Source organism: Anaerococcus hydrogenalis, assembly GCF_002871895.1.
Lineage (GTDB): Bacteria > Bacillota > Clostridia > Tissierellales > Peptoniphilaceae > Anaerococcus > Anaerococcus hydrogenalis.
On sequence record NZ_PNHP01000001.1, the window covers coordinates 346,028 to 459,276 of the forward strand.

The following is a 113,249-nucleotide window of genomic DNA, read 5'->3' on the forward strand; positions in this document are numbered from 1 at the left end:
AAATAATCCTGTTATTAAAGTGAAAAATTCTCTAAACTTATCTATTGATTTTTGGATTTTTCTGATATTTTTAGGAATTTTAGTTGGATTTTCCTCAATTTTGTTTAATATGGGAATCTTATATGGTAAAAAAGTTTATAAAAAATTACCAATTTCTCAAACTATAAAATCTATTCTCCCATTTTTTATTACAAGTTTATTTTTACTTTTTGATCAAAGACTATTGGGAAGCGGTGAGAATTTCATAGCCCTTGCAGGGGGAGAAAATGTAGGGATTTCTCTTCTGCTTTATTTTTATTTTATGAAATTACTTCTTTTATTAATAGCTTTTTGTTCGGGAATCCCAGGGGGGATATTTTTCCCTTTACTTGCAATGGGTTCACTTGTTGGAAATTTTTATGGATCGGTTTTATTTAATCTTGACTTAGTTGGTCAAAATGAGATATTGATATTTTCAATGCTTGCAATGGCTGCACATTTTTCTTCAATTGTACGTGCTCCCCTAACAGGGATGTTTTTAATAATAGAAATGACAGGCGGAAGGATAGATTTTTTCTTACCAATCATAATTGTTTCATCTGTAGCTTATCTGGTTGCAGAAAATTTCCGTAATGAACCAATTTATGAATCACTTTTGGAAATTATGGTGAAAAATAAATCTAAATAAGTTAAAAAAATGCTGATAATTATCGGCATTTTTAATTGCCAAATATTTTTTTAAGCTTTTATATTTTTCTATAATGTGTTATAATTTCTCTATAAATATTTTGTATAAATTTAGGAAATTTTATATAAATATTAATAAATAGATAGGAGAATAAAATGAAAAAGAAACTTAGTTTTAACCAGACATTATTGGTTGGTTCTTTACTTTTTGGCCTATATTTTGGAGCTGGAAATTTAATTTTCCCTATAGAGTTAGGACAAAATTCTGGAAATAATTTATACAAAGTTGTATTAGGTTTTATAGTAAGTGGAGTTGGTCTTCCTCTTTTAGGTGTTGTGGCAAGTGCAATTTCTAAAAATGATAGTTTATTTGAGATGGGAAAAACTGTGAGTAATAAATTTGCATTTATCTTTACAACAGCCTTGTATTTAACCATAGGACCATTTTTTGCTATTCCTAGAACCTCAACAGTAGCTTTTGAAGTTGGAATTGCATCAAATGTATCACAAGATAAGGTTAAAATATATTTGCTAATTTTCTCCTTAATATTTTTCTTGACAGTTTTAGCTTTTGCTTTAAAACCAGGAAAAATAATGGATAATATTGGAAAAATCCTTACGCCTACATTTTTAATATTATTGTCAGTTTTAGTTGTGCTTGCAATTATAAAGCCGATGGGAGGTCTTGGAGAAAATCAACCTATTGAAAAATACGGAAATAATCCATTGTTTGTAGGAATCTTAGATGGTTATAATACTATGGATGCTTTGGCAAGTCTTGCCTTTGCCATAATTATTATTTCAAGTATTAGAAAACTGGGAGTTAAAGATTCTAATCAAGTTGCAATAGAAACTTTGAAAAGTGGGATTATATGTCTTATTGCAATGAGTACCGTTTATGTATCTTTGGCTTTTATGTCTTCATCTTCAGTAAATATAATGGAGATAGGAAATAATGGGGGGATAATTTTATCAAATATTTCTTTTCATTATTTGGGAAATTTTGGTAAAATTTTACTTGCTGCAATCGTAATAATTGCCTGTTTGAAAACAGCAATTGGACTAATTATAGCCTGCTCAGAAATCTTTATAGAAATGTATCCTAATTCCTTATCCTACAAAACCTATGCAATAACATTTACCTTAATATCATTTCTGATAGCAAATTTAGGACTTCAAAACATAATCAGCCTTTCTATACCTGTATTAATGTATATGTATCCTCTTGCTATAGTATTGATATTTTTATCCTTATTGTATCCATTAATTGGAAAAAATAAGCTTATATTTTCATTAACTATAGGTTTTACTGCAATTTTTTCTATTTTTGATTTTCTAAGAGCTTTACCTGAAAATATTTCAAATTTAAATTTTATTCAAAGTATTATTGAGTTTGCTGTAAAAACTTTACCAGGTTTTAATCTTGGCTTTGGATGGGTAATTCCTGGATTAGTAGGGTTTATTTTGGCTATTATAATATGTATAATTAAAAAAGATCAAATTAAGCAAATTAATTTGTAAAAACTATAAAAAAATTTTACCTTTTTATAAAAATATGATATTATATTTATCAATGGGGGTGAAGTATGGACTGTGTATTTTGCAAGATTGCTGATGGAGAGATACCATCAGATGTAATCTATGAAGATCAAAAAGTAATTGCATTTAATGATCTAGATCCACAGGCACCTATCCATTTTCTTGTAATACCAAAAAAACACATAGAAAGTTTGGCTAAGTTAGATGAAGAAGATAAGGATATTGTTTCTCATATCTTTATGGTTATTAAAAAAATAACAGAAGATCTAAATGTAGCCGAAGACGGCTATAGGATAGTCAACAATACAGGAGAAGATGGAGGACAAACTGTTAAACACATGCATTTTCATGTTTTAGCAAAAAGGTCCTTACAATGGCCACCAGGTTGATTTCAAACTTAATGTGTGATACGAGAGGGGGGATAGAAATGACAGAGATCAGAGTTGGAGAAAACGAATCAATTGATAGTGCAATTAAAAGATTCAAAAGACAATGCGCAAGATCCGGTGTTCTAACAGAATACAGAAAAAGAGAACACTACGAAAAGCCAAGCCTTAAGAGAAAAAAGAAATCTGAGGCAGCAAAGAGAAAAAAAAGAAGAAAATAGTAATTTAAGGCCCAATAGGGTCTTTTTTTATTTGTAATTTTTGAAGTTAATATCTCAAAGTCAAGTTATGTTAGAGTATAATTTTAAAAATAAAAAAGAATATTGAAAATTAAAAAAACTGTGCCAATAATAGCCTTATTGTTAACACAGTTTTAAAATCGAATCATTAATTAATTGTCACTTTTCAAGTCCTCAGAAAAATCAGTATGATCTTTTTCTTTGATGAATTTTTCGTATGCATTTTTATCTAAAATACACTCTATATTACCAATCCATTTTACAATATTATTATTAGTAAACTTTCTTTTAAATCTATAAAGACCATCATTTATATCTAAGGATTTAACCCCACCTAAATCATAATATCTAATATCGTTGTTACAACAATATCTAATTTCCTCAGCATCTAAGAAATATGATTGCCCAACATCAACATTAAGATTATCTGCTCCATATAAGGCTATAGCATAGTCGTTAAAAGTAATTAAAAAAGAACAAGATAAAAATTCACCCTTATATTTTACAAAAGTCATTCTACCATTATCTTTGTAAGTATCAAATAATCTATAGTAGTAATCAATATTTCTGTAAGTTATTCCTTTCCTATTAGACATATCAGCTGTTATTTGATGAAAAATTTTGACATCTTCTCTTTTACCAACATACAATTCCAAATCTTGTCTATATGATTTCCTTACTTGTTTCCTTCCGTTTTTAGAAAAAGATTGAATTACTTCGTCAAAACTTCTTCCTTTTATATCAAGCATCATTGAAAAAGGAAATTGAACATAAGAGTACATTTTATGGCAAAAATCAATACCAAATTCTTTATATTTATTTATCAGATTTTCGTCATATTCATAATTAGGATCAAATTTGACTAGAAAACCATCATTTTTTCTAGCGTAATCTTTAATTTCATTGATTAATTCTACATTAGTTTTTACATCGTAAAGATCAGAAACCGGTCCTCTTGGGCAATAAAATAATTTTTTTCTAGCTTTATCATTATAAATTGATAACACTTGCGCTACAGCAACTACATTACCATTTTTTTCTATATAAAAATAGTCTATATCCCAATTGTTTTTTATTAAAGTCCATTCTTTAGCTTGATAAAAACTAGATGATGGATGCTTATAAAAAAAATCCCAATATTTTTGTACTTCATTTTTATTATTTAAATTAAGATGCATATTACCTCCAAATCTAGTATAAATACATGATAGCAAATTAATAGGATTTTTTCAATTGTATTTCATTAATAAATGAACAAATTTGATTTATAATGATTAAAAAATTCATGTAAACGATTGACAAAAATAAAATTTGTATTATAATAAAAATGTAAATAAAATAACACAATTCTTCAGGGCGGGGTGTGATTCCCCACCGGCGGTAAAGTCCGCGAGCTTTTTGCTGAATAGGTGAAATTCCTATACCGACAGTATAGTCTGGATGAGAGAAGATTTATTAATTATTCTTTTGAAATAACCAAGGTCCCTGAAAGGGATCTTTTCTTTTGCCGAGAATTGTGGAGGAGGCAAGATGAATGATAAATATTATATGAAAAAATGTTTTGACCTTGCAAAAAATGCAAGAGGAAAAACTTTAAAAAATCCACTGGTAGGTGCTGTTCTTGTTAAAGATGGAAAAATAATATCAACAGGATACCACCATGAATATGGAAAAGTCCATGCCGAAGTTGATTGTTTTAATAATTTAAAAGAAAATGCTGATGGGGCTGTTTTGTATGTAAATTTGGAACCATGTTCTCACTATGGAAAACAAGGGCCTTGTACTTTAGAAATTATCAAGAGAAATATTAAAAAAGTTATAATTTCAAATATAGATACAAATCCTAAAGTTGACGGCCTAACGGTTTTAAGAGAAAAGGGGATTGAAGTTCAAACGGGTTTATTGGAAGATGAAGGCAAAAAATTAAATGAGAAATTTTTCTTCAATATTAAATATAATAGACCTCTTATTGCTTTAAAATATGCCCAAACTTTAGATGGGAAAATTTCTTCAAATACAAATGATTCAAAATGGATTTCAAATGAATTTTCTAGAGAATATGTCCATAGACTAAGAAATGATTATGATGCAATAGTTGTAGGAAAAAACACCTTGATTCACGATAATCCTTCCTTAAATTCAAGGATAGAAAATGGAATTGACCCTGTCAGAGTTATTGTTGATACAAATCTAGAAATAGAAAAAAATTATAAGGATTACAAGATTTTTAATTTAAATAGTGATAAAAAAACTTATATAGCGACTTGTAAAGACACTGACAATCCTGATTTAAATTTAATTAAATGCAAGATGAAAAATAATCATGTTGACCTAGAAGATTTAGTAAATAAATTATACGAAATGAATATAGGATCAATTTTGGTTGAAGGTGGATCAATTCTAAATTATGATTTTTTAGAAGAAGGTCTGGTTGATAAAATTTATGAATTTATTTCACCCCAAATAATTGGTGGCTTTAATTCAAAATCACCTTTTTATGGAAGAGGTGTTGATAAGATTAAAGATGGATATAAGTTTGAAATTGAAGATGTAAAAAGATTTGATGATGATATTATGATTGAGGCTAAAAATGTTCACTGGAATATCTGAAGAAATGGGTAAGATTTTATCTTTTAAAAAGATAAATGATCATGTACAAATTGAAATTGAGGCGAGTCTTGTATTAGAGGATACAAAACTTGGTGATTCTATAATGACCGATGGAGTTTGCCTTACAGTAACAGAAATTACTGATAAAACTTATAAGGCAGATTTAATGAATGAAAGTTTGAAAATGACTAAATTTGATAATTCATATGTGAATAAAAAAGTAAATCTAGAAAGAGCTTTAAGACTTTCAGATAGGCTTGATGGCCATATAGTTCAAGGTCATGTTGATGGAGTTGGGAAAATTAAAAATATTAGAGAAAATATATTTACAATTTCAGCTAGTCCAGAAATTTGCTCTTTAATAGTAAAAAAAGGATCTGTAACACTTGATGGAATATCTCTTACAGTTTCTGATGATAAAAATACAAGTTTTGAGGTAGCCCTTATTCCTGAGACACTTGAAAGAACAAATTTTAAATATAAAAAAATTGGCGATGAAATAAATATTGAAACTGATATTATAAATAGATTTATTAAAAAATCTATGGCAAATAAAAAAGAAGAAAGGTTGGATAAAAACTTTTTATTAGAAAATGGTTTTTAAAAAATATGGAAGAGATTATAAAAGCATTAAGAAATAACGAAATAATAATAGTAACTGATGATGAAGATAGAGAAAATGAAGCTGATATGATTTGTGCTGGAGAGAATGTAACAGGTGAGATGATAAATATTATGGCAAAATTTGCCAGAGGTTTAATCTGTACTCCAATAGGTAAAAATATTGCCAAACAATTTGACCTTGACATGATGGTTCAAAATAATACTGATAATCATGAAACAGCTTTTACAGTATCTATCGACCATGTTAATACAGAAACAGGAATATCAGCTTTTGAAAGAGCAGAAACTATAAGAGCCCTCGCAGATAATAATACAAAACCTAGTGATTTTAGAAGACCAGGCCACGTATTTCCATTAATTGCAAAAGATGAGGGAGTTCTAGTTAGAGAAGGCCATACTGAGGCTACAGTAGATTTGATGAGGATTTCAAATTTAAAAGAGATAGGTTTATGTTGTGAAATTATGGCAGATGATGGTCACATGCTTAAAGGAAAAGCAGTAGTTGATCTTGCAAAAAAACTAGGTATGAAAATGACTAGTGTGTCTGAAATTAAAAAATATATAAAAGAAAATAAGATAGATTTTTCAAAAAATGATGAAAACTCATTAGAAAAAACAAATATTATAAATCTTCCTACAGACCATGGAAATTTCAAGGCTATTAGTTTTTATGACAAAATAGAAAATAAAGAACACCTAGCCTTAATAAAAGGAAAGGTTGATGGTGAAAATATACTAACTAGAATTCATTCAGAATGCTTAACTGGCGATGTATTTTCATCAAATAGGTGTGATTGTGGAAACCAACTTCACAAGGCAATGGAGATGATTGATGAAAATGGGTCTGGAATAATACTATATTTAAGGCAAGAGGGAAGAGGAATTGGCTTATTTAATAAAATAAAGGCTTATCATCTTCAAGAGGAAGGCTATGATACAGTGGATGCAAATATAAAATTGGGTTTTGCTCCAGATTTAAGAAATTACAAAATAGCCTGTCAAATGTTAAAAGAATTAGGTGTAAAATCAATTGATTTACTAACAAATAATCCTGATAAAATTAAGCAGGTTGAAAAATATGATATAAAAGTAAATAAAAGAGTACCAATAGAAATCCATTCAAACCACATTGATAGGGTTTATCTAAAAACAAAAGCTGACAGAATGGGACATGATTTAAAAGAATTTAAGGAGATATAAATGAAAGAATATAGTGCAAATTTAGTATCAAACGGAAAAAAATATGCAATTGTAGTTGCAAGGTTTAATCATTTTATAACAGATAGGCTTGTAGAAGGCTGCCTTGATACATTAAAAAGACATGAAGTAAAAGATGAAGAAATAGAACTAGTAAGAGTTCCAGGAGCTTTCGAAATTCCTCTTGCAGCAAAAAAACTAGTCCACAAGGATTATGATGCTGTAATTTGTTTGGGAGCGGTTATTAGAGGAGATACTTCTCATTATGATTATGTGTGCTCTGAAGTTTCAAAAGGAATTGCAAATGTATCTCTTGAAAGTGGAAAACCAGTTATTTTCGGAGTTGTTACAACAGATACAATTGAACAAGCTGTTCAAAGAGCTGGAACAAAGGCAGGAAATAAGGGAAGTGATGCAGCAGTATCTGCAATTGAAATGGCAAATCTAATGGATCTTATATGAAAATAATTTTTGACTTTGATGGAACTATCCATAAAAGTGACGAAATTTATGAAAAAGCATTTTACCAAACCTTAAAAAAATATAAAATAAAAAAACCGAATCTTGATCCAAAATCTTATCTTGGCTACCCACCAAGAAAAATTTGGGATGATTTTCTTGATAATTCCTATGATAAAGAAAAGTTAATAGAAACAACAGGAAAATTTATGATAGAAAATATGAAAGATTTTGGTTCTTTATACCGTGATACAAAAAAAGTATTAAATATCCTAAAAAAGAAACACGAATTAATAATCCTTTCATCATGTCCTAGAAAATATATTGATACCGCAATAAAATTTTATAAGCTAGACTTATATTTTAGTAAATATTTAATAGGCGAAGATTATGATTATAAGGAAAAATCAGAAATAATAAAAATAAATAAAATAGACAATTTTATAATAATAGGCGATAGAAAATCCGATATAGAGGCAGGCTATTTAAACGATAATATATCCATTTTTGCAAAGTACGGCTATGCTAAAAAAGGAGAAGGCAACTTAGCAGATTATAAAATTGATAAAATAAGCGATTTATTAAAAATAAAGGCTTTGAGCTAGACTCAAGCCTTTATTTTTTTGCAAGTACACATAATTTTTTTATCGAAGAATTATTAATTTACGCATAAGTTACTTATATTTTTGTATCGATTAAAAAGGATTTTATAAGATTTCTTTATTTTGTTGTAATTATTAAAAATTTTTATTTTTTCATCTTGATTATAGTAAACCTTCCAATATCCGTTAATTAGAAATTTATCACCCTTATTTTCAATAAAACCCATTACATCTTCATAAGGATATCCTAAAAATATTCCAATTTCATGGGGAAAGTTTTCAATTTTATACCTAAACTTTAAATGATTTATGCATTGGTTTAGGTCTTGAGTGTTGTAGCCCAAAGACCTAAGGAGAGATTTTGTTTTTTTATCATTTAATACGTATTTTAGCTTGTGGGGTCTGTATGCATAAATTTGAGCGGATGAATGATTATTTTTAAGTATTTCCACGTACATATTTTTTTCATTAAGTATTTCATTCCACTCATAGACCATTTTTTCAATGTCTATATTGTCGGTATTTTTAAATGTAAATAAATTAGCAAGTTTTTTATTAGCCAGAGTTTGTGATGCATAATCAATTAATAATTCTTCATTCATTTTTCTAACCTACAGCTTTAGATAAATCTAATGCCGCCTTTCTACATTCTTCTAATGCTTCATCATCAGGAGTATCATAAGCCATTAATCCATCACGAACAAGATTAATTCCATCATTTTTACACCTATCTTGCCAAATTTCCATCCATTCACCATCTGCCCATTGATAAGAACCAAAAATTAAAACAGGTTTGTCAGATAAATCATTTTCTATACTTTCAAACATAGGTTCAAATTCAGTTTCTTCTAACTCTTCGCTCCCCATAGCTGGGCAACCAAAAGCAAATCCATCATAAAGATTTATAGAATCTTTAGTAAAAGAATTAGGATCAAATAAATCAATTTCTATATCATTATTTTTTAGTTCTCCTGCAATTTCATTGGCCATAGCTTCTGTGTTTCCAGTACCTGACCAGTAAACAATAGCAATTTTTTTCATAATATTAATTTTCTCCTTTAAATTTCTTTGATATTGATAACCTCTATCAACATCTAAGCTAATCATATATTCATTTATTGTTTTTGTCAAGCTATTTTTTAATTATTTTTTAAATATAATAAAAAAACCTTGAGATTATAAGGTTTCAAGATAAAAAAATAACAAAGACTTTTTATTTATTTCTTATCTATTTATGAATTTGAAATGAAAAGAATTTTAAAATTATAGGTAAAAATATTTTTTAGATACAGTAAAATATTTTCAAATTTAAGTAATAATATTTAGTCTATATATAAAAAAAGTGAATAAAAATTTATAAAAATGTATCTTGATTATTTTTAATTCATGACTATAATTAAAATAAGAATAATTATATTATTCAAATAAATAAAAAAAGTCTATTTGGGTATATTTTATTTAGAAGGGATGGTATTTATGAAAAAAATTATTAATGATCCAGATATGATAATTAAAGAGATGTTAAATGGACTTTATAAAGCAAACCAAGATAAGGTAAAGTTAAATGAAGATTTAAAAATAATTTATAGAAAAGATTTACCTATTAAGGGAAAAGTAGGTTTAATTTCTGGCGGTGGAAGTGGACACGAGCCTGCCCATGCTGGTTATGTTGGTGATGGAATGCTTGACTGTGCAATTTGTGGAGAAATTTTTACTTCACCAACTCCAGACCAAGTTTTAGAGGCTATTAAACTTGCTGATTCTGGTCAAGGCGTTTTTATGGTCATCAAAAATTATACTGGCGATGTTATGAATTTTGACATGGCGAAAGACATGGCTGAAATGGATGGCATCAAGGTAGATTATATTATTGTAAATGATGATGTGGCTGTTGAAGATTCTACCTATACAAGCGGCAGGAGAGGAATAGCTGGAACTATATTTGTTCATAAAGTTTTAGGTGCTATGGCAAGAGATGGAAAAAGTTTACAAGAAATAAAAGCTATGGCAGAAAAAATTGTAAAAAATATTAAATCAATGGGTATGGCTACAAAGGCTTGTATAAATCCTATATCTGGAAAAGAAAGTTTCGATTTGTCAGAAGGAGATATGGAAATTGGTGTAGGAATTCACGGTGAACCAGGTGTTAAACAAGAGAAAATAAAATCTGCTAATGAAATTTCTAAAGAGCTAGTAGACCATATTTTGGAAGACTTTGATAATCTTGATGGAGATTTTGCTCTTATGGTTAATGGAATGGGACAAACTACAGAAATGGAACTTTTCATTGTAAATAATTATGTAAACGATTATTTAAAAGAAAAAAATATAAGTATAAAGAAAACATTTGTAGGAAACTATATGACCAGTATGGATATGGCAGGATTTTCTTTAACCTTGTTTAAAGTAGATGATGAAGTTTTAAAATATTTAGAAGAAAAAGTAGATGTAGTGAGGGGATAAGATGAATATTGATAAAGTAAAAGAAAAAATTGTAGCTATTGCCGATTTAATTAGTGAAAATGAAGCTTATTTAACTGACCTTGATAGGGAAATTGGTGATGCTGACCACGGTTATAATATGAAAAAAGGTTTTACAAAGGTAAAAGAAGCAATGAATGAAGATTTTCCTAATTTAAAAGCCTTATTTAACAAGATTGCCATGACATTAATTTCAACTGTAGGTGGGGCTAGTGGTCCATTATACGGAACATTTTTCATGAAATTTGCTCAATCTCTTGGAGAAAGTGAAGATATTGATAAAGAATTATTTACAAAAGCTTTCTCTGACGGAGTAGATGGTGTTATTATGAGAGGAAAAGCTAAAGTTGGTGATAAAACTATGGTAGATGTACTTTCACCTGTGGCAGATGCTCTTAAAGAGGACAAGAAATTTTCGGAAATAATTGATATAGCTAAGGAAAATATGGAAAGAACAAAAGATATTAAAGCTATAAAGGGAAGAGCTGCTTATCTTGGAGATAGATCTATAGGACATATAGATCCAGGTGCTTGTTCATCTTATCTATGTATTAAAAGTGCATTAGGAGATTTGAATGATTAATATTTTATTAGCAAGTCATAGTAGAAAAGTAGTAGAAGGCTTAAGAGAAATTTTGGTTCAAATGGCTCCTGATGTTAATATCCAAATAAGTGGTGGAGATAATGAGGGAAATATAGGTTCAAATTATGAAGAGATTAATGAAATAATTAATAAATATGCAAAAGATGATGGTCTTGTAATATTTTTCGATTTAGGTTCAGCAATGCTTAATTGCCAAATGGCGATTGATATGCTTGATGAAGAAAAAAAATCCAAAGTCTACCTATCAGGAACACCTTTAGTTGAAACTAGTGTTCAAGTTGCAGTAAATGCTTCTGTAGGTCAAACTTTGGAAGAAACTATAGAATATTTAGAAAATTATCCTGTAAATAAATTAGATAATTTAAACTAAAGTAATAACATAGTTATAAATGTCATTTTTTGAAAAAGAGGTGGATTTTTTCAAGGATTTAACAATATCCTTGGTAGATTTTCCCTCTTTTTTTAATTGTAAAATTTCATCTTTAAAAGATGTAATATCTAAATTTTCTTTTTCTAGATTCTTTTCTAATATTAGGACGAATTCACCCTTAAAGGTTATATCTTCATTTTTTATATCCTTAATTTTAAATATTTGATACTGCTCAAATTTTTTACTTAGCTCTCTTGTAATAGCAAGCTTTCTTTCTGGAAATTCTTTTTTAAAATCATTTATAGTATTTTCTAAATTATGAGGGGTATCAAAAAGAATAGAAGTTTTATTTTCGTTTTTTAATTCTTGGTATAATTTTTTCTTATCAGAAGATTTTTTTGGAATAAATCCATAAAAGGCAAATCTATCATTATCTAAACCACTTGCTATAAGTCCTGTTAAAATTGAAGAAGGACCAGGAAGAATTGTATAGGATATATTATTTTCAATACATTCTTTGATTAGTATATGACCAGGATCAGAAATTCCTGGCATGCCTTGGTCTGTAATGATTGCATAAGTAATGCCTTCTTTGGTATTTTCTATAATTTCTTTTGATTTTTGCTTTTCATTAAATTTGTGATATGAAGTTAATTTTTTATTGATGTCGAAATAATTTAAGAGCTTTTTGCTTTCCCTAGTATCTTCACAAGCTATAATATCAACACTTTTCAATACATTGATAGCCCTAATTGTCATATCTTCCAAATTCCCAATAGGAGTTGGTACGAAATATATACTATAATCCATTTATTAATCTAACCTCCTGACTATAATTTCCATTTTCATCATAAATAATTAAAGGATCTTCAAATTTTAGTCCTTCATTAGCGTTTTTCACAAATTCTAAAAGAATAAAAACGGGTTTTTCATTTGACTTTGATTGGACAAATTTAATCCTTTTTAATTTTAAATTTCCACTTTCTTTTATAATATCAACAAGTCTTTCAGGTTTATGAATCATAAATAACTTTCCCTTGTCCTTTAAAGTTTTGTTAGAAAAAGAGAAAATATCAGCCAAATTCATCTTGATTTCTTGGCGAGATAATAAAAATTCTTCTTTATCATTTTTTATATTTGCTCCTTTTTTATAATAAGGAGGATTGGTAATAATATAATCACAAAAATTATTAGGAAATTCTGTTAAGTTTAAATCTTTATTAATAATTTCAATATTATTGATAGAATTTAATTTTAAATTTTCATTAAATATTTCTGCTTTTTTTTCTTGAATTTCAATTCCATAAACCTTACTTAAATTGTAATAAGAAAGACATGCTAGAGATAAAATTCCATTTCCAGCGCCTACATCTATTAAAGTTTTATTTTTTTTCATTTTTGAAAAATTTGCAAGAAGTATTGAATCAATCCCAAAAGAATATGACTTATCAACATGTTTCATATATAATTTTGTTTTTGGTATATAATCTAATTTTTCCATATTTAAATTATATATTAATGAAAAAATTAAGCAAAAATATATTTGAAAATATGTAAAAACTTGAATGATATACCTATGTAATTTATAATAATAGTTAACTAGGAGGATTGAAATGAAATATTTTGGAACAGATGGATTTAGAGGGGAAGCTAACCAAGATTTAACTCTCTATCATGCAATTAAAATCGGAAGATTTTTAGGATATTATTTTAATAAAGAAAAAAATGGACAAGGAAAAATCGTTATAGGTAAGGATACTAGAAGATCATCTTATATGTTTGAAGATGCCCTATCAGCAGGAATAACTTCGTCAGGATCTGACGCTTATCTATTACACGTAACAACAACCCCATCAGTTTCTTATGTTGTAAGAAGTGAAGACTTTGATTGTGGAGTAATGATAACTGCAAGCCATAATCCATACCATGATAATGGAATTAAAATCATCAATTCTGATGGAGAAAAAATGGATGATGAGTTTTTAGAAAAATTAGAAGAATATATAGACTCAGATATCACAGATATAGATTTAAAAGTTGGTGAAGAAATAGGAAGAACTCATGATTTTATTGGAGGAAGAAATAGATATATTGCCTTTCTTATCCAAACTGTAAGTAAATCATTTAAGGGGAAAAAAGTTGGACTAGATTGTTCAAATGGTGCAGCTTCATCAATTGTAAAAAGCGTATACGATGCATTAGGAGCTGAAACATTTGTAATAAATAATAATCCAAATGGCTTTAATATAAATGTTGATTGTGGATCAACTCACATAGAAGTTTTACAAAAATATGTAAAAGAAAATAAACTTGATTGTGGTTTTGCTTATGATGGTGATGCTGATAGGTGTATTGCTGTTGATGAAAAGGGTGAAGTGGTCGATGGAGATGCGATTTTATATATCTGCGGTAAGCATATGAAAGAAGAAGGAAGTTTAGAATCAAACACAGTTGTAACAACTATAATGTCAAATATTGGTCTATACAAAGCCTTTGATAAAATAGGAATAAAATATAGCAAAACAAATGTTGGTGATAAATATGTTCACCTTGAAATGAGTGAAAATGGATATGAGCTAGGTGGGGAACAATCAGGTCATATTATTTTTTCAAAATATGCTAACACAGGTGATGGTATATTAACATCATTAAGACTTATGGAAGCCATGATAGAAAATAAAACTACACTTTCAGAGCTAAGAAGAGATTTAAAAATTTATCCTCAAGTTTTAAAAAACGTTAGGGTAAAAGACAAAAATGAAGTTTTAAATGATGAAAAAATTAAAAATATAATAGAGCAAAAAAGTGAAGGGTTAAAAGATAAGGGAAGAATTTTGGTAAGAGAAAGTGGAACAGAGCCTTTGATTAGGGTTATGGCAGAAGCTGAAAGCGAAAAAGAAGCAAAAGAAAAAGTAAATGAAATAATTAAGGTAATAGAAGATAGTGGACTTTAAATAATGAAAGATTATTTAAGCGGCAAGGAAATAAATATTAAAGAAGCTGTATTAGTAGTCGGCAATAAAGTTTATAATAAATCCTCATATATTAGTATAGATACAAGGAAACTAGATGGATATCCGCCAAAAGTATATTATGACAAAAATCATAATTTATTAGGCAAAATGTATGATAAAGGAGTATATGAGCTAGACGATATAGAAGAAATATTACTTGATTATAGCGACACTTGTTTTTCAAATCATGATTTAAATGACCTTAGAGAATTTTTAATAAAAAAAAGAAAAAATCTATACGAAAATTTAGAAAAAAGATAATAAATAATATTGACATAAAACTAATTGGATGGTAACATATATGTTTGTATGGGACTATCCATATAAATTAGGAGGTGTTTTAATGGCAGATAAAGTAAAACTAGAATGCACAGTTTGCAAAAATAGAAATTACGATACTACAAAAAACAAAAAGAACACTCAAGAAAGACTTGAGCTTAAAAAGTATTGTCCTTTCTGTAAAAAACACACTGTTCATAAAGAAACAAAATAGTAAGGAGTTTTTAAATGGCTAAGAAAAAAGAAGGATTTTTTAAATCTATTAGAAGAGAATTCAAAAAAATCACATGGCCAACAAAAAATGAAACTTTAAATTACTCATTACTTGTTATTATTGTCAGTGTGATTACAGGACTTCTCATTTGGTTATTAGACATAGTCTTTGGAAACATGCTTGGATTTTTAATGTAGGTAAGCTATGACAGATTTATCTAATAACAATAATTCAAATGAATTAAACAATACAAAGGAAGAAATTGATTCTAAAGATTCACAAAAACAACCAAGATGGTATGTAGTTCACACATATACTGGATACGAAAATAGGGTTAAAGATAAAATCCAAATGATGATTGATAACGAACAAAATCCTGATATCATCGACGTAACAGTACCAGAAGAAGAGTATGTTGAAGTAAAAAATGAATCAAAGAAACTTAAAACTAGAAAATTATTTCCAGGCTATGTAATGGTAAAAATGAACATTACAAATAGATCTTGGTATATTATAAGAAATACCCAAGGAGTAACAGGCTTCGTAGGTCCAGATTCAAAACCAGTCCCACTCACAAAAAGAGAGGTTAGAAAATTTGGTATAAAAGAAGACAAACCTGTATTAAACATTGATATAAATGTTGGAGATAATGTAAATATAATCCAAGGACCATTTAAAGATTTGGTTGCGGAAATTAAAGAAATTGATCCAGAAAAGCAAATAATCAAAGCTTTAATTGATATGTTTGGTAGAGATACAATAATAGATTTAGGTTTCGAGGATATTGAGACAATTTAAACTGGCTTACGTAAAGTAAGTGGGAGGGGTAACCCGCCAAAAACCACAAAGGAGGATTTAATATGCCAGCAAAAGAAAAAGAAGTACAAGCAAAAGTTAAATTACAAGTACCAGCAGGAAAAGCAACACCAGCACCTCCAGTAGGTACAGCACTAGGACCACACGGAATCAATATTATGGAATTCGTGCAAGCATTTAACGCAAAAACAGCTGACCAAGCTGGAATGATAATACCGGTTGAAATGACAATTTATAAGGATAGATCTTTTGAATTTATCACAAAAACACCACCAGCACCAGTATTAATTAAAAAAGCTATAGGTCTTGATAAAGCAAGTGGTGAACCAAACAAAAACAAAGTAGGTTCAATCAAACTTGATCAAGTTAAAGAAATAGCTCAAACAAAAATGCAAGATTTAAATGCTGCAAGCCTAGAAGCTGCAATGAGCATGATAAAAGGTACATGCAGAAGCATGGGGATAACTGTAGAAGAATAAGTGGAAGAGGAAACTCGTTATACCACAAGGAGGCAACATGGCTAAAAAAGGTAAAAAATATATAGAATCAAAAAAGGCTTTTGATACAAAAAAAGAATATGATTTATCAGAAGCATTAGATATAGTTGAAAAAACTGCAAAAGCAAACTTTGACGAAACTGTAGAATTACACGTAAGACTTGGTGTAGATTCTAGACATGCTGACCAACAAGTTAGAGGTACAGTTGTACTTCCACACGGAACTGGTAGAAATGTTAGAGTACTTGCAATTGTTAAAGATGATAAAGTAGAAGAAGCTTTAAATGCAGGAGCAGACTTTGCAGGAAATGAAGAATATACAGACAAAATCCAAAAAGAAAATTGGTTAGATTTTGATGTAATAGTAACAAGCCCTGACATGATGGGACAAGTTGGAAGACTTGGTAGGGTTTTAGGACCTCAAGGATTAATGCCAAACCCAAAATCGGGTACTGTAACAAATGACATTGCTAATGCAATTAAAGAAGTAAAAGCAGGTAAAGTAGAATATAGAACAGATAAAAATAACCTTGTACACGTTCCAACAGGAAAAGTATCTTTTGGAAAAGAAAAATTATCTGATAACTTAAGATCTTTAATTACAGCTATAGTTAAGGCAAAACCAGCTTCAGCAAAAGGAAAATATTTAAAATCAATTACTATTGCTTCAACAATGGGTCCTGGAGTAAAATTATCTCCAGCAAAAGCAATGGATTTAGTTGAAAAATAAAAAAAATTTGACAAAATATATTAATAGTGTTATATTATTATAGTCAAATAAATAGGCTACCAAAGACTACGGAGACTTTTGAGTTTAATTATTCCGTATAGGTGGGAATAAGAAATCTACATCCCCACCGATGTAGGCATAATTTTTATGCCTAATAGTGGGGGTTTTTATATACCTACCAAAAGCCATAGGAGGTGAAATATGTCTGAAAAAGCTATACAACAAAAACAAGTAATTGTTAATGAAATAGTTAAAAAAATTGAAAGTGCTAAATCAGTAACTTTAGTAGAGTTCGATAAAATGGACGTTAAAGAAATTACTGACTTACGTAACAATTTTAGAGATGCAAATACAGAATATAAAGTATACAAAAATACTATGATGAGATTTGCATTCCAACAATTAGGATTTGATCAATTTACTGAAGAGTTAAAAGGTTCTAATGCACTTATTTTTTCAAATGAAGAAATGATTGATGGACCAAAAGTAGCAAGTAAATATATAAATCAAGATGAAGCAAATGAAGAAAAACTAATTATTAAATCTGGAATTGTTGATGGAAACTATCAAACACCAGAAGAAATGTTAGCAATAGCTAAATTACCAGGACAACAAGAACTTGCTTCTATGCTTGTTAATACACTTCAAGCACCAATTAGAAAACTTGCTGGTGATTTATCACAAATCAATGCAAAACTTGTTTATGCACTTGATGCAGTTAGAGAAAAAAAAGAAAACGAAGCAGCTTAATATAAAATATATTTAAAATATCGGAGGAATTAAAAATGTCAGAAAAAGTAACAAACTTATTAGAAGAAATTAAAGAACTTACAGTATTAGAATTATCAGAATTAGTAAAAGCACTAGAAGAAGAATTTGATGTAACAGCACAAGCTACAGTAGCAGCAGCTCCAGCGGCTGCAGCAGGCGCAGCAGATGCAGGTGCAGCAGAAAAATCAGAATTTGATGTTGTATTAAAATCAGCAGGTGCTTCAAAAATCAACGTTATCAAAGTAGTTAAAGAAGTAACTGGTCTTGGACTTAAAGATGCAAAAGCATTAGTTGATGGAGCTCCAAAAGCAGTTAAAGAAGGCGTAGCTAAAGACGAAGCTGAAGAATTAAAATCAAAATTAGAAGAAGCTGGTGCTGAAGTAGAATTAGCATAGTTTCTAAAATTTAAAGGCTCCTATTTGGAGTCTTTTTTAGTTTGATTATTGACATGATTAAGCTTATAATGTATATTAAATTTGAAGGATTCTGATTTTGGAAAGAAGATAAAATGAAAGAAATTATAGATTCTCTTGCCAATGTTGACCAGGAAGAAAAATATGAGATTGAAAAACATATACTAAAAAAACATGACATTAGAGTTAGTCATCAAAGACTTATGATTTTGGATTATCTAGTAAATAATAGGACTCATCCAACAGCAGATGATATTTACAAGGATTTAAAATCAAAAGATCCAATTCTTTCTCAAGCCACAGTATATAATACTTTGAATTTGTTTGTAAAAAATAATATTGTTAGTGAATTAGATTTTAACCAATCAAGAAAAAGATATGATTTTTACCAAAAACATCATGCACATTTTATTTGTGGGCACTGTGGAGACATTCTTGATTTGAATATTGATATTGATAATTTAAAATTTGATGGTTTAGAAGGTTATGAAATAAATAATGTTGATTTAACAATTAGGGGAATTTGTCCTAATTGCAGAAAATAAGAAAGAGATAAAATAGTTTTTTCTATTTTATCTCTTTTTTTATTATATAAGTTTAAAAAATAGATATACCAGTATATATATTATAATCTGGTGTAATAAATAAATTTTTAGAGAATTTTGACCTATTTTTGAAAGCCAACTATTTTTTCCATAAATATTATAAAAATTATGATCTATTAAAATTTTTCCTATTATATAACCACTAATGTAGGCGAAAAACCAAGGGATTATTGGAAAATAATCAGTGGAATGAAAATTTTTTGATGGAAAACCAAAAATAAATAAATTCTTATCATATAGGTCAAGGTTTATATTTAGTGACAATATTTTTTGGCTTGGCATATTGTAGGTTATGATAAATAAAATTATAAAAACAAGCAATAATCTTTTATCAATTCTAATATATTTTTGTATAATTGATATTAATATCATGGATAAACCAAGTCCATTTAGAACTCCAAAAATTATTAATTGATCTGGTACAAAAATATAGGTAATAAGGCTTATAAGAATGCCTAATATTGTAAGAATTATTCCTCTTTTTAAATTATTCTTCCAAGTTAAAAAGTTTGAACTTATACCCGAAATTATAAAAAAAGATAAGGCTATGGATAGCTGCCATATTTTATTTATGTAAATATTATTATACCAATCCATATCCATATATAAGTTCAAGTCATAACAAAGGTGAAATAATACCATAGATATTATGGTAAAACCCCTATATTTATCTAGTATGTAATTTCTTTTCATTGTGTTCCTTTCTTTTATTTGTCCTATCTTATATTTTACTTTATTTTTTAATAATTATATAATATTAAAAGTAGAAAAGAGGACTTATGATTAAAGATAAAGATTATTATTTAGATTGGATTTATAGCAGGGGAAATTCTGCTGGTAAAAGAAGAGATTTGAAAGCTATAAGGTCACTTTTAAAAGATTTAGGTGATCCTCAAGATAAAATTAAAGTAATTCATATAGCAGGAACAAACGGAAAGGGATCTACTGCAAATTTTATTGCGAGTACTCTGGCACAAACAAAAAAATGTGGTATTTTTACCTCACCATACATGGAAGAGATTAATGAAGAAGTGAGAATTAATGGAATTTCTATAAGTGATGAGGACTTTTTTTATTATATAGAAATGATTAAGCCTATCTGTGAAAACTTAGATAAAATAGGCTTAAGAAATACTTATTTTGAAGTTATGACAGCTTTAATGTTTAAATATTTTTATGATAAAAAGGTTGATGTTTGTGTTGTTGAAACAGGTCTTGGAGGCCTATTAGATTCTACAAATGTCGTGAAAAAACCTTTAGCTTGCCTTATTACAACAATTTCAATGGATCATATGAGTATTTTAGGAAATTCTTTAGAAGAAATTGCAAAAAATAAGGCAGGTATTATTAAAGATAATGTTCCTGTTTTTATTTATCCTCAAAATGCCGTCGCTTATAATATTATAAAGAAAGAAGCTAAAAAGAAAAATGCTCCCTTACATGAATTTTCTTTTGATCAAATTACTATTAAAAGTCAAAATACAGGATATAATCAATTTGATTTTAAAGGATATTCAGATGTGAAAACATCTTTGATCGGTAAAATTCAAATTTATAATGCCTGCAATGCTATTAATCTTTTAGATTATTTTAAAGAAGATTTTGATTTAGATGATAATATTATTAAAGAGGGGATTTATAAAAGTAAAAACCCTGGTAGATTGCAGATGATTTCAACAAAACCTAGGGTTTTACTTGATGGCAGCCATAATAGGGAATCTTTTGATGCCTTGCTTGATAGCCTATCTTTATTTAATTATAATAGGTTGATAGTTGGATTTTCTGTTTTGAAAGACAAGGAATATAAATATATTATAAAAAAATTATCTGAGATATCTAGTGAAATTGTAGTAACTAGTGTAGATAATCCTAGGGCCTTTGAAGCAAAAGAACTTAAAGAGATTGTAAAAAAGGATTTTAGTAAGGTAAGGGCTATTGAAAACAACATAAGTGCTTACGAGTATACAAAATCAAGAGCAAAAAATGATGATCTGGTTTTATGGTGTGGGTCTTTGTACCTGATTGGCGAAATAATTAAATATGAAAGCAAGTGATTTTATACCAAACTATTCATTAGTTTGTATTTTTATTAATGATAAAATATTGTACATTAATTTTCATTCATTTAAAAGATAATTACATATTTATATTAATAATTATAAGAGATTAAATAATGTGGCAATATTTCAGGTCTTTTAGACTTATATAGCAAATAAATTTCTACATTTATTATTTACCACCTTCATTTACAAAATAATTGACAAGATTTTAAAAAGCTAGTATGCTTCACTTGGAGGTATAATTATGAGTAATTTATTTAAAAAGGAAAAAAAGGAATTTAAATTTCCTTCAGCCTTTACGGTATTATTTATAGTATTAGTTTTAGCATCTATTTTAACTTATGTAGTCCCAGCTGGATCTTATGATAGGTTAGAATATAACAAGGAAGAAAATGAATTCCTAAGAACTGGAGTGGGTGGAAAGGAAGAAAAATTACCAGCTACTCAAGAAGTTTTGGACAAGTTAAAGGTAACTGTTCCTCTTGAAAATTTTGTAAATGAGGATATTAAAAAACCAGTAGCTATACCGGGTTCTTATCATAAACTTGATCAACAACCACAAGGCTTTATGAAAGTTGCAAGGGCACCAATTGATGGAATAGCCGATTCTATAGGAATTATAGTTTTTGTATTAATCCTTGGAGGATGTATTGGAGTATTAAATAAGACTGGTACATTTGATGCGGGAATTGCTGCCTTGTCAAAAATAACAAAAGGTAAAGAATTTTTGATGGTTGCAATCTTATCTAGTATTGTAGCCTTGGGTGGAACAACTTTTGGTTTAGCAGAAGAAACTATCGCCTTTTATCCAATTTTGATGCCTATATTTTTGGCTTCTGGATTTGATGCTATGGTCACAATAGCTGCAATTTATATGGGTTCATCTATTGGGACAATGTTTTCTACTACAAATGCATTTTCAGTTGTAGTTGCATCAAACGCAGCTGGTATTTCTTTTAAAACAGGAATAGGAATTAGGATTGTTAGTTTAGTTTTAGCTCAAGCTATAACTCTTTGGTATATCTATAGATATTCTAAAAAAGTAAAACAAGACCCTTCAAATTCAATAATTGCTGAAGAGATGCCAAGAATAAAAGACCATTATCTAAAAGATTATGACCCAGATAATGTTGAACCATTTAATTTTAGAAGAATAGCAATGCTTGTAATATTTATGTTAGCATTTCCTATTATGATTTATGGAGTTATGAATCTTGAATGGTGGTTTGAAGAAATGTCAACATTATTCTTAGTAGTAGGAATTTTGTTAATAATTTTATCTGGTCTTTCAGAACAAGAAGCGGTAGGAGCATTCTTGGATGGATCTGCAGACTTGGTTTCAGTAGCCTTGATTATTGGAGTTGCTAGGGGAATAAATATAATTTTAGATGATGGAATGATTTCAGATACAATGCTATTTGGAGCATCAAATATAATTTCTGGAATCAATGGTGTATTATTCTCAACTGTACAAATGATTCTATTCTCATTTTTGGGTATTTTTATCCCATCATCATCAGGACTTGCTACCTTATCAATGCCAATCATTGCCCCACTAGCAGATACAGTTTCTCTTGGTAGAGATGTAGTAGTTTCTGCATATAATTTTGGACAAGGTTGGATGGCTATAATTGCTCCAACTGGATTAATATTAGCGACCCTTGAAATGGTTGATGTGTCATATAATAAATGGATTAAATTTATTGCTCCATTAATGGGCATCTTATTAGTCTTATCTATTGTTATGTTAGGATTACAAACTGTATTATAAGATAGGAGAAAATATGTTAGAAAATTTTTTAAAATATGTAAGTTACAATACTCAAAGTGATGACAAGAATGAGTCTTGTCCATCAACACCAGGTCAAATTGAACTTGCAAAAGTTATAGTAGAAGATTTGAAAAAACTTGGAATAGATAATGCCCATATGGATGAAAATGGATATGTTTATGCATCTATAGAAGGAACAGTAAAAGATATTCCTACAATTGGATTTATTTCTCATATGGATACAGCCTTGGAATTAACAGGTGAGGGTGTTAATCCTCAAATAATAGATTCTTATAAGGGTGGAGATATTGTATTAAATGAAAAATATAAATTAAGAGAAGAAGAATATCCATTTTTGAAAGAACTTGTTGGCCACAAGCTAGTTACAACAGATGGAACTACCTTATTAGGGGCAGATGATAAGGCAGGAATTGCTATAATCATGGAAGTTGCTAAATTCTTTATGGAAAATAGGGATTTAAAATTTGGTGATATAAAAATAGGATTTACTCCTGATGAAGAAATAGGTAGGGGAGCAGATTTATTTGATGTTCAAAAATTTGCTGCTGATTTTGCCTATACAATCGATGGAGGATCCGTTGCTGAATTGGAGTATGAAAACTTTAACGCTGCTACAGCTAAAATTCATATAGAAGGAAAGTCAGTTCATCCTGGTTCAGCTAAAAATGTATTGATTAATGCCTTATTAGTAGGACAAGAATTAAATTCAATGCTACCTGTAAACCAAAGACCTGAATACACTGAAGGATATGAAGGATTCTTTATGCTTGATGAAATGAATGGAACTTCAGCCGAGGTTGACATTGTCTATATAATTAGAGATTTCTTCAAAGATTCATTTAAGGATAAAAAAGAACTATTAGAAAAAATTGTAAACTTCTTAAACGATAAGTACGGAAAAATAATTGATTTAGAAATTGTAGATTCTTATTACAATATGAAAGAAAAGATTGAACCTTGCATGGAAATAGTAGAGCTTGCAAAAGATTCCATTAAAAAAGAAGGTATGGACCCAATTGTAAAACCTATAAGGGGTGGTACAGATGGAGCAAGTCTATCTTATAAGGGACTTCCAACTCCAAACTTATTTACAGGTGGATATAACTTTCACGGTAGGTATGAAATACTATCTGTAGATATAATGGAAAAATCATACCAAGTTTTGAAAAATATTATTTTAATGAATGCTGAGGAGGCTAAGTAATGGAAAAATTACAAGAGCAAAGAGTTTTCTATTACTTCTCAAAATTAATGGAAATTCCAAGACCTAGTGGTCATGAAAAAGAAGTTTCAGATTTTTTAATTGAGACTGGAAAAAAATTAAATCTTGAGACCTATCAAGATGAAAATATGAATGTTGTTTTAAAAAGAAAAGCTAGTAAAGGTTATGAAAATGCACCAAAAGTTATAATTCAAGGCCATATGGATATGGTTGCTTCAAAAACAGAAGATTCTAAGCATGACTTTTTAAAAGATCCAATAATCCCAGTAATTGATAGAAAATATTTGACCGCAAAAGATACAACTCTTGGGGCAGATAATGGGATAGCTGTTGCCATGGGACTTGCCCTTTTGGAAGATAAAAATTATGAGGGACCACAATTAGAATTATTAGTTACAACTGAAGAAGAAACCTCTATGGCTGGAGCTATAAATTTAGCAGATGATGTCCTAGAAGGAGACTATCTTCTTAATTTAGATTCAGAAGAAGAAGGAATTCTAACAGTAGGATCTGCTGGTGGCCTTACATTTTTTGTAGAGGAAAAAATTGAATTGGAAGAAGAGAAAGAAGGATATGAAATAAAAGTATCTGGACTTCTTGGTGGACATTCCGGAATGGATATAAATGACAATAGGGGAAATGCTATAAAAGTTGTTTCCTTTATTTTAGAAAATTTAAAATCCGACCTAAGGCTTGGGGAATTTAATTCCGGAAGTCTAGATAATGTAATTCCTTCATCAGCAAGTTTTAAAATCTATGGGTCAAATATAGATGAATTAGAAAAAGCTAAAGAAAAGGCCCTAGATGAATTTAAGAATTTAAAAGGCGACTTGAAAATAGAAATAAATGAAGCATCTGGAAAAAGCTATTCAAAAGACTTATCTGATAAAATTATCAATATGATTGAAAAGATTCCATCAGGAATAAATACAATGATGGATGATAATATTACTGTAGAATCTTCTAATAATTTAGCCTTTGTTAAAGAAGAAGATGGCTTAATAAAAAGTGAAATTTCTATAAGGTCTTCAGATAATGATGTACTAGATAAATTAAAAAAGAAAGTAAAAACAATTCTAGAAGATCTTGGAATAAATTTCAAAATAGATTCCCTATATCCAGGATGGGAATACAAAGAAGATTCAAAATTAAGACCACTTGCCCAAAAAGTATATAAAAAATTAGAGGGCAAAGAGTTTGAAACTATAGTAATTCACGCAGGATTAGAATGTGGTGCCTTATATGAAAAATATCCAAACTTAGATATAATATCAATAGGACCAAACATAAAAGGAGCTCATTCACCAAAAGAAAACGTAGAAATAGAATCAGTACAAAGAGTATATGAATACGTAAAAGAATTACTAAAAGAAATCAAATAAATTATAAAACAATCTCCAATATAATTTTGGGGATTGTTTTATATTATAATGACTGTAAGAATATAATAATCAATAGGTTGTAATATGAAACAAATAAGATTGATAGTGGATGACAAAGTAAAAAAACAAGCGGAATCGGTATGTAATGATATAGAAATTTCATTAGAAAATGCTATAATTATTTTTTTTAAAAAAAGAGCAAGAGAGAATAAAATACCATTTGATGTATCAAAGGACCTATTTTACAGTAAGGAGAATATTACCTATCTTGAAGAAAAATTTAATGAATATAAGAGTGGGAAGGCTAATCTTATAGAAAATAATGAGTTAAATGAATAAAGATTGTTTTATAGGAAATAATTCTTATAATGTTGAACTAATTATAAATTTTAAGATATAAAAATGATTTAAAAATGAAAGAAAATATAATTTATATGAAAAGTAAAATTAAATATCAAGACATTTGAAACAAAAATAAAAAAAATTGTTTTGAGTGTCTTTTTTTATATTGAAAATAATATTATGAAAATAACTTTTAAAATTAATGTTATCAATTTGTTATCACAAAAAAACAAAACCTTGAAAAATAAAGGCTTATAATATGTATGGTGGAGATGACGGGAGACAGAAAGACGGTTTATTATAATTTACAACGTTGAAAATTCAATATCTTTATTTTTTAATCTCCCTTAAAATCCACTAAATTTATATAGTTTTAAGATTTTTAGTACCTTTTTAGTACCTTTTTTTATAGCTTTTCATTATTCATTACATCAATCATTTTACTTTCAGCAATAGGGAAAAAGTGGCTATAAGTATCAAGGGTGATTGATGTGTTTTTATGACCTAACCTTTTTGAAATTAATACAATATTTATATTATGGTTTATCAAATAACTAGCGTGTGAATGTCTCAATCCGTGAACGTGTATTCTTTTAATCAATGGCTTTTTATCTTCATGACTTTTATTATATTCTTTAATTTCTTGATTGGCTTTTTCTACACCTTGTTTTATACCATTTTCAACATATCTTTTTTCCCATTGGAAAACTCTATCTTCTTTGTTGATGTTGTAGCAATGATTTTTATAATCTCCAAGTGTTTCTAATGTTGTATTAGGTAGGCTTATTTTACGACTTTCATAAGTTTTCGTTTGTGTAACTACATCTTTACCCTTTAATCTTTGTAATGATCTATCAATCAATATAGTTTTATTTTCAAAGTCTATTTTTTCCCGTGTTAGGGCGTCAAGTTCGCCTTTTCTCATACCCGTAAAATAAAGCAAATTTAAAGCTGTTTTTGACTTTATATTGTCTATTTGATGATATACTTGTCTAAATTCTTCAAACGTCCGATATCGCATTTTAGGAGGTATGTAGTTAGGATTTTTTGCAAGCTTAACCATGTGAATAGGATTTTTAGGAAGTCCATAAAATCTAACTGCATGATTTAAAAGTATTGAAAATTCTGTTTGTAAAGCTTTTATATATCCATTAGAGTGGTCAAGTCTAATAAGTTTATTCTGCCAAGCTTTAATATCTCTTGGAGATATTTCATTCAAAGGCATATCGGGAAAAGTCTCCATAATTTTTTTATACCTTGAACCTTTAGTCCTTATACTGTTTTGTCTTAATTGTGGGAATTGGTCAGTTTCATATAGGTTTATAAAGCTAGATAATAACATAGTAGGTTGACCTTGACGCTTTAAAAGATATTCTCTTTCATATTCTAAAGCTTGTTTTTTTGTATCAAAACCCATTTTCTTTTTTTGTCTTTTATTTCCGTTTCCGTCTTGGTAATAAAATTTACACAACCATTTTTTACTGTCTTTGTCTTTATATGCTGGCATGGTTATTCGTCTAATTTTTCAAGATCTTTTAAAAACTTAAAAATCGGATATTGATTACGCTCTAAATTATTTATAGATTGAACCAACTCAAATAAATAATCATAATTATTATTTACATCACTTCTAATTGATATAGGTGTCTTAACAAGATCGCTATCAATATTTAAAACTATAAAATATACATCACCATTCCTATTACTTGAATATCTTAAATTATAATTTACATCATTAATATTTGTAACTAGTACACTTCTATAATTGCTACTATGCTCTAATTTCCAACTTATTTTAGAATTTGATGTTAATTTTGTAAGTAGTTTTATTAGTTCGATATCATCATTTTTAAGTTTCTTTAAGTTATCATCAACTTTTAAGTCACTTACTGAAACGTCTAAAGCATCCGCTATTTTTATTAAATTTTCATCACTTGGCTCACTGACTTTATTTTCTATATGTGAAATAAAAGATACGGATAAACCCGTCTTTTTTGCCAATTCTTTTTGAGTATATCCTTTTTTTCTTCTGAAAAACGAAAGATTTTCACTGATTGTATTACCCATATTTACGCTCCTTTATAATTAAATTATATCAAAAAAGTAAAAATACTCAAGATATATACAAGATAATACTTGACAGTATAATTATATAAATATATACTAAATATATCAAATTATACAAAGGAGTATATATATGAAATTAAAAAAAGATTATATCAAGTTCTTGATTGGTGAAATGAGTTATAAGGAGCTATCCGAAAAATGTGGAGTATCTCCAACTTGGATCAATACCGTAATCAATCGAGGACAAGCAAGTATGAACATAGTCAATAAGCTTGCCAAGGCTTTGAATGTAGAACCTATTGAAATTGTAAAAATGGAGGACTAGAATTGAAATTTAATATTTTTAAAATAAAAAAACTAATGGCAGATAAGAACTTAACTAATAAGAAATTAGCCGAATTAATGGGAGTATCGCCTCAATGGTTGGGGGTAGTCCTAAAACGTGGTTACGCAACTTTTAATTATGTAAATAAATTATCAAAAGCCTTAAAAGTCAAAATTGAAGATATAGGAGAAATTGAGGGTCTAATATGAACTTAAATAAATTTTATATCAAGTTGAAAATGGCAGAAAAAAACCTAAACAATATGAAATTAGCTGAATTAATGGGAGTATCCCGTCAATGGTTGGGGATAGTTTTTCAACGTGGTTACGCTACACCAAGAATAATTAATAAACTAGCTAAAGCCCTTGATTGTGAAGTTGAAGAAATTGTAAAAATGGAGGAATAAGAAAATGTTATTAAATTTTAAGCAAGTAATGAAACTATTAAATGTTAATAAGTCAAAAGCCTATAAGTGCATGAGAGAATTAAACGCCGAATTACAAAAAGACGGATATTTAACAATTAGTGGCAGAATACCTGCCGACTATTTAATTAAAAGATATAATTTAAGCCTTGATGATTTGGAGATCATAAAAAAAGACTTATTAAAGGCTTGATAATTATTTAACTATTTAATTTTAAAATAAAGAAAGGGGGATGAATGGCAAAAAATAAAAGATATTATTGGCTTAAATTAAAAGACGATTTTTTTAATAACCGAAAAATGAAAAAATTAAGGAAAGTTGCTGGTGGTGATACTTATACAATCATATATCTAAAATTACAACTTTTAAGCATTAATAACGAGGGAATTATTGAGTTTGAAGGAACTGATGAAGATATTTATCACCAATTAGCATTAGATATTGATGAAGAAATAGATGATATAAAAATGACCATAGCTTTTTGCAATACAAACGACCTTATAGAAATGATAAATGATGATGTATTTTTGAATGAAGTACCGGCGTTAATTGGCTCGGAAACGGCATCAACAAGACGTTCTAGGGAGAGTAGAGAAAGAAAAAAAGCGTTGCAAAGCAACGGTCAAGCGTTGCAATGCAACACCAATGCAACAAAATGCAACACAGAGATAGATATAGATAAAGATAAAGATATAAATATAGAGATAGAGAAAAGAGACGATAATAATATAAGCAAAAATTTCAATGATGAAGAAAAAATAACAGTAGATTATTATTATCGTCTTGTTAAGAACAACACAAGTAAAAATGATATTGATTTGGTTGTTAATGCTATTAATCAGCATGGTTGGAAAAATATTTTATATACACTTTGGTATTTAAAAAACGAACAAAAGGCAAATATAACAAGTTTTAAGTATGTAGACAAGGTATTAGCTAATCAAAAACCACTAGATGAGGGAGTTGTTGAATTTGTTGTAAATAGAGAGATTAAAAATATAAAATGCAACGACTATCAGGAACAAGATAATAATCAAAGTTATTCAGACAAGGCAAGACAAGAAAGATTTCAAAAAATGCTAAATGAAAAGGACTATCAACAAGGATAAAGGGGCAAAACAATGATATATAAAGTTTTAAAACCAGAATTATTTATACCAGAAACAAAACTATTAGGAAAATACAAATTATGGGAGAACAGCTCAACAGTACCCGTCAAAATTTGTCATAGCAAAGATTTTGGCACAAAAGAAGATTTTGAATATTTGTCTTATAATTCTTTTTGGTTTGGATTTAACACCGAAAATCATGATCTAGTAATTGATTGTAGTTCATACGGTGGAATGTGTGGCTTTAAATTCACAAGAGAGGATCTAAACAATAAAGATTTATCGAAAATTGATAAAGATTGTATTATTTACACATTTAACTTGATTGATGATTTAATAGCTAACAGAATAATCACAAAAAAATAAAACACACCCCACCGACCAAATAAAAATAAAAATTAAAATAAATAAGATTGGAGATATAAGAAGATGGACGAAATAAAATATAACATTAAGGCTTTAACTGATAATATAGACACTTTAGGTACTGATGTACTAGCTTTAAAAGATTTATTATTTGTACAAGGGACTATCGAGGACGGAAAAAGATTAGTTTTAAGTAGAGATGTAAGAACGAATTTTGATTATATTATAAATATAACAGTCGATAGGATAAAAGACGAGGTGGAAGATTTAGAAACTATTATTTATGATTTAGCAAGAAGTCAAAAAATCTTTACCGACCAAGGAGAAATAGAAAATAAACCCCAAGCTATCAATGAGGGCATACAATAGGCAAAATATTTCACAGGATAAGTCTAGAACGAAAAATATATACTTAGGCATAAATTCTATGGATAGTATATAAAAAACTCTTAAAACGCAAAATAAGACGTTAGAAAAATAAAAATAAACTAGTAGGCAAAAATGAGAAATAAAAAAACAAAAAAATAGACGCCAATAAATAAGCAAATTAAATTGGCGTCAAACTTTAAATAAGTAATACAATCAAATTTATTGTATCACTGGATGAGAGTTAATGCAATAATAACGAATAAATTTTAACAGTTAGGAGTGTGAGAAAATGAAAGTGAAAGAAGAATACATGATAAAAAGATTAGAAGAGTTTAGCAAAATTTACTTAAAAGATATTAAAGAATTAGGAAAAGACATATTAATTTATGGAATGGAAAAATTTGAAACTGATAACGGTAAAGAAATGATGTTGTCAGACGGTTATCCAAGCGTTGGGATAGAAGCGAGCAAAGAAAAATTATATCTTTATGTTTGTGATATGTTTGGCTTAAACATGAAAATTGATATCACAAAAATAAAAGGCTTAGAAAAACAATCACAAGAAATAAAAAAGGCGATTTTAAGTGATGAAATAGAGTGTTAGGGGTAAACATGGAAAATATAACTATTGAAACTATAAGAAATGACTTAGAAAGTATTACAATAAATACATTAATTTTAAAAGATCTAATTTTTATAAACAACAACATAAAAGGCAATTTAGAACCTCAAAAAATTGAAAGCTTAGAAATAACAATATCAAACTTATCAGAAAGCTTATATGCAGAAACAGAACAAGCTGAAAAAAATCTTTTTAGATTAATAAGCCGTGAAAAATTAAAAAGTTTACAAACTGATTTAGATGATTTAGAAAGAGATATAAGACAATTTAAAGAACGCAAAGAAGAAGAGGAGGACGAGGAAGAAGAGGACTTTTATTATTAAAAAAAATATGCTATAGATCAAAAAAATAAGATTGATACGATATATAAAAAATAAAAAAATAGAACGGGTATAAAAATAAAAGGGTTGCAATGGTTGGGCAACTCTTTTTTTATGTAAAATAAATTTAATGATTAAGTTAGGGCATACAATAGGCAAAATATTTCACAGAATAAGCCTAGAATGAAATATATATACTTAGGCATATAAATATATGGCTAGACTATAAAAATCTCTTAAAACGTAAAATAGGACGTTAGAAATAAAAATTATTTTTGAATACATAAGAAAAAAGGGTAATATATATTTGAAATACAAATTAAAAATAATTGTATCATGGTAGTATGAAAAGGCAGGGTAATTATACCTTGCTTTTTTATTGCTTATTTATATGATCTCCAAGTATTGAATTTAAAATAAAAGATAAGCTATATACCAATTAATTTTATTAAAAACAATGATATAATAACAATTAAGAGGTGAATTATGGCAGAATTAAAAATAAATGTAGATGATCAAGTCAAAAAACAAGCTGAAATAGTATGTGATGAAATGGGAATATCTTTGTCGACTGCTATTAATATTTATCTTAAAAAAATAGCTAGAGAATACAGAATCCCTATAGAAATATCAATTGATCGTTTTTACAGTAGAAAAAATATTGAATACCTTGAAGATAAGTTTGATAATTACAAAAAAGGCGATGAAAAAATAATAGAAAAAGATTTAATTGAAGAATAATAAAAAAATAAGGGTATAATTAAATTATAGGATTTTCAAACATTCAAACATATAGAGGACACGCTTATATTAAAGGCGTGTTTTTTATTTGCCTAATTTGTCTTTTAGTATGACCCTAAAATATTAAAATTAATTAATAATCTAATGATTTTATAGGCTTTATTGATTTATTAATATAAATATATGGCTTAAATATTAAAATCGCTTAAAACGTAAAATAGAGTCTTGAAACATACTAAAGAAACCAGAAAAAGGAAAGTAAATATATCTATAATGAAAACCTTTACAGATTAGAGATGATATTTCATCAAATAAAAAAAAGAGTACGCTTGTACCCTTTCAATTAAATACCCTTATTTTACGCCACGGGATATTAGAATCTTTAAACTTTGATTTATACTTTTGATTTGCTAATAGTACATTATTCAAGTTCGCTGTATCCCTATCCCTATTTCTAATTAATATGTTAGTTTTAGCTTGTTTTAGTGATGTATCAATCAATATAAAATCTACATCATAATTTTTAAATGCTTGTAATTCTTTATCAGTAGGAAAACAAGTAATATGGCATACTTTATCATTATATTTTAATAATTTCAAAGTAAGATTTATTTGATCCTTTTTCTTAGAAAATTCAGGCATAAAATCAAGGTCAGTAACAGTTTTATAATGTTTATTTGCGTAAGTAGTTTTACCAGAACCGATAAAACCACATACAAAAATGATTTTTTTTCCAAAATTTTTCATATTCTACTTTTTCGCATGATAAAAAATGTACAGTGATGGCTGAACTCCGACCGAGCTTGGAGGGAGGGGGGTATCCCCCCCTCAACGTTAAAAAATTTTTTTAAAAAATATTTTTATAAAATTTTTATACAATTATTCATTTTTAATCAATTATTATTAATTAATATTTTTTTAATTTAATAATTACCGAACAAACTCAAAGAAAGATGTATCAATGTATCGTTAGCTATGTTATACAAGTGAGCCTTGCTATAATGATATCTATCCTTTAAAGCTTGTATCTTATTACTTTTATATGGCATTCCATAGATCACTAATGTTATATCTTTATAGGCTTCACTTATATTATTAAAGGCACAATCAATCTCTTCAATAATACTTTCATTCTCTTTGATGTTAGTCCTTAACATATCTATTTCATCATCAATACTTGATTGGTTATTATCTCCAATCAATTCATTATGTGTATTGTTATTATCAAAAGCTAATGTACTATTATTAATTAATTCATTAATTCTTTCATCAGCTCTTATAATAAATCCTTGGGCATAGATATATCTTTTCAGTTTATCCTTAACTAAATTTGAATAAAATTCTTGCATATATTTTTCTTTATAAATTTCTTAACCATTCTTCAGTATCGTGGTTAAAATATTCATCCTTTTTGTTCTCATTACAACGTTTATTCATATCACTAATTTTTTTATCTTCTTCTTTTTCCTTTACTTCATCAGATAACATCTTTGAAAGATTTAATAAATCTTTTTGAGACATTTCCTCACTTTTATTGTTATCTAATTTTCGTATAAGTTTTCTAATTCCATACTCTTCTGATTTCCCCGTTGCTTTCATTGCAATGATTTCTAAATTTTCATTAATAGATTTTAATAAATCACTATCGTTGTTTTTATCATTTACCAAGTTAAACGAACTCTTGTTTTCTTGCATTTATCTTCTCCCTTATCTTTCATGTAATGATTTCTATAATATGAAGTATCAACAACATCTTTCAAAAAGAATCTTGTTTGGTCATCAATTTCATTAGAAATATTTCTTTCAGTCCAGTAACCCTTATCAGTCATAGTTTCATTTCTATAAATTTCATGAATAAGATTAACAGACTTATCAACTACACCCCAAATATCAGAATTTAAACTATCGGCAGTTTTACATAAGTCTAGTACTTCTTTTTCCTTGTTTTTTAAATAAGAAGTTGTTTCATCAATAACACTTTTTTCATAAGCTTTGACATTGAACTTTTTAGCTTTTAAATTAGACTTTAAAACTTTTAGATCATTAATTTCTTTTTGCTTTTTCTCAATTTCCCTATTAATATCTAGGTAACTATCAATATCTTTTGGATCACTCAACTTTTTTTTAAGCTTATTAATCTCTATGTTATTATCATCAATCTTGTCTTCAATATCTCCAATTTGCTTATCACGATTACTAATAAAATTATCATAATCATTTTCTAATTTTTTTACACTATCTAACATTATATTTTTTATGCTCCTTTCATAATAAAATAACCCGTTTTTACTAAGATAATTATAACATTATTAGCGATAAAATTATAATAAAAATAAAAAGAATTAATGTAATTCATAAAATGTAAATACAATGTAATTTCATTATTTTAAAGACGTATGATAATATATAATAAATGTATTGCAAAAAATAAAAATATAAGTTAAAATAAACCACGAAAGGAAAAAATAATGGGACTAGATAAAGTTAAAAAAGGACGTCCACCAATGAAAGCAAACGAAAAGAAAAGACATATCTATAGCATAAGAATAGACGAAAAATTAGATAAAGAAATAAAAAAGCTTGCTAAATTGGAAAAAATAACAAAAACCGAACTAATAAGAAAAGCTGTAAAAGAATATATAGAAAAAAATAATATATAAAATATTTCTCCAAAAGAGATAAAAATTTATACCCGAAATAAACCAACCAACCAAATTTAAAAATAAAATAAGAGGTATAAAATAAAATGGAAACTTTAGAAAAAGCAATATTTCAAACTATAGACCAAATAAAAGAAATAAGCTTAAAGCAAATATCAAGCTATGGTGCTGAGTTGTTAAATCATGGCATTAGATTAGAAAAATCAGAAAATAAACGTGAAGTCGTAATGTGTGAGGGTACACCAACAATAAAAATAGGAGTAAGCCCAATAAGAACATATTTAAAAATAGAATTATATGAAAATATCTACATTACAAACTTGTTATTTACAGAGGCAAGGGGACATTGTGGAAAAATAAGAGAAAATATAATGGAAAATAAAATGAATATGAGAGAAGAAAAACTATTGGAGATCTAAAATGTACGTTGATCAAAAAGAAATATTTAAAATAATAGACGACTTCAAAGAAATTTATTTAAAAGAAATAAGAAACCAAGGAAAAGATATATTGCTATATGGAAGTAAAAGAGAAAAAACATCAAAAGGCTATGAAATAACTCTATGTGAGGGATTTCCAACAGTGAAAATAGGCACAACAAAAATAGGCGTTTATCTAAAAATACAATTTTATAATAATATATCAATAACGGATATAATGTATAGTCAAGCTTGTAGTCATACCTTAAAATTACTAAAAGCAATAAATGAAGATGTGATAGAGTACGGACAAGAAAGGTGATAGACTATGGAAATAAACACAATGAAAAATGATTTTTATAAAATAAGCTTTCTTGATATATTTGACGGTATAGACTTCTTAATAAAAGCCGATAGAGATATTAATAATATATTAAAAGGTGATATAGTATTTTTTAAACAAACAAATAAATTAGATAGTGAAATAATAGCAGTAGTAAAAAATGATAAAGCACTTATAATCTCCAAAGAAGATTATCAAAATGAAAAAATAATAGGAGAAATAAAGGGTGTATATCATAAAATAAAATAGCGATAAAAAGATTAGGCATAGGAATATGCTTAATTTTTTTACATAAAAAAAGACTCCTAAATATAAATTTAGAAGTCATAAAAATATAAAAATAAGAGGAATAATGTTTCTCATAAAATATTATACTTTAAAAAATAAAAAGCATAAATAAGGAGCGTTATTTAATAATATTATATATTTTAAAATCTTAAAATCAACAAGAACAAAAAATATAAAAGAAATATTAAAACAATCTCCAAAAGCGAATAAATAAAATTAATGATCACATCAATAAATACATATAAATATAAAAACATTGAAATATCAATAAAATAAATTAACAAGCTATTTCACAAGAAAAAAAGACTTCATAAAATGCGATATAAGGCAAGTTAAAAATCAAGACATATAATTGTATAGGTAAAATAATTATGAATATGTAAAAATAAAGCCTTAGACGTATAATTAAAAATAAATACCCCCGTTTTTACTAAAAACCATAATAACCTAAAAATACAATTGTTAGGGGGTGCAAATTGTCAGCTTATGGAGATAATGAAAAATTATTAAGAGAGTATCAGAAAACAAAAGATATAGAATTAAGAAACCAAATAGCCCTAAAAAATTATAATTTAATATACATAGGCATAAGACCTTATTATATAGCAGGAATACACGATAAAGAAGAACTAGAACAAGAGGGATTTATAGCCTTATTGAAAGCAGTTGAAAACTTTAATATAGAAAAAGGGTACTCATTTTCAACCTATGCTATTTCTTATATAAAATCAATAACACGATATAGACTTGATTATAATACTGATACAAGTCTTGACGAATCTTTAAAGTCAATAGAAGATGAAAAAGTAACCAGACTTGATTTACTAGAAGATGAAAAAGCAGATGTATTCAAAGAATGTGAAAATAAAGATATAATTTCAAATATTAAAATTTTACTCAATGATGAAGAAATAGAACTTATAAAACTAGCCTATATCTATGATTTATCATATAGAGAAATAGAAAAGAAAATAGGCTTATCAAAAACTCAAATAGGACGTAATTTGCAAAACATAAAAATAAAAATAAAGGGCTGTAGACAATTCAAAGAATATAAAGAGCAATATTATCAAGAAAATGAAATAAGCTATCTAAAAGCTACTAATTTTTCAGTGGATAAAACAACAAAAGCAAATAATAAAGATCCTCAAATATGGGCGACATTATTTGCAAGGGAAAAAAGAGAAAAAAAGTGCATGAAAAATTTTATGAAAGATTTTAAAAGAGAAATAAGGGCAGAATATAAAAATAAACCTTGAATAATCTCCGAATATTAAAAGCAATTTAAAAATACAAAAATTAGGCTTCTTTATTTGAGATATAAGCGATTTTATATTTAAACTAATACAATTATATTGTTAGAACAAATAAAAGCTTATATAGTTAAAATTATAAAGAATTTAAGGTATGAAAAAATCTATTAATCTTTAATTGAAAAAATCCCAAAAAATAATAGTTGAAACTAAAAATCAAATATGTATAATATATTCATGTAAATAGATATAGCATACTTGCATAAAAGACGGCATAATTCAATTGCCGTTTTTTGCTTTTATAATATCAATTAATAAATTTGATTTTAAAGGTAAAAGATAATATAATATACATGAGAAAAGAAAGTTGTTCAATGAACACGCAAAAAGACGAGAGGCACTAACTCCCGTCTTTTTTGTTTAGGCTAATTATCGTTATTGTTATAGTGGCAATCTAACCATTTGATGATATAGTGAGAAATTATAGCACCCGTGATTGACACTAAGAGAGAATGTAGAAAGTTGTTCAAATGAATCACCCCCTAACTGATATCAGTATAGGAACGATAACAAAAATATTATAACATAAAAAATATAAATTCTAGGAAATTACAAATATAAAATTGACAAAATTTCAAGAAATGAAATACAATAATAAAAAGTGAAATGATGTTATAAAATAACACCAAAAAAGGCACTTGAAACAGAAATAAAAAAAACTGTTTTGAGTGTCTTTTTTTATACCTTAAAATAAAATAATAAGATCTAAACATAAAAATCATAGAATAAAAAATATAATTTTTATACAGAAAAAACCTTAAAAAATACAAGGTAAAAAACTAGCAAAAACCCCCAAAAAATACTTTTGACCCCAAAAACCCAAAAATCGACCGATTTTACCCTTATAAACATTTAAAAATAAACATTCTAACTTTCAAAAAATACTTTTGAGCAAAAAAAACGAAAATTTGAAAAAATATCCCTTTTAAACGTTGAAATATAAACATTATTAAGTTAAAAAAATAGTCTGAGCAAAAAATCACCAAAAACAAGGTTTATAATCTCCAAAAAATAAAAATAAAATAATAGATAAATATTGAAATCTCAACATCATAGGAATTATGATTTAATACCTTAAGGCATAAAAATATGAAACATAATATATAATTATGTTTCACTTAAAAAAACTTATGATAAAATTGAAATACCAATAATAAAAGCATATTAAAAATAAAAATACTTTTTTAGGCGATTTTCAAGAAAAAGGGGGAAAAATGGAAAAAAAGAAAATAAAAGAATATACTAATTATTTAATAAATAACCAACTATCAGAAAATACAATCAAAAAATACAAAAGAGAATCAGAAGAGTTAGAAAGCTACTTAAAAAATAAAAAACCAACAAAAGAAAATATAATTTCATACTTGGAGATTTTACAAAAAAAGCAATATAAAAAAACAACACTCAATAATAAGATCATATGTATAAACAAATATATAAAATATATCTCCAAAGATCCCGACAATAAAAAAGGCTTAACATTAAAACCAATAAAAACCCAAGCTAGAGAAATACCGAACGCAATAACCCAACAAGAATATGACCGAATAATGAAACAAGCAAAAACAAAAGGCACGCCTAGAGATGTGATCATGTTACAATTATTTTTAAATACAGGAATAAGAGTATCAGAATTAAAATTCTTTACAGTCGAATCACTAAAAAAAGGATATATGGAAATAAAAAATAAAGGAAAATACAGAATTGTACCACTAGCAAAAAAATTAATAAAACAAGGCAAAGAATACGCCAAGAAAAATAATATAAATCAAGGAAGTATAATAATAAGCAATCAAAAAACACCAATAAGCAGGGCGACAGTATTCAGGAGATTAAAATACTTGGGAGGACAAGCAAGAATTAAAAAAAGCAAACTACACCCTCATAGTATAAGACACCTTTTCGCAAAAAACTATCTCCACGACAATAAAGATGATATTTTAAGACTAGCCGATATATTAGGACACGAAAGCCTAGAAACAACAAGAATATACACCAAACTAGACACGGACGAATTAAGAAAAACAATAAAATACAGAGGATAAAACAAAAAAGACACTAATTGTAGAAATAAATTAATACCTATAATTAGTGTTTTTTTATTGGAAAATGGAGATTTTAACGGACTTTAATTAATAAGGAAAAATAAAAAATATTTAACAAATGAAAAAAATAAAAAAATAATTTTTTGAATGGCTAAATATAAACGTTGAAACAATCAAAAGAGATGTAAAAAAGATGATAAAATTATTAGTACCTTTTTAGTACTCCAAAAAAATAAAACCTTGAAAAATCAAGGCTTATAATATATATGGTGGAGATGACGGGATTTGAACCCGTGTCCGCACGAGTCTTAATAAAAGCATCTACAAGTTTAGTAAGTATTTAATTTTTATCTAGTACTTATCTACTTACAAATAACTTACTAGACTAGCTTTATAAATACTAAATATACTCAAAGTTTTGTATATTAGTTGCCACATAAAATTATGAAACAAACATAAACTACTGTGGCTTAGTTTATATTTGCTGCTTGCCTAAATTAGGCAGCTAATGCGAATTGTCTTTCGCTATTATTGTTTGCATTTATATTTAATTTTCAATTTTACGAATTGATAAACGACTTGCAGCTTAAATCTTAACAAGCACGTCGAAACCAAAACATCCCCATATTTGATTAATGGTAATATTATACTCAATTATTAATTTATTTCAAAATTTTAAATTTGATGAAAAGCTTTTATCCTTTAATTTATTTTATGAATTTTTGGGTATTATTATATTAAGTCATTCAGATTAATTGAATTGAGAAATATAGGAGGACTTATGAGAAATAATAATAAAATTGCTGCTATGCTTCTTGCTGGTGGGCAAGGATCAAGGCTAAAAGCTTTAACTAAAGAAATGGCAAAACCAGTCGTGCCATTTGGTGGTAAATATAAGATTATAGATTTTGCCCTATCAAATGCTACTAATTCAGAAATTAGAGATATTGGAGTTTTAACTCAATATAAACCTCAACTTCTAAACAAACACTTAGGAATAGGTGCTGCTTGGGATTATGATAGAAATTTTGGTGGATTAAGAATTTTAACACCATATTATACTGAAGAAGGTGGAAGATGGTTTGAAGGAACTGCAGGGGCAATTTTTGTAAATATAAATTATTTGGATAGTATTGATCCTGAATATGTTCTTATTCTTTCGGGAGATCATATTTATAAAATGGATTATACCAAACTTCTTGAAGAACATACAAAAAAAGGTGCTGATGCTACTATAGCTGTTATGGAAGTTGATTGGGATGAAGCGTCAAGATTTGGTATTATGAATACTGATGATGAGGGAAGAATTGTAGAATTTGAGGAAAAACCAGAAAATCCAAAATCTAACCTTGCCTCAATGGGAATTTACATTTTTAACTGGAAAGTTTTGAGAGAAGCTTTGATAGAAGATCATAAAAATCCTGAATCTACAAATGATTTTGGTCATGACATAATTCCTTACTTATTAAATAATAATAGAAATCTTTTTGTTTATAAATTTGATGGTTATTGGAAAGATGTGGGAACCGTAAAATCATACTGGCAAGCAAATCTTGATTTAATTGATCCTGAAAATCCTCTAAATATTCAAGACGATTCTTGGAAGATTTATACAACTGCATTGAATTTACCTCCTCATAGAATTGGTAGTAAGGGTATTTTAAATGATGCTTTAATAAATGAAGGATGTATTATTGATGGAGAAGTTAATAATTCTGTTTTATTTTCAAATGTAAAGGTTGAAGAAGATGCATGTGTAAATAATTGCGTTATTTTATCAGGTGTAACTATAAAAAAAGGTGTGAAAGTATACAATTCTGTTATTACAGAAGATATGGAAATTACAAAAAATATTGGAGATAAAAATTCTACATCAGTTTATCTTGTAAGTAAAGATGGAATAGAGGAGGAATAAGATGCAAAATATACTTGCTTTAATTTATAGTTCAGAATTTGATGAAAAAAACTACGATACCCTTTGTAAGATAAGACCGGATTATATGCTGCCTTTTGGCTGTAGGTATAGAATTATAGACTTTACCTTATCAAATATAACAAACCATAATATATCAAGTGTTATTTTATATGGTGGTGAGCCTTTAAGGTCAACTCTTGATCATGTAGGTGATGGAAGAAATTGGGAATTAAATAGAAGAAGCGGTGGTTTGATGATAAATCCACCAGTTTATAATAGGTCTAGATTAGCTAATGAAATAGAAACTTATTATAATACAATGAAACATTTCATTAATAATAAACGTCAATATATTTATATAACTAATCCAATGTATATTTCTAAGGTTAATATTACAGATGCTTATGAAAAAATGGAAGAAGAAAATTTAGATGCTTTAATCTTTACCCAAACTAAAAAAGATGATTATGGCTACTATTTAAATAGAAGAATTATCAATACTGATGAAAAAGGATACCCTTCAAGTGTTGGAATAAATTTGGGACTTGAAGAAGAAATAAATTTATTTACAGGATCTTTATTAATTAAAAAAGATGTTTTTATGGATCTTTTAAGATATTCTATCGAGAAGAATAATGCAACAAATATTCTAGATGCCTTATTTAAATATCCTAAGAATAAATCTTTAGGCCTATATAAATCAAAAGAAAGTCTAAGAGTGATTATGGATACTTTGACATATTTTGAAGCTAGTCTCGACTTGTTAGATAGGGATTATTTTGATGAAATATTTTATAAACAAGGAATGGTATACACAAAAAGCAAGGACGAACCATCTACCGAATACTTAAGAGGTTCCAAAGTAAGAAATTCCTTGGTTGCAAATGGTGCAATAATTGAAGGTGACATAGAAAATTCTATTATTTTTAGGGGTGTTAAAGTTAAAAAAGGAGCAGTTATTAAAAATTCTATAATTTTCCAAAATTCTGAAATAGGTGAGGGTGCAATCCTAAATCATGTTATTACTGACAAAGATACAAAAGTATTTGAAGATGTTAAGCTATTTGGAAACAGAACTCATCCTTACTTAACTGATAAGGGAGAGCATATTAAATAAGGAGTTTTAAATGAAAGTATTATTTTTAACAAGTGAGGCTGATCCTTTTATTAAAACTGGAGGACTTGCAGATGTTGCAGGTTCTCTACCAAAAGAACTTGTAAAAAAAGGTGTAGATATAAGAGTTTGTATGCCTTTATATTCAAGTATAGATCAAGCTTATAGAAAAAAAATGAAAAAAATTAAAGAGTTTTATGTAGATCTTGATTGGAAACACCAATACGCTGGTGTTTATTCTTTAAAATGGGATAATGTTGAATTTTATTTTATAGATAATTTGGAATATTTTGATAGACCAAATGCCTATGGTTATGATGACGATGCTGAAAGATTTATATATTTCTCAAAAGCTGCAACTTTGCTTGGAAAAGAAATAGATTTTAAGCCAGATATAATTCATGCCAACGATTGGCATACTGCTCTTGTGAATATTTATGTAAATGATTTTAGAAAAGGTGATGAGTTTTTTGATGATGTAAGATGCTTATTTACAATCCACAACTTAAAATATCAGGGGGTTTTTGATTCTGGATACTTAACCCTTACTGGCCTTGATGGATACTATTTTAATGAACATGATTTAAAATATTTTGATGCAATAAACTTTATGAAAGGTGGAATAGTTCATTCAACTGCTTTTAATACTGTTAGTGAAAATTATGCTGATGAAATAAAGTATCCTTTCTATGGTGAAGGACTCGATGGGGTTATAAGAGAATACCAAGGAAAATTATCAGGCATTGTAAATGGAATTGATTATGACGTATGGAATCCTAAAACTGATAAAAATATTTATGAAAATTATGATTTAAAATCATTAAATAAGAAGCTAGAAAATAAAACTAACTTACAAAAAGAATATGGTTTGCCTGTGAATCCCGATGTACCTATGATTGCTATTTGTTCAAGACTCACATCTATGAAGGGATTTGATCTTGTGAGATATATTTTAGATGAATTATTACAAGAAGATATTCAATTAGTAGTTCTTGGAACCGGTGATTATACTTATGAAGAAATGTTTAAATATTTTGAGTGGAAATATCCAGACAAGGTTGCAGCAAGAATTTATTATGATGGAAAAGAAAGTCATGAATTATATGCAGCAAGTGATTTATTTATGATGCCTTCAATTTCTGAACCTTGTGGAATTAGCCAATTAATAGCTATGAGGTATGGATCATTGCCAATAGTTAGAGAAGCCGGTGGATTAAAGGATACAGTAAAGCCTTACAATAAATATACTGGTGAAGGAACAGGTTTTTCATTTGAAAATATTAATGCCCATGAATTACTTTTTGCAAGCAAGAATGCTATAGATTTATATAAAAATAATAAAGAAGCCTTTAATAAATTAATAGAAAACGCAATGAATGAAAAGAACGATTGGGAAGAGTCTTCTAAAAAATATATAGATTTGTACGAAAGTATTAAGGCTTAGTGATGGAAAAAGTAAATAATTTTATTTTAAAAAGAATACAAAATTTTTTGTATTCTTTTTATGCTAAAGACGTTGAAGATGCAAGAATAAATGAAATTTATGATGGTCTTGTAAAGGCACTTTTACAAGATATAGGAAAAAATTGGTCAGATTCTAAGAAATATTATGAAGGTAAAGAGCTTTATATTTTATCTTTTGAATATAATCCAGGGAAATTTTTATCAAGTGCAATCAAATCTTTAAATTATGATAAAGAAGTTGATCAATGTTTATCTATTCTTGGTTTATCTATGGATGATCTAATAGCTTATGAAAGGGAAGCAAGCCTTGGAAATAGTGAAATAGGCTTTGGATCATGGTATCTTGCAAAAGAACTATCTAAAAATAAAATAAAGTCCATTTCATATGCACTAAGATATGAAAGTGGAGGAATGAAGCAAAAAATTATAGATGGAAGTCAATTTATTAATTCTAATGAGTGGTTATATAAGGGAAATAAGTGGGAACATAAGAAGGCTTTTTCTTATATAATAAAAATGGATAATAAGCAATTAAAGTCTGTTGCATATGATATGCCCATTTTTAATGAGGAAAATGATTATGTAAATACATTAAGACTATGGAAGGCTGAATCAATTAATAAAATTAATTATTTAAATAATACTAGTGGAGATTTAAAGAATTTTTATAATGATTATATTGATAATAACTCACTCACTCAATTTTTATATTTGGATAATTCAACATATGAGGGGAAATTATTTAGGTTAAAGCAAGAATATTTCTATAGTGTATCATCAGTTCAAGACATCCTAAGAAGGTATTTTAAAAAAGAAGATGATATTAGGAAAATAGATCAAAAAATCAAGATAATCATCTCTGATATTCACCCAAGCTTATCTATCCTTGAATTTATAAGGTGTTTAAATGTCGGTTATGGTTTAGAATTAGATGAATGTGTGAAGTTGAGCAAAAATATTTTTAATCATATAGGTTTTCTTCTTACTCCTGATTCAAGAGAATATTATGATATAGAAATGATTAAATTGATCGATGAATCTATGTATGATGAAATTATAAATTTAGATAAGTACTGTAAGGATAAATTCGATTTAAATATAATTGAAAATCAACAACTAAGATATGATAGAGTCAATTATTGTTTTGTTGGAAAATATTTTTATCTTTCAAAAACATTTGTAGAAAATTATAAAATTGATTATAAAAAGTTTTCGTATATTAATTTTGGTATAGATAGGGATATGTATGCTAGTTCTAATAATATAAACTTAAAAAATGTTCTAAATAATTATAGAATAGATATAAACAATGATGTTAGTTTGGAAAAGTTAAATGACTTGAAGAATAACTCTAACTTAATTGACGATTTAGAAGAGGCTAAATTTAAGAACAAACTTGACTTTATTGAATGTTTTGATCTTGATAAAAATAAGTCTCTAAATCCATACTCTATTTTTGATATGCAGCTTACTATGTTTCATGAAGCAAAAAGGCAACTTCTAAATGCCATAAATATTGCAAGTATTTATTATATATTAAAGGAAAATTCAAATATTAGCATAAGTCCAACAACTTATATATTTTCTGGTAAGGCCAATGATGGATATTATATGGCAAAGGAAATTATTAAATTTATTTTTGCCCTAAAACACATGATTGATAAGGATAGACTCATTAAAGAAAAGATAAAAATAATATTTATTGAAGATTTGAATGTTGAAAAGCTTAAGCTTATTTATCCAGCCTGTGATGTTTATAGTAACTTAACCTTACCAATATTTGATAATCAAAGTTTTGAAATGATGCATTCGATTTTTAATTTCTCAAATGCAATTTCAAGCAAGGGTGGAGTATTATCAAATTTCAATAAGGAAAATAAGATTTATACCTTCGGAAAAACTTATAATGAGTTGGTGAGAACTCAAAAGACATATAGTGCTAATGATTTTTATTATAAAAATGATATAATTAAAATTACGGTTGATAATTTGATAAACGAAGATTATAACAATTTGCCTTATAATTTCAAAAATATTTTCGATTATATAGTTTCATACAATGATTCATTTTTAATTTTTAAAGACAATAAAGATCTATTGGATATTAGGTTAAAGTTAGGAAAAGATTACCTAGATAAAAGGAAATGGATAAACAATGAGATTGCTAATATTTTGTGGGCAAAAGAATTTAATCTTGGCAAAAATTTAGAAATATTAAAATAGGAAACATGACATACAAGTACGAAGAAATTAAAGATATAAAAATGGGAGCAAATTACAATAAAAATTTTACAGAATTTAGAGTATTTGCTCCCAATAGAGAAAAAATAGAATTATTAATAAGCGATGACTATAGAAAAACTAGAAAAGAAAAATTTTCAATGGTTAAAAAGGAATATGATATTTTCTATTGTAAAATAGAAAGAGATTTGGATGGATATTTTTATTCTTACTTAGTAGAAGATATGTACGAAGTTACAGATCCTTACTCTACAGCTTCATCAATAAATAGTCTTATGTCTGCAGTTATTGATTTTAAAAAAACAAATCCTAAAGGGGTTAATAAAAGTTATAAGAAAAATTTAGAAAACGAGGCTGTTATTTATGAATTAAATGTCAAAGACTACACATCCAATAAAAACTCTGGAGTTAAAAATAGGGGTAAATATTTGGGGCTTTCAGAAATTGAGACTAACTTTTGTGGTCAATCTACTGGATTAAGTAATATAGTTGATTTGGGAATTACCCACATTCAATTGATGCCAATCTATGATTTTATTACGACATTTGAAGAAGATGAAAAATTTTTTGATGATGATAATTATAATTGGGGCTATGACCCAGAGCTATATTTTAATGTTGAAGGTTCTTATTCAACAAATCCATATAATCCATCCAGACGAATTTATGAATTAAAGAAAATGACTAAAACAATCCATGAAAATAATATAAATGTAATAATGGATGTAGTTTTTAACCATACCTATAAAACAAAAGATTCAAACCTTGAAATCCTTGCTCCAGGCTACTATCATAGGAGAAATAAGGATGGAAATTTTTCAAATGGTTCGGGGGTGGGAAATGAACTTGCAAGCGAAAGGCCATTTGTTAGAAAATTAATTATAGATTCATTAAAGCATTGGGTCTTAGAATACGATATTGATGGTTTTAGATTTGATCTTATGGCCTTAATTGATATAGATACAATAAAAATCGCCCTAAAAGAATTAAAAAAAATAAAACCATATATTATGATTTATGGAGAGCCTTGGATGGGCGGAGAATCTGCGCTTCCAATTGATAAACAAATTTTAATAGGAAGTCAAAAATCTAATGGATTTTCTGTATTTAATGATAGTTATAGAGATGCAATAAAGGGTGATAATAATGGTTACTCTAAGGGTTATATTCAAGGAAATTTCTTTTTGAAAAATCAAATTGAAACAGGAATAGCAGGAAGTATTTTTTATGATGAAAAAAGAAATGGATTTGCAGATGACGCTAGCGAGGTAATAAACTATTTTAATTGCCATGATAATTTAATATATTATGATAAACTAAAAATTTCCTTAAATCATGATGATGATATAAATTTAATTGCTAAATTAGGCTTTGCTATTTTATTTTTATCTTTTGGCAAGCCCTTTATTTATGAAGGTAATGAATTTAATAATACCAAATCAAATAACAGCAATTCCTACAATTCAAGCTTGAGTGTAAATGGAGTTAACTGGCAAGATAAAATTGATAACTTAGAAATGTTTGAATATGTTAAAGATTTAATAAAACTAAGAAAAAAATTAAAAATTTTCAACGTAATTAAATCATCAGAAATTAAAAAAAGCCTAACATTTATTGAAAATCTAGAAGATCATATTATTGCATATAAAATAAAAAATAGAGACATTTTGGTTTATATAGTAATAAATGCTCTAGATAAAGATATTTATATAGATGAAAATCTGAAAAATAAGATATTTGAAGGTGAAAAAGATCTTGTTAAAATTTTTAATCAAAAGGGTATTATTAATGAAAGATTAGATATATCTGAAGTTAATTATTTAGGTAAAAAATCTGCAAATGTATATATAAGAGGAGAAAAAAATGGATTATAAAAAAATTTATGAAGATTGGTTGAATAATGAGTTCTTTGATAATGACACAAGGAATGAATTAAAAAAAATAGAAGATGATGAAGCAGAAATAGAAGATAGGTTCTATCAAGAACTAGCATTCGGCACAGCAGGTCTTAGAGGTAAGATTGGCGCTGGAACAAATAGAATGAATCAATACACAGTTGCTAAAGCAACCCAAGGATTTGCAGATACAATTAATGAGATGGGTGAAGAGGCAAAAGAAAAGGGTGTTGTAATTTGTTATGATGTTAGACATAGATCAGATGAGTTTTCAAAAATTAGCTCTGAAGTTTTTGCAGCTAATGGAATAAAAGTTCATATTTTTAAAGATATTCAACCAACTCCTGTTTGTTCATATGCGATTAGAAAATTAAAAGCTATAGGCGGGGTTATGGTTACTGCAAGTCATAATCCAAGAGAATATAACGGTTATAAGGCTTATGGATCAGATGGAAGCCAAATACTTGAAGATACAGCTGTAAAAATTCAAAATTATATGAAAGAATATGATGATTATTCTAAAATAAAAAGAGTAGATTTTGATAAGGCAATGGGTGAAGGAATAATTTCTTATATAGATGATTCGCTTATTGAAGAATATGTTAAAGAAGTTTTGGCATGTACAATTAATGAAGATATTGATAAAGATGTTAAAATTGTATATACACCACTAAATGGTTGCGGAAATAAATTGGTAAGAAGAATTCTTGATGAAAGAGGATTTAAAAATATCTATATAGTCGAAGAACAAGAAAATCCAGATCCAGATTTTTCTACTGTTGGTTATCCAAATCCTGAAGATCCAAAAGCTTTTAAACTTTCAGAAGAACTAGGAAAGAAAGTTGATGCTGAACTTTTACTTGCAACAGATCCTGATTCAGACAGGTGTGCTGTAGAAGTAAAAGATGAAAATGGGAATTATATATTCTTAACAGGAAATCAAATTGGATCTCTTCTTTCAAACTATATTTTAACTGCCTTAAAAGAAAATAATTCTTTGCCAAAAGATGGTGCTATTGTTAAATCAATTGTATCAACAGATTTAGTAAAGCCTATTGCGAAAAGTTTTGGTGTTGATGTTTACGAAGTTTTGACTGGATTTAAAAATATTTATGAAGTTGCCAATGAGTTTGAAAAAGTTGGCAAAGGTGAATTTATCTTTGGATTTGAAGAAAGTATAGGATATAATTATAAAGCATTCGTAAGAGATAAGGATGCTGTAAATGCTGCTATGCTTATTAGTGAAATGACAGCTTATTATAAGAAAAAAGGTGAATCATTATTAGAAGTTTTAGAAAAAATTTATGAAGACTACGAATATTATTCAAATGAAGTTCAATCTATAGTACTTGAAGGTTTGGATGGGGCTCAAAAGATCAAAAGAATTATGGAGAGCATAAGAAAAAATCCAATTGATCAATTTATAGGATTAAAAGTTAAAAAAATTGTAGATTATCAATTCGATGATACTGGTCTTTCTAAATCTAATGTTTTGAAATACTATCTAGAAGATGATTCTTGGTTTGTTCTAAGACCATCAGGTACAGAGCCAAAAATAAAATTATACTTAAACCTTATAGGTGAAAGCGAAGAAAAAGCTGAAGATAAGAAAGAAAAATTAAAAGCAGAAGTTAATAAAATTATAGATAAGATTGATTAGAGCTAAAAAATATGCCTATGAACAAATTTTTTATATAGTTCATAGGCATAATATTTTTGGAATATTAAAACAAACTTATGTTTTTTATAAGTTTATTTTAAAGAAAGATAAATTTTTGATAAGATAGATAAAAGAAAGTAAGGAGGTCTTATGGATCAATTTTTTAACTTTATAGATAAAGTTTTTTCTATACAAGTTTTTGGTAATATGACATTATATCAATTGTTATCTACAATTTTTAAATATGTATTCGTAGTAATTGTCTTATACTTTATTTATTCTATTATAAGAATAATTTATTATGATGTAAGATATGCTGTTAAAAAAGAGCAAATCTCAGATACATATTTACAGTTTATTAATCAAAATCAAGAACATAAGTTTAAAGTTCAAGAATACTATTATATAGGTGAAAACAATACAATAGGAAGAGATGATAGAAATTCTATATGTATAAAGGATAAGTTTTTGTCAAGTTTTCATGCAAGGATTATTTTAGATAATGGAATATATTTTTTGGAAGATTTGAACTCTTCTAATGGTACTTACCTAAATGATGAAAGAATAAATGAGGCTATCGAGCTTAAAAATAAAGATATAATAAAATTTGGGGAATTAAAATTTTTATTTATAAATGGTGATGAAGATGCTTAAAAAAGAAAATAAAAATATTCTTAACCAAAAAAAATATAAGGCTAAAGCTCTATTTCTTTTGTTTGTTTTTGAATTTCTATCTTTAAGTTTATCTATGATTTATAATGCAGATAAGCTAAAAGGTGGTGATTTTTATGCATATGTAGCAATACTTGCTATTACAATTATCTCTACTGTCTTAGCTAACAAACTAACAAGAAGCGATAGTATATTATTGTTGATAGTTAATATGTTGTTTTCAATTGGAGTTGTAATGATTTATAGACTAGATCCAGCTTTAGGAAAAAAACAGCTGCTATTTTATTTTATAGGAGTTATAGTATTTTTTACTACTTATTATATCTTACCTAAAAATAAAAATTGGGATGATCATATAGTTTTTTACTTTGTGGTATCTATTGTTTTGTTTGTAGCTACACTAATTTTCGGATTTGCATCTGGTGGAGCAAAAAACTGGATTACTCTTGGACCTATTAGCATACAACCATCTGAATTTATTAAAATTCCATTTATATTTTTTATAGCCAGTTTTTACACAAATTACAACAAGTATAAGAAAAAAGCTTTTGGAAAATATTACCTATCAATTGGAATTTATATTTTTATTTTGATGTTTTTTATTCAAAAGGAATTGGGAACAGCATTAATATTTTTTGGAACTATGATACTTACACAATTTGTATATGAGAGAGATAGAAAATTAATATTTGTTAATCTTATTCTAGTTATATTAGGTGCAATTTTAGCTTACTTTTTATTTTCTCACATAAGAGTAAGGGTTGAAACTTGGATAGATCCGTGGTCTGTAATAGATGATAAAGGATATCAGATCACACAATCATTATTTGCCTTGGCAAGTGGAGGTTTATTTGGAACTGGAATTGGTTTAGGAAGACCTGATTATATACCAGTTGCTGAAAGTGATTTTATCTTTCCAGCAATTTGTGAAGAATATGGAATATTTATGGGAATTGCAGTTGTCTTATTATTTTTAATTTTAGTTTATAGGGCAATTAAAGTATCTTTACAACAAGAAAATAAATTTTATTCAATATTAGCTTTTTGTATAGGAGTTTTATTTGCACTTCAAACTCTAATAATTTTAGGTGGGGTTTTAAAACTAATTCCACTTACTGGAGTTACACTCCCATTTATATCAGCTGGTGGTTCTTCAATGGTTTCAGGATTTATTTTACTAGCAATACTCCAATTTTGCGGTCAAAATTTAGAAAATGGTGATGAAAATGAAAAAGAAAAAAGATAAACAAAAACCATTTATTCAAAAAATTCTTGAAATGGAAAAAAAACAAAGACTAAAGGACGAAGAAAATGTCCATATTTTAGAAAAATCTACAATGAATAAGAGATTAATATATGTGATGATTTTATTTATATTAATGTTTTTATTTATAGTTTTGTATCTTGTATACTTTCAACTATTTAAGGCAGAAAGCCTTTCTGAAAATTCTCATAACAAAAGATTATGGGTGAATGAAAATGTTATAAAAAGAGGAAATATTTACGATAGAAACGGAAATGTCTTAGTTTATAATGAAAAAGATGAAAATGGAAACAGTTTTAGGGTTTATAGTGAGGGAAAAGTAAACTCAGCTTTTACAGGATATAATTCAGTAAAATATGGAAAAAGTGGTTTGGAAAAAACTTATAATAAAGAACTTTTAAATATTTCTGATCAACCCACATCTAAAATAAGAGATATGGTAGAAAAAACTGGTGTAGGTAATAACTTAAACCTAACAATTGATCAAACAATTCAAGAAATTGCCTATAACAGTTTAGGAAATCATATTGGATCAATTGTTGTTATGGATCCTAGAAATGGTGAAGTTTTAGCAATGGTATCAAAACCATCATATAATCCGAATACTTTGGACGAGGACTGGGATCTTTTAATTCAAGACACAGATGCACCTTTATTAAACAGATCAAGCCAAGGTATTTATAGGCCTGCATCAACTATGAAAATAGTAAGTGCAGATACAATATTAAGAAGTGGAATAAATACTAATTTTAATGATACTGGTAGTGTAACAATACAAAATTATAAAATTACGAATTATGGGGACTATTCTTACGGACAGGTTAATCTTAGGTCTGCCTTAATGAATTCTCTTAATACTTACTTTGCTTCAAAAATAAATCAAATTGGCAAAGATAAATTTAAAAAAGTTACAGAAGATTATATGTTTAATAAAAATTATAAATTTGACTTAGAAAAAGTAAGTCCAAAAATACCGTTTGATGACTTAAACCAAGTAGATACAGCAATGACAGCTTTTGGATATGGAAAGACAAAAGTTACACCTTTACACATGGCTATGATTGCATCTACGATTGCAAATGATGGAAAAATGATGCAACCAAGGTTGGTAAGAAATGTTGTTAATAAAGATGGAAAAGTTATTAAAGAAAGTAAAAGCGAAGTTATATCTGATGTAACCAGTACAGAGATAGCAAATACAATTAGAGACTATATGGTTGATGTTGTAAATTATGGTACAGCAAAGGCAGCTTATTTACAATCAGTTCAAATTGCAGGAAAATCTGGAACCGTAGATAAAAAAGGTGGAGGAGTAGATGTATGGTTTGTAGGATTTGCGCCAGCCTATGATCCTAAGCTCGCATTTGCAATAGTTGTTGAAGATACAGATGAACTAGCTGGAGAAGTAGCAGTTCCAATTGGTGGACAAATGATAAATAACATTGTAAACAATGTAAATCTATATTAAAAAAAATAAGGTTAGTATCTTTTATTAGGATACTAACCTTTTATATTTATAAGAGCTTATTTTTGATATTTGTCCAATAGTGATTTTTATTTAAAATAAGTTTTTTTAATTCTTTATTTGAAATTTTTGTAGTTATTTTAAAATTATTTGATTTGAATTCTTTTCCATCGAATAAAAAAACAGTATGATAATTATCTCTTTTGCTGACGTTGATTTCTATTTCTGCATTTTTCGGTAAAATTATTGGAGATTTTAATGACCTATTTAAACTAGAAAAAACTGGAGCTATTGGTGTAAGTTGAAATCCTTCCAAGGATTGATGTAAAATAGCACCATTTGACGATAAGTTGTAGGCGGTTGAACCATGAGGAGTAGATATAATTAGGCCATCACCTGAGAAATTTTCAATAAAATTGCCATCAATAAAAAGTCTAAGTCTTACAATTTGGTTTCTATTACTTTTTACTACAACTTCATTAACAGCATTAATTTGATTTCTTCCTATTTTCGATTCAAGCATAGGTAATTTTTCTATATAATATTTTTTTTCAGAAAAATTTTTAACAAAATCTTCAATATTGTCTGGACTAACCTCTTGGTAAAAGCCTAAATGGCCTGTGTTGATACCAATAAATGGAATGGTTGAAAATTTAGAATTCTTGACAGCATTTAGGAAAGTTCCATCACCACCAATAACAAGGTTTAAACAGGCGTTTGGATTATAATTGGAAGATACTTCATATCCAAAATCATTTAAAATAGACTTAGTTTTATTGTATATATTTTTGCTATATCTAGATTTATTTTTAAATATATTGATTATTTTAGTCATTGTTACTTACCTTTCTTAAGATATAATTAATTATAACATAAAAATATAAAAGATTTGAGGTGAAATATGGATAAATTAGAATTTGAAATTAAAGAAAAAATAAATTTAAAAGAGTTACTAAAAAGTAAAAAAATATCCAATAGGGCTTATAAGAAAATTATAAATCACTTAGTCTATGTTAATGATGAGAAGATTAGTAAAAATATTGAATTAAAAGCAGGGGATAAAGTTAAAATTTTAATAGAGGATGAAAATTTAAATTATGAACCTATTAATAAAAAAATAAAAATTTTATATGAAGATAAAGATATTGTGGCTGTTGATAAGCCTCCAAATCTTACGGTTAATTCTAAAAATCAAGAAAGCTTATCAAATTACCTTGCTTATTATTTTAAAGAAAATAAGATAAAATCCCAAATAAGATTAATAAATAGACTTGATATGAACACTTCTGGAATAATGCTGGTAGCAAAAAATCACTTTTCTCATGCTTATTATCAAAATCAAATAGAAAATAATGAACTTGATAAAGAATATCTAGCCTTAGTTGAAGGTAATTTAATAATTGATGACATTTGTGAAATAGATATTGATTATGACAAAGAAAATAAAAAAATGAAAGTTGTTTCCGATAAGAATCATGTAAAGACATATTTTAAGACATTAAAAAATTATGGTAAATTTTCTTTAATATATTGTAAAATCTATACAGGAAAAACTCATCAAATAAGATTAAGTTTGGCTTATTTAAACCACCCAATTCTTGGGGATAATTTATACGGATCAAAGTATGATATAGAAAGATTTTTATTACATGCATATAAGATTAAATTTAAGAGCTTTAGAGATCAAAAAAAAATAACGATATTATCAAAACCTGATTTTGATAAGTATTTAAATTCCAAGCTTTTTTAGAAAATATGAATGATTTGCAATTATGCTTTTCATGATATATAATAAAGATATTCCAAGGAGCAAGGTCCAAATTTAAACCTACAACATTTATAAGGGATTGCGGAGTTTTGACTTTGATGGCAAGCCTCCTGTGAGTGGAAGTCAGAAATTTCAAACAGCAAACCCACCTTCACGAACGCGAAGGTATTAAATATAAGGGCCACCTTGGATTTTTTTTATTAATGTTACTTTACTTATTAATATGGGTATAAATAAGTAAGAAAGTATTTGACAAAATATTTAATATAAGGAGAGATAAAATGAGTATAGCTGATTATATCGAAAGCAAAGCACAAAGAAAACAAAGAGAAATTAAATATGAAATTTGGAAAGTTAAAAATCATGATAGCAGAATGAGAGCTCAAGGCGCTCTAGTTGGAGCTTTAGCAGGAGTAGCTGCTGGATTATTTTTAGCACCAAAATCAGGAAAAGATTTAAGAAAAGATATTAAAGATTCTGTAGATAATACTGTAAACCAAGTTAAAGATTCTACAAATGATTTAATTGAAAATGCAAAAGATTCATATGTAGATTTTAAAGATAGAGCTTATACAGAATTAGAACCTATAGAAGAAGGATTCGAAGAAGGAAAAAAAGTTCTTAAAGACACTGTAGAAAAGACAAAGGCAAATGCCAAGGAAAATGCAAAAGACGTTAAAGAAGAAGCAAAAAAATTAAAAGAAGATGCAAAAGACGTTAAAGATGCAGCCAAAGATGGTGCTAAAGAAGCTAAAAAAGATATAAAAGAAGGTAAAGAAGAAGTCAAAGACGTAGCTGATGATACTAAAAAGAAAGCTGGAGAAGTTAAAAGAGCTGAAGATAAAAAAAATAAGTAAGGGGTAGATAATGGTTACAATAAATTTAAGATTAATAGCTGATGTAATCTTATTATTAGTAGGTATTATTGCTATTATATTTCTTGCTTTATTTTTGAAAAAAGCTTCCGGACTAGTAGACTCTATACAAAAAATTGTTGATAAAAACGAGAAAAATTTAGATGGAGTAATTGATAAATTACCAGCACTTGTAGATCAAGCAAATATTTTAGTTGATAATGTAAATGGATTAGTTTCTGATCCAAATCTTAAAATGGCTATATCTAATGCAAACTTAGCTATTTCTAATGTAAGTGATATTACTGTAGATGTAAAAGACACAGTTAATTATTTTGGAGAAAGTGTAGTTGATACAACTGATACATTTGGAGAAGGAATTGCTTCAATAAATGATTATGCTTCATTAATAATGGATGTATTTGACATTGTAAAAAGTGTAATATCTGGAAGATAGGCCATCATAGATGGCCTTTATTATTTTTTATAAAGAAAGGAGCATACATGGCACAACCAACGATTAAAGACGTTGCGAAACTTGCAGGAGTTTCAATCTCAACTGTATCAAGAGTAATGAATGACTCAAAACCTGTAAGTCCTGAAGCAAGAAAAAAAGTTTTAGATGCTATAAATAAATTAGATTTTAAGCCAAATGAGCTTGCTAGAAGCTTGGTTATGAAAAAATCTAACCTAATAGGAGTTATAGTTGAGGACATTGGAATAGAATATATGGCGCAATTAATTAGGGGAGTAGAAGAAATCGGTCACCTCTATAAATACGATATAATTCTATCAAGTACTTATGGGGACGATAATGCCCTAGAAAATGCTATTGACTTCTTATCAACAAAACAAGTTGAAGGAATTGTAGTAATAAGCGAGGATATTTCTCCTGAAATTTTGGTGAAGTTAAGAGATAATAAAATACCATTTTTATTATTAGATAAATTACATGAATTCAAAAAAATAAATACTGTAAAAATAGATTATGAAAAAGAACAATATAAACTTGTAAAATATTTATTTGATCAAGGACATGAAAATATCGCTTACGTTACACTCAAAAATCACAATCATTTAACAGACACAAAAATTTCAGGCTATGAGAAATTTATTAAAGAAAATAATTTAAAATCTATTATTATAGAAGCTGATGGAAAAAATAGTGATGATGGGTATAATATAGGAGAAGAGGTTATATCTCAAGCTAAAAGCGAAAATATAAGTGCTATAAGCTTTTATAATGATCAAACAGCAGTAGGATTTATATCTTATTGTCTTGATAATGGTATAAAAATACCAGAAGATTATTCAGTAGTAGGATTCGGAAATTATGAAATATCTAGAGTATATAGACCGAAATTAACTACTGTTTCTATCCCTAACTATGATATAGGAGCCATAGGAATAAGGGCACTAATCAAAAGAATTAGAGGAGAAGAAGACATCCTTGAAAACAATTGGATATTAGATGCCCAATTAATAGAAAGAGATAGTACAAAAAGCATTAGTTGAATGTAACTTATTTAAATGTTAAAATAATAATATAATAATTTAGGAGGCAATTATGGCAGAAAGAAAAATTGTTGTTACTAACGAAACAGGTCTACACGCAAGACCAGCTGCATCATTAGTTCAATTTGTAAAAAATTATCCTGGTGATGTTAAATTAGTTAAAGATGGCAAAGAAGCTAACGCTAAAAGTATATTTAACGTAATGAGTCTTGGAATTTCAAAGGGTACAGAAATTGGTATCATAGTTGAAGGTGAAGACGAAGAAGCTTTCGCAGATAAACTAGCTGATTTTATTGATAACTTATCAGAATAATTAATTAAGGGGTACTTATTTGTACCCCTATATTTTTATAATTAGAAAGGAATTTTAAAAATGTCAGAAAAATTAAAAGGTATTATAGCATCTAATGGAGTTGCTATAGGTAAGCTTTTTTTATTTAATAAAGAAGAGTTAGTTATTGATAAGTTAAGTATCCAAGATGGAGAAAAAGAAGATAATATTAAAAAGGTTGATCAAGCCATTGATGCTTACTTTAAAGATTTAGACTTTAAAGAAAATAACGAAGATAACGAAGAAGTTTTAAATATAGTTAGAGCTCACAAAGAACTGTTACAAGATCCATACTTCTCAGATACTATAAAAGAGAAAATTCAAAATGAAAATAAAAATGCTGAGCTTGCTACAAGTGAGACAGTAGAACAAATGGTAATGGTTATGTCTGCTCTTGATGATGAATATTTAAAAGAAAGAGCTGATGATTACAAAGACATTGGTTTTCAAGTTTTGTGTAAAATAAAAAATATAGTTCCGAAAGATTTATCAAAACTAGATGAGGAATATATTGTTATTTCTAAAGAGCTAACACCATCTGATACATCTAATATGGATAAGGAAAAAGTTTTAGCATTTGCTACAGATCTTGGTGGAAAAACATCTCATGTTTCTATAATTGCTCAAAACTTAGATATTCCTGCACTAGTAGGTATGCAAGATATTTCTACAAGAATTAAAGGCGATGAGCTAGCAATTATTGATGGAAATCAAGGTCTACTAATTATAAATCCTTCTGATCAAGAAGTTAATGAATATAAAGAAAAGATTGAAAAAGAAAAAGAAGAAAGACAAAGACTTGAAAAAGTAAAAAATCTTGAAGCTAAAACTCTAGATGGAAAAGTATGTGAAGTTTCTGCAAATATCGGAAATCTAGCTGACCTTGAAGTTGCAATTGAACATGGATGTGACGGGGTTGGACTATTTAGGACAGAATTTTTGTATATGGAAAATGATCATTTCCCAACAGAGGAAGAACAATACCAAGTATACAAAAAAGCCACTCAAATGCTTGGAGAAAAACCATTAGTTGTTAGAACTTTAGATATTGGTGGGGACAAAGGCCTAGATTATTATGATTTCCCTGAAGAAGAAAATCCATTTTTAGGTTATAGGGCAATTAGATTTTGCTTAGATCATCAAGATATTTTTAAAGCCCAATTAAGAGCCCTACTTAGAGCGTCAGCCTTTGGTAATTTAAAAATAATGCTTCCTTTTGTTATTTCAACTGACGAAATTAAACAAACTAGAGCCTTACTTGAAGATTTGAAAAAGGATCTTGATAAAGAAGGAATAGCTTATAATAAAGATATAGACCTCGGAATAATGGTTGAAACATCTGCATCAATAATTATGGCGGATAAGTTAATAAAATATTCTGATTTCTTCTCAATTGGTACAAACGACTTGACCCAATATACCCTTGCTTGTGACAGAGGAAATGAAAATATTTCTGATATATATAATAACTTTAATCCAGCAGTAATCAGATCAATTAAACATGTTATCGATGAAAGTCATAAGGCAGGTAAATGGACTGGAATGTGCGGCCAATTTGCATCAGATACTAAGGCTACAAAATTGCTATTAGGTCTTGGTCTAGATGAGTTCTCAGGATCTGCATCTAAATTGCCAAAGGTAAAAGATATTATTAGAAATTCTAACTTTAAAGAAGAGGAAAAATTTGCTTTAAATATTCTAGACTTAGAAGATGTTAAAGATATAGAAGAATCTGTTGAAAAACATAATTAATGGATAAAAATATGAATGATAAGTCTCTTAAAATTATAAAAAGAACTAAATTTTTTATAGATAAAATTGATAGGATTAAAGTGATTGAAGATATATCTTCAAATAAAATCAGGGTAAAAGTTGATGATATTTCCTATGTTTTAGGACTTTATAATATTAATGATTATGACAATTTAAAAAACGAGGAAAAAATAAACAATTATTTAAAAGAGATTGATTTGTTAGATACTTTAGATTTATTTGAAATTGGGATAATGCCAGATATTAATAAGTCTTATAAAGTTTTTGAATATAGAAATGAAATTTCTTTAGGAGAATATTTAGATAGGATAAGCAAGGAAGAAGCTTACAAAATAGGTTCTAAGTTTGGGAGAATACTTAAAAATATTCATATAAAAAAAATTGATAAGAATAATAATTTAGATTGGTATAAGAATGTAGAAACAAAAGTTAATTTTTTATTATACAGACATGGTTTAAATAAAGTTCATGATAATAACGATTATATCTTAGTAGATTATTTAATGAATAACAAATATATCTGTAAAAATACAACTTGTAATCCTTTATATCAAAATATAAGTTATAAAAATATCAGAATTTTTGATAAGGATCAAATAGATATTAGAGGTTTAAAAGAAATAAAGGTTGGCGATGGAGTTAGTGACTTTGTTAATATTAATAAAATAGCAATAAAACACCCCGATTTTGCAATTGGTGTGATAAAATCATATCATGGTAATGATGTGATTTCTAGAAAATTTTATAGACTTTTAAGCTTTTACCAAGCATATTTTATTTTACAATCCTTAGTTGATATTAGAGATAATAAAAAATCATATTTGAGTGAATTTGAAATAGAAAAAATCTTGAATATGTATGATAACTTTTCAGAAATAATACCTTCATGGATAAGGTAATATAAAAGGCTAGGAATATTTCTTTCTTAGCCTTTTATATTTGAATATCTTAAATTTTGTTAATAATAGAGTAGTCTACTGTGAAAAATTTAAATAAATGTGAATAGAGGAAATAATATGGGTGATAAAATAATTAAGACTATTAATATTTCAGTAAATTCAATATTAATAGCTTTTGGAATGTATTTTTTTCTAGTCCAACATAAAATTGCCTCAGGTGGGGTGACAGGTATTTCGCTAATATTTGCTAATTGGTTTAGCTTTTTTACTGTTGGACAATGGTCCTTGTTTATAAATGTAATTTTATTTGTATTGGCATTTCTTTTGATGGGTAAAGAATTTGGATACAAATCAGTCTTATCAGCCTTGCTAATATCATTGAGCTTGATGTTTTTTGAAAAATTTTTTCCAGATACAGTTTTTACTAATGATATTGTAATAAATATTTTATTTGGGGCGGGAATTGTTTCGTTTGCATTAAGTAGAATTTTCTTTAATAATGCATCATCAGGTGGTACTGATATAGTTGCTGCTATTTTAAATAAATATTTTAATATAGCTTTAGCTAAGTGCTTGTTTTTTATAGATTCTATGGTTGTATTAATGGCTGTAAAAGAGTTTGGAATAGAAATGGCGTTGTATGCAGTATTAACAGTTATTATACAATCATTTGGTTTTAACTATTTTATCCAAGGTTTGGGAAGAAAAATTGCAATAACTATTATAAGCGATTACAGTGATGAAATAAATTCCATGATTTTAAACAAGTACGAAAGAGGAGTAAGCTTATATAAGTCAGAAGGTGGATATTCCCATAAAGAAAGAGATATTTTATTAACAGTAGTGCCCTTTAGGAAATATATACCTATTAGAGACGATATTTTAAAGATAGATAAAAATGCCTTTGTATTTACTCACACAATATCAGAAGTTTTAGGTGAAGGATTTACATATGATGTATTTAAATAGTTAGGAGTGATTTTATTAATAAACTAATAATAAAGAGATTTAACAAAAACAAAGCATATATACAAACAAAATTTGGAGATGCTTTAATAGATAAGAAAGAGATTGATGGATATAAACAAGGTGATAAGATAGAAGCCTATATTTATTATGATAAAAATAATATACTAAGAGCTAGTAGAAATTTAAATTTAGAAGCTAATAAAGTCTATAGTATGCCTTGCATTGAAATCAAAAAAAATGGAGCATATTTTTTATACCAAGATAATATAAAATTACTAATGCCATCAAGCGAAAAAACTTATAAAATTATAAAGGATATGACTTACCCTGTTGGACTTTATTTTGACAATCAAAATATGCCAATACTTACTAGCAAAATAAGAGATCTTTTATCAAATGAACATAATTTTAAAGAAAATGATATTGTGGAAGGTAGGATATATTCTATAAATAAGCATATAGGAGCCTTTGTAGCAATCAATAATCAATTTGATTCTTTAATTAGGATTAATGAATTAAAAGGTGTGCATATTGAAGGTGAACTTATGGAACTAAGAGTTAAAGAAGTAAAAGATGATGGGAAAATAGAACTATCGAATAGAAAAAGGTCATACTTAGAAATTGATGATGATAGTAAAAAAATCCTATATTATCTAGAAGAAAATGATGGAATAATTAATTTAGGAGATAAGTCATCACCAGATAAGATTTATAAGGTATTTGGTTTTTCAAAGGCAGCATACAAAAGAGCTATTGGAAGACTGTATAAAGAAAAATATATTAGGATATATCCTAAAAAAATAGAATTATTGGAGAGGTAAAATGACAGAAAAACAAAATGAAATTTTAGCTGAAGTAAATGGTAAAAAAATCAGCCAGAAAGATGTAGTTAGCTTTATTACTCAAATGCAAGGCGGACAACAATTTTTAAATCCACAAGGCATACATCAAATTGCTGATGAGCTTGTTAATCAAGAATTAATGTATATAGATGCAATTGAAAATAAACTTGATCAAGACAAAGAATTCACAGATCAGGTGAAATTAACAAAAGAAAATATGTTAAAAAATTATGCTATGCATTTATTATTTAAAGATATTAAAGTAAGTGATGATGAATTAAAAGAATATTATGATAACAATAAAGAAGTAATAAAACAACCAAAAACTTATAAGGCTAGTCATATCTTAGTTGATAGTGAAGATGAGGCTAATAAAATATTAGAAGAAATAAAAGCTGGTTTAGAATTTGAAAAAGCTGCTGATAAATATTCAACTGACAAGGCTAGCAAGGGTGGAGATTTGGGTGAATTTCCTCAAGGTGCTATGGTAAAAGAATTTGAAGAAGCTTTAGATAAATTAGATGAAGGAGAAATTTCAAAGCCTGTAAAATCTCAATTTGGCTACCATATAATTAAACTAGATCACACTCATGATGCTCATTTACCAGAGTTTGACGAAATAAAAGATAGAATTCATGACACTTTATTAATGATAAAGAGACAAGAAAAATATTTGGAAAAAACTAATAAAATAAAAGAAAAGGTAGATGTAAAAAAATACTACTAAAGGAATTTTGTATGGAAAATTCGAACTATCCCAATAAATTAAAATCTATTGCAAAAGATTTAAGTGAATACATTAAGGTTATAGATGATAAAAAATCTCTTATAAAATTTGTTTTGTCAAAGGCAAAAGAAAAAAAATTAAATATTATATTAATAAATGATTGTTATTATATAAAAAATCAAGAAGCTAAAGCTGTCTTACACTTAAATATAAGTGACAAAATAAATGGGTCATCTTTTATAAATATAAAAGATGGAGAAGATTTTTCTATAGAAACAAACTTAAATATAACAGAGATAAGTGGGATTTTAAATGTTATATTATTGCTTGAAGAAAAAATAAGCAATTTTGATATATTATTAACCAATAATTTTATAAATGATTATAATAGAGATTTTAGTATACTCAGATCAGTTATAAGGTCTAAAAATATTATTAATTTGAACCTAAATGAGTCAAATTGCATAGCCGAAAGTTTCGCCTCATATACACTTAGCACTGTTGAAATACCCATAGAGAGGACAGAGATTTCCGAAAATAAGTTTTTAGAGGAAAATTATATTTATAGGATAAGTCTAAATGATGTAGTAGGAAATAACTATACTGCTGATATAAATAATGTTTTTAAAAACTCAACTAAGATGTTGATGACTTTTTTGAGAAAAATCAAATCAAAAGTAGACTTAGATGTTATAGAAATAAAAGGTGGGGCAAAATTTGACAGCATTCCATATATAAGCTATGTAGACATAGCGTGTAAAAAAGAATTCGAAAATGACTTGTTAGATGTTTTTAATTTATTTGTTAGTGAGTATTTATCAACAAATTTAAGGATTGAACCAAATTTAAAATTTGAAATAGAAAAAATAAATAGTCTAAAATTTTATCCAATGACTCAAGAATCTTATGAACATATTTCGTCATTTGTGGAATTAGCTTTAAATGGAACATATTCAGTTGATAGTAATACTAAAACAGCAATATCTTCCTCAACTCTTGCTAGGTCCAGTACATCTAGTAACAAGTTAAATATTGTTATGATTTTTAGATCTTTATCTGAAGAAAGCTTAAATCAGATGATAGAAAAAACTAAATTAGCATCAAATATTAACGGAGGCAAATTTATAAATAGACTTGAAATTCCATCTTGGCAAAATAGCAATGATGAATTATCAAAAATATTTAAATCTACCTACGATTATTTATTTAAAAGCAATTTAGAGATAATAAAAACACAATATTCTTTAGATTGTAATTTAATTTTCTATAAATTTGATGTTAATATGATATCAATTGGGGTAAAATATAAACAAGTAGATATAAAAAAATCTGCTTGTGATTTTAAAGATATTTTAAAAACATTTTCTTTAATAAAGGAAGTTTTATTTAGGCTAAATAAAAGTTTGGAGTAATTATGTCAAAAAAATTTGAAATTCATGGTCATGATATTGAGTTTGAAAAAAACGAAGGAAAAGCAATAATTGAATTGCAGCTTGGTGAAAATCCTAGTGAATGTTATCTAATAGATATATTTTCGGTTGATGGCATAGATTATATAGCATTAGTTGATTCTGAAAATAGTGAGTTAATAATACTCTTATATGAATTAGATGATGAAGAGACAGGAGAAATTAGGTTGAATTCATTAGAAGATGAAGAACAATTAGACCAAATATATCATCTATTTTCACATTATTGGGACTATGACACTATAGATAAAATCGTAAATGAATACGAATATGATTTAGAAAATAGGGATATTGATGAATAAGGATTTACCCTATTTTCCTGTATCAGAATATTATAAAACTAAATATGGACAAAAAGTATATAAATTACCTGTAAAATTATCCTTGACTTGTCCAAATAGAGATGGAGAAAGAAGTAATCTAGGATGTATTTTTTGCTCAGAAAGTGGTGGAAGTTTTGAAAATCTTCCATCATCCATGACAGTGGACAAGCAATTAGAAACTAATAAAAATTATATAGGTAATAGATATAAAGCAAAAAAGTTTATAGCTTATTTTCAAAACTTTTCAAACACCTATATGGAATATGATAAATTTGTAGAAGTTATAGAAGCTTGCGATAAAGAATATATATCAGCTATTTCAATATCAACTAGAAGTGATTGTATAACTTACAGAAAATTGGAATTTTTGAAAGAATTTTCTAAAAAAACTGGCAAGGATATAATTATTGAACTGGGGTTACAGACAGCTAATTATAAAACATTAAAAATTCTAAATAGATGTGAAGACTTGGCTGATTTTATTAGAGCTTGTAATATGATTAATGAGTATGGATTTAGAATATGTACCCATGTAATCCTATCTCTACCTTGGGATGATGATCAAGATATTGTTGAAACTGCAAGAATTATTAATGCTCTTAAAGTAAAAGAAGTAAAGATTCATTCTTTATATATAATTAAAAACACAAAGCTTGAAAAAATGTATAAAAATAATGAATTTGTTATGCCTTCGAAAGAAGATTATCAAAAAAATGTTATTTTATTTCTAAGACATATTAACAAGGACATAGCAATTCAAAGATTAGTTGGTAGAGCTCCAAAAGAAGATACAGTTTTTTGCAACTGGGATACATCTTGGTGGTTGATTAGAGATGAAATAATAAAGTATATGAACGAGAATAATATTCTCCAAGGTGATCTTAGTATCCAAAGAGAATATAAAAAATTAAAGGGAGAGATGAAATGATTTATTTAGTATTAGGACCTTCAGGAAGTGGAAAAACAAAATGGTTAATTGACCAAGCTAATGATGAAAAAGGAAAGGGAAATGCAAATATCGTATTTGTAGATAGTGATAATGAGCAAATTTATTCACTAGACCACTCTGTAAGATTGATAGATGCATCAGATTTCTTTATCGATTCAGTTGAGTCATTTAGAGGATTCATAGCTGGAATATTAGCAAGAGATTATGATATTGGAAAAATATATATCGATGGTATTTATGATATAGTTGATATAAATAGTGAAAATATTGAGAAACTTTCAGATAGCTTAACTAAACTTTCTAATGAATGTAAAGTCGATATCTATCTTGGCCTAGACTGTAAGGCAAGCGATATACCTGAATCACTTGATGCAGAAATTCACGAAACAAAATTATTAGATTAAAATAAAGCCGTCTCACAGAGACGGTTTTTTGATATTATGTTAGATGATATAAAAAAATTAGAAACTTTCAATAAATGGAGAAAGGAAAGTATTGATTTATTAACTGAGAAAAAAATCTGTAAAAATGAATTTTTAGAAATAAATTATGAGTATTTGGTTAAACTTGATTTAAAACCATTTTCAAATATTTCTACAGTCCTAGAAGCTGTTTATAATTACCAATATTATAATATTATGGCAAAAAGATCTAACCAAATAGCCTTGAATTTAATATCTAAAAAGAAAAAAAAGTATCAACAAGAAATAAATAATAGAGAAAATTATTATTACTTAAAAGATATAGCCACAGAAAAATTATTAGAATTAATAGATTATAAAGATATAGAAGCTTATTATATAAAATTGAAATCAAAAAGATTGACAGGTGAAATTTTTGAAATATATATTAAAGATTATGATAAATTAATTCTACATTCTAAAAATAAAAATCTATTAAAAAAACTTCAGGATAAAAAATGTTTTTTAGAAGAGGCAAAAGTTTCTATGATAGATTCTTATGTTAATAAGTCATATTAAATATGATAGAAGTTAAAATAAATGAAAATGATTCAAATCAAAGATTTGATAGATTTTTGAGGAAATATTTTAAAAATGCTCCATTATCAATTATTCAAAAAAATATAAGAAAGAAAAATTTCAAAATTAATGATAAAAGAGCAAAAAAAGATGATTTAGTAAAAAAAGATGACATTGTAAAAATGTATATAAAAGATGAGGATTATCATAAGTGGGTTAGAAAGGATGACTTTAAAGCAAGTGATTTTAATCTTGATATAATTTATGAAGATGAAAATATTATAATTATTGATAAAAAATCCGGAGTTTTATCTCATGCTGCAAGTTCAAGTGATTATGGTAAAAATTTGGTTGATCAAATGACTTCATACTTATATAAAACAAATAAAGTAAATAGTAGAGATTTGACATTTAGACCTAGCATTGTAAATAGGCTTGATAGAAACACAGCAGGTCTTATAATTGGTGCAAAAAATGCTAAGGCCTTAAGAGCTTTAAATGAGGCTATACGACAAGGAAAAATATACAAATATTATTTGACCTTAGTAGAAGGTGAAATAAAAAAAGACTTTATTGTTGATACAAATATAAGTAAATATGAAAATAAAAATATGGTAAAAGGAAATAAAGGTGGAAAAAGGATAATTACAAAGTTTTATCCTCTTGAAAGCAAGAATAATTTTACCCTACTTGAATGTGAACTAATAACTGGAAAGACTCATCAAATTAGATATTCTTTACACAAAAACTCTACGCCTATTATTGGTGATAGAAAATATAGCAAATCAAAAATAAATTATAAGAAGATAAATTTAAATAGTCAAGCCTTACTTGCTTATAAATTGGTATTTGGAAAAATAAAAGACTTAAATTATTTAGAAAATAAAGGTTTTATTTCAAAACAAGTTAAAGAAATTGAAAGGCTAAAAGAGGAAGTATTTAATGAAGGTTTTAATTAATAAGGAAATTATTAATACAGATAAAAAAATATTATGTGAATTGGTTAAGCAATTATACCCAAATGACTACAAAAAATACGTACTTTCAAATGTAAATGGAAAAATAGAAGACTTAAATTATGAACTTTCAGCAAATGATGAAATTTATCTTATAGATAAATCTAGTCATATATCAAATCTAACTTACGAATCTAGCATAGCCCTAGTTTGTATATTGGCAATCAAAAAAATTTATAATAATATTAAAGTTAATGTTGAATATTCCGTAAATAATTGCTTATATTTATCTATTGATAATTTCAAAATTTTACATAAAGATTTATCAAAAATTAAAATAGAAATGAATAATATTATAAAAAGTGATATTTCATTTCTAAGAAAATTTTATACAAAAGATGAAGCTTTAAAAATTTTTAAAAAGAGCAATCAACTAGATAAGTATAATTTATTAAATAGTGTAGATATAGATGAGTTTAGTGTTTATGAAATTTTTGGTCAATATTTTTCTTTTACAAATTTTTTATGTCCAAAATCTTCATGGATAGAAGACTTTGAGTTAATTTATTACTATCCTGGTATATTAATTAACTTCAAAAAAAATAAGGATTCCAAATTATTAGATTTTAAAGAGCAGGTTAATATACCAAAAATATATGAAAGATCAAAAAAATGGACAAATTTATTAGGTATAAATTATGCGAGTGATCTAAATAATTTGGTAAAGAATGATAAAATAGAAAGTTTAATAAATGTAAATGAGACATACTACAATAATCAATTAGGCAAATGTGCAAAAGAAATTATTAGCAATGATATGAACATTGTAATGCTTGCAGGCCCATCTTCGTCAGGAAAAACTACAACTGCTAAAAAACTTGCTATTCAACTTGCAGTTTTAGGAAAAGATGCTTTTGTAATATCTACTGATGATTATTTTGTAGATAGGAATAAAACCCCTCTTGATGAAAATGGAAATAAAGATTATGAAAGCATTGATGCTATAGACTTACATTCATTAAATGAAGATTTACTAAATCTTCTAGAAGGCAAGGAAGTGATTTTACCTTCATTTAATTTTATAAAAGGCATTAGAACTTTATCAAATAAAAAAATCACAATGAAAGAAAATACTGTTTTAATTATAGAAGGAATACATGCTCTTAACCCAAAACTTACTGACTATATACCAGAAAAAAATAAATACAAGATTTATGTTTCAGTTTTAACAGGTATTAACATAGATTCAACAAACAGGATTTCTTCTACTGAAACTAGGTTGATTAGGAGAATTGTAAGAGATAATAAATATAGGGGATATAACACTTTAGAAACTTTAAAATCTTGGGAAAAAGTAAAATATGGTGAAGAAAAGTATATATTCCCATACCAAAACAGAGCAGATTTTTATATTGACTCATCTTTAATTTATGAATATAATGCTTTAAAAAAGTATGCAATGGAATGTTTAAAACAGGTTTCACAAGATTCTACTTATTATTATATGGTAGACAGGCTGAAAAATATTTTATTGTATTTTGTTAATATGGAAGATACAAAAATAATTGATGATCATTCAATACTAAGAGAATTTATAGGAGAGGATAATGACTAAAACAATTGGATTAGATATAGGTGGTACAAAAATACAAGGTGCAGTAATTGATGAAAATGGTGAGATTTTAAAAACTTATAGACTAGAAACTTGTGCAAGAGAAGGTAAAGATAAGGTATTAGATAATATTTCTAAAATAATAGATTTCTTAAAAACAGATGAAATAGAAGCTATTGGAGTAGGTACTCCTGGTTTTATTGATTCAGAAAATGGAATAGTGACTTTTGCAGGAAATATTGATGGATGGACTGGACTTAATCTAAAAGAAGAGTTAGAAAAAAGATCATCATTACCAGTCTTTGTTGAAAATGACGCTAATATCGCTTTAGTTTGTGAAAAATGGCTTGGTTCAGGTAAAGGATTTGATGATATTGTTATGATTACCATTGGTACAGGACTTGGTGGTGCTGTTTATAACAAAAAAATGGGACTTTTATCTGGAAGTAATTTTCAAGGGGCAGAATTAGGACATGTAATTCTTCATCCAAATGGTGAATATTGTACTTGTGGACAAAGTGGTTGTGCTGAAAGTTACTGTAGTGGTACAGCTATCGTGAGACATTATGAAGAATTAACTAGAAATAGGTTAGAAGGCCAAGAAATTTTTGAACTTGCAGATAAGGATGAAAATGCTAAGAAAGTCATAGATAGGTTTACAAGTGATTTAGCTTGGTTTTTGACCAGTCTAAGAAATATATTTGACCCTCAAACTATAATAATTGGTGGTGGAGTTATTAATTCTAAAGATTTTTGGTGGAATGATGTATTAGAAAAATTTAATGAATACTGTCATTTATCAGAAAAAATACAAATTAAACCAGCTAAATTTTTAAATGATGCGGGCGTAATTGGTGCTGGAAGAATAGCGATGGAAAGGCTAGAAAATGAGCAATAAAATTTTAATTTGTGATGATGAGGATCACATAAGGCAGTTTATGAAAATCAATCTTGAATATGCAGGATTTGATATAGTTGAAGCTGGAACAGGCGAGGAAGCCTTAAAGATGGCTGATGAGGAAAAACCTTCTGTTTTCATTTTAGATATTATGCTACCAGGTATAAGTGGCTATGAGGTGTGTGATACTATTAGAAAAAAATATCCTAAAGTTGGGATAATTATGGTGTCAGCAAAAAGTCAAGATATAGATAAAATTTTGGGTCTTGAAAGAGGATGTGACGATTATATAATTAAACCATTTAATCCTCAAGAATTAATATTAAGAGTAAGGTCACTGTTAAGAAGAGTTAATTTTACCGATGATGAAAAGAAGGAAAAAAATAATAATCTAATAGAAGATGGAATTTTCAAATTAGACCTTTATGCTAGAAACTTTTTTAAAAATAATAAAGAAATTGATGTAACTCCTACTGAATTTATAATTTTAAAAAACTTTATTCTAAATAAAGGTAAGGCTATGAGTAGGATGGAAATAATGAAAGATACTTGGGGTGATAATTACAGTACTGATACAAAAATAGTAGATGTGAATATTAGAAGGATAAGAGCAAAAATTGAAGAAAATCCTGCTAAACCTGAGTATATTGAAACAGTTTGGGGCACAGGCTATAGATGGAGATAAAGAATAAAAAACTTTTAAATATAAAATTTAACAGCATTATATTTAGTATAATGAAAATCATAATGGTTTTTGTAACTGTAGTAGTTGTTGGTTTTGAAATTTTTTCATATAAATCTATTACTAATTACTATGAATCTGCCCTTGTAGGTGCTATGTTAAATCAAGCCAAATATAATCAAGTTTTATATACAAATTATTTATCTAGGTATGATTTATCAGAAATTGTAATTGGAGACAAAAATTCATTTTATAGAGACAATGTTAGCCAAGTTCAAATATTAGATAATTCTTCAAATGTCCTATTTGATTCTCAAGGATCATCTAGAATTGGAACTAAAGTTAAGACAAGCGATGTAATCAATGCTAATAAAGGTGAATATTCTTATCAAAAAATCAAAAATAAAAAAACTGGGGAAGAAGTAATTGCCTTATCATATCCATTAAGTGATAATCAAAAACAAATTGGAATATTAAGGCTTGTTTCTTCAACATCGAAAGTTAAAGAAAATGTTAATAATCAAATGATTATATTTTTATTTTTTGGATTTATAATATTATTTGTAGCTTCTGTAGTTTCCTATTACGCAGCAAAAAAATGGACTGAACCTATAAAAAAACTTACAAAAGTTGGGGAAAAATTAGCCCAGGGTGATTTTAAAGCTAAGGCGAACGAAAGTGGGAAAAATGAAATATCTGAGTTAGGTCAGACCTTAAATTATATGAGTGAAAATATAGTCAAAAGAGAAGATATGAAAAATGAATTTATTTCATCAGTTTCTCATGAGTTAAGAACTCCCTTAACATCTATTAAAGGATGGGCGATTACTTTACAATCAAAAGAAATTCAAAAAAATGAAGATATGCTGAATCAAGGTTTAACAATTATAGAAAATGAAGGAGAAAGATTATCTTTAATGGTTGAAGACCTTCTTAATTTCTCTAGATTATCTTCAACTTCCTTCCAATACGAAAAAGAAAATCTAAATATTGTAGAAATAGCAAGAGAGGTTTACCAACAATTATATCCTAGAAGTTTGAACGAAAAAATTAATTTTAATTTTAAAACTGCCTATGACAAAATAATTGTAAATTGTGATAAAAATAGACTTAAAGAAGTTTTTATTAATATTATAGATAATGCAATGAAATTTACAGATAAAGAAGGCCATATTGATGTTATGATAAGTAAAGATGAACAAAACGTAAATATAGAAATAAAAGATGATGGTGAAGGAATTAAAGAAGATGAGATTTCTTTTGTTTCTAGTAAATTTTTTAAAGGCTCCTCATCTAAAAGTCAGACTGGACTAGGCTTATCAATTTGTGAAGAGATAGTTAAAGCACATGATGGAAAACTTATTATAAAAAGTAAATATACTGAAGGTACTTCAGTCACTGTAGTAATACCGAGGGTTAGAGATCATGAACAAATTTAAAAAAATAAGCTTATTTTTTTTGCTATTAATCCTAACTTCTTGTAGCTTTGGACGACCTGAGGATGTTACAGAATTAATTGAATCACCAAAACAAGAAAATCCAATTATCAAAGGAACATGGCAAGTTGAGGAGATAAAAAAAACAGGGAAGAATGAATTGTCAGGTATTAAACTAAAGGATAAGTTATATATTGACAATAACTTAGTAGCTTTAAATGAAGATTATGCTTTTCCACCAAAATTTTCTTCAAAGTTTGTCAATTTAAAATCTTATTTAGAAAGTAGATCTCTTGATTTTGATTTTTCATCAGATAAGTATGTAAAAATATTAACAGCAAACCAGGGTCAACTATATAACAAAGATTTTGTTATTTTAAGTAAGAAAAAAATATTTTTTATTCAAGATGACTGTGTGATAATTCTTAAAAAAATAAAAAATTCAGTCGATAGGTCTATAATTAGTACTTATGCAAAAAAAGCATCAAAAGAAAGAAGCACAAGTAAAACTGGAGAAAAGGTTGAAAAAGACATAACTGTCTTAATAGGCGCTAGAGAAAGAGTGGATACAGATTCGAATAATCCAAATTATTATTATTATACCTATTGTGTAAGGCTTGAGCCCAACAAAATGGCAAGAATTGAAAAATCAGAACATATATTCTTTCCACATCAAGAGGAATTTTGGAGACTTAGGTGTAAGATGGATGCAAATAATAAAACCTATAACAAAATTGATGCCTACCCAATAAAACTTGAAAAAGAAATTAATAAAAAAGAAAATAAAGAAAAGTATACTTTAGAAAATGATGATATAAATTTAAAGATAAATTTTGTTAATGAGGACTACATTTCATTTGATTATAATTTAATCTCTGAGAAATTACCCATTACTAAATATGCAGTTGTAAAAACTGATGACTTAAAGTCAAATTCATTCATGTCAATTAATGAATTTACAGGTGATAAAAAGAGTAATGAGATTTTTAAAAAAATTATTTATGATAAAATTAGTAGTAACTTATCATTAAGTAAAGATGGAAATATTTCTTATGATTATACAAATTTTGGTCTAGTTAGAAATTTTGGCCTATGGCAAATGCAATCATCATATCAATTAGAAAAGAATGATTCCCTTGAGCAAAAGACTTTCCCTATAGAGTTAGCTATTGATAAAAACTTTTCAAATCAAAATAATAAAGATATAACAGTTGACCAGATTAAAAATATTAATGGACAAGCTAGGGATTATTTTGGGCTAGCAAACGGTCAATATGTTGCAGTTCAAAGTCCCGATGAAATTTTATTTTATGGAATAAAAAATGGACTAATAGATCCTAATCCTAAATTTTCTATTAAATTAGCTAACTCAACACAGATAATAATGTTTGAACAAGGTCTAGGATCATATGCAGAAAAGTGGGAAAAAACATTTAATGATAATAACATAATCATACATTAGTTATAAAAATTGACTTTACTTCATAATTTTTGATAATATTTATAAAGAGGTTATTATGAAAATAGTATTAGCAACATCTAACAGTGATAAGGTTAGAGAAATAAAAGAAATTTTAGACAATAAGATAGAAATTTATACTCCAAAAGATTTTGATATAAATAATTTTGAAGTAGATGAAAATGGTGAAACTTTAAGTGAAAATGCTTATAAAAAAGCAAAGGCTTTATATGATTTAATAAACAAACCTACACTTGCAGATGATACGGGCTTGTTTGTAAAATCTTTAGATTTACAGCCTGGTGTCCACGCTCATAGGTATGCTAGTGAAAATCCAACTGATAAGGAAAATAGAGATAAATTATTAGATGAATTAAAAAATAAAGATGATAGGTCAGCATATTTTGAAACAACAATTTGCTATATAGATCAAGATGGTAAGGATTATTATTTTGATGGAAGAATTGATGGTGAAATAAGCGATAAAGAATATGGGGAAAAAGAGTTTGGTTATGATCAAATTTTTAAAGTAATAGAGAAAAATAAAACTTTTGGCCAAATGACTGACCAAGAAAAAAATCAATATAGCCACAGGTCTTTAGCATTGGAAGAATTTAAAAAATTTCTAAAGAAAGAAGACTAAGATGAAAATACTTGTAACTAGTGATACACATGGCGAAATAAATTCTGTATGTGAGTTTATAGAAAATAATCACCTAGAATTGATGATTCATGCAGGTGATTTTACAAAAGATGCATATAATATATCAAAAGTTACTGGGATAAATTATATTACAGTCAAAGGTAATAATGATTATAGTGATCATATTAATCCATATGAACAGATAATAAAGGTTGAAGATAAAAATATATTATTGGTTCATGGACACAGGGAAGATGTTTATTTTACAAATAAAATATTAATTCAAAAAGCCTTAGATTATGGTTGTAATATAGTTATATTTGGTCATACCCATACTTACAGCAATGAGTACATTAAAGATTTAGATTTGTATCTGTTAAATCCAGGCTCACCTAGCCTAGCAAGGGATAATAATTTTGGGTTTATATTAATTGATACAGAAAAAAATTTTGAAATAAAAAGAATAGACTTGGATAAGGAAAATTTATGGCAGGATTAATTAGTTTAATAGTTGATAATATATCCAAATTAATAGTAATACCAATTATATCTTTAATTATAATTGGAATAACTTATTTTATGGATAAAAATAATGATAGTAAAATAGCAAAATTTTATCCATCTTTTATTATTGGAATTGTTGGATTAGCTTTAGCAATTGTGGCTATTTTTAGTTTGACTTCATCAATTGGTCTTAATATTGCGTTGATTTCAGTAATTTTATTATCAAATGCCTTAGTAGGAATATTTTTTGCATTTATACTTAATCTAACAAATAATATTAAGAAAGATTATGGTGATAATCATAAAAAGGTTAGAAGAGATGGAAAAAAATAAGGCTGCTTTTTTTGATATAGATGGGACCTTATTTAGAAATTCTTTGCTTATAGAGCATTATTTTCTTTTGACAAAAAATAATATTCTAGATAAAAATAATTGGATAACAAATGTAAAGCCTTTATATCAAAAATACCAGGATAGAAAGGGGCCTTACGAAGATTATCTCGATAAGGCTTCATTATTATATCAAGAAAATTTAAAAGGTATAGATAAAGATACAATAAACTTTTATGCAAAAAAGGTAATTGAAAATAATAAAAGTAAAATTTATAGAATAACTAAAAATGCTCTTGAATATCATAAAGAAAAAGGCTACAAAGTTTTTGTGATTTCAGGTTCTCCAGATTTTTTGGTAAATGATTTTGCAAAAATTTATGGAGCGGATGATACAATAGCTACTAAGTATGTATTTGATAAATCCAATAAATTTACAGGTCAAATTTATCCTATGTGGGATAGTAAGAATAAGAAAAAATCTATAGATTATCTAACTAATAAATATAATATAGATTTATCAAAGTCACATGCTTATGGGGATACAAACGGAGATTATTCTATGTTTGAAAATGTAGGGTTTGCTCATGCTATAAATCCAAGCTTTGAGCTTATTGATAGGATAAATAAAAGTGAGAATTTAAGAAATAAAACAATAGTTCATATCGAAAGAAAAGATGTGAATTATAGTTTTAAACTCAAAGATTTAAAAGTTTATTTTAATAAATTTTAAAAAAATTCAAATGAATAAAATTAAATCAGATTTTTTTAAATAGCTAAAATAGATTTTATTTATTCAATTTTGTTCTTAAATTGAATAAAATTTCTATAAGTTTTAGCTATTTTTATTTCTGTCTAAATAAACATAAATAAATAAATTCTAATTTGTGTTAAAATTTATTTACAGATTATAAAGAGGGATATGAAATATGACATCAAGTGCGGAAAAAAAACCAATAATAGAAAAACTTGAATATGATTATTTAATTAATGATGACATTTCATCACTAAATACATTGATGTCATTATATGACAATAAAAATTTTAGTAATTTTAGTAAAAATAAATATTTTATAAAAACTTATATATTTAAAAATTTAAAAAAGAATTTTTGGTACTTATCCGATATTGATCAAATAATTAGAAGTTTAGATAGGTCTATAGGAAAAGACCTAGATAAATTTGAATTTTTATTGAGTATAAAAAGTGAAAACAAGTCATTTATGGATAAAAAATTAATTGATGACTTAGAGTTCTGTGCTATTAACTATTATGGGGACTCTTTTTTATTTGAAGAAAATCAGATTTTTACAGAAGATAATAAGTATGTTTCTGATACAAAAAATAAGTATGTTAGAAAAATTTATGAGGATAAAAAACTTATTGCAAGTATTAGAAAAGATGTAAAAAAATATTCAGATACATATTTAAAATATAAAGTTTTAAATTTGGATGTAAATACTAATAAGCAATTAGCATTTGATATGGATATGATTTATACAGAAGATATTACAATAAATCAGGCTATGGAAATTAATGATAAGCTAGTTAGCTTGTTTTATAACATAGCTATTGATGTATATGCTAATTATTATTGGAAAGGACTATGTATTGAGGTCATAAATAGGTATCATTAAAGGGCAGTTAGCCCTTTTTTAATTGCTAAGAAAGGAAATTATGATAGTTTTAGGTATAGATCCAGGAATTGCTATAATGGGTTACGGAGTTTTGGAAGTTAATGGAAACAGGTATAATGTTTTAGAAAATGGAGTTGTTACAACCTCAGCTAAAACAAAAACTCCAGAAAGATTAGAAATTTTATATAAAAATTTGAGTGATATTATAAGGCAATATAAACCAGATGAGTTTGCGATTGAAGAATTATTTTTTAATCAAAATGTAAAGACAGCTATTACGGTGGGACATGCTAGGGGGATACAAGTTTTGTGTGCACAAATGAACAATTTACCCATTTATGAATACACACCTCTACAAATAAAGCAGGCAATAACTGGATTTGGTAGGGCGAATAAAAAGCAAATGCAAGAGACTATTACAACTTTGCTTAATTTAAGTGAAATTCCGAAACCAGATGATGCGGCTGATGCCTTGGCTGTTGCTCTTACACACGCCTTCAGTCAAAGATTTAAGGAACAATTTAGGATGAATTAATGATAAGTTATATAATAGGTGAGATAAAATATATTGGAGAAGAGAATTTTATTATCGAAAATAATAATATTGGTTATTTAATAAATTCTTCTTTTAATACTATAAAGACGTTAGAAATAAACAATGAATTTAAAATTTTTACAAAAATGAATGTCAGAGAGGATGATATTTCTTTATTTGGCTTTTCATCAAAAGATGAACTTGAAGTTTTTGAGCTTTTGACAAGTGTATCAACAATCGGCCCCAAAAATGCTATAGCAGTTTTGTCGACTTTAAATGTAGATAAGATAAAACTTGCCATTGTAAATAATGATATAGATACGCTTACAAAAGCTAAAGGGATAGGAAAGAAAACTGCTTCAAGAATAATTCTAGAGCTTGTTGATAAGGTTAAGAAGATGGCAATTAATGATGATATATCAATTTCTGAAGATTCATTTACAACTTCTAATAAAGAAATTGATGTAGCAAGGGAAGCCTTAATAAACTTAGGCTATCAAAGAAATAGTATAGATAAAGTTTTAACTACATTGAAAGATTCTGACTTAAGCCTTGAAGAAATTATTAAAGAAGCTTTAAAGAAAATGATTTAGGGTGATTATATGTATGATCAAAATGAAAGAATAGTCGGCTCTAATGAGCAAATAAACGATAAATACAAGGAATTAAGTATAAGGCCTAAGTGGCTAAATGATTATATAGGTCAAGATAAGGCAAAAGAAAAATTAAAAATTTTTATAGAGTCATCTTTAAAAAGAGAAGAAGCTCTAGATCATGTGCTTTTGCAAGGGCCTCCAGGTCTTGGAAAAACCACTCTTTCAAATATAATTGCAAATGAGCTTGGAGTAAATATTAGAATTACAAGTGGACCTGCAATTGAAAGACCATCAGACCTTGCAAGTATTCTTACAAATCTTGATAAGGGAGATGTTTTATTTATTGATGAAATTCACAGGATAAATAGGTCAGTTGAAGAAATCTTATACCCTGCTATGGAGGATTTTGCCTTAGATATAATAGTTGGAAAAGGACCTAATGCTCAATCTATTAGAATAGATCTAGAAAAATTCACCCTAGTTGGAGCAACTACAAGAGCGGGTATGCTTTCTGCTCCATTAAGAGATAGGTTTGGAGTTTTATTATCTTTAAATCTTTATGATACAAAAGACCTTACAAAAATTGTAAAAAGATCTGCAGATATATTAGATATACCGATTGATGAAAAAGGTGCCTTTGAAATAGCAAGAAGAAGTAGGGGGACACCAAGAATTGCAAATAGACTTTTAAAAAGAGTTAGGGACTATGCAATTGTTAAAAAAGACGAAATAATTGATTATGAAACTTCATGTGAAGGATTAGAATTACTAGAAGTTGATCCTATGGGTCTTGATAATATGGATAAAAAAATAGTTTTAACTATGCATGAAAATTTTGATGGTGGTCCTGTAGGTGTGGATACAATTGCTGCCTCAACTGGAATAGAAAATGTTACAATAGAAGATGTTTATGAGCCTTATTTACTTCAAATTGGTTTTTTGACAAGGACTCCAAGGGGAAGAATATTAACGAAAAAAGCTTATGAACATTATGGATTAAAATATAAGGATAAAAAATGAGAACAGAAGATTTTGATTATTATTTACCAGAAGAATTAATTGCACAACACCCAGCAGATAAAAGAGATTTTTCAAGGTTGATGGTTGTTGATAGAAAAACAGGTCAAAGAGAAGATAAGCACTTTTATGATATTATAGACTATTTAAATGAGGGTGATCTTCTTGTAATGAATGATACAAGGGTAATTCCTGCAAGACTTTTTGGTCACAGACCAGACAAGGAAGAAAAAATAGAAGTATTTTTGCTAGAAAATATAGAAAAAGATAAGTGGGAAGTTCTTGTAAAACCAGGAAAAAAAATGAAGATTGGAACAAAATGTATTTTTTCTGATGAATTAAGTCTTGAAGTGATTGACATAAAAGAAGATGGAAATAGGGTAGTTGAATTTTCATATGAAGGGATATTTCAAGAAATACTTGATAGGCTTGGAAATATGCCCTTACCACCTTATATAAAAGAAAAATTAAAAGATAAGGAAAGATACCAAACAGTTTATTCAAAAAATCCTGGATCTGTTGCAGCACCTACTGCAGGTCTACATTTTACAAAAGAACTTCTCAAGAAAATAGAAGATAAGGGAGTGAAATTAGCCTTTATTACCTTAAATGTTGGACTTGGTACATTTAGACCTGTAAAAGTTGATGATGTAAAAAATCATAAGATGCATTCTGAATATTATCAAATTAGTAAAGAAACTGCTGATTTGATTAATGAAACTAAGAAAAATAATAAGAGGATCATTTCAACAGGAACAACTACCACTAGAACTTTGGAATCAGTTTTCAAAAAAAATGGACAAATAAAAGAAGATTCAGGTTGGACAGACATTTTTATTTATCCAGGATTTAAATTTAATGTAATTGATTGTCAAATAACTAATTTCCACCTACCAAAATCTACACTTATAATGCTTGTATCGGCCCTTGCTAATAAAGAAATAATTTTAGATGCATATAAAGATGCAGTAGAGAAAAAATATAGGTTCTTTAGTTTTGGCGATGCTATGTTTTTAAAATAGGAGAAAAAATGGCGATAAAATACGAATTAATTAAAAAAGACAAGTATTCCAATGCAAGGTGTGGAGTAATTCACACTGACCATGGAGATATACCAACACCAATTTTTATGCCAGTTGGAACTAAGGCTACAGTAAAAACTATGAGTGTTGAAGAATTAAAAGAAATTGATGCAAAAATAATTTTAGGAAATACCTATCATTTGTATTTAAGACCTGGAATGGATATTATGAAAAAAGCTGGAGGTCTACATAAATTTATGAATTGGAATGGACCTATTCTTACTGATAGTGGGGGATTTCAAGTTTTTTCCTTATCAGAAAATAGGGATATTTCTGAGAAAGGAGTAGTCTTTAGATCTCATATTGATGGATCAAAACATTTATTCACTCCAGAAAAATCAATTGAGATTCAAAATGATATACATTCAGATATAATGATGAGTTTTGATGAATGCATTCCTTATCCTGCTGATTATAAATATGTAGAAGATTCTGTAGCAAGAACAGTAAGATGGGCGAAAAGAGGACTTGATTATCATAAAGCTAATTCTCACAAAGACCAATCTTTATTTGGAATTATCCAAGGTGGAATGTATGAAGATTTAAGAAAAAGGTCTGTAGAAGAAACATGTGCTATGGATTTTGATGGATATTCTTTAGGTGGACTTTCAGTTGGGGAACCAAAAGAAGAAATGATTAGGTTATTAAAATATACAACCCCACTTTTACCAGAAGATAAACCTAGATATAATATGGGAGTAGGTAGCCCTGATTATTTATTTGAATCTTTTGAAGCAGGAATTGATATGGCAGATTGTGTTCTTCCTACAAGAATTGCAAGAAATGGAACAGCAATAACATCAGAGGGAAGACTAGTTGTAAGAAATGCAAAGTATAAGGATGATTTCACACCTCTTGATCATGATTGTGATTGCTATACATGTAAAAATTATTCAAGAGCCTATATTAGACATCTAGTTAATGTAAATGAAATTTTAGGAGCAAGACTTTTAACCTACCATAACTTATATTTCTTATTAAAATTGTGTGAAGATATAAGAAAATCAATAATGGAAGATAGGTTTTTAGACTTTAAAAAAGAATTTTACAAAAAATATGGATATGAATCTTAAATTAGAATATATAATTTTAATAATCTTAGCTTTGATGTTTTATTTTTATTCTTTAAAAGATGATTTAGTTAAGAAGAAAAATAAAAAATTTGTTAGGGAAAATCTTAAAGTAGGATCAAAAATTATGACTGAAAGTAAAATTATTGGAGAAGTTGTAGAATTTAACAAAGCTGATTGCCTAATTATAAGTGGTAATGAAGAAAAAAACTCTTATTTGTTATTAGAAACTGATAGTATAGAGAAAATATTAGAAATTTAAAAGCTATTATAGACTGTTTAAAATAGTCTATAATAGCTTTTTTTTTAATCATTTTTAAGTAAAAAATTATATTCACTTGGACTTTTTCTTATCTTTTTTGGATTTTTAAAGAAATCTTTACTTAACTTTACAACAATAGGTGAAAGATTTATCAGAGCATAGAGGTTAGGTAAGGCCATCAAACCATTCAATATATTTGCAACAATCCAAACAAGACCAAGATCCATATTTGCGCCTAGAAAAACAAATATAACATAGAAAATTCTATATGGAATAATAATTTTTTCTCCAAATAAATATCTAAGTGTAGTTTCTCCGTAATAAGCCCATCCTAAAATTGTAGAAAAAGCAAAAAGGCTCAAGCCAAGACTTACGATTAAATTTCCAATGCTAGATCCTGTGGCAAAAGCTCTCGCTACAAGACTAGCTGCATTATTTGTATCAGTTATATCAACATTTGTAGAAAGAATTACAAGGGCTGTCATTGTACAAATTATAATAGTATCAACAAAAATCTCACTAATCCCCCAAAGACCTTGACGAACAGGGTGATCTGTTGATGCACACGCATGAGCCATTGGAGATGAACCTAGACCTGCTTCATTAGTAAAAACCCCCCTTGCAACACCAGCAGAAATAATTGCTTTTACAGAAAGACCTGCAAAAGACCCACCAAGACTTTTTGGATTAAAAGCGCCAACAAAAATTGATTTAAAAGCTGGTAAAATATTAGCCTTGTTTAGAATCAAAATCCATAAACAACCAACTATGTATAAAAATGACATTAGTGGGACTAGTTTTTCAGTTACCTTTGTAATAGAATTAATTCCACCTACTATAACAATTCCTGCCAAAATAGATAAAATAAAGCCACTGATAATAGTATTTATTCCAAAAGAATCATGTAATACATTAGCAATAGCATTTGCTTGGGTAGAATCTCCAATTCCAAAAACGGCAATTCCAGCAAAAATAGCAAAGGTTTTTGCGAGTTTTTTATTATTTAAGCCTTTTTCAATATAATACATGGGACCACCAACATATTGACCGTTTTTCTTTTCCCTAAAGGCAAGAGCTAAGGTAACTTCAGAAAATTTTGTGGCCATACCTAATAAGGCAGCAAGCCACATCCAAAAAATTGCGCCAGGTCCTCCTAGGATTATAGCAAGAGAAACACCCACTATATTTCCAGTTCCAACTGTTGCAGCAAGGGCTGTAGCCAAAGCTCCAAATGGACTTATGTCACCCTTGTTTTCTTTATTAGGTTTTTCCAAAATTTTACCTAGAGTATTTTTAAGTGCATAGGGTAATTTTCTAAATTGTATAGCCTTTGTTTTAAGACTTATGTAAATACCAGTACCAATTATTCCGATTATTAAGGGTAATCCCCACAATAAATTTTCAAAACTTTTTAATAATTCAATCATATTTATCTCCATAAATGTTTTTTTATTATTTTATTTCGATTTTTATAAATTTCAAAATAATTTATAAAATATCAATTTTTTCCATTTTTATAAAAATTTATATTGTAATTATCTATAATCTTTATATTGATTATAAAAATGGTATAATTTATTCATAAGAGAGGTAATTATGACCAAGTGGTATATATATAATAAAAAAAATAATTATTTATCAAATTTAAAAAATAAAAATATTACCAAATTAGAATCATTAATACTAGCGAATAGAGATATAGTAGAGCCAAATGTGGTAGACAGTTTTATAAATCCAAGCCTTGAGAAACTTCATGATCCATTTTTATTAAATGATATGAAAGAATCAATAGATTTAATAATAGAAACTATGGAAAATGGACAATCTATTAGAATTTTTGGAGATTACGATCAAGATGGTATTAGTTCTACTATGACTTTGCTTGATGGTTTATTATATTTTTATGATGATATTAGTTATGATATTCCAGACAGAGTTATCGATGGTTACGGAATTAGTGATAGAATGATAGACAGGGCAATTGAAGCTAAAGTTAGTCTTGTTATAAGTTGCGATAATGGAATTACAGCAATAGACCAAGTTGAAAAATTAAAAGAAAATGGAATAAGGGTAATTATTACTGACCACCACCAAGTTATAAAAGAAAGTAATGGTGAATGGGTAAAACAAATTTTACCTGATGCTGACTGTGTAATAAACCCTAAAAGACTTGATAATACTTATCCTTTTGATGATTTATGTGGGGCTGGTGTTAGTTTTAAATTAATGCAAGCTTTATACCAAAGACTAGAAGGAGATAGAGACTATTTATATGGTTTACTGGAATATGTTGCTATGGGAACTGTTTGTGATGTAGTCTCATTAACTGATGAAAATAGGATATTTGTTAGAGAAGGACTTAAAAGAATCAATAATACAGAAAAATTAGCTATAAAAGCCTTGATTGAGGAAAATTCCTGGAATAAAGAAGTTAATGCCTATACTTTAGGCTTTGTAATAGGTCCTTGTATGAACGCTACAGGAAGACTTTCAACTGCAAAACTCGCTATTGATATGCTAATGGAAGAAGATATAGATAAAATTCATTCTTATGCAAAAAAACTTGTTAGTTTAAATAATGAGAGAAAAGATTTAACAAGTATTGGTCTTGAAAAGACCTTAGAAATTATTAAAGATAAAAAATATTATAAAGATGATATAATTATAGTAGATGTTGATAATATAGAAGAAAGTATATGTGGAATTATAGCTGGAAGAATTAAAGAAAAATTTAATAAGCCTACAATAATTATGACAGGTTCAAATCAAGAAGGAATTTTAAAGGGATCTGGCAGGAGCATTGAAGCTTATAATATTTATACAGAAATTTTTGAAATTAAGGATATGTTAGAATCATTCGGTGGCCATCCAATGGCATGTGGTCTTTCTATAAGAAAAGATAGGGTGGATGAATTTAGAAAAAAATTAAATGATAAGTCAAAACTAACAAAGGATGATTTTGAGGAAATAATAAATATAGATGCTCAAATTCCAATTGATAAACTATCTTTAGAATTTGCTGAAAGTTTAAATAGACTAGAACCTTTTGGAAAGGATAATCCTAAGGCGAAATTTGCAGATAAAAATTTGGAAATAAAAGCTATAAATATGATAGGGAAAAATAACAATACTTTAAAAATGACCTTAAATAAAAAAGGGCGTGATCTTGAAGCAATCAAGTTTAATGCTGTAAAAGATTATAATTACCTATTAGATAAATTTAATTCCCATATAGTTGGTAAAAAGATTGATGCAGTTTTTTATCCTGATGTAAATGAGTTTAGGGGCCAAAAAAATTTACAAATAAGATTAATTGATATTAGGTAGGTGATATTATGGCAAAAGATTTTCAAAAAGAATTTATAAATTTTAAGAAAATAATCTTAAAAAATAATGAAAATGCAGATATTGATTTGATTAAAAAAGCTTACGATTTTGCTGAATATCATCATAGGGGTCAAAAAAGAAATTCTGGTGAAGATTATTTTATCCATCCAATAGCTGTTGCAACAACTATTTCAAATATGCAACTGGATGATCAAACAATTTGTGCTGGACTAATGCATGATGTTTTGGAAGATACACCTGTAAGTAAAGATCAAATGAGAGATCTTTTTGGTGAAGAAATAACTTTTTTAGTTGATGGAGTAACCAAGCTTAAAAAATTAAATTATAAAACTAGAGAAGAAAAACAAGCTGAAAACATTAGAAAAATGGTTTTGGCCATGAGTAATGATATTAGAGTTATTTTAATAAAGCTAGCAGACCGTTTGCATAATATGAGGACTTTGGAATATAAGACTGAAAAAAAACAAAAGCAAACTGCCAGTGAAACTCTTGAAATCTACGTTCCTTTAGCTCATAGGCTTGGAATATATACTATGAAATGGGAACTTGAAGATTTATGCTTTAGGTACCAAAAACTGGAAGAATATTATGAGCTTGCTCAAATGGTTCACAATAAAAGAAGGGAAAGAGAGAACTATATAAATGAAATAATTGAAACTCTTGATAAATCTCTTTCATCATCTAAGATAAATTATGAAATATCTGGCAGGCCAAAAGGACTTTTTTCTATTTATAAAAAAATGAGTAGAAATAAAATTGAGTTTAATGAAATCTATGACTTAACAGCGGTTAGGGTCCTAGTTGATACAGTTGCTGATTGTTATGAAGTTTTAGGAAAGGTTCATTCAATTTGGAGACCAATACCAAATAGGATAAAGGATTATATAGGTCAACCAAAACCAAATGGGTACAGGTCTTTGCATACTACTGTATTTGGTGCTGACTCAAAACCATTTGAAGTTCAAATAAGAACTAGACAAATGCATTATGAGTGTGAATATGGAATAGCTGCTCATTGGAAATACAAGGAAAATAAATCTAAGTCTACTGAATTTGATGAAAAATTAACCTTTATTAGACAAATTATGGAATGGCAAAAAGAAGGTGGAAAAGATGTTGATAGCAAAGAATTTCTTGATACATTAAAGGGTGATTTTTTCTCAAAAGAAATTTATATTTATTCTCCTCAAGGTGAGATTTATGCCCTTCCAGTTAATTCTTGTGCTATAGATTTTGCCTATAGGGTTCACACAGAAGTTGGAAATAAATGCGTTGGTGCAAAAGTAAATGGGAAAATTGTTCCTTTTTCCCACAAATTAAATACAGGGGACGTAGTAGAAATCCTTACAAGTAAAAATTCCCAAGGGCCATCTAGAGATTGGCTAAATATAGTTCAATCTAACCAGGCTAAAAATAAAATAAAACAGTTTTTCAAAAGGTATAGAAAAGAAGAAAATATTGAGATTGGAAAAGATTCACTATACAGAGAACTTAGAAAAACAAAGGAAATATACAAAAGGGATATCAAAGATGATTGGCTAATAGAAATTGCTAATGACTTAGGTTATCCAACAGAAGACGAAATGTTTGCATCAATCGGATTTGGTAAAACCAATACCGATCAAATAATTCAAAAATTAATAAAAAAACACAAAGATGAATTACCAAAAAATCTTGAGAATTTGGATATAAATAAAAATCATAATAGCAATAAGTCATTTTCAAATGAGGTTAGGGTAAGCGATCTTGAAGATCAAGTTGATGTTAAGTTTGCAAAATGTTGTAATCCAGTTCCTGGAGATAAAATTGTAGGCTATATTACCAAGGGCAACGGTATAAGTGTCCATGTAAGAAATTGTCCAAACATTACAAATCTAAAAACACCAGAGAGATTAATAGATGTATATTGGCAAAATAGCTCCAGCGATATGTTTCCTGTTAGGATTCAAATTAATACAAAAGATGGCACTGGCATTATATTTGAAATTACAAAATTAATATCAGCTGAAAATGTAAGTATAGAAGCTATGAATGTTAGAAGCAATGAAAATCATGAAGGTATAATAGATTTGACAGTAAGTGTGCCAAATACTGAAAAATTAAATGAATTGATAATGAAATTAAAAACTATAAAAATGATTGAGAGTATATATAGGGTGAAAAGTTAATGAGAGCAATAGTTCAAAAAGTAAAAAAAGCAAGTGTTACAGTTTCCGATGAATTGATATCTGAAATTGGAAATGGATTATTAGTTTTTGTAGCAGTTACAGATTCTGATGATGAAAAAGATATAGATTATATAAAAAAGAAAATAGAAAAGTTGAGAATATTTGAAGATTCTGAAGGGAAAATGAACTTATCAGTTGAAGATGTTGGGGGAGAGTTACTTATTGTAAGTCAATTCACCCTATATGGAGATGCACGAAAAGGAAATAGGCCTTCATTTATAAATTCATCAAATGCAAAAAAAGCTAATCAATATTATGAGATATTAATTAAAAAATTAAAAGATGATGGGTTTAATGTCAAAACAGGGAAATTCCAAACTCATATGGAAGTATCATTGATTAATGATGGCCCTGTAACTATTCAACTTGATAGCGAAAGGTTATATTAATGAATATAGTAAAAATAAGCGAAGGATCCATGATGGCAAATTGTTATCTGGTTTTTGATGATAATAAAAATGGTTTTTTAATTGATCCAGTTTATCCTGGTGGAAAAATTGAAAATTATATAGATACGAATAAAATTAATATAGAGTTTATTTTATTAACTCATACTCACTTTGACCATGTTTTGGGTCTAGATTATTTCAAGGATAAATTAAAGGTAAAAGTTTATGCCAGTGAAGATAGTAAAAATATAGCTGATGATCCAGATTACAACTTATCTAGGGGATATTGTGATTTGACTGTTAATATTGATCAATATTTAAAAGACCAAGAAGAGTTTTCTAAGTATAAAATTAAAGCTATAAAAACTCCTGGTCATAGTTTAGATTCTATGTCCTATATGATCAATGACCATATCTTTTCTGGAGACACTTTATTTAATTTGTCAATAGGAAGAAGTGATTTTCCAGGTGGAAACTATAATATTTTAATAAATTCAATAAAAGATAAATTATTTATATATGACGATCAAACCAAGGTTCATCCAGGACATGGTGAATCTACAAGTATTGGTTTTGAAAAAAATAATAATCCATTTTTAAATTAGGAGGTAATATGGAATTTAAAAGAAGCCACATGTGTGGTGAACTTAGAGAAGAAAACATAGGAGAAGAAGTTGTTTTAATGGGTTGGGTTGCCAAAAAAAGAAATTTAGGATCTTTGGTATTTATTGATCTTAGAGATAAAACCGGCATAACACAAATTGTAACAAGAGAAGAAGATAGCGAAAATTATAAAACTGTAAATGATGTAGCTGGCGAATATGTTCTTGAGGTTAAGGGTGAAGTAAGAGAAAGAGAATCAAAAAATCCAGAAATACCAACAGGAAACATAGAAATAGTTGCAGAAAAAATCAATATTTTAGATAAGGCTAAAACACCTCCAATTTATATAAAAGATGACGATGACGTTAGCGAAAATTTAAAATTAAAATATAGATATCTCGACATGAGAAAACAATCAGTTCAAAAAAATCTTAAATTGAGATCTGATATTGTTAGATGTATGAGAGAATATATGTACGATAATAAATTTACAGAGGTTGAGACTCCATTTTTAACAAAACCAACTCCTGAAGGAGCTAGAGATTATTTAGTACCATCAAGAGTAAACCAAGGTAAATTTTATGCTTTGCCTCAATCTCCACAACTAATGAAACAATTGTTAATGATTGGTTCTTTAGATAGGTATTTTCAAATTGTAAAATGTTTTAGGGATGAAGATTTAAGGGCAAATAGACAACCGGAATTTACACAACTTGATATTGAATTAAGTTTTGCTGACCAAGATGATGTAATAAAAGTTAATGAAGGTCTTCTTAAAAAACTTTTTGATACATTTACAGATTATGATTTACAATTACCAATTCCTAGAATGGATTATTCTGAAGCTATGAATTCATATGGATCTGATAAACCAGATTTAAGATATGGATATAAAATTAATGATATTTCTGAAATATTCAAAGATTCAGACTTTAAAGTATTTACAGATAATATAAAAGAAGGTCATTCAGTAAGAGCGATTAATTTTACAGGACAAGCTTCAAACTATTCAAGAAAACAACTTGATAAATTAACAGACTTTGTGAAAGATTATGGCCTTAAAGGACTAAGCTTTATTAAATTTAATTCAGATAATGATATAAACTCATCAATTAAGAAGTTTTTGACTGATGATATTATAAATAATTTAAAAGAAAAATTAGATATCAAAGACAATGATTTAATTTTAATTGCAGCTGATAAAAACAAAACTGTACTTGAAGGTTTGGGTGCTTTAAGAAGAAAAGTTGCAAAAGATCAAAATCTATATGAAAAAGAATATGCTTTTTGTTGGGTAGTAAATTTCCCTATGTTTGAATACAGTGAGGAAGAAGACAGATATGTATCTCAACACCATCCATTCACAATGCCTAATGAAGAAGATGTTGATTTATTATTGACAGAGCCTGAAAAAGTAAGAACTCAAGCTTACGATATAGTAATTAACGGAGATGAAATGGGCGGAGGTTCTGTCAGAATCAATAACCAAGAACTTCAAGAAAAAGTATTCAAGGCTTTAAAATTATCAGATGAGGATATCAAACAAAAATTTGGTTTCTTTATAGAAGCCTTACAATATGGCACACCTCCTCATGCAGGACTTGCATATGGACTTGATAGAATGGTAATGTTATTTGCAAAAACTGATAATATAAAAGATATCATTGCCTTTCCAAAGACTCAATCAGCAACTTGCCCATTAACTCAAGCACCAAGCATAGTTGATGAAAAAAGTTTAAGTGAATTAAGTATAGAAGTAAAAGAGTAAGGATGGTAAGGGATGCAAACTATTAGTAAAAAAGGGATAGTTGTAGAAAATTTAAATGGAAATGTTAAAGTCATGATTCAAAAAGAATCAGGATGTGGTTCATGTTCTTCTTGTGGTGGTTGTGAAATAAAACCATCTTACTATACTACATTTACTAATGAAAATCTTAATCCTGGAGATTTTGTTTATCTTGATTCAGATATTAAAACTGTAAATAGATTATCTTATTTCACTTACTTATTTCCTGTTTTCATGATGATTACGGGTGCAGTTTTAGCAAATACGATATTCAAAAATGCTATTCAAGATAATAATTTACTTACTGTTTTATTTATATTTATATTTCTAGCTCTTTCCATTTTAGTATTAAGGTTTATGGATAAGGGTTATGAAAATAAAGAAATCATAACATTAAGGAAGGCTTAATAGATAAGGTTAGCTTAGCTAACTTTATCTATTTGTTTATAAAAAAATAGATGGAGAATAATATGAAGGCACCAATAGTAACGCTAGTTGGAAGAACTAATGTTGGAAAATCAACATTATTTAACAAATTAGTTGGAAAAAGAAAAGCCATTACAGAAGATGAAAATGGAGTAACCAGAGACAGAGTATATGATAAGGTCGAGTGGACTGGAAAAGAATTTATCTTAGCAGATACTGGTGGATTAGATATTTCAAATAAGGAAATTATGAATCAAGAGATAAAATCACAAGTAGAAAAAGCTTTATTAGAAAGTGATTTAATTTTATTTGTAGTCGACGGTAGAGAGGGAATAAATCCTCATGATTTTGAAATTTCTAGTGAGCTAAGGAAATATAACAAAAAAGTGATTGTTGTTGCAAATAAAATTGATAGAGAAACAATTCCTGATCATATTTATGATTTTTATCAATTTGGATTTGATGATTTAGTTACAATTTCTGCGGAAGGTTCAAAAAATTTAGGAGATTTATTAGATAAGGTTGTAGAATCGATAGATTTTTCAAAATTTGATACTGATCTTGATGCTACAAGAATTGCTATAATAGGAAAACCTAATGCTGGTAAATCTTCATTAGTAAATCATCTTTTAAATGAAGAAAGAATGATAGTAACTGATATTGCAGGAACTACAAGAGATGCAATAGACACTTACTGGCAATATAAGGATAATAATTATGTTTTAATTGATACAGCAGGACTAAGAAGAAAAAATAAGGTTAGTGATAATATTGAATATTATGCAAACCAAAGAACTTTTGATGCTGTAGATAGTTCAGAAATTTGTTTATTTTTAATTGATGCAACAGTAGGTGTTACTGAACAAGATACAAAAATAGCAGGATATGCACATAATAAAAGAAAAGCTATAATTATAGCTGTTAATAAATGGGATAAGGTAGAGAAAGAAACAAATACTATGAGAAATATGGAAAGAGAAATAAGAAATAAACTTTCTTTTGCCCTATATGCTCCAATAATTTTTATTTCTGTCCTAAAAGGTCAAAGAATTACGGACCTTCTAAACTTAATTGAGATTGTAAATAGTAATTATCATACTAGAATTAAAACTGGTGTGCTTAACACAATTTTACAAGATGCAATAATGATGACAGCACCTCCTCAAGATAAGGGTAAAAGGCTTAAAATTTATTATATTTCCCAAGTTCAAACAGCTCCACCTAAATTTTTATTACATGTAAATGATAAGGAATTAATGCATTTTTCTTATCAAAGATATCTAGAAAATCAAATAAGACAAAATTACAGTTTGCAAGGAGTTCCATTTACTTTTGAAATAAGAGAAAGGAAAGAAAAATGAAAATTATCTTAGTTGCACTTTTTTCATACCTAGTTGGTTCTATTCCTTTTTCGTATCTTATTGGTAAAATATTTTTTAAAAGAGATATAAGGATGATGGGTAGTGGAAATCCAGGTACTACAAATGTATTTAGAAATTTTGGAGCACTTGCAGGAACTTTCACCCTATTTCTTGACATGGCAAAGGGATTGATTGCAGTTTATACTACTAATTTTTTCTTAGGTGAAAAATATGCTCTAACTTCATTAGTATTTGTTGTTATCGGTCATATTTTTTCCATATTTTTAAAATTTAAGGGTGGAAAAGGTGTAGCTACATCTGCAGGAGCTTTATTAGCTTATGACTTGAGAGTGTTTTTATGTTTAGCTATTGTTTTTATAATAGTATTCTTACTAACAAGAACTGTATCTAAAGCATCCTTAAGTGCTAGTATAATAGCTCCGTTTATATCTTATTATTTCCAAGGCTTAAATTTATTTACTATCATTATTATTTTCATTGCATCAATGATAATAATAGAACATAGGGCAAATATAATTAGAATTAAAAATCACGAAGAAAAGAAGATGTTTTAAGGGAGTAAGATGAATATTTCAATTATAGGTGCAGGAAGTTGGGCAAGTGCTATTGCTGATTTTCTGTCAAAAGAAAATAAGATTTTGATGTATACTAGAAACATTGAAGATGTAGATAATATAAACAAGCTACATATAAACAAAAAATATTTTCCTGACCTTAAATTAAATAAAAATATAAAAGCTACAAATAATTTAGAAAAATTATTAGATAATGACATAATTATTAATGCAATACCAACCCAAGCTATTAGAGATGTATTAGGGAAAATAAAAGATAAATTAGATAAAAAGATATTAATAAACCTATCAAAGGGTATTGAACTTGAAACTTATAAAAGAGTATCAGAAATTATAAATGATCTCAATCCAAATTGTACTTATGCCATTTTAACTGGTCCAAGTCATGCTGAAGAAGTTATAAAAAAAATGCCTACAGCTTTACTTTGTGCTTGCGAAGATGAAGAAGTTGCGATAAAAATACAAAATTTATTCTCTAAAGATTATTTAAGAGTTTATAGATCGACAGATGTTATTGGTTCTGAAATTGGAGGAGCTATAAAAAATGTTCTAGCATTTGGAATAGGAATGGTTACAGGTCTTGGCTTTGGTGATAACACAAAGGCTGCAATTATGACAAGAGGAATTTATGAAATGAATAAATTTGCTATCAGTCAAGGTGCAAATCCGAAATCAATAAATGGACTTTGTGGTATAGGAGATTTGATTGTAACTGCAACTAGTATGCATTCTAGAAATAACAGGTGTGGTATCTTATTTGGTAAAGGTTACTCCTTAGAAGAAGCTTGTAAAAAGGTAAAGACTGTTATAGAAGGGATTCCTACAACAAAAGCCTTATATGAATTATCATTAAAAGAAAATATAGATTTACCTATAACAAAAGAAATATACAAGGTGATATATGAAAAAGCTGATCCAAAAAAATCTGTAGAAATATTAATGGGTAGGGATAAAAAAAGTGAATATTAAAAAGGATGTGTTATGAGTATAAAAGATAATATAGATAACTTAAAAAAAGATATGAAAGATTATGACGCTATGCTTTTAGCCGTAACAAAAACCCATGGTGTAGATAAAATTATGGAAGTATATAATTATGGTCTAAGAGATTTTGGTGAAAATAAAGTACAAGAACTTTTAGATAAAAAAGATAAGTTGCCAGATGATATTAATTGGCACTTAATTGGTCATTTACAAACAAACAAAGTTAATAAAATTGTTGGAGAAGTTCGCCTTATTCATTCAGTAGATTCTTTAAAAATTTTGAAAAAAATAAATAATAGGGCAAAAAAATTATCGATAGTTCAAGATTGTTTGCTTCAAATTAATATTTCCAAGGAAGAATCAAAGTCTGGATTTTATGAAGAAGATATAGAAGATATAATTAATCAAGCAAAAGAGTTAGAAAATGTTAAGATTAGGGGACTAATGACCATGGCGCCAAATACTGAAGATGTTTCAGTAATTAGATCATGCTTTAAAGGGCTCAAAAAAATATTCGATAATTTATCCAATTTAAGTTATAATAATATTGAAATGGAATATCTTTCTATGGGAATGACTCATGATTATAAAATAGCCTTAGAAGAAGGGACTAATATTATTAGAGTCGGCTCAAAAATATTTGGTAAAAGGATGTATAAAAATGTTAGATAAATTTAAAGAATTTATAGGAATTAATGACGATTATGAAGATTATGATGAAGAAATTGAAGAAGATGAAAAAGAAATAAAAAGATCAAGTGAGAATGCAGAAAGTACTTACACCCCTAGCTCAACATATGATTTTTCTAATAATACGATTGGAAGCGATGACAAAACAAGCTCTTTTTCAAATTTTTCAAATGATTATTCTTCTAATAACAAAAATAGAAAAACAAGGGGAGGAGATAATATAGTTAGTATGAATAGTACAAGTAGAAGTTTTGGTCACAATTCATCAAATAGTTTTAGAATAGCAATTCAAGAACCTTTAAGCTATGATGAAGATGGTCCAAAAATTGTAGATGATATCTTAGATAAAAAGGTTGTTGTATTAAATCTTGAAATGCTTGAAGTTGACAAAAAAAGACAAATTCTAGATTTTGTTTCAGGTGCAGTTTATGCCCTAGAAGGAACAGTTGAAAAAGTATCAAAGGGTATATTTGTAATTTGTCCAAAGGGTGTTGATATCGATAATTATGTTGAAGATCAAATATCTAATGGAAATTATAATCAACTTTAATATGATTTCAAAGATAGATTTTTATGAGATTAAAATATAATATAGATTTTGTTGAAGATAAATCTGTCAAGGCAAATATAAAAAAAGCTATCTCTTTATTAGAAAAATCATTTTATACTCACAAAGAAGTTTCTAGTTTTTTCTTAAATCCTTTTGAAATTTCTGTATTAAATGATATAGCAAAAGTTAATAATATAGAGATAGTTTTTTTGTCATGTAATGATAAAAGTGAAAGGCAAATTTTCATAGCAAATCCTTATACAGATTATATAGAAAAAAGTTCTTATATTAATGTATTAGAATTTAACATAAATAATATTTCTCATCCTGACGTACTGGGGGCTCTATTAAATTTAGGGCTTGATAGAAATGATATTGGTGACATTTATATCGGTGATGATAAATGTGAATTAGTAGTTTTAAATAAAGATAAGGATTTTGTTAAATTTAATTTAACAAAAATAAAAAACGAAAAAGTTAGCCTTGATTTTAAAAATGATAATATCTTATCTATTTCTAAAATTGAATATATAGAAAATAAGGGATTTATTTCTTCTTTGAGGCTAGATAATTTAGTAAGTGAATTTGTAAACTTATCAAGATCAAAGGCTCAAACTTTAATAAAAAGACGAATGGTCAAGGTTAATTATCAAATTATCGATAATCCCTCAAAAATTGTAGAGGAAAATTCCTTAATTTCGATTAGAAGAGAAGGAAGATTTATTTTTGACAAGGTTATAGGAAAAAGTAAGAAAGACAATTATCATATAGAATATAGGAAGTACAAATGATTTACACAATTTTGATTATTATAGGAATAATTTTAGATAGGATAAGCAAATCTTATGCCATATCTCATTTTATTGAAAATCCTGTTTATGGCAAATTAATTAATTTAATTTATGTAGAAAATAAGGGAGCTGCATTTGGAATATTACAAAATAAAAGATTGTTTTTTATAATTCTAACCTTAGTAGTTGTAATATATTTATTATATTACTTTATTAGAAATGTGAAATCTAATCCAAATTTATTAAATTTATCCCTATCTCTAATTGTATCTGGGGCCTTGGGAAATTTCTATGACAGATTATTTCATGGTTTTGTTGTAGATTTTATTGAATTTTCATTTTTTTCATTTCCAGTATTTAATGTAGCAGATATCTTAGTTACTGTAGGATCAGTTTTACTTATAATTTTTATAATTTTTGGAAAAATGGACGGAGAAGATCATGTCAGTTCAAATAGGAAATGATTGGGATGATATTTTAAAAGATGAATGGACAAAAGATTATTATATTAATTTAAGAAAAAAATTGATAGATGAATATAAAAATTACACTGTGTATCCAAATATGTACGATATTTTTAATGCCTTAAAAAAAGTATCTTATGATGATGTTAAAGTTGTAATTTTGGGTCAAGATCCTTATCACGGGCAAGGACAAGCTCATGGTTTTTCTTTTTCTGTAAAAAAAGGAATAAAAACGCCACCCTCTTTACAAAATATCTATAAAGAATTACACAGTGATTTAGGCTTATATATTCCTAACAATGGGAACTTAATAAAGTGGGCAAATCAAGGAGTTTTACTTTTAAATTCGACCTTAACAGTAAGAGCTCATCAAGCAAACTCCCATAAAGATTTGGGATGGTCAATTCTTACGGATAATATTATAAAAATATTAAATAAAAGAAGTAAGCCTATAGTATTTATTTTATGGGGTAAATTTGCCCAATCAAAAGAAGAATTAATAACAAACGATAGACACCTAATAATAAAAAGTGCCCATCCATCACCTTTTGCAGCTCACAGAGGTTTTTTTGGATCTAGACCTTTTTCAAAAACTAATGAATTTTTACAAAAAAATAATATCAAGCCAATTGATTGGCAAATAGAAAACCTAGACTTATAAGTCCAGGTTTTTTTTAATTAAAAATTTCATTATATTTAAAATATTTTCAACTGAAAAAATTCCATTTTCCATTATACTTATTAAATTATCATTTATTTTATAATAACCCTTATTTTCTACATTAAATTTATTAACAGCAACAAAACCAGATGCATCTTTAGAAAGTTTCCCATATAAAACTATTAATTTTAAAATAATACTTTTGTTTTTTATCCTAAAATTATAATTATAGCCTTGAAATAATGAATCATCCAGGTTAAGATTTGATTCAAACTCAATATTTGCTATATTTTTATCAATATAAGCCTTATCAAGATGGATTTTGTAATTATTTACTTTAAAAGATAGTTTATCATCTATAACTTCTTTAATATTTGAAATGGCTTCTGTTGATATTAAATCATTTTTATTGTGGATTAAAATAGGCCAAGGATTATTCCTGTTTTTAATCTCGTCAGTTAACTTACTAATAACCTTATATCTTGATGGGTCATTTCTTTCTATGCCAAATCTTTTTTCAATATCTATTAACTTCATAGAATTAAATTCTATTAATTTTCTTTTTGACTTTATAATTTTATAGATATCTTTATTTTCAGGAAAAACTGCTTTTTCATTATTTTTTATTAGTCTAATATTTAAAAATGGCAAATCAAAAACATCTCCATTATATGTGATTAGCTTTCTACTCTTTATTTTTTCCTTATAAATTTTAAGCAATTTTATTTCTTCTTTATCATTTTTTGCAAAGTATTGGTCTATATAAAACTTATCCTTATTAAAATATATTAAACCTAAAACTACAAGACTATCTGTATTTGGATCAAGTCCAGTAGTTTCTATATCTAAGATACATTCGTCTTTTTTTAAATTTTTTCCATTAAAGGGGTATCTAACGCATAACATGTTTGTATTATACCTTATATTTGATTTATTTTCTTTGTAATAATATAATAAATAAGTTAAAGGATGTGATAAAATGATATACTTAGATAATGCTGCTACAACAAGAATGTATGATGAAGTAATAGATATAGAAAAAGATTTTGAAAAAAAATACTTCGCTAATCCATCAGCCCTACATAGCTTTGGTATGGATGTAGAAAATAAGGTAAAAGAAGCGAGAGAAATAGTTGCTTCTAATATAAATTCAAATTCCAATGAAATTTATTTTACAAAGGGTGCAACTGAGTCAAATAATATAATTATAAACTCATTTGCAGGTGTAAATAATAAAGCTCTAACAACAAAACTTGAACATTCATCAGTTATTGATGCTTTTGAAAATTCTAACTTCAAAAAAATAGGCTTTATTAATAATGATGAATTTGGTTTTCTTGACTTAAAAGATTTAGAGGAAAAAATAGATAAAGAAACAAAACTTGTATCCATAATTTATGTACAAAATGAGATATCTACTATACAAAATATAAAAAAAATATCTGAAATAATAAAATCAAAAAACAAAGACATTTTATTTCACATTGATGCTACTCAAGCTTTGGGAAAAATCTCATGTGATGTAAAAGATTTAGGAGTTGATGTAATGAGTTTTTCCTCTCATAAAATCCATGGACCAAAGGGGATAGGTGGATTATATATTAATAATTCATTTAAAAATAAGATAAAACCTCTATTATATGGAGGAAGGCAAGAAATTTTTTCATCTGGAACTTTAAATGCTCCTGCCATTTATGCTTTTGCTAAAGCCTTGGAATTATCAAAAGAAAAAGAGGATTATTCTTACATAAAAAATTTAAATTTGTATTTAAGAAATAAAATTTCGGATAAATTTAAAGGGTATAAGATAAACTCTCCACTTGAAAATTCTAGTCCCTATATTTTAAATATTAGTTTTGAAAAGATAAAATCTGAAGTTTTACTCCATATGTTAGAAAGTGACAATATTTTTGTTTCAAGTGGATCAGCATGTTCTAAGGGAAATAACAGTAGAATTTTATCTGCCTTATATTTAGATAAAAAATATATGGATGGTGCTATAAGATTTTCATTTTCTCACGATATAAAAATAAAAGATTTAGATTTATTAGTTGAAAAATTATATGAATATATAGAAGATATAAGAAAGGTGTTTTAATGCAAGATTTACTTTCAGTTAGTTTTGGAGAGTTATTTTTAAAAGGAAAAAATAGAAATAAATTCTTTAAAGCTGCAATAGATAATATTAAAAGAAATATAGAAAAAATTGGATACGAGGATATGTATCTTGAAAGCTCAAAGTTATATATAAAAGCTGATAAAAATGATTTCAAAGATTTGATAAAAGAAATAAAAAAAGTTTTTGGAATTATTTATATATCAGAAATTAAAAGGTGCGATAAAGATATAAACTCAATAGAAAATGCTTTAAAAGAAATACTTGATAATATGGATATAAAAAACAAATCTTTTAAGGTAATAACAAATAGAGTTGACAAATCTTTTAATATAAAATCTCCAGACTTATCTCAAATGATGGGTGCCTATATTTTAAAAAATTATGCCCAAAAAAATAATTTAAAAGTTGATGTTCATAATCCAGATTTTAAAGTTTTTATAGACATAAAAAAATATGCCTACGTTTATGCTAATAGACATGAAGGTATTGGTGGACTTCCTTTAGGATCTAGTGGAAATGGTCTATTGCTATTATCTGGTGGAATAGATTCACCAGTTGCAGGTTTTATGATGGCAAAAAGAGGAATGAGAATTAATTGTCTACATTTTCATTCATATCCTTTTACATCAAAAAGAGCCCTACAAAAAGCAATAGATTTAGGTAAAATATTATCTCAATACACCGGCAAGATGAGAATATATTCGGTTAATATGGCAGAAATTTATAAATCTATTAATAAAAATTGTCATAGAAATCAAACTACAATTTTGTCAAGAAGATTTATGATGAGAATTGCAGAAAAGATTTCTGAAAAAAATAATTACCATGCTCTAATAACAGGAGAAAGTTTAGGACAAGTTGCAAGTCAAACGGTAGAATCTATGACTGTAATTGAAGATGCAACAAAACTTCCTATATTTAAACCTCTAATAGCACTTGATAAAACAGAAATTATTGATAGAGCCTTATTTATCGGATCTTACGAAAAAAGTATAGAACCTTTTGATGATTGTTGCTCAATATTTGCTCCATCAAATCCAATTACAAAACCAAAACTAAAATATATTAAAGAAAGTGAAAGCAAATTAGATATAGAAGAGCTTGAAAATAAGGCAATAGAAAATATGGAAATATTTGATATATAGGTTGACAAAACAGATGATAATTGGTAATATATTAAGGTAAACCGCTCAGTATGGGTACTGATCACCTTGACTGGCGAGAATCTAAATAGGAGGTGTACTATGTACGCTATAATTAAGACAGGTGGAAAACAATATAAAGTATCAGAAGGCGATCTAGTTAGAGTTGAAAAACTTAATGCAGAAGTAGGAGAAAGTGTAAGCTTTGAAGATGTACTATTAGTAAAAAGCGATAGTGATCTAAAAGTTGGAACTCCAACAGTTGAAAATGCAAAAGTAGAAGCTACTGTAAAAGATCAAGCTAAAGATAAAAAAATCGTTGTGTTTAAATATAGACCTAAAAAAGCATCAAAAACTAAAAAAGGTCATAGACAACCATATACTTTAGTTGAAATTAACAATATTTCTTGTTAATGATTGATGTTACTTTATTAAAAAAAAAAGAAAGTAGATTAGGATTTGCTATAAATGGTCATGCAAATTTTGATCGACATGGATATGATATAGTTTGTGCTGCAGTATCTATTTTATCTTACACAGCAGTAAATACACTTGATTATTACGATATAGAATTTGATTTTTCTGATGATGGTGAAAACATGAAAGTTTTACTAGAAAAGTCGAATGATAAATCAGATATAATTTTATGTGATTTTGAAATAGGTGTTAAAACCTTACTTACAAACTATAGTGAATATGTTAATTTAAAATATAGGGAGGTTTAGGATGTTTTTAAACATTAACTTACAAAGATTTTCTAGTAAAAAGGGAGTTTCTTCTTCAAAAAACGGTAGAGATTCTAATGCAAAAAGACTAGGCGTTAAAAGAGCTGATGGACAAACAGTAAACGCTGGAACAATAATCGTTAGACAAAGAGGAACAAAGATTCACCCAGGCGAAAATGTAAAAAGGGGTGGAGATGACACATTATTTGCATCATGCAATGGTGTTGTAAAATTTGAAAGAAAAGGAAAAAATAGAAAACAAGTTTCTGTATATCCAAAGCAAGACATTGCTTAATAGAGAACTAGCTTGCCCACGGGCAAGCTTTTTTTGTAAAAGGAATTTCAATGATTGATAATGCAAAAATAGAACTTCAAGCGGGAAAAGGTGGAGATGGAGCCGTTGCTTTTAGACGTGAAAAATACGAACCAACAGGAGGACCTGCAGGTGGTGATGGCGGAGACGGAGCAAGTATATATATAAAAGCTACAAATTCTCTTTCGACCCTTGAAGAATTTAGATACAAAACAAAATATAGGGCCTCAAATGGCGAAGATGGTATGGGCAAAAAAAGATTTGGAAAAAAAGGTGAAGATCTTTATTTGTTTGTGCCAGTTGGAACTATTATTAGAGAAAGTACAAGCGGGAAAATTATAAAAGATTTTAAGAAAAACGGAGAAGAATTTCTTATAGCAAAAGGAGGAAAAGGTGGAAAAGGAAATGTACATTATAAATCATCAACTAGACAAGCACCACGTTTTGCTCAAAAAGGAAAAGAAGGTCAAAAAATAACAGTAAGTCTAGAACTTAAAATATTAGCAGATGTTGGCCTTGTTGGATTGCCAAATGTTGGAAAATCAACATTAATCTCTGTAATTTCAAAAGCTAAACCAAAGATTGCGAATTATCATTTTACAACTCTTGATCCTAACCTTGGAGTTGTAAAAATCGATAAAGAAAGATCTTTTATAGTAGCAGATATACCCGGTTTAATTGAAGGCGCAAATGAAGGATTGGGTTTAGGACACGATTTTCTAAAGCATGTACAAAGGTGTAAAATTTTAGTACATTTAGTAGATATATCTGGTTTTGAAGGTAGAGATCCTATTGAAGACTTTGAACTTATTAATAATGAGTTAAAATTATTCGATGAAAATTTAGCTAATAAATATCAAATAATTGCCTTAAATAAATCGGATTTAGATTCAAACGAAAATTATAAAAGATTTGAAGACAAATTTTCTGATAAGTATAAGATTTTTAGAATTTCAGCAGCTACAACAAGTGGCATAAAAGAATTAATAGATGAAGTTAGTAATGTATTGTATTCTTTTGATGATGAAAAATATATCCTAGATGAAGAGGTTGATGAGGAATATCTAGAAGAATTTTATGATATGTCTGTTGCAAGTGATGAATTAAACTTTGAAATAGAAGAAGGCATTTATGTATGTAGTGGATATAGGATTGATAAACTACTTGAAAAGGTAAATTTAGACGATTATGACAGCCGTATGTATTTTGAAAGAAATTTAAGAGATATGGGTGTTTTTGATAAATTTAAAGAAATGGGTATTCAAGAAGGAGATTTAGTAGCAATCGGCGATATTGTATTTGACTATTACGAATAGGAGGAAAAATGATTACAGGTAAAGAAAGATCATATTTAAAATCTTTAGCTCACGATTTAAAGCCTATAATTAATATTGGAAAAAATTCATTAACTGATGAAGTTATAGAAGCAATTGATGAGGCTTTAGAAAAAAGAGAGCTTATAAAGATAAAAATTTTAAATAATAATTTAGATGATAATAACGAAATTGTAGACGAAGCAATTGAAAAACTTAATTGTGAATTTGTTTCTCATTTAGGTAATATTTTTACCATTTATAGGGAAAGCAAAAACAATAAAAAAATCAATTTATAATGAAAATAGGATTGTTTGGTGGTACATTTGATCCAATCCATATAGGACACCTTATTATAATGGAAAATGTGATCAACGCTATGAATTTGGATAAGATATATATTCTTCCAAATTCAAATCCACCACATAAATTACAAAACAAAAAAACAGACATAAAAATAAGACTAAAAATGGTGAGAGAAGCTATTAAAGATAATCATAAAATTGAAATAAATGATTACGATTATAGAAATAATAGTATTCACTACACATATCTAACAATAGATTATTTTAAAAAAACATACCCTGACGATGAGTTTTATTTTATAATAGGAGAAGATTCATTTTTAGATATACAAAAATGGAAGAATTATAAACAAATATTAAAAGAAAACTTGATTGTTTTTAAAAGATACAGCGAAATAAATTCTTCTTTATTATCGGAAATAAATGAAATAAAAAAGTATAATAAAAATATATACTTAATTGATAATATGGCTTTGGATATTTCATCAACTCTTATAAGATCTTTAGTAAAAGATAAAAAGAGTATTAAATATCTAGTAAATGATAAAGTTATTGAAATAATTAATAGGGAGAATTTATATGTTTGATTTTTCTAAGTACAAAGATAAGCTTAAAAATGATATAGGTGAGAAAAGATTTAATCATGTAATAAGGGTTAAAGATATGGCTTTAAAACTAAATAATGGAATAGATGAAAAAAAAGTTGAAACTGCAGCTCTCTTACATGATTGTGCTAAATACAATGAAGAATATTTTTTAGAAAAATACGAGGATGATTGTGATTTTTCTAATGAAATTATCACAAATAAAGCAGTTCTTCATTCCTTTTTAGGACCAATAGTTGCTAAGTATGAATATGGAATTGAAGATATAGAAATTTTAAATGCAATTAAATATCATACAACTGGAAGAGAAAATATGACTGACTTAGAAAAAATTATATTTTTAGCTGATGCATGTGAAGAAAAACGAGACTATAAAGGTGTTGAAAAATTAAGAAAACTAGCTTTTGAAAACTTAGACGATGCAGTTTTATTTAGTTTAGATGAAACTATAAAGTCACTTATAGATAGGAAAAATATAATTTTTCCTCTAACAATAAAAGCTAGAAATTATTTATTAAGGAAGAAAAATGGGTAAATTAGATATAATAGTTAAAACTTTAGAAGATAAGCAAGCTTATGATGTAAAGGTTATTGATTTAGAAAATAAATCATCAGTTGCAGACTATTTTGTATTAGCAACAGGAAATTCCATAAATCAAAATAAAGCTTTGCTTGAATATATTGAAGAAAATCTAAAAAAAGAAGGATTTGATGTTTTATCAGTTGAAGGATTAAGAGAAGGAAATTGGATACTCATGGATTGTGGAGATATAATTGTCCATATTTTTACATCAAACCAAAGAGAGTTTTATAATATTGAAGATTTATGGGAGTCATAAATTATAATTGATTGAGGTTTTGTATGGATGCTGACAAAAAAGATAAGCTTATAATAGCTTTGATAATTGGAATTGTTATTATTTTGTCTAGAAATTTTGTAAATAACCAAAAAAAAGATGAACTTGTATTTGAAAATACAAGTTCATCAGTTTCTATTGAAGCTAATCAATTAAGCAATAAAGAAACAAGAGAAAAAATAGAAAACAATAATACAACTATGAAAGTACATATAAGCGGAGAGATTAACAAACCTGGTGTTTACGATATTAAAGATAACTACAGACTTGAAGACTTAGTTAATGATGCAGGTGGTCTTACAAATAATGCCGATATAAATAAAATTAATTTGGCAATGAAGTTAGAAGATCAAATGCACATAATAATTCCAAATAAAAACAATCAAGAAAATAACCAAACACAAGATCAATTAGTCACACCTACTAATACAAATGAAAATAAGAAAATCAATATAAATAGTGCAGACAAAAATTCTCTTATGACACTTCCAAACATAGGAGATAAAAGAGCAGAAGCTATAATTGAATATAGACAAAGAAATAAATTTAATAAAATTGATGATATAAAAAATGTGTCTGGAATTGGGGATAAATATTTTGAAGCAATGAAAGATATGATAGTAGTAGATTGAGGAGAAAATATGAAATTATCAACTAGAGGTAGGTATGGACTTAGGGCTATACATTATTTAGCAGAAAATGAAGATAATGGATATATTTCAGTTTCTGATATTTCTAATACTTTAAAGCTACCTGAAAATTACTTAGAACAATTAATAAGAATATTAAAAAAAAATAATTTGGTTATATCGGCTAGAGGAGCAAAGGGAGGATATAAGCTCTCTAGATCCGCTAGTGATATAACAGTTGGTGATGTTTTAAGATCCTTAGAAGGAGAAATGACCTCAAGCCAATGTGTTGCTGATAGAAATAATTGCAATAATGAAGAGTGTGAAGCTTATTATGTTTTTGCAAAAATTGATGACGCTATTAACAATGCTGTTAATTCTATCACCATAAAAGATATGGTAAATGAAAAACTATAATTAGGAGAATTTTATGAGAAAACTTGGAATGAACGAACTAAGAAAAGAATATTTGAATTTTTTTGGATCAAAAAAAAATCATACAGTATTAAAATCTTTTTCACTAATACCTGAAGATGATGATTCCTTACTTTTAATTAATGCAGGTATGGCACCACTAAAAAAATATTTTACAGGCGAAAAGAAAATGAAAAACAACAGGGCTACTTCATCACAAAGATGTATTAGAACTGGTGATATTGAAAGGGTAGGAATAACTGAAAGACATGGAACTTTCTTTGAAATGCTTGGTAATTTTTCTTTTGGTGATTATTTTAAAAGAGAGGCTATACACTGGGCTTATGAATTTTTAACTGAAAACCTTGAAATTGACAAGGACCTATTGTGGGTATCAGTATATGAAAATGATGATGAAGCATATAAAATTTGGAATGAAGAAATAGGACTTTCAAAAGATAGAATTTTAAGATTTGGAAAAGAAGATAATTTTTGGGAACTTGAAGTAGGACCATGTGGACCAGACTCTGAAATTTTTGTTGATAGAGGAGTAGAAAAGGCGATAGATGAAAATGATAATAAGCCAGGAAATGACGATTCAGATCGTTTTATGGAAGTATGGAATCTAGTTTTCACCCAATTTAATAAAAATATAAATAAAGAATATACACCACTTCTCCATCCAAACATTGATACAGGTATGGGTCTTGAAAGAATGGCTATGGTATTGCAAAACAAAGATAATATTTTTGAAATAGATGTAAACCAAAATATTATAAGAGAAATAGAAGAATTATCGAATAAAAAATATAAAGAAAATAAAAAGGATGACATTTCAATAAGAGTGATAGCAGATCATGCTAAGGCAATGACCTTTATGGTATCAGATGGAATTCAACCATCTAATGAAAAAAGAGGTTATGTACTAAGAAGACTTATAAGAAGAGCTTTTAGACATGGAAAATTATTAGGAATTGAAGGTGAATTCTTATCTTCAGTTATTGATTGTGTTATTGACTCATATAAAGATGAGTATGATGAGTTAGTTGACAGAAAAGATAAAATTGTAAGTGTAATTAAAAAAGAAGAAGCTAATTTCCAAAATACTATAGATAGTGGTCTAGATATTTTAAATGAATATATTAAAGATTTAAAGGAAAATAATAAAGACACATTAAATGGTGAAGATGCTTTTAAATTATATGATACCTATGGTTTTCCGCTTGATTTAACAAAAGAAATTCTTACAGAAAATAATTTGAAAGTAGATACAAAAGAATTCGATAAACAAATGGAAAATCAAAGAAATCTAGCAAGAAATGCAAGAAAGTCAGATGCTGGTTGGTCTTTGGATTCAATAAACATTGATGAATTTGATAAGACTGAGTTTGTTGGTTATGATGACTTAGAAGTTAAGGCAAATATAATAGGGTTATTTGATGATAAAGAAAAAGTTAGCTTTATAAAAGAAGGCAATAAGGGTATAGTTATAAGTGATAAGACTTCTTTTTATGCTGAAGGTGGTGGACAAGTAGCTGACACTGGATTGATTATTACTGGCAGTGCAAAAGCTAAAGTCTATAATGTTCAAAAGAAAAATGAAATAATTATTCATTATGTGGAAGTTATTGATGGTGATTTAAACTTAGCTAAAGCTGACTTTATAGTTGATAAAGAAAGAAGGCTTGATATTACCAGAAATCACACCGCAACACATTTGCTTGACCAAGCTTTAAGAAACATCTTAAATGAAGATGTAAAACAAGCAGGATCTTTGGTAGATGAAGAAAAACTTAGATTTGATTTTACCTATCCTAATGCTTTAAGCGATGATGAAATTGAAAAAATCGAAAATGAAATTAATGAAAAAATCAGACAACAATTAAAAGTTAAAAAAGAAATCATGCCATATAAAGAATCTGAAAAATTAGGAGCTATTGGCTTATTTGAAGATAAATATAAAGATATGGTAAGAGTAGTTTCTATTGATGACTATTCAATTGAATTATGTGGAGGTTGTCATGTTAATAATTCTTCTGAAGTATTAATGTTCAAAATTCTACAAGAATCTTCAGCTGCTTCTGGAATAAGAAGAATTGAAGCAATTACTGGTAGAAAAGTTTATGAGTATCTTAATAGTAATTTAGGATTAATTAATGTAGTTTCAAAAGTTTTAAAAACAAATCCTAAAAACATTTTATCAAAAGCTGAATCATTAAATGAAGAAATTAAAAATCTTAAATTAGATATTCAAAAATTAAAAGAATTTAATGAAAAAGATGTATACAAAGATATTGAAAATGAAGTTCAAGATGCTAAAGGAATTAAACTACTAGTTCATAAATTTGAGAATGAAGATCTTGATACTCTAAGAAACTTTGAAGAAAGAATTAAAGAAAAATATAAGGATCTAATTGTTGTATTTGCTACTGTAAATAATGATAAGATTGTATTTACAGCCTCAGTTTCAGATTCTCTAACAAATCGTTATAATGCAGGAAAGATAGTTAAAGAAGTAAGTAAAATAACAGGTGGAAATGGCGGAGGAAAGAAGAACTTTGCTCAAGCAGGAGGTAAAGACATCTCTAAATTAGATGAAGCTTTAAAAAAAGTCTATGAATTAATATAAGGAGAAATTATGTCAGACAAAAATTTCAACGAAACTATGCGTTTTAATCCGCAAGATGAAAAGGAAGTTGATATAAGAGAAGTTCTAACAAAAGTATACAAAGCTTTAGAAGACAAAGGTTATAAACCTACAAATCAAATAATAGGATACCTAATAAGTGGAGATCCTACTTATATAACTGGTCATAACAATGCTAGAAAATTAATTAGACAAATTGATAGAGATACCATACTTGAAGAAATATTAAACTATTATATAAATGAGTAGAATAATGGGACTAGACTTGGGTGATAAAACAATAGGAGTTGCATTAAGTGATCCATTTTTTATCACCGCCCAAGCCTATTTGACAATAAAAAGAAAAAAAACTAGTTTAGATATTAAAAAATTAGTAGATATTATAAAGGAAAAAGAAGTTAATTTAATAATTATTGGTTTGCCAAAAAATATGAATAACACCTTAGGACCTCAAGCCATGAAGGTGATTTCTTTTGTTGATTTACTAAAAAAAGAAACTGATATTGATATTAAATACCAGGATGAAAGAATGACTACCATACAATCAGATAAAGTTTTGATGGATATGAGTGTCAAACGCGAAAATAGAAAAAAATATATAGACAAAATTGCCGCATCTTTTATTTTACAAACCTATTTAGATGGGAGAAGTAATGGATAAGATAATTTTAACCGATGATAATAATAAAGAAGTCGAATTTAATATAATAGATACATTCGGAGTAGACGACAAAGACTATGCAGCATTGGAACCTATAGATGAAGATTTTATATTGATTTTAGAAATGATAAAAGATAAAGATTCTATTAGTTTTAAGGCTATTAGCAATGATAGAGAGTTTGATGAAATAGCTAAAATATATGAGGATATGAAAGAAGATAAGAATGAACATTGAACAATTAAAAAAAGTATTTGAAAAAAATGGTCATAAATTTACTAAGCAAAGACAAATAATATTCAATGCTCTTAAAAATTCTAATTCAAAGCATTTAACACCAGAAGAGCTTTTTTCCATAGTTCATAAAGACAATAAACAAGTTGGTATTGCTACGGTTTATAGAACATTAAATATTTTTGAAGACTTAGGAATAGTTAATAAACAAGAGTTTACAGATTCTGTAAACACCTACGAGCTAATAGGTCCAAAAGATGATCATCACGATCATTTAATTTGTACTAACTGTGGAAAAATTGTAGAAGAAAAAATATTGGATAATGATGAGCTAGCAAAAACATTAAAAGATAAATATAATTTTGAGCTAGATTATTATTCTCTAAGAATTTATGGTATTTGCTCCGAATGTGAAGATAATTTAAGGAGTAAAAATGAGAACGCAAAATAAATTAAAAGTCATCCCATTGGGTGGACTTGGAGAAATAGGTAAAAACTGCACAGTTGTAGAATATAAAAATGAAATGATTATGATTGACTGTGGATTGACATTTCCTGATGAGGACATGCTAGGTGTAGATATAGTAATACCAGATTTTACTTATATTGAAGAAAACAAGGATAAATTAAAAGGGATTTTTATAACACATGGTCATGAAGATCATATAGGAGCTATAACTTATCTATTAAAATTAATAGATACAAATGTATATTGCTCTAAACTTACAAAAGGTCTATTAGAAAATAAGTTTAAAGAACACGGACTTAATCCAAATAGGCTAAAGATGGTAAATGTAAATAATACAGTAAAAGTTGGTGATTTAAGCGCTGAATTTATTAGAGTCAGCCATTCAATTCCAGATTCATGTGCAATAGCTGTAAAATCTCCAATTGGTACAATTTTATTTACAGGCGATTTTAAAATGGATTTTACACCTATAGATGGAGAACCTACAGATATTCAAAAACTTGCTGCACTTGGAAAAAAGGGTCTATTGTGCCTATTTTCTGATTCAACAAATGTTGAAATTGAGGGCAGCTCAATGAGTGAGAAAAAAGTAGGTGAAACTTTTATAAATTTATTTGGCCAAGCACCAGGAAGAATTGTTGTTGCAACATTTGCATCTAACCTTCATAGGGTTCAACAGGTAATTTATGCTGCTGAAAAATATAACAAAAAAGTAGCCTTATCAGGAAGATCTATGCTTAATAACGTAAAAATAGCTTCTTCTTTAGGATATATTAAAATAAGGTCTAATACAATAATAGATATAAAAAATCTAAAAGACTATTCTGATGATCAAATAGTTATACTATCTACAGGAACACAAGGTGAACCTTTATCAGCACTTACAAGAATGGCTAATAATGAACACAAACAGGTTCATTTAAATTCTTCCGACACTGTTATTTTATCTTCTTCAGCAATACCTGGAAATGAAATGTCAATTAATAATACTATTAATAACTTAACTAAAATAGGTTGTAATATTATTTATAATTCATTAGCAAAAGTTCATGCTTCAGGACATGCTTGCCAAGAAGAGATAAAATTAATGCACCAACTAACAACACCAAAATATTTTATACCTGCCCATGGTGAACCAAGACAATTAAAAAAACATAAAGAAATAGCAATGGATATGGGAATGAACGAAGATAATGTATTAGTAGGTCAAAATGGTGATATCTTTGAATTTACTAAAAGAGGTGCAAGAATAAATGGTAAGGTTCAAGCTGGTAATGTCTTAGTTGATGGTTCAGGCATTGGTGATGTTGGTAATATTGTTTTAAAAGATAGAAAACACTTATCAGAAGATGGTTTGTTAGTAGTAAGTTTAACTATAGAAAAACATACCCAAAAAGTTCTATCAAATCCTGAAATAGTTTCAAGAGGATTTATCTATGTTAAAGAAAATCAAGATTTAATAGAAAATTCTAAAGATATTGTTATTAGAACAATGAAAAAATGTCAAAAGAAAGACATACATGCAATAAGTCAAATAAAATATCAAATTAGGGAATCACTTAAATCTTATATTTATAATCAAACTGGAAGAGATCCAATGATTTTACCAGTTCTTACAGAAGTAGAAAATAATGAATATTAATTATAATCATATAGTTGATTATTTAAATAATATTTATGTCGATGAAGATTTTGTCGAATTAAGAAATTTTGGAATTGAAAATAATATTCCTATTATGAAATTAGAAACTAAAGAATTTTTAAAAAGCTTGATTATAATTCAAAAACCAAAAAATATTTTAGAAATAGGTTCTGCTATTGGCTATTCTTCTCTGCTTTTTTCAAAATATACAGGTGCAAATATAACTACAATAGAAAAAAGTGAAAAAATGTGTGAAATAGCTAAATCTAATTTTAAAAAATATGGTAAAGATATAAATATAATAAATATGGATGCAAAAAAAGCCTTGAATAATATTAATCAAGGCTTTGATTTTGTCTTCATTGATGCAAATAAGTCACAATATAAATATTATTTTGATAAATCAATTAGTTTATTAAATAAAAATGGGATTATAGTTTGTGATAATATCCTTTTTAGAGGTGAAATTGCAAATGATAATATTGTAAATAAAAGAGATATAACTATAGTTAAAAACTTGAGAAAATTTTTATCTTATATTACAGATTTAGACGAATATATTACTAGTATAATACCAATTGGTGACGGTATTAGTTTAAGTACAAGGAGAATTGATGAGAGATAAAGTTGAATTATTAGCACCAGCAGGTGATATGGAAAGACTAAAAACTGCAATTAAATTTGGAGCAGATGCTGTATATATGGCAGGAAATAATTTTGGTCTTAGAAAAAACTCTAAAAATTTTGATGAAAATGAATTAAAAGAAGCAGTAGATTATGCTCATAAAAATAATGTTAGGTGTCATGTAACTATGAATATAGTACCACATGACAAAGATTTAGAAGGCATAATTGATTATATTAAATATTTAGAAAAAATAGGAGTAGATGCTTTAATCATTTCTGATCCTGGAATATTTAATATAGCAAAAGAAAACTCAAATATTGACCTTCATATTTCAACTCAAGCTTCTGTTACAAATTCACATACTATTAATTTTTGGTATAAACTTGGAGCTAAAAGAGTTATTCTTGCAAGAGAATTATCACTTGAAGAGATAATTGAAATTAGAAAAAATGTTCCAAAAGATTTAGAAATTGAATGCTTTATTCACGGAGCTATGTGCATATCATATTCTGGAAGGTGTCTATTAAGCAATTACATGACAGGAAGGGATGCGAACAGAGGAGATTGTGCCCATGCATGTAGGTGGAAATATTCTATTCAAGAAGAAAAAAGACCTGGTGAGTATTATCCAATAGGTGAAGATGAAAATGGAACCTTTATAATGAATTCAAAAGATCTTTGCCTAATTGATGAAATTGATAAATTAATAGAGGCGGGAATAAATTCTTTTAAAATTGAAGGAAGAATGAAAACTGTATTTTATGTTGCTACAGTTATCAGAAGCTATAGACAAGCCATCGATGCTTATTATAATGATTCTTTTGATGAAAAAGTAGCTAAAAAATATTTAGATGAAATTAAAAAAGCTAGTCATAGACATTTTACAAAGGGATTTTTCTATAAAAAGGCTGACTCAGATTCACAAATTTATGAAAATTCATCATATATTAGGGGATATGATTTTATAGCTGTTGTTTTAGATTATGATAAAGAAAACAAAATTGCAAAGCTTGAAGAAAGAAACAAATTTATTCTAGGAGATGAAGTAGAAATCTTTGGAAATAGTCCGGAATTTATTAAATTTAAAATTGATAATATGAAAGATTCAAATGGTTCAGATATAGAAGTAGCAAATAAAGCTAAACAAATTGTTTATATAAAAATTGACCATGAACTTGAAAAAGGCGATATAATAAGACGTAAAATTGAAGAATAAATCTAAAATAGCCTCATGAATAAAATCATGAGGCTAAAGTTTATTAATTATCTTTTGAAGGATTTTCAGATATATCTGTTCTAGTTCTTCTAGCTTCTGCACCAACATTTGAGTTTTCATCAGCTTCGTCAGATATACTTCTTAAATTTTCTTGATCAGCATGATCTTTTTTATCTAAAGATTCGCCACCTTCATTTTTATTAGCTTCTCTAGTTTTTTTGTCGAGTTCTTTGTCTCCTCTGTATTGATTTTCATTTGTAATATTTTTTTCTTCAGACATTTTTTACTCCTTTTTAATTTAAAAATTAGAATCTAGTTTAATTATACCCTTTCGTCTTTAATTTAACCAATATAATTATTTATCTATTCTTTTTTAAATTTAAAAAAGAATTTACTTTTTAAATTTTATGATAATATGGTAAAATAAGGTGTACAAATAGATAGGAGTGTTTATGACAAAAAAAATTCTTAAAATAAAAACAAATAATAACTTGCCAGAATATAAAACAAAGTATTCAGCAGGTATGGATATATATTCCTCAAATAAAAATGATATTATAATAAAACCAGGAGAGATAGCAAAAATTGAAACAGGATTGCATATAGAAATTCCTGAAGGATTTTTTGCTGCTATTTATCCTAGATCTTCAACAGGTGTTAAAAGACAATTAATGCTTGCTAATTCAACTGGAATTATTGATAGTGATTATAGGGGAGAAATAAAATTATTCTTTTATAATTTTGGTAATGACATACAAACTATAAAAAATGGTGAGAGACTTGCCCAAATGGTTATCCAACCTTATGAAAAGGTACAAATAGAAAAAGTTGATGAACTTTGTGAAAGTGAAAGAGGAGAAGGTGGAATCGGTTCAACCGGAAAATAATGAGAAGACGTAAAAAAAATAATACTTTCTTAAAATTATATAGAAAAAATAAATATAATCTAATTTTATTGGTTTTTGTAATAGTTATTGGCCTTTTTTTATTCTCTAAAGCTTTAGATTTTTTATCAAATAGAAATCTATCTTCATATGATAATGAAATAATTGTCGTAAAAAATAATGATAACGAGATTGATTCCTTAAGTCTTAAAGAATTACGAAAATTAGGATCAACTGAAAGTAAAGTTACATTAGAAAATGGTGAAGAATTTACTTTGACAGGTGTAGCTATAGAAAAAATACTAAAAAAAGAAAAAATTAATCCTAATCTTAATAATGTAGTTGAATTTTCAGACCAAAAAGGGAACAAAACAAGTTTGAGTATGGAAACTGCCTTAGAGGTGAATAGGGTTATATTAGTATATAAAATTGATTCT

136 protein-coding genes, 2 other RNA genes, 1 pseudogene and 1 riboswitch (2 of these 140 running past the window's edge) are annotated in these 113,249 nt (G+C 27.4%); of the genes and pseudogenes, 122 read left to right on the forward strand and 17 right to left on the reverse strand.

The window, feature by feature from the left end; translation table 11 throughout:
• The 4 genes from CJ192_RS01625 to rpsU all read left to right on the forward strand — a co-directional run.
• Positions 1-667, forward strand: the 3' portion of a protein-coding gene (locus tag CJ192_RS01625; RefSeq protein ID WP_004816645.1) for a ClC family H(+)/Cl(-) exchange transporter. 608 nt of this gene lie to the left of the window's left edge; 667 of the gene's 1,275 nt are visible here — the last part of the coding sequence; the start codon falls outside the window, past its left edge; the stop codon is at positions 665-667.
• Between the two features lie 155 nt (positions 668-822).
• Positions 823-2,187: a branched-chain amino acid transport system II carrier protein gene (gene brnQ, locus CJ192_RS01630; RefSeq protein WP_102197521.1), complete on the forward strand. Its 1,365-nt coding sequence runs from the start codon at positions 823-825 to the stop codon at positions 2,185-2,187.
• A 65-nt stretch (positions 2,188-2,252) separates the two neighbouring features.
• Complete coding sequence (locus tag CJ192_RS01635; RefSeq protein WP_058990501.1) at positions 2,253-2,594, forward strand: histidine triad nucleotide-binding protein; 342 nt, start codon at positions 2,253-2,255, stop codon at positions 2,592-2,594.
• 38 nt (positions 2,595-2,632) lie between these two features.
• Entirely contained in the window at positions 2,633-2,812 is a 180-nt protein-coding gene (rpsU, locus tag CJ192_RS01640) for a 30S ribosomal protein S21 (protein WP_040397353.1), read from the forward strand.
• Between the two features lie 170 nt (positions 2,813-2,982).
• On the opposite strand, the gene CJ192_RS01645 is transcribed toward rpsU, so the two are convergent.
• Positions 2,983-4,008, reverse strand: a complete 1,026-nt coding sequence (locus CJ192_RS01645) for a lipid II:glycine glycyltransferase FemX (RefSeq protein WP_004816785.1) — start codon at positions 4,006-4,008, stop codon at positions 2,983-2,985.
• 165 nt (positions 4,009-4,173) lie between these two features.
• Positions 4,174-4,286, forward strand: a riboswitch (FMN riboswitch).
• Positions 4,287-4,360: 74 nt separating this feature from the next.
• Here CJ192_RS01645 and ribD point away from each other — a divergent pair.
• Genes ribD through CJ192_RS01670 form a run of 5 tightly spaced genes read left to right on the forward strand, consistent with a single transcriptional unit; the run spans position 4,361 to position 8,325 of the window.
• Entirely contained in the window at positions 4,361-5,440 is a 1,080-nt protein-coding gene (ribD, locus tag CJ192_RS01650) for a bifunctional diaminohydroxyphosphoribosylaminopyrimidine deaminase/5-amino-6-(5-phosphoribosylamino)uracil reductase RibD (protein ID WP_102197522.1), read from the forward strand.
• Positions 5,421-6,044: a riboflavin synthase gene (locus tag CJ192_RS01655; RefSeq protein WP_102197523.1), complete on the forward strand. Its 624-nt coding sequence runs from the start codon at positions 5,421-5,423 to the stop codon at positions 6,042-6,044. Before ribD ends, CJ192_RS01655 begins: the two co-directional genes overlap by 20 nt.
• 5 nt (positions 6,045-6,049) lie before the next feature.
• Entirely contained in the window at positions 6,050-7,264 is a 1,215-nt protein-coding gene (gene ribA / locus CJ192_RS01660; RefSeq protein WP_102197524.1) for a GTP cyclohydrolase II, read from the forward strand.
• A complete protein-coding gene (ribH, locus tag CJ192_RS01665) occupies positions 7,265-7,723 on the forward strand; it encodes a 6,7-dimethyl-8-ribityllumazine synthase (RefSeq protein WP_004816711.1) in 459 nt (152 codons plus the stop codon). It begins immediately after the preceding gene.
• A complete protein-coding gene (locus CJ192_RS01670) occupies positions 7,720-8,325 on the forward strand; it encodes an HAD family hydrolase (RefSeq protein ID WP_102197525.1) in 606 nt (201 codons plus the stop codon). The genes ribH and CJ192_RS01670 overlap by 4 nt, the downstream gene beginning before the upstream one ends.
• A 53-nt stretch (positions 8,326-8,378) precedes the next feature.
• Here the strand turns inward: CJ192_RS01670 and CJ192_RS01675 are convergent, their stop codons facing one another.
• Together CJ192_RS01675 and CJ192_RS01680 are read right to left on the reverse strand one after the other, a co-directional pair.
• Positions 8,379-8,924, reverse strand: coding sequence for a DUF3793 family protein (locus tag CJ192_RS01675; RefSeq protein ID WP_004813594.1), 546 nt, complete (start codon positions 8,922-8,924; stop codon positions 8,379-8,381).
• A gap of 4 nt (positions 8,925-8,928) precedes the next feature.
• Positions 8,929-9,363: a flavodoxin gene (locus CJ192_RS01680; RefSeq protein ID WP_004813592.1), complete on the reverse strand. Its 435-nt coding sequence runs from the start codon at positions 9,361-9,363 to the stop codon at positions 8,929-8,931.
• Between the two features lie 435 nt (positions 9,364-9,798).
• Here CJ192_RS01680 and dhaK point away from each other — a divergent pair, with 435 nt between their 5' ends.
• Genes dhaK through dhaM form a run of 3 tightly spaced genes read left to right on the forward strand, consistent with a single transcriptional unit; the run spans position 9,799 to position 11,777 of the window.
• Positions 9,799-10,785: a dihydroxyacetone kinase subunit DhaK gene (gene dhaK, locus CJ192_RS01685; protein WP_102197526.1), complete on the forward strand. Its 987-nt coding sequence runs from the start codon at positions 9,799-9,801 to the stop codon at positions 10,783-10,785.
• Position 10,786: 1 nt separating this feature from the next.
• Positions 10,787-11,386, forward strand: a complete 600-nt coding sequence (gene dhaL / locus CJ192_RS01690) for a dihydroxyacetone kinase subunit DhaL (protein ID WP_102197527.1) — start codon at positions 10,787-10,789, stop codon at positions 11,384-11,386.
• Complete coding sequence (gene dhaM, locus CJ192_RS01695) at positions 11,379-11,777, forward strand: dihydroxyacetone kinase phosphoryl donor subunit DhaM (RefSeq protein ID WP_102197528.1); 399 nt, start codon at positions 11,379-11,381, stop codon at positions 11,775-11,777. Before dhaL ends, dhaM begins: the two co-directional genes overlap by 8 nt.
• On the opposite strand, the gene rsmI is transcribed toward dhaM, so the two are convergent.
• The gene (rsmI, locus tag CJ192_RS01700; protein ID WP_102197529.1) at positions 11,769-12,587 is read right to left on the reverse strand and encodes a 16S rRNA (cytidine(1402)-2'-O)-methyltransferase; all 819 of its coding nucleotides are present in this window, start codon (positions 12,585-12,587) and stop codon (positions 11,769-11,771) included. The genes dhaM and rsmI overlap by 9 nt on opposite strands.
• Entirely contained in the window at positions 12,577-13,278 is a 702-nt protein-coding gene (locus CJ192_RS01705; protein WP_102197530.1) for a tRNA1(Val) (adenine(37)-N6)-methyltransferase, read from the reverse strand. The genes rsmI and CJ192_RS01705 overlap by 11 nt, the downstream gene beginning before the upstream one ends.
• A 112-nt stretch (positions 13,279-13,390) precedes the next feature.
• On the opposite strand from CJ192_RS01705, the gene glmM reads away from it, so the two are divergent.
• The 10 genes from glmM (at position 13,391) to CJ192_RS01755 (ending at position 19,056) form a co-directional block, all read left to right on the forward strand.
• Positions 13,391-14,731: a phosphoglucosamine mutase gene (gene glmM / locus CJ192_RS01710; RefSeq protein ID WP_102197531.1), complete on the forward strand. Its 1,341-nt coding sequence runs from the start codon at positions 13,391-13,393 to the stop codon at positions 14,729-14,731.
• A 3-nt stretch (positions 14,732-14,734) separates the two neighbouring features.
• A complete protein-coding gene (locus CJ192_RS01715) occupies positions 14,735-15,052 on the forward strand; it encodes an aspartate 1-decarboxylase (aspartate alpha-decarboxylase) (RefSeq protein WP_102197532.1) in 318 nt (105 codons plus the stop codon).
• Between the two features lie 82 nt (positions 15,053-15,134).
• On the forward strand, positions 15,135-15,284 hold the full coding sequence (gene rpmG, locus CJ192_RS01720; protein WP_004816546.1) for a 50S ribosomal protein L33: 150 nt from the start codon (positions 15,135-15,137) through the stop codon (positions 15,282-15,284).
• Between the two features lie 14 nt (positions 15,285-15,298).
• Entirely contained in the window at positions 15,299-15,481 is a 183-nt protein-coding gene (gene secE, locus CJ192_RS01725) for a preprotein translocase subunit SecE (RefSeq protein WP_004813575.1), read from the forward strand.
• Between the two features lie 7 nt (positions 15,482-15,488).
• A complete protein-coding gene (gene nusG, locus CJ192_RS01730; RefSeq protein WP_004813573.1) occupies positions 15,489-16,082 on the forward strand; it encodes a transcription termination/antitermination protein NusG in 594 nt (197 codons plus the stop codon).
• A 62-nt stretch (positions 16,083-16,144) separates the two neighbouring features.
• Positions 16,145-16,579 carry a 50S ribosomal protein L11 gene (gene rplK / locus CJ192_RS01735; RefSeq protein ID WP_004813572.1) on the forward strand — a complete coding sequence of 145 codons (435 nt, stop codon included), beginning with the start codon at positions 16,145-16,147 and terminating at the stop codon, positions 16,577-16,579.
• 37 nt (positions 16,580-16,616) lie between these two features.
• Positions 16,617-17,327, forward strand: a complete 711-nt coding sequence (gene rplA, locus CJ192_RS01740) for a 50S ribosomal protein L1 (RefSeq protein ID WP_102197533.1) — start codon at positions 16,617-16,619, stop codon at positions 17,325-17,327.
• Between the two features lie 201 nt (positions 17,328-17,528).
• Positions 17,529-18,077, forward strand: coding sequence for a 50S ribosomal protein L10 (rplJ, locus tag CJ192_RS01745; protein WP_004813569.1), 549 nt, complete (start codon positions 17,529-17,531; stop codon positions 18,075-18,077).
• A 35-nt stretch (positions 18,078-18,112) separates the two neighbouring features.
• Complete coding sequence (gene rplL / locus CJ192_RS01750; protein ID WP_004816374.1) at positions 18,113-18,493, forward strand: 50S ribosomal protein L7/L12; 381 nt, start codon at positions 18,113-18,115, stop codon at positions 18,491-18,493.
• Positions 18,494-18,606: 113 nt separating this feature from the next.
• The gene (locus CJ192_RS01755) at positions 18,607-19,056 is read left to right on the forward strand and encodes a Fur family transcriptional regulator (RefSeq protein WP_102197534.1); all 450 of its coding nucleotides are present in this window, start codon (positions 18,607-18,609) and stop codon (positions 19,054-19,056) included.
• Positions 19,057-19,098: 42 nt separating this feature from the next.
• Here the strand turns inward: CJ192_RS01755 and CJ192_RS01760 are convergent, their stop codons facing one another.
• Positions 19,099-19,809, reverse strand: a complete 711-nt coding sequence (locus CJ192_RS01760) for a heparan-alpha-glucosaminide N-acetyltransferase domain-containing protein (protein WP_102197535.1) — start codon at positions 19,807-19,809, stop codon at positions 19,099-19,101.
• 86 nt (positions 19,810-19,895) lie between these two features.
• Here CJ192_RS01760 and CJ192_RS01765 point away from each other — a divergent pair, with 86 nt between their 5' ends.
• The 5 genes from CJ192_RS01765 to CJ192_RS01785 all read left to right on the forward strand — a co-directional run bounded on the left by CJ192_RS01765 (position 19,896) and on the right by CJ192_RS01785 (position 25,911).
• Positions 19,896-21,170: a bifunctional folylpolyglutamate synthase/dihydrofolate synthase gene (locus CJ192_RS01765; protein ID WP_102197536.1), complete on the forward strand. Its 1,275-nt coding sequence runs from the start codon at positions 19,896-19,898 to the stop codon at positions 21,168-21,170.
• 250 nt (positions 21,171-21,420) lie between these two features.
• Positions 21,421-22,947: a YfcC family protein gene (locus tag CJ192_RS01770; protein WP_102197537.1), complete on the forward strand. Its 1,527-nt coding sequence runs from the start codon at positions 21,421-21,423 to the stop codon at positions 22,945-22,947.
• A 13-nt stretch (positions 22,948-22,960) separates the two neighbouring features.
• A complete protein-coding gene (gene pepT / locus CJ192_RS01775; RefSeq protein ID WP_102197538.1) occupies positions 22,961-24,172 on the forward strand; it encodes a peptidase T in 1,212 nt (403 codons plus the stop codon).
• Positions 24,172-25,572 carry a beta-Ala-His dipeptidase gene (gene pepD / locus CJ192_RS01780; protein WP_102197539.1) on the forward strand — a complete coding sequence of 467 codons (1,401 nt, stop codon included), beginning with the start codon at positions 24,172-24,174 and terminating at the stop codon, positions 25,570-25,572. Before pepT ends, pepD begins: the two co-directional genes overlap by 1 nt.
• An 84-nt stretch (positions 25,573-25,656) precedes the next feature.
• Positions 25,657-25,911 (forward strand): type II toxin-antitoxin system RelB/DinJ family antitoxin, encoded by a 255-nt coding sequence (locus CJ192_RS01785; RefSeq protein WP_102197540.1) that lies wholly within the window; start codon positions 25,657-25,659, stop codon positions 25,909-25,911.
• Between the two features lie 409 nt (positions 25,912-26,320).
• On the opposite strand, the gene CJ192_RS01790 is transcribed toward CJ192_RS01785, so the two are convergent.
• Positions 26,321-27,421, reverse strand: a complete 1,101-nt coding sequence (locus CJ192_RS01790) for a tyrosine-type recombinase/integrase (RefSeq protein ID WP_102197541.1) — start codon at positions 27,419-27,421, stop codon at positions 26,321-26,323.
• Positions 27,422-27,423: 2 nt separating this feature from the next.
• The gene (locus CJ192_RS01795; RefSeq protein WP_102197542.1) at positions 27,424-27,981 is read right to left on the reverse strand and encodes a helix-turn-helix domain-containing protein; all 558 of its coding nucleotides are present in this window, start codon (positions 27,979-27,981) and stop codon (positions 27,424-27,426) included.
• A 130-nt stretch (positions 27,982-28,111) separates the two neighbouring features.
• Here CJ192_RS01795 and CJ192_RS01800 point away from each other — a divergent pair, with 130 nt between their 5' ends.
• The 10 genes from CJ192_RS01800 (at position 28,112) to CJ192_RS01845 (ending at position 32,258) form a co-directional block, all read left to right on the forward strand.
• Positions 28,112-28,306 carry a helix-turn-helix domain-containing protein gene (locus CJ192_RS01800; protein ID WP_102197543.1) on the forward strand — a complete coding sequence of 65 codons (195 nt, stop codon included), beginning with the start codon at positions 28,112-28,114 and terminating at the stop codon, positions 28,304-28,306.
• Between the two features lie 2 nt (positions 28,307-28,308).
• The gene (locus tag CJ192_RS01805) at positions 28,309-28,515 is read left to right on the forward strand and encodes a helix-turn-helix domain-containing protein (RefSeq protein WP_102197544.1); all 207 of its coding nucleotides are present in this window, start codon (positions 28,309-28,311) and stop codon (positions 28,513-28,515) included.
• A gap of 29 nt (positions 28,516-28,544) precedes the next feature.
• A complete protein-coding gene (locus CJ192_RS01810; protein ID WP_244897265.1) occupies positions 28,545-28,712 on the forward strand; it encodes a helix-turn-helix domain-containing protein in 168 nt (55 codons plus the stop codon).
• Between the two features lie 4 nt (positions 28,713-28,716).
• Positions 28,717-28,923, forward strand: coding sequence for a transcriptional regulator (locus tag CJ192_RS01815; protein ID WP_102197546.1), 207 nt, complete (start codon positions 28,717-28,719; stop codon positions 28,921-28,923).
• Positions 28,924-28,967: 44 nt separating this feature from the next.
• Positions 28,968-29,840 (forward strand): phage replisome organizer N-terminal domain-containing protein, encoded by an 873-nt coding sequence (locus CJ192_RS01820; RefSeq protein ID WP_102197547.1) that lies wholly within the window; start codon positions 28,968-28,970, stop codon positions 29,838-29,840.
• 12 nt (positions 29,841-29,852) lie between these two features.
• Positions 29,853-30,206 (forward strand): hypothetical protein, encoded by a 354-nt coding sequence (locus CJ192_RS01825; RefSeq protein WP_102197548.1) that lies wholly within the window; start codon positions 29,853-29,855, stop codon positions 30,204-30,206.
• Positions 30,207-30,269: 63 nt separating this feature from the next.
• The gene (locus CJ192_RS01830; protein ID WP_102197549.1) at positions 30,270-30,575 is read left to right on the forward strand and encodes a hypothetical protein; all 306 of its coding nucleotides are present in this window, start codon (positions 30,270-30,272) and stop codon (positions 30,573-30,575) included.
• 289 nt (positions 30,576-30,864) lie between these two features.
• Positions 30,865-31,179: a hypothetical protein gene (locus CJ192_RS01835; RefSeq protein WP_102197550.1), complete on the forward strand. Its 315-nt coding sequence runs from the start codon at positions 30,865-30,867 to the stop codon at positions 31,177-31,179.
• 8 nt (positions 31,180-31,187) lie between these two features.
• Positions 31,188-31,520: a hypothetical protein gene (locus CJ192_RS01840; protein WP_102197551.1), complete on the forward strand. Its 333-nt coding sequence runs from the start codon at positions 31,188-31,190 to the stop codon at positions 31,518-31,520.
• Between the two features lie 483 nt (positions 31,521-32,003).
• Positions 32,004-32,258 carry a type II toxin-antitoxin system RelB/DinJ family antitoxin gene (locus CJ192_RS01845; RefSeq protein WP_102197552.1) on the forward strand — a complete coding sequence of 85 codons (255 nt, stop codon included), beginning with the start codon at positions 32,004-32,006 and terminating at the stop codon, positions 32,256-32,258.
• 339 nt (positions 32,259-32,597) lie between these two features.
• Here the strand turns inward: CJ192_RS01845 and CJ192_RS01850 are convergent, their stop codons facing one another.
• The 4 genes from CJ192_RS01850 to CJ192_RS01865 form a co-directional block, all read right to left on the reverse strand.
• Positions 32,598-33,005 (reverse strand): hypothetical protein, encoded by a 408-nt coding sequence (locus CJ192_RS01850; RefSeq protein ID WP_102197553.1) that lies wholly within the window; start codon positions 33,003-33,005, stop codon positions 32,598-32,600.
• A 176-nt stretch (positions 33,006-33,181) separates the two neighbouring features.
• The gene (locus CJ192_RS01855; protein WP_102197554.1) at positions 33,182-33,607 is read right to left on the reverse strand and encodes a hypothetical protein; all 426 of its coding nucleotides are present in this window, start codon (positions 33,605-33,607) and stop codon (positions 33,182-33,184) included.
• A 10-nt stretch (positions 33,608-33,617) separates the two neighbouring features.
• A complete protein-coding gene (locus tag CJ192_RS01860) occupies positions 33,618-33,953 on the reverse strand; it encodes a hypothetical protein (protein ID WP_102197555.1) in 336 nt (111 codons plus the stop codon).
• On the reverse strand, positions 33,920-34,504 hold the full coding sequence (locus CJ192_RS01865) for a hypothetical protein (RefSeq protein ID WP_102197556.1): 585 nt from the start codon (positions 34,502-34,504) through the stop codon (positions 33,920-33,922). The genes CJ192_RS01860 and CJ192_RS01865 overlap by 34 nt, the downstream gene beginning before the upstream one ends.
• A 222-nt stretch (positions 34,505-34,726) precedes the next feature.
• Between CJ192_RS01865 and CJ192_RS01870 the strand changes: the two genes are divergently transcribed.
• From CJ192_RS01870 to CJ192_RS01890, 6 genes are all read left to right on the forward strand, one after another.
• The gene (locus CJ192_RS01870; protein WP_219721363.1) at positions 34,727-34,918 is read left to right on the forward strand and encodes a ribbon-helix-helix domain-containing protein; all 192 of its coding nucleotides are present in this window, start codon (positions 34,727-34,729) and stop codon (positions 34,916-34,918) included.
• An 86-nt stretch (positions 34,919-35,004) separates the two neighbouring features.
• The gene (locus tag CJ192_RS01875; RefSeq protein ID WP_102197557.1) at positions 35,005-35,337 is read left to right on the forward strand and encodes a hypothetical protein; all 333 of its coding nucleotides are present in this window, start codon (positions 35,005-35,007) and stop codon (positions 35,335-35,337) included.
• A gap of 1 nt (position 35,338) precedes the next feature.
• Positions 35,339-35,659, forward strand: a complete 321-nt coding sequence (locus CJ192_RS01880; RefSeq protein ID WP_040397288.1) for a hypothetical protein — start codon at positions 35,339-35,341, stop codon at positions 35,657-35,659.
• A gap of 6 nt (positions 35,660-35,665) precedes the next feature.
• Entirely contained in the window at positions 35,666-35,929 is a 264-nt protein-coding gene (locus CJ192_RS09180; RefSeq protein ID WP_146001765.1) for a hypothetical protein, read from the forward strand.
• Between the two features lie 515 nt (positions 35,930-36,444).
• Positions 36,445-37,227 carry a sigma-70 family RNA polymerase sigma factor gene (locus CJ192_RS01885; RefSeq protein ID WP_180960874.1) on the forward strand — a complete coding sequence of 261 codons (783 nt, stop codon included), beginning with the start codon at positions 36,445-36,447 and terminating at the stop codon, positions 37,225-37,227.
• A 1,268-nt stretch (positions 37,228-38,495) separates the two neighbouring features.
• Positions 38,496-39,326 (forward strand): tyrosine-type recombinase/integrase, encoded by an 831-nt coding sequence (locus CJ192_RS01890; RefSeq protein WP_102197559.1) that lies wholly within the window; start codon positions 38,496-38,498, stop codon positions 39,324-39,326.
• Between the two features lie 267 nt (positions 39,327-39,593).
• On the opposite strand, the gene ssrA is transcribed toward CJ192_RS01890, so the two are convergent.
• Positions 39,594-39,950: a transfer-messenger RNA gene (ssrA, locus tag CJ192_RS01895) on the reverse strand.
• 157 nt (positions 39,951-40,107) lie between these two features.
• On the opposite strand from ssrA, the gene CJ192_RS01900 reads away from it, so the two are divergent.
• The 9 genes from CJ192_RS01900 (at position 40,108) to CJ192_RS01940 (ending at position 53,019) form a co-directional block, all read left to right on the forward strand.
• On the forward strand, positions 40,108-41,241 hold the full coding sequence (locus CJ192_RS01900) for a glucose-1-phosphate adenylyltransferase (RefSeq protein WP_004816575.1): 1,134 nt from the start codon (positions 40,108-40,110) through the stop codon (positions 41,239-41,241).
• A gap of 1 nt (position 41,242) precedes the next feature.
• The gene (glgD, locus tag CJ192_RS01905; protein WP_102197560.1) at positions 41,243-42,358 is read left to right on the forward strand and encodes a glucose-1-phosphate adenylyltransferase subunit GlgD; all 1,116 of its coding nucleotides are present in this window, start codon (positions 41,243-41,245) and stop codon (positions 42,356-42,358) included.
• 10 nt (positions 42,359-42,368) lie between these two features.
• Positions 42,369-43,799 (forward strand): glycogen synthase GlgA, encoded by a 1,431-nt coding sequence (glgA, locus tag CJ192_RS01910; protein ID WP_102197561.1) that lies wholly within the window; start codon positions 42,369-42,371, stop codon positions 43,797-43,799.
• Between the two features lie 2 nt (positions 43,800-43,801).
• Positions 43,802-46,042 carry a glycogen/starch/alpha-glucan phosphorylase gene (locus CJ192_RS01915; RefSeq protein WP_102197562.1) on the forward strand — a complete coding sequence of 747 codons (2,241 nt, stop codon included), beginning with the start codon at positions 43,802-43,804 and terminating at the stop codon, positions 46,040-46,042.
• A gap of 5 nt (positions 46,043-46,047) precedes the next feature.
• Positions 46,048-47,934, forward strand: a complete 1,887-nt coding sequence (pulA, locus tag CJ192_RS01920) for a type I pullulanase (RefSeq protein ID WP_102197563.1) — start codon at positions 46,048-46,050, stop codon at positions 47,932-47,934.
• A complete protein-coding gene (locus tag CJ192_RS01925) occupies positions 47,924-49,615 on the forward strand; it encodes a phospho-sugar mutase (protein WP_102197564.1) in 1,692 nt (563 codons plus the stop codon). The genes pulA and CJ192_RS01925 overlap by 11 nt, the downstream gene beginning before the upstream one ends.
• A 150-nt stretch (positions 49,616-49,765) precedes the next feature.
• Positions 49,766-50,269 (forward strand): FHA domain-containing protein, encoded by a 504-nt coding sequence (locus CJ192_RS01930; RefSeq protein WP_004816752.1) that lies wholly within the window; start codon positions 49,766-49,768, stop codon positions 50,267-50,269.
• Positions 50,256-51,533 (forward strand): FtsW/RodA/SpoVE family cell cycle protein, encoded by a 1,278-nt coding sequence (locus CJ192_RS01935; protein WP_102197565.1) that lies wholly within the window; start codon positions 50,256-50,258, stop codon positions 51,531-51,533. Before CJ192_RS01930 ends, CJ192_RS01935 begins: the two co-directional genes overlap by 14 nt.
• Positions 51,508-53,019: a peptidoglycan D,D-transpeptidase FtsI family protein gene (locus tag CJ192_RS01940; RefSeq protein WP_102197566.1), complete on the forward strand. Its 1,512-nt coding sequence runs from the start codon at positions 51,508-51,510 to the stop codon at positions 53,017-53,019. Before CJ192_RS01935 ends, CJ192_RS01940 begins: the two co-directional genes overlap by 26 nt.
• Positions 53,020-53,065: 46 nt before the next feature.
• Here CJ192_RS01940 and CJ192_RS01945 read toward each other — a convergent pair whose 3' ends face one another.
• On the reverse strand, positions 53,066-53,851 hold the full coding sequence (locus CJ192_RS01945) for an NAD(+)/NADH kinase (protein WP_102197567.1): 786 nt from the start codon (positions 53,849-53,851) through the stop codon (positions 53,066-53,068).
• 66 nt (positions 53,852-53,917) lie between these two features.
• On the opposite strand from CJ192_RS01945, the gene CJ192_RS01950 reads away from it, so the two are divergent.
• The 34 genes and pseudogenes from CJ192_RS01950 to CJ192_RS02110 all read left to right on the forward strand — a co-directional run bounded on the left by CJ192_RS01950 (position 53,918) and on the right by CJ192_RS02110 (position 81,134).
• On the forward strand, positions 53,918-54,766 hold the full coding sequence (locus tag CJ192_RS01950; RefSeq protein ID WP_102197568.1) for an RluA family pseudouridine synthase: 849 nt from the start codon (positions 53,918-53,920) through the stop codon (positions 54,764-54,766).
• A gap of 46 nt (positions 54,767-54,812) precedes the next feature.
• Positions 54,813-54,981, forward strand: a non-coding RNA gene (gene ssrS, locus CJ192_RS01955) — 6S RNA.
• Between the two features lie 84 nt (positions 54,982-55,065).
• Positions 55,066-55,641 carry a YtxH domain-containing protein gene (locus CJ192_RS01960; protein ID WP_004816459.1) on the forward strand — a complete coding sequence of 192 codons (576 nt, stop codon included), beginning with the start codon at positions 55,066-55,068 and terminating at the stop codon, positions 55,639-55,641.
• 10 nt (positions 55,642-55,651) lie between these two features.
• Positions 55,652-56,095, forward strand: coding sequence for a DUF948 domain-containing protein (locus CJ192_RS01965; protein WP_004813521.1), 444 nt, complete (start codon positions 55,652-55,654; stop codon positions 56,093-56,095).
• Positions 56,096-56,142: 47 nt separating this feature from the next.
• The gene (locus CJ192_RS01970; protein ID WP_102197569.1) at positions 56,143-57,153 is read left to right on the forward strand and encodes a LacI family DNA-binding transcriptional regulator; all 1,011 of its coding nucleotides are present in this window, start codon (positions 56,143-56,145) and stop codon (positions 57,151-57,153) included.
• 52 nt (positions 57,154-57,205) lie between these two features.
• Positions 57,206-57,466 carry an HPr family phosphocarrier protein gene (locus CJ192_RS01975; RefSeq protein ID WP_004813516.1) on the forward strand — a complete coding sequence of 87 codons (261 nt, stop codon included), beginning with the start codon at positions 57,206-57,208 and terminating at the stop codon, positions 57,464-57,466.
• Positions 57,467-57,526: 60 nt separating this feature from the next.
• Positions 57,527-59,236 (forward strand): phosphoenolpyruvate--protein phosphotransferase, encoded by a 1,710-nt coding sequence (gene ptsP, locus CJ192_RS01980; RefSeq protein ID WP_102197570.1) that lies wholly within the window; start codon positions 57,527-57,529, stop codon positions 59,234-59,236.
• A gap of 11 nt (positions 59,237-59,247) precedes the next feature.
• A complete protein-coding gene (locus CJ192_RS01985; RefSeq protein WP_004816684.1) occupies positions 59,248-60,156 on the forward strand; it encodes a hypothetical protein in 909 nt (302 codons plus the stop codon).
• Positions 60,157-60,273: 117 nt separating this feature from the next.
• A complete protein-coding gene (locus tag CJ192_RS01990; protein ID WP_102197572.1) occupies positions 60,274-61,125 on the forward strand; it encodes a YitT family protein in 852 nt (283 codons plus the stop codon).
• Between the two features lie 26 nt (positions 61,126-61,151).
• Positions 61,152-61,289, forward strand: a pseudogene (locus CJ192_RS09515) (RNA-binding protein); the annotation flags it as partial.
• A 48-nt stretch (positions 61,290-61,337) separates the two neighbouring features.
• Positions 61,338-61,946 (forward strand): S1 RNA-binding domain-containing protein, encoded by a 609-nt coding sequence (locus CJ192_RS01995; RefSeq protein ID WP_244897266.1) that lies wholly within the window; start codon positions 61,338-61,340, stop codon positions 61,944-61,946.
• Position 61,947: 1 nt separating this feature from the next.
• Positions 61,948-62,694 (forward strand): peptidylprolyl isomerase, encoded by a 747-nt coding sequence (locus CJ192_RS02000; RefSeq protein ID WP_102197574.1) that lies wholly within the window; start codon positions 61,948-61,950, stop codon positions 62,692-62,694.
• Between the two features lie 11 nt (positions 62,695-62,705).
• Complete coding sequence (locus CJ192_RS02005) at positions 62,706-64,106, forward strand: zinc-binding metallopeptidase family protein (RefSeq protein WP_102197575.1); 1,401 nt, start codon at positions 62,706-62,708, stop codon at positions 64,104-64,106.
• Positions 64,107-64,108: 2 nt separating this feature from the next.
• Positions 64,109-64,465 (forward strand): DUF1292 domain-containing protein, encoded by a 357-nt coding sequence (locus CJ192_RS02010; protein WP_039913912.1) that lies wholly within the window; start codon positions 64,109-64,111, stop codon positions 64,463-64,465.
• Positions 64,458-65,414 (forward strand): tRNA modification radical SAM protein MnmL/YtqA, encoded by a 957-nt coding sequence (gene mnmL, locus CJ192_RS02015; RefSeq protein ID WP_102197576.1) that lies wholly within the window; start codon positions 64,458-64,460, stop codon positions 65,412-65,414. The genes CJ192_RS02010 and mnmL overlap by 8 nt, the downstream gene beginning before the upstream one ends.
• Positions 65,411-65,839: an ATP-binding protein gene (locus CJ192_RS02020; RefSeq protein WP_004813496.1), complete on the forward strand. Its 429-nt coding sequence runs from the start codon at positions 65,411-65,413 to the stop codon at positions 65,837-65,839. The genes mnmL and CJ192_RS02020 overlap by 4 nt, the downstream gene beginning before the upstream one ends.
• 36 nt (positions 65,840-65,875) lie before the next feature.
• The gene (locus CJ192_RS02025; protein WP_004816801.1) at positions 65,876-66,415 is read left to right on the forward strand and encodes a DUF6648 family protein; all 540 of its coding nucleotides are present in this window, start codon (positions 65,876-65,878) and stop codon (positions 66,413-66,415) included.
• Positions 66,416-66,417: 2 nt separating this feature from the next.
• Positions 66,418-67,374, forward strand: coding sequence for an RluA family pseudouridine synthase (locus tag CJ192_RS02030; RefSeq protein WP_102197577.1), 957 nt, complete (start codon positions 66,418-66,420; stop codon positions 67,372-67,374).
• Positions 67,358-68,986, forward strand: a complete 1,629-nt coding sequence (locus CJ192_RS02035) for a nucleoside kinase (RefSeq protein WP_004816418.1) — start codon at positions 67,358-67,360, stop codon at positions 68,984-68,986. Before CJ192_RS02030 ends, CJ192_RS02035 begins: the two co-directional genes overlap by 17 nt.
• Positions 68,979-69,881 (forward strand): ROK family protein, encoded by a 903-nt coding sequence (locus tag CJ192_RS02040; protein ID WP_004816592.1) that lies wholly within the window; start codon positions 68,979-68,981, stop codon positions 69,879-69,881. The genes CJ192_RS02035 and CJ192_RS02040 overlap by 8 nt, the downstream gene beginning before the upstream one ends.
• Positions 69,871-70,566, forward strand: coding sequence for a response regulator transcription factor (locus tag CJ192_RS02045; RefSeq protein WP_004816733.1), 696 nt, complete (start codon positions 69,871-69,873; stop codon positions 70,564-70,566). Before CJ192_RS02040 ends, CJ192_RS02045 begins: the two co-directional genes overlap by 11 nt.
• 50 nt (positions 70,567-70,616) lie before the next feature.
• Positions 70,617-72,002 (forward strand): HAMP domain-containing sensor histidine kinase, encoded by a 1,386-nt coding sequence (locus tag CJ192_RS02050; RefSeq protein WP_244261625.1) that lies wholly within the window; start codon positions 70,617-70,619, stop codon positions 72,000-72,002.
• Positions 71,989-73,461: a hypothetical protein gene (locus tag CJ192_RS02055; RefSeq protein WP_102197578.1), complete on the forward strand. Its 1,473-nt coding sequence runs from the start codon at positions 71,989-71,991 to the stop codon at positions 73,459-73,461. The genes CJ192_RS02050 and CJ192_RS02055 overlap by 14 nt, the downstream gene beginning before the upstream one ends.
• Before the next feature lie 55 nt (positions 73,462-73,516).
• Positions 73,517-74,101, forward strand: coding sequence for an RdgB/HAM1 family non-canonical purine NTP pyrophosphatase (rdgB, locus tag CJ192_RS02060; RefSeq protein WP_102197579.1), 585 nt, complete (start codon positions 73,517-73,519; stop codon positions 74,099-74,101).
• A 1-nt stretch (position 74,102) separates the two neighbouring features.
• Positions 74,103-74,600: a metallophosphoesterase family protein gene (locus CJ192_RS02065; RefSeq protein WP_102197580.1), complete on the forward strand. Its 498-nt coding sequence runs from the start codon at positions 74,103-74,105 to the stop codon at positions 74,598-74,600.
• Positions 74,588-74,938, forward strand: coding sequence for a hypothetical protein (locus CJ192_RS02070; protein ID WP_102197581.1), 351 nt, complete (start codon positions 74,588-74,590; stop codon positions 74,936-74,938). Before CJ192_RS02065 ends, CJ192_RS02070 begins: the two co-directional genes overlap by 13 nt.
• Positions 74,925-75,668 (forward strand): HAD family hydrolase, encoded by a 744-nt coding sequence (locus CJ192_RS02075; RefSeq protein ID WP_102197582.1) that lies wholly within the window; start codon positions 74,925-74,927, stop codon positions 75,666-75,668. The genes CJ192_RS02070 and CJ192_RS02075 overlap by 14 nt, the downstream gene beginning before the upstream one ends.
• Positions 75,669-75,864: 196 nt before the next feature.
• Positions 75,865-76,572 (forward strand): hypothetical protein, encoded by a 708-nt coding sequence (locus tag CJ192_RS02080; RefSeq protein WP_102197583.1) that lies wholly within the window; start codon positions 75,865-75,867, stop codon positions 76,570-76,572.
• Between the two features lie 40 nt (positions 76,573-76,612).
• The gene (gene ruvC, locus CJ192_RS02085; protein ID WP_004813463.1) at positions 76,613-77,107 is read left to right on the forward strand and encodes a crossover junction endodeoxyribonuclease RuvC; all 495 of its coding nucleotides are present in this window, start codon (positions 76,613-76,615) and stop codon (positions 77,105-77,107) included.
• Complete coding sequence (ruvA, locus tag CJ192_RS02090; protein WP_102197584.1) at positions 77,107-77,700, forward strand: Holliday junction branch migration protein RuvA; 594 nt, start codon at positions 77,107-77,109, stop codon at positions 77,698-77,700. Before ruvC ends, ruvA begins: the two co-directional genes overlap by 1 nt.
• Before the next feature lie 9 nt (positions 77,701-77,709).
• Positions 77,710-78,723 (forward strand): Holliday junction branch migration DNA helicase RuvB, encoded by a 1,014-nt coding sequence (ruvB, locus tag CJ192_RS02095; RefSeq protein WP_004813459.1) that lies wholly within the window; start codon positions 77,710-77,712, stop codon positions 78,721-78,723.
• Positions 78,720-79,742, forward strand: coding sequence for a tRNA preQ1(34) S-adenosylmethionine ribosyltransferase-isomerase QueA (gene queA / locus CJ192_RS02100; RefSeq protein WP_102197585.1), 1,023 nt, complete (start codon positions 78,720-78,722; stop codon positions 79,740-79,742). Before ruvB ends, queA begins: the two co-directional genes overlap by 4 nt.
• An 8-nt stretch (positions 79,743-79,750) precedes the next feature.
• Positions 79,751-80,875 carry a tRNA guanosine(34) transglycosylase Tgt gene (tgt, locus tag CJ192_RS02105; RefSeq protein WP_004813454.1) on the forward strand — a complete coding sequence of 375 codons (1,125 nt, stop codon included), beginning with the start codon at positions 79,751-79,753 and terminating at the stop codon, positions 80,873-80,875.
• Positions 80,865-81,134, forward strand: coding sequence for a preprotein translocase subunit YajC (locus tag CJ192_RS02110; protein WP_004816757.1), 270 nt, complete (start codon positions 80,865-80,867; stop codon positions 81,132-81,134). Before tgt ends, CJ192_RS02110 begins: the two co-directional genes overlap by 11 nt.
• A 44-nt stretch (positions 81,135-81,178) precedes the next feature.
• On the opposite strand, the gene CJ192_RS02115 is transcribed toward CJ192_RS02110, so the two are convergent.
• On the reverse strand, positions 81,179-82,561 hold the full coding sequence (locus tag CJ192_RS02115; protein WP_102197586.1) for an alanine/glycine:cation symporter family protein: 1,383 nt from the start codon (positions 82,559-82,561) through the stop codon (positions 81,179-81,181).
• A 169-nt stretch (positions 82,562-82,730) separates the two neighbouring features.
• Between CJ192_RS02115 and recJ the strand changes: the two genes are divergently transcribed.
• From recJ to CJ192_RS02185, 14 genes are all read left to right on the forward strand, one after another.
• A complete protein-coding gene (recJ, locus tag CJ192_RS02120; RefSeq protein ID WP_102197587.1) occupies positions 82,731-84,461 on the forward strand; it encodes a single-stranded-DNA-specific exonuclease RecJ in 1,731 nt (576 codons plus the stop codon).
• A gap of 8 nt (positions 84,462-84,469) precedes the next feature.
• Complete coding sequence (locus tag CJ192_RS02125) at positions 84,470-86,650, forward strand: RelA/SpoT family protein (protein ID WP_102197588.1); 2,181 nt, start codon at positions 84,470-84,472, stop codon at positions 86,648-86,650.
• Positions 86,650-87,099, forward strand: coding sequence for a D-aminoacyl-tRNA deacylase (gene dtd / locus CJ192_RS02130; RefSeq protein ID WP_004816513.1), 450 nt, complete (start codon positions 86,650-86,652; stop codon positions 87,097-87,099). The genes CJ192_RS02125 and dtd overlap by 1 nt, the downstream gene beginning before the upstream one ends.
• The gene (locus CJ192_RS02135; RefSeq protein WP_102197589.1) at positions 87,099-87,704 is read left to right on the forward strand and encodes an MBL fold metallo-hydrolase; all 606 of its coding nucleotides are present in this window, start codon (positions 87,099-87,101) and stop codon (positions 87,702-87,704) included. The genes dtd and CJ192_RS02135 overlap by 1 nt, the downstream gene beginning before the upstream one ends.
• Positions 87,705-87,712: 8 nt before the next feature.
• Positions 87,713-89,470, forward strand: coding sequence for an aspartate--tRNA ligase (aspS, locus tag CJ192_RS02140; RefSeq protein ID WP_102197590.1), 1,758 nt, complete (start codon positions 87,713-87,715; stop codon positions 89,468-89,470).
• 12 nt (positions 89,471-89,482) lie between these two features.
• The gene (locus CJ192_RS02145; RefSeq protein WP_102197591.1) at positions 89,483-89,896 is read left to right on the forward strand and encodes a SoxR reducing system RseC family protein; all 414 of its coding nucleotides are present in this window, start codon (positions 89,483-89,485) and stop codon (positions 89,894-89,896) included.
• Positions 89,897-89,958: 62 nt separating this feature from the next.
• Entirely contained in the window at positions 89,959-91,275 is a 1,317-nt protein-coding gene (der, locus tag CJ192_RS02150; protein ID WP_004816470.1) for a ribosome biogenesis GTPase Der, read from the forward strand.
• Entirely contained in the window at positions 91,272-91,850 is a 579-nt protein-coding gene (gene plsY / locus CJ192_RS02155) for a glycerol-3-phosphate 1-O-acyltransferase PlsY (protein ID WP_004816378.1), read from the forward strand. Before der ends, plsY begins: the two co-directional genes overlap by 4 nt.
• A 9-nt stretch (positions 91,851-91,859) precedes the next feature.
• Positions 91,860-92,840 (forward strand): NAD(P)H-dependent glycerol-3-phosphate dehydrogenase, encoded by a 981-nt coding sequence (locus CJ192_RS02160; protein ID WP_102197592.1) that lies wholly within the window; start codon positions 91,860-91,862, stop codon positions 92,838-92,840.
• Positions 92,841-92,852: 12 nt separating this feature from the next.
• Positions 92,853-93,527 carry a YggS family pyridoxal phosphate-dependent enzyme gene (locus CJ192_RS02165; protein WP_102197593.1) on the forward strand — a complete coding sequence of 225 codons (675 nt, stop codon included), beginning with the start codon at positions 92,853-92,855 and terminating at the stop codon, positions 93,525-93,527.
• On the forward strand, positions 93,517-94,095 hold the full coding sequence (locus CJ192_RS02170) for a cell division protein SepF (RefSeq protein WP_102197594.1): 579 nt from the start codon (positions 93,517-93,519) through the stop codon (positions 94,093-94,095). The genes CJ192_RS02165 and CJ192_RS02170 overlap by 11 nt, the downstream gene beginning before the upstream one ends.
• A gap of 23 nt (positions 94,096-94,118) precedes the next feature.
• Positions 94,119-94,886 (forward strand): YlmH/Sll1252 family protein, encoded by a 768-nt coding sequence (locus tag CJ192_RS02175; protein ID WP_102197595.1) that lies wholly within the window; start codon positions 94,119-94,121, stop codon positions 94,884-94,886.
• Positions 94,883-95,350, forward strand: a complete 468-nt coding sequence (gene lspA / locus CJ192_RS02180; protein ID WP_102197596.1) for a signal peptidase II — start codon at positions 94,883-94,885, stop codon at positions 95,348-95,350. Before CJ192_RS02175 ends, lspA begins: the two co-directional genes overlap by 4 nt.
• Positions 95,328-96,011 (forward strand): uracil-DNA glycosylase, encoded by a 684-nt coding sequence (locus CJ192_RS02185; protein ID WP_004816537.1) that lies wholly within the window; start codon positions 95,328-95,330, stop codon positions 96,009-96,011. The genes lspA and CJ192_RS02185 overlap by 23 nt, the downstream gene beginning before the upstream one ends.
• On the opposite strand, the gene CJ192_RS02190 is transcribed toward CJ192_RS02185, so the two are convergent.
• Positions 96,006-96,917: a ribonuclease H-like domain-containing protein gene (locus CJ192_RS02190; protein WP_102197597.1), complete on the reverse strand. Its 912-nt coding sequence runs from the start codon at positions 96,915-96,917 to the stop codon at positions 96,006-96,008. The two genes, CJ192_RS02185 and CJ192_RS02190, sit on opposite strands and share 6 nt — an antisense overlap.
• Before the next feature lie 73 nt (positions 96,918-96,990).
• Between CJ192_RS02190 and CJ192_RS02195 the strand changes: the two genes are divergently transcribed.
• The 20 genes from CJ192_RS02195 (at position 96,991) to CJ192_RS02290 (ending at position 111,928) form a co-directional block, all read left to right on the forward strand.
• Positions 96,991-98,109 (forward strand): cysteine desulfurase family protein, encoded by a 1,119-nt coding sequence (locus tag CJ192_RS02195; RefSeq protein ID WP_102197598.1) that lies wholly within the window; start codon positions 96,991-96,993, stop codon positions 98,107-98,109.
• Positions 98,109-99,275 carry a tRNA uracil 4-sulfurtransferase ThiI gene (gene thiI, locus CJ192_RS02200; RefSeq protein WP_102197599.1) on the forward strand — a complete coding sequence of 389 codons (1,167 nt, stop codon included), beginning with the start codon at positions 98,109-98,111 and terminating at the stop codon, positions 99,273-99,275. The genes CJ192_RS02195 and thiI overlap by 1 nt, the downstream gene beginning before the upstream one ends.
• A 99-nt stretch (positions 99,276-99,374) precedes the next feature.
• The gene (rplU, locus tag CJ192_RS02205; RefSeq protein ID WP_004813412.1) at positions 99,375-99,686 is read left to right on the forward strand and encodes a 50S ribosomal protein L21; all 312 of its coding nucleotides are present in this window, start codon (positions 99,375-99,377) and stop codon (positions 99,684-99,686) included.
• Positions 99,686-99,997: a ribosomal-processing cysteine protease Prp gene (locus CJ192_RS02210; RefSeq protein ID WP_102197600.1), complete on the forward strand. Its 312-nt coding sequence runs from the start codon at positions 99,686-99,688 to the stop codon at positions 99,995-99,997. The genes rplU and CJ192_RS02210 overlap by 1 nt, the downstream gene beginning before the upstream one ends.
• 1 nt (position 99,998) lies before the next feature.
• Entirely contained in the window at positions 99,999-100,292 is a 294-nt protein-coding gene (gene rpmA / locus CJ192_RS02215) for a 50S ribosomal protein L27 (RefSeq protein WP_004816704.1), read from the forward strand.
• 50 nt (positions 100,293-100,342) lie between these two features.
• Positions 100,343-101,626, forward strand: coding sequence for a GTPase ObgE (obgE, locus tag CJ192_RS02220; protein ID WP_102197601.1), 1,284 nt, complete (start codon positions 100,343-100,345; stop codon positions 101,624-101,626).
• 8 nt (positions 101,627-101,634) lie between these two features.
• Positions 101,635-101,922, forward strand: a complete 288-nt coding sequence (gene yhbY, locus CJ192_RS02225; protein ID WP_004813402.1) for a ribosome assembly RNA-binding protein YhbY — start codon at positions 101,635-101,637, stop codon at positions 101,920-101,922.
• The gene (nadD, locus tag CJ192_RS02230) at positions 101,922-102,515 is read left to right on the forward strand and encodes a nicotinate (nicotinamide) nucleotide adenylyltransferase (RefSeq protein WP_102197602.1); all 594 of its coding nucleotides are present in this window, start codon (positions 101,922-101,924) and stop codon (positions 102,513-102,515) included. The genes yhbY and nadD overlap by 1 nt, the downstream gene beginning before the upstream one ends.
• Positions 102,508-103,068, forward strand: a complete 561-nt coding sequence (yqeK, locus tag CJ192_RS02235) for a bis(5'-nucleosyl)-tetraphosphatase (symmetrical) YqeK (protein WP_004816843.1) — start codon at positions 102,508-102,510, stop codon at positions 103,066-103,068. Before nadD ends, yqeK begins: the two co-directional genes overlap by 8 nt.
• Entirely contained in the window at positions 103,061-103,372 is a 312-nt protein-coding gene (rsfS, locus tag CJ192_RS02240) for a ribosome silencing factor (protein WP_004816576.1), read from the forward strand. The genes yqeK and rsfS overlap by 8 nt, the downstream gene beginning before the upstream one ends.
• Before the next feature lie 23 nt (positions 103,373-103,395).
• Positions 103,396-104,022 carry a helix-hairpin-helix domain-containing protein gene (locus tag CJ192_RS02245; RefSeq protein ID WP_102197603.1) on the forward strand — a complete coding sequence of 209 codons (627 nt, stop codon included), beginning with the start codon at positions 103,396-103,398 and terminating at the stop codon, positions 104,020-104,022.
• A gap of 9 nt (positions 104,023-104,031) precedes the next feature.
• Positions 104,032-104,436, forward strand: coding sequence for an RrF2 family transcriptional regulator (locus CJ192_RS02250; RefSeq protein WP_102197604.1), 405 nt, complete (start codon positions 104,032-104,034; stop codon positions 104,434-104,436).
• A gap of 13 nt (positions 104,437-104,449) precedes the next feature.
• A complete protein-coding gene (gene alaS, locus CJ192_RS02255) occupies positions 104,450-107,062 on the forward strand; it encodes an alanine--tRNA ligase (RefSeq protein WP_102197605.1) in 2,613 nt (870 codons plus the stop codon).
• 9 nt (positions 107,063-107,071) lie between these two features.
• Positions 107,072-107,329, forward strand: a complete 258-nt coding sequence (locus tag CJ192_RS02260; protein ID WP_004816402.1) for an IreB family regulatory phosphoprotein — start codon at positions 107,072-107,074, stop codon at positions 107,327-107,329.
• Positions 107,322-107,741, forward strand: coding sequence for a Holliday junction resolvase RuvX (gene ruvX, locus CJ192_RS02265; protein ID WP_102197606.1), 420 nt, complete (start codon positions 107,322-107,324; stop codon positions 107,739-107,741). The genes CJ192_RS02260 and ruvX overlap by 8 nt, the downstream gene beginning before the upstream one ends.
• On the forward strand, positions 107,734-107,976 hold the full coding sequence (locus tag CJ192_RS02270; protein ID WP_004816373.1) for a DUF1292 domain-containing protein: 243 nt from the start codon (positions 107,734-107,736) through the stop codon (positions 107,974-107,976). Before ruvX ends, CJ192_RS02270 begins: the two co-directional genes overlap by 8 nt.
• On the forward strand, positions 107,966-108,424 hold the full coding sequence (locus CJ192_RS02275) for a Fur family transcriptional regulator (protein WP_004813382.1): 459 nt from the start codon (positions 107,966-107,968) through the stop codon (positions 108,422-108,424). Before CJ192_RS02270 ends, CJ192_RS02275 begins: the two co-directional genes overlap by 11 nt.
• On the forward strand, positions 108,408-110,084 hold the full coding sequence (locus CJ192_RS02280; RefSeq protein WP_102197607.1) for a ribonuclease J: 1,677 nt from the start codon (positions 108,408-108,410) through the stop codon (positions 110,082-110,084). Before CJ192_RS02275 ends, CJ192_RS02280 begins: the two co-directional genes overlap by 17 nt.
• A complete protein-coding gene (locus CJ192_RS02285; protein WP_102197608.1) occupies positions 110,074-110,709 on the forward strand; it encodes an O-methyltransferase in 636 nt (211 codons plus the stop codon). The genes CJ192_RS02280 and CJ192_RS02285 overlap by 11 nt, the downstream gene beginning before the upstream one ends.
• Positions 110,699-111,928 carry a peptidase U32 family protein gene (locus tag CJ192_RS02290; RefSeq protein WP_102197609.1) on the forward strand — a complete coding sequence of 410 codons (1,230 nt, stop codon included), beginning with the start codon at positions 110,699-110,701 and terminating at the stop codon, positions 111,926-111,928. The genes CJ192_RS02285 and CJ192_RS02290 overlap by 11 nt, the downstream gene beginning before the upstream one ends.
• A gap of 43 nt (positions 111,929-111,971) precedes the next feature.
• On the opposite strand, the gene CJ192_RS02295 is transcribed toward CJ192_RS02290, so the two are convergent.
• Entirely contained in the window at positions 111,972-112,208 is a 237-nt protein-coding gene (locus tag CJ192_RS02295) for an elastin-binding protein EbpS (RefSeq protein ID WP_102197610.1), read from the reverse strand.
• A gap of 172 nt (positions 112,209-112,380) precedes the next feature.
• Here CJ192_RS02295 and dut point away from each other — a divergent pair, with 172 nt between their 5' ends.
• Together dut and CJ192_RS02305 are read left to right on the forward strand one after the other, a co-directional pair.
• Positions 112,381-112,815, forward strand: coding sequence for a dUTP diphosphatase (dut, locus tag CJ192_RS02300; RefSeq protein ID WP_102197611.1), 435 nt, complete (start codon positions 112,381-112,383; stop codon positions 112,813-112,815).
• On the forward strand, positions 112,815-113,249 hold the 5' portion of the coding sequence (locus CJ192_RS02305) for an oxidoreductase (RefSeq protein WP_102197612.1). 111 nt of this gene lie beyond the right edge of the window; only the first 435 of its 546 coding nucleotides appear in the window; its start codon is at positions 112,815-112,817; the stop codon falls past the right edge of the window. The genes dut and CJ192_RS02305 overlap by 1 nt, the downstream gene beginning before the upstream one ends.

Excerpts from the sequence above, each read along its gene's own strand:
- brnQ (WP_102197521.1), top strand. The coding sequence starts at position 823 with ATGAAAAAGAAACTTAGTTTTAACCAGACATTATTGGTTGGTTCTTTA.
- CJ192_RS01635 (WP_058990501.1), top strand. The coding sequence starts at position 2,253 with ATGGACTGTGTATTTTGCAAGATTGCTGATGGAGAGATACCATCAGAT.
- rpsU (WP_040397353.1), top strand. The coding sequence starts at position 2,633 with ATGACAGAGATCAGAGTTGGAGAAAACGAATCAATTGATAGTGCAATT.
- CJ192_RS01645 (WP_004816785.1), bottom strand. The coding sequence starts at position 4,008 with ATGCATCTTAATTTAAATAATAAAAATGAAGTACAAAAATATTGGGAT.
- ribD (WP_102197522.1), top strand. The coding sequence starts at position 4,361 with ATGAATGATAAATATTATATGAAAAAATGTTTTGACCTTGCAAAAAAT.
- CJ192_RS01655 (WP_102197523.1), top strand. The coding sequence starts at position 5,421 with ATGTTCACTGGAATATCTGAAGAAATGGGTAAGATTTTATCTTTTAAA.
- ribA (WP_102197524.1), top strand. The coding sequence starts at position 6,050 with ATGGAAGAGATTATAAAAGCATTAAGAAATAACGAAATAATAATAGTA.
- ribH (WP_004816711.1), top strand. The coding sequence starts at position 7,265 with ATGAAAGAATATAGTGCAAATTTAGTATCAAACGGAAAAAAATATGCA.
- CJ192_RS01670 (WP_102197525.1), top strand. The coding sequence starts at position 7,720 with ATGAAAATAATTTTTGACTTTGATGGAACTATCCATAAAAGTGACGAA.
- CJ192_RS01675 (WP_004813594.1), bottom strand. The coding sequence starts at position 8,924 with ATGAATGAAGAATTATTAATTGATTATGCATCACAAACTCTGGCTAAT.
- CJ192_RS01680 (WP_004813592.1), bottom strand. The coding sequence starts at position 9,363 with ATGAAAAAAATTGCTATTGTTTACTGGTCAGGTACTGGAAACACAGAA.
- dhaK (WP_102197526.1), top strand. The coding sequence starts at position 9,799 with ATGAAAAAAATTATTAATGATCCAGATATGATAATTAAAGAGATGTTA.
- dhaL (WP_102197527.1), top strand. The coding sequence starts at position 10,787 with ATGAATATTGATAAAGTAAAAGAAAAAATTGTAGCTATTGCCGATTTA.
- dhaM (WP_102197528.1), top strand. The coding sequence starts at position 11,379 with ATGATTAATATTTTATTAGCAAGTCATAGTAGAAAAGTAGTAGAAGGC.
- rsmI (WP_102197529.1), bottom strand. The coding sequence starts at position 12,587 with ATGGATTATAGTATATATTTCGTACCAACTCCTATTGGGAATTTGGAA.
- CJ192_RS01705 (WP_102197530.1), bottom strand. The coding sequence starts at position 13,278 with ATGGAAAAATTAGATTATATACCAAAAACAAAATTATATATGAAACAT.
- glmM (WP_102197531.1), top strand. The coding sequence starts at position 13,391 with ATGAAATATTTTGGAACAGATGGATTTAGAGGGGAAGCTAACCAAGAT.
- CJ192_RS01715 (WP_102197532.1), top strand. The coding sequence starts at position 14,735 with ATGAAAGATTATTTAAGCGGCAAGGAAATAAATATTAAAGAAGCTGTA.
- rpmG (WP_004816546.1), top strand. The coding sequence starts at position 15,135 with ATGGCAGATAAAGTAAAACTAGAATGCACAGTTTGCAAAAATAGAAAT.
- secE (WP_004813575.1), top strand. The coding sequence starts at position 15,299 with ATGGCTAAGAAAAAAGAAGGATTTTTTAAATCTATTAGAAGAGAATTC.
- nusG (WP_004813573.1), top strand. The coding sequence starts at position 15,489 with ATGACAGATTTATCTAATAACAATAATTCAAATGAATTAAACAATACA.
- rplK (WP_004813572.1), top strand. The coding sequence starts at position 16,145 with ATGCCAGCAAAAGAAAAAGAAGTACAAGCAAAAGTTAAATTACAAGTA.
- rplA (WP_102197533.1), top strand. The coding sequence starts at position 16,617 with ATGGCTAAAAAAGGTAAAAAATATATAGAATCAAAAAAGGCTTTTGAT.
- rplJ (WP_004813569.1), top strand. The coding sequence starts at position 17,529 with ATGTCTGAAAAAGCTATACAACAAAAACAAGTAATTGTTAATGAAATA.
- rplL (WP_004816374.1), top strand. The coding sequence starts at position 18,113 with ATGTCAGAAAAAGTAACAAACTTATTAGAAGAAATTAAAGAACTTACA.
- CJ192_RS01755 (WP_102197534.1), top strand. The coding sequence starts at position 18,607 with ATGAAAGAAATTATAGATTCTCTTGCCAATGTTGACCAGGAAGAAAAA.
- CJ192_RS01760 (WP_102197535.1), bottom strand. The coding sequence starts at position 19,809 with ATGAAAAGAAATTACATACTAGATAAATATAGGGGTTTTACCATAATA.
- CJ192_RS01765 (WP_102197536.1), top strand. The coding sequence starts at position 19,896 with ATGATTAAAGATAAAGATTATTATTTAGATTGGATTTATAGCAGGGGA.
- CJ192_RS01770 (WP_102197537.1), top strand. The coding sequence starts at position 21,421 with ATGAGTAATTTATTTAAAAAGGAAAAAAAGGAATTTAAATTTCCTTCA.
- pepT (WP_102197538.1), top strand. The coding sequence starts at position 22,961 with ATGTTAGAAAATTTTTTAAAATATGTAAGTTACAATACTCAAAGTGAT.
- pepD (WP_102197539.1), top strand. The coding sequence starts at position 24,172 with ATGGAAAAATTACAAGAGCAAAGAGTTTTCTATTACTTCTCAAAATTA.
- CJ192_RS01785 (WP_102197540.1), top strand. The coding sequence starts at position 25,657 with ATGAAACAAATAAGATTGATAGTGGATGACAAAGTAAAAAAACAAGCG.
- CJ192_RS01790 (WP_102197541.1), bottom strand. The coding sequence starts at position 27,421 with ATGCCAGCATATAAAGACAAAGACAGTAAAAAATGGTTGTGTAAATTT.
- CJ192_RS01795 (WP_102197542.1), bottom strand. The coding sequence starts at position 27,981 with ATGGGTAATACAATCAGTGAAAATCTTTCGTTTTTCAGAAGAAAAAAA.
- CJ192_RS01800 (WP_102197543.1), top strand. The coding sequence starts at position 28,112 with ATGAAATTAAAAAAAGATTATATCAAGTTCTTGATTGGTGAAATGAGT.
- CJ192_RS01810 (WP_244897265.1), top strand. The coding sequence starts at position 28,545 with ATGGCAGAAAAAAACCTAAACAATATGAAATTAGCTGAATTAATGGGA.
- CJ192_RS01815 (WP_102197546.1), top strand. The coding sequence starts at position 28,717 with ATGTTATTAAATTTTAAGCAAGTAATGAAACTATTAAATGTTAATAAG.
- CJ192_RS01820 (WP_102197547.1), top strand. The coding sequence starts at position 28,968 with ATGGCAAAAAATAAAAGATATTATTGGCTTAAATTAAAAGACGATTTT.
- CJ192_RS01825 (WP_102197548.1), top strand. The coding sequence starts at position 29,853 with ATGATATATAAAGTTTTAAAACCAGAATTATTTATACCAGAAACAAAA.
- CJ192_RS01830 (WP_102197549.1), top strand. The coding sequence starts at position 30,270 with ATGGACGAAATAAAATATAACATTAAGGCTTTAACTGATAATATAGAC.
- CJ192_RS01835 (WP_102197550.1), top strand. The coding sequence starts at position 30,865 with ATGAAAGTGAAAGAAGAATACATGATAAAAAGATTAGAAGAGTTTAGC.
- CJ192_RS01840 (WP_102197551.1), top strand. The coding sequence starts at position 31,188 with ATGGAAAATATAACTATTGAAACTATAAGAAATGACTTAGAAAGTATT.
- CJ192_RS01845 (WP_102197552.1), top strand. The coding sequence starts at position 32,004 with ATGGCAGAATTAAAAATAAATGTAGATGATCAAGTCAAAAAACAAGCT.
- CJ192_RS01850 (WP_102197553.1), bottom strand. The coding sequence starts at position 33,005 with ATGAAAAATTTTGGAAAAAAAATCATTTTTGTATGTGGTTTTATCGGT.
- CJ192_RS01855 (WP_102197554.1), bottom strand. The coding sequence starts at position 33,607 with ATGCAAGAATTTTATTCAAATTTAGTTAAGGATAAACTGAAAAGATAT.
- CJ192_RS01860 (WP_102197555.1), bottom strand. The coding sequence starts at position 33,953 with ATGCAAGAAAACAAGAGTTCGTTTAACTTGGTAAATGATAAAAACAAC.
- CJ192_RS01865 (WP_102197556.1), bottom strand. The coding sequence starts at position 34,504 with ATGTTAGATAGTGTAAAAAAATTAGAAAATGATTATGATAATTTTATT.
- CJ192_RS01870 (WP_219721363.1), top strand. The coding sequence starts at position 34,727 with ATGGGACTAGATAAAGTTAAAAAAGGACGTCCACCAATGAAAGCAAAC.
- CJ192_RS01875 (WP_102197557.1), top strand. The coding sequence starts at position 35,005 with ATGGAAACTTTAGAAAAAGCAATATTTCAAACTATAGACCAAATAAAA.
- CJ192_RS01880 (WP_040397288.1), top strand. The coding sequence starts at position 35,339 with ATGTACGTTGATCAAAAAGAAATATTTAAAATAATAGACGACTTCAAA.
- CJ192_RS09180 (WP_146001765.1), top strand. The coding sequence starts at position 35,666 with ATGGAAATAAACACAATGAAAAATGATTTTTATAAAATAAGCTTTCTT.
- CJ192_RS01890 (WP_102197559.1), top strand. The coding sequence starts at position 38,496 with ATGGAAAAAAAGAAAATAAAAGAATATACTAATTATTTAATAAATAAC.
- CJ192_RS01900 (WP_004816575.1), top strand. The coding sequence starts at position 40,108 with ATGAGAAATAATAATAAAATTGCTGCTATGCTTCTTGCTGGTGGGCAA.
- glgD (WP_102197560.1), top strand. The coding sequence starts at position 41,243 with ATGCAAAATATACTTGCTTTAATTTATAGTTCAGAATTTGATGAAAAA.
- glgA (WP_102197561.1), top strand. The coding sequence starts at position 42,369 with ATGAAAGTATTATTTTTAACAAGTGAGGCTGATCCTTTTATTAAAACT.
- CJ192_RS01915 (WP_102197562.1), top strand. The coding sequence starts at position 43,802 with ATGGAAAAAGTAAATAATTTTATTTTAAAAAGAATACAAAATTTTTTG.
- pulA (WP_102197563.1), top strand. The coding sequence starts at position 46,048 with ATGACATACAAGTACGAAGAAATTAAAGATATAAAAATGGGAGCAAAT.
- CJ192_RS01925 (WP_102197564.1), top strand. The coding sequence starts at position 47,924 with ATGGATTATAAAAAAATTTATGAAGATTGGTTGAATAATGAGTTCTTT.
- CJ192_RS01930 (WP_004816752.1), top strand. The coding sequence starts at position 49,766 with ATGGATCAATTTTTTAACTTTATAGATAAAGTTTTTTCTATACAAGTT.
- CJ192_RS01935 (WP_102197565.1), top strand. The coding sequence starts at position 50,256 with ATGAAGATGCTTAAAAAAGAAAATAAAAATATTCTTAACCAAAAAAAA.
- CJ192_RS01940 (WP_102197566.1), top strand. The coding sequence starts at position 51,508 with ATGAAAATGAAAAAGAAAAAAGATAAACAAAAACCATTTATTCAAAAA.
- CJ192_RS01945 (WP_102197567.1), bottom strand. The coding sequence starts at position 53,851 with ATGACTAAAATAATCAATATATTTAAAAATAAATCTAGATATAGCAAA.
- CJ192_RS01950 (WP_102197568.1), top strand. The coding sequence starts at position 53,918 with ATGGATAAATTAGAATTTGAAATTAAAGAAAAAATAAATTTAAAAGAG.
- CJ192_RS01960 (WP_004816459.1), top strand. The coding sequence starts at position 55,066 with ATGAGTATAGCTGATTATATCGAAAGCAAAGCACAAAGAAAACAAAGA.
- CJ192_RS01965 (WP_004813521.1), top strand. The coding sequence starts at position 55,652 with ATGGTTACAATAAATTTAAGATTAATAGCTGATGTAATCTTATTATTA.
- CJ192_RS01970 (WP_102197569.1), top strand. The coding sequence starts at position 56,143 with ATGGCACAACCAACGATTAAAGACGTTGCGAAACTTGCAGGAGTTTCA.
- CJ192_RS01975 (WP_004813516.1), top strand. The coding sequence starts at position 57,206 with ATGGCAGAAAGAAAAATTGTTGTTACTAACGAAACAGGTCTACACGCA.
- ptsP (WP_102197570.1), top strand. The coding sequence starts at position 57,527 with ATGTCAGAAAAATTAAAAGGTATTATAGCATCTAATGGAGTTGCTATA.
- CJ192_RS01985 (WP_004816684.1), top strand. The coding sequence starts at position 59,248 with ATGAATGATAAGTCTCTTAAAATTATAAAAAGAACTAAATTTTTTATA.
- CJ192_RS01990 (WP_102197572.1), top strand. The coding sequence starts at position 60,274 with ATGGGTGATAAAATAATTAAGACTATTAATATTTCAGTAAATTCAATA.
- CJ192_RS01995 (WP_244897266.1), top strand. The coding sequence starts at position 61,338 with ATGCCTTGCATTGAAATCAAAAAAAATGGAGCATATTTTTTATACCAA.
- CJ192_RS02000 (WP_102197574.1), top strand. The coding sequence starts at position 61,948 with ATGACAGAAAAACAAAATGAAATTTTAGCTGAAGTAAATGGTAAAAAA.
- CJ192_RS02005 (WP_102197575.1), top strand. The coding sequence starts at position 62,706 with ATGGAAAATTCGAACTATCCCAATAAATTAAAATCTATTGCAAAAGAT.
- CJ192_RS02010 (WP_039913912.1), top strand. The coding sequence starts at position 64,109 with ATGTCAAAAAAATTTGAAATTCATGGTCATGATATTGAGTTTGAAAAA.
- mnmL (WP_102197576.1), top strand. The coding sequence starts at position 64,458 with ATGAATAAGGATTTACCCTATTTTCCTGTATCAGAATATTATAAAACT.
- CJ192_RS02020 (WP_004813496.1), top strand. The coding sequence starts at position 65,411 with ATGATTTATTTAGTATTAGGACCTTCAGGAAGTGGAAAAACAAAATGG.
- CJ192_RS02025 (WP_004816801.1), top strand. The coding sequence starts at position 65,876 with ATGTTAGATGATATAAAAAAATTAGAAACTTTCAATAAATGGAGAAAG.
- CJ192_RS02030 (WP_102197577.1), top strand. The coding sequence starts at position 66,418 with ATGATAGAAGTTAAAATAAATGAAAATGATTCAAATCAAAGATTTGAT.
- CJ192_RS02035 (WP_004816418.1), top strand. The coding sequence starts at position 67,358 with ATGAAGGTTTTAATTAATAAGGAAATTATTAATACAGATAAAAAAATA.
- CJ192_RS02040 (WP_004816592.1), top strand. The coding sequence starts at position 68,979 with ATGACTAAAACAATTGGATTAGATATAGGTGGTACAAAAATACAAGGT.
- CJ192_RS02045 (WP_004816733.1), top strand. The coding sequence starts at position 69,871 with ATGAGCAATAAAATTTTAATTTGTGATGATGAGGATCACATAAGGCAG.
- CJ192_RS02050 (WP_244261625.1), top strand. The coding sequence starts at position 70,617 with ATGAAAATCATAATGGTTTTTGTAACTGTAGTAGTTGTTGGTTTTGAA.
- CJ192_RS02055 (WP_102197578.1), top strand. The coding sequence starts at position 71,989 with ATGAACAAATTTAAAAAAATAAGCTTATTTTTTTTGCTATTAATCCTA.
- rdgB (WP_102197579.1), top strand. The coding sequence starts at position 73,517 with ATGAAAATAGTATTAGCAACATCTAACAGTGATAAGGTTAGAGAAATA.
- CJ192_RS02065 (WP_102197580.1), top strand. The coding sequence starts at position 74,103 with ATGAAAATACTTGTAACTAGTGATACACATGGCGAAATAAATTCTGTA.
- CJ192_RS02070 (WP_102197581.1), top strand. The coding sequence starts at position 74,588 with ATGGCAGGATTAATTAGTTTAATAGTTGATAATATATCCAAATTAATA.
- CJ192_RS02075 (WP_102197582.1), top strand. The coding sequence starts at position 74,925 with ATGGAAAAAAATAAGGCTGCTTTTTTTGATATAGATGGGACCTTATTT.
- CJ192_RS02080 (WP_102197583.1), top strand. The coding sequence starts at position 75,865 with ATGACATCAAGTGCGGAAAAAAAACCAATAATAGAAAAACTTGAATAT.
- ruvC (WP_004813463.1), top strand. The coding sequence starts at position 76,613 with ATGATAGTTTTAGGTATAGATCCAGGAATTGCTATAATGGGTTACGGA.
- ruvA (WP_102197584.1), top strand. The coding sequence starts at position 77,107 with ATGATAAGTTATATAATAGGTGAGATAAAATATATTGGAGAAGAGAAT.
- ruvB (WP_004813459.1), top strand. The coding sequence starts at position 77,710 with ATGTATGATCAAAATGAAAGAATAGTCGGCTCTAATGAGCAAATAAAC.
- queA (WP_102197585.1), top strand. The coding sequence starts at position 78,720 with ATGAGAACAGAAGATTTTGATTATTATTTACCAGAAGAATTAATTGCA.
- tgt (WP_004813454.1), top strand. The coding sequence starts at position 79,751 with ATGGCGATAAAATACGAATTAATTAAAAAAGACAAGTATTCCAATGCA.
- CJ192_RS02110 (WP_004816757.1), top strand. The coding sequence starts at position 80,865 with ATGAATCTTAAATTAGAATATATAATTTTAATAATCTTAGCTTTGATG.
- CJ192_RS02115 (WP_102197586.1), bottom strand. The coding sequence starts at position 82,561 with ATGATTGAATTATTAAAAAGTTTTGAAAATTTATTGTGGGGATTACCC.
- recJ (WP_102197587.1), top strand. The coding sequence starts at position 82,731 with ATGACCAAGTGGTATATATATAATAAAAAAAATAATTATTTATCAAAT.
- CJ192_RS02125 (WP_102197588.1), top strand. The coding sequence starts at position 84,470 with ATGGCAAAAGATTTTCAAAAAGAATTTATAAATTTTAAGAAAATAATC.
- dtd (WP_004816513.1), top strand. The coding sequence starts at position 86,650 with ATGAGAGCAATAGTTCAAAAAGTAAAAAAAGCAAGTGTTACAGTTTCC.
- CJ192_RS02135 (WP_102197589.1), top strand. The coding sequence starts at position 87,099 with ATGAATATAGTAAAAATAAGCGAAGGATCCATGATGGCAAATTGTTAT.
- aspS (WP_102197590.1), top strand. The coding sequence starts at position 87,713 with ATGGAATTTAAAAGAAGCCACATGTGTGGTGAACTTAGAGAAGAAAAC.
- CJ192_RS02145 (WP_102197591.1), top strand. The coding sequence starts at position 89,483 with ATGCAAACTATTAGTAAAAAAGGGATAGTTGTAGAAAATTTAAATGGA.
- der (WP_004816470.1), top strand. The coding sequence starts at position 89,959 with ATGAAGGCACCAATAGTAACGCTAGTTGGAAGAACTAATGTTGGAAAA.
- plsY (WP_004816378.1), top strand. The coding sequence starts at position 91,272 with ATGAAAATTATCTTAGTTGCACTTTTTTCATACCTAGTTGGTTCTATT.
- CJ192_RS02160 (WP_102197592.1), top strand. The coding sequence starts at position 91,860 with ATGAATATTTCAATTATAGGTGCAGGAAGTTGGGCAAGTGCTATTGCT.
- CJ192_RS02165 (WP_102197593.1), top strand. The coding sequence starts at position 92,853 with ATGAGTATAAAAGATAATATAGATAACTTAAAAAAAGATATGAAAGAT.
- CJ192_RS02170 (WP_102197594.1), top strand. The coding sequence starts at position 93,517 with ATGTTAGATAAATTTAAAGAATTTATAGGAATTAATGACGATTATGAA.
- CJ192_RS02175 (WP_102197595.1), top strand. The coding sequence starts at position 94,119 with ATGAGATTAAAATATAATATAGATTTTGTTGAAGATAAATCTGTCAAG.
- lspA (WP_102197596.1), top strand. The coding sequence starts at position 94,883 with ATGATTTACACAATTTTGATTATTATAGGAATAATTTTAGATAGGATA.
- CJ192_RS02185 (WP_004816537.1), top strand. The coding sequence starts at position 95,328 with ATGTCAGTTCAAATAGGAAATGATTGGGATGATATTTTAAAAGATGAA.
- CJ192_RS02190 (WP_102197597.1), bottom strand. The coding sequence starts at position 96,917 with ATGTTATGCGTTAGATACCCCTTTAATGGAAAAAATTTAAAAAAAGAC.
- CJ192_RS02195 (WP_102197598.1), top strand. The coding sequence starts at position 96,991 with ATGATATACTTAGATAATGCTGCTACAACAAGAATGTATGATGAAGTA.
- thiI (WP_102197599.1), top strand. The coding sequence starts at position 98,109 with ATGCAAGATTTACTTTCAGTTAGTTTTGGAGAGTTATTTTTAAAAGGA.
- rplU (WP_004813412.1), top strand. The coding sequence starts at position 99,375 with ATGTACGCTATAATTAAGACAGGTGGAAAACAATATAAAGTATCAGAA.
- CJ192_RS02210 (WP_102197600.1), top strand. The coding sequence starts at position 99,686 with ATGATTGATGTTACTTTATTAAAAAAAAAAGAAAGTAGATTAGGATTT.
- rpmA (WP_004816704.1), top strand. The coding sequence starts at position 99,999 with ATGTTTTTAAACATTAACTTACAAAGATTTTCTAGTAAAAAGGGAGTT.
- obgE (WP_102197601.1), top strand. The coding sequence starts at position 100,343 with ATGATTGATAATGCAAAAATAGAACTTCAAGCGGGAAAAGGTGGAGAT.
- yhbY (WP_004813402.1), top strand. The coding sequence starts at position 101,635 with ATGATTACAGGTAAAGAAAGATCATATTTAAAATCTTTAGCTCACGAT.
- nadD (WP_102197602.1), top strand. The coding sequence starts at position 101,922 with ATGAAAATAGGATTGTTTGGTGGTACATTTGATCCAATCCATATAGGA.
- yqeK (WP_004816843.1), top strand. The coding sequence starts at position 102,508 with ATGTTTGATTTTTCTAAGTACAAAGATAAGCTTAAAAATGATATAGGT.
- rsfS (WP_004816576.1), top strand. The coding sequence starts at position 103,061 with ATGGGTAAATTAGATATAATAGTTAAAACTTTAGAAGATAAGCAAGCT.
- CJ192_RS02245 (WP_102197603.1), top strand. The coding sequence starts at position 103,396 with ATGGATGCTGACAAAAAAGATAAGCTTATAATAGCTTTGATAATTGGA.
- CJ192_RS02250 (WP_102197604.1), top strand. The coding sequence starts at position 104,032 with ATGAAATTATCAACTAGAGGTAGGTATGGACTTAGGGCTATACATTAT.
- alaS (WP_102197605.1), top strand. The coding sequence starts at position 104,450 with ATGAGAAAACTTGGAATGAACGAACTAAGAAAAGAATATTTGAATTTT.
- CJ192_RS02260 (WP_004816402.1), top strand. The coding sequence starts at position 107,072 with ATGTCAGACAAAAATTTCAACGAAACTATGCGTTTTAATCCGCAAGAT.
- ruvX (WP_102197606.1), top strand. The coding sequence starts at position 107,322 with ATGAGTAGAATAATGGGACTAGACTTGGGTGATAAAACAATAGGAGTT.
- CJ192_RS02270 (WP_004816373.1), top strand. The coding sequence starts at position 107,734 with ATGGATAAGATAATTTTAACCGATGATAATAATAAAGAAGTCGAATTT.
- CJ192_RS02275 (WP_004813382.1), top strand. The coding sequence starts at position 107,966 with ATGAACATTGAACAATTAAAAAAAGTATTTGAAAAAAATGGTCATAAA.
- CJ192_RS02280 (WP_102197607.1), top strand. The coding sequence starts at position 108,408 with ATGAGAACGCAAAATAAATTAAAAGTCATCCCATTGGGTGGACTTGGA.
- CJ192_RS02285 (WP_102197608.1), top strand. The coding sequence starts at position 110,074 with ATGAATATTAATTATAATCATATAGTTGATTATTTAAATAATATTTAT.
- CJ192_RS02290 (WP_102197609.1), top strand. The coding sequence starts at position 110,699 with ATGAGAGATAAAGTTGAATTATTAGCACCAGCAGGTGATATGGAAAGA.
- CJ192_RS02295 (WP_102197610.1), bottom strand. The coding sequence starts at position 112,208 with ATGTCTGAAGAAAAAAATATTACAAATGAAAATCAATACAGAGGAGAC.
- dut (WP_102197611.1), top strand. The coding sequence starts at position 112,381 with ATGACAAAAAAAATTCTTAAAATAAAAACAAATAATAACTTGCCAGAA.